Raw genomic sequence first — 81,515 nt, 5'->3', positions numbered from 1 at the left:
GGTAGGGGGTGGATGGGTATTGGGGTAGGGGCAGGTTTCAAACCTGCCCATGCGGCGAATCAAACTATTCATAAGCCGACATGGGCAAACATGCGCAGACCAGGTTGCGATCGCCATAGGCCTGGTCAATCCGGTTGACGGCAGGCCAGAATTTGCGATCGCGGGTCCAGTCAGTGGGGAAGACGGCCTGCTGGCGGCTGTAGTCTCGTATCCAGTCATCCGTTAAATCAGCCGTAGTATGGGGGGCATGGCGGAGGGGGCTGTCGGCTGCGGTGACTTTGCCTGCTTCGATTTGGCGAATTTCTTCGCGAATGGCAATCATCGCGTCGCAGAAGCGGTCTAGCTCGGCTTTGGCTTCGCTTTCGGTCGGTTCGACCATAATCGTTCCGGCGACGGGCCAGGACATGGTGGGCGGGTGAAAGCCGTAGTCGATCAGGCGTTTGGCAACGTCATCGACGCTGACTTCGGCGGTTTTTCGGAACTCGCGCAGGTCGATGATGCACTCGTGGGCGACTAGGCCGCTGGTGCCTTTATAAAGAATCGAGTAGTGGTCCGCTAGCCGCTTGGCGACGTAGTTGGCATTGAGAATGGCGACTTCAGTGGCTCGCCGCAGGCCCGCAGGCCCCATCATTTGAATGTACATCCAAGAAATCGGCAGAATGCTGGCGCTGCCCCAGGGGGCTGCCGCGATCGCGCCAATCGCCTGCTCGCCGCCGACCCCGGGACTCAGACCGTGGCCTGGCAAGAACGGCACCAGGTGGCTCTGCACGCCAATCGGACCCACACCAGGGCCGCCGCCGCCGTGGGGGATGCAGAAGGTTTTATGCAGATTGAGATGGCAGACATCGGCACCGAAATCGGCGGGGCGGCACAGGCCCACCTGGGCATTCATGTTGGCTCCGTCCATGTAGACCTGGCCACCGTGGCGGTGGACGGTTTCGCAGACGGTTTGAATGGTGGCTTCAAAGACGCCGTGGGTGGAGGGATAGGTGACCATCAGCGCGGCCAGCTGCGGCGCGTGCTTTTCGGCTTTGGTCTGAAGGTCGGCCAGGTCGATATTGCCGTCATCGTCACAGGCTACCGCAACAACTTTCATGCCCGACATCACCGCGCTGGCCGGATTGGTGCCGTGGGCCGACTGAGGAATTAGGCAGACGTTGCGATCGCCCTCTCCCCGCGATTGGTGATACCGGCGAATCACGAGCAGCCCGGCATATTCGCCCTGGGACCCGGCGTTGGGCTGGAGGGAAATTCCGGCAAAGCCGGTAATCTCAGCCAGCCAGTCGGTCAGCTGCTGAAATAAAACCTGATAGCCCTGGGCCTGCTCAACCGGCGCAAAGGGATGGAGCTGGCTAAACTCGGGCCAGCTCACCGGCAGCATTTCCGCCGTTGCATTCAGCTTCATCGTGCAGGAGCCCAGCGGGATCATAGCGCTGGCTAGGGAAAGATCCTTCATTTGCAGGCTGTACAGATAGCGCAGCAGCTCGGTCTCCGAGTGGTAGCGGTTGAAGACGGGATGGCTGAGGTAGTCCGAGGTGCGCTGGAGCGCTGTAGGTAAGGGTGAAGCCGGGCTGAGCTGGCGCAGGGCAGGGGCGGATTTATCGCCCGCAAAAATGTCGAGCAGCGTTTGCACGTCGGCGGGCGATGTCGTCTCGTCCAGGGCGATGCCTAGCGTCCGGGCGTCTAGCGTCCGCAGGTTAATCCGCTGCTGGGCGGCTCGCTGGCGAATTGCCTCGGCCTGGTCGCCAACCTCGACTCGCAGCATGTCAAAGAAGGGAGCCTGACCCAGACCGTAGCCTAGCTTTTCTAACCCCGCTGCCAGGGCCGCCGTGAGCTGGTGAATGCGGGTGGCGAGCCGCTTCAGCCCCTGGGGACCGTGGTAGACCGCATAGGTGCTGGCCATGATTGCCAGCAGTACCTGGGCCGTGCAGATATTACTGGTCGCGGCGTCCCGGCGGATGTGCTGCTCGCGAGTTTGCAGAGCCAGGCGCAGGGCAGTGCGATCGCGACTATCTTTAGAAACCCCGACTAGCCGACCGGGCAGCTTGCGGGCATAGGCTTGGCGAGTGGCAAAGTAGGCCGCATGGGGGCCGCCATAGCCCAGGGGCACGCCGAACCGCTGGGTATTGCCAACGGCGATATCGGCATCCATTTCGCCCGGCGGCTTCAGCAGGGTGAGGCTGAGCAGGTCGGCGGCGACCGTGACCAGGGCACCGGCGGCGTGAGCCTGAGCGATAAAGTCCGTATAGTCCTCGACTGCGCCATCGCTGGCCGGATACTGAAGCAGTACACCGAAGGGAGGCTGCTTAAAATTAAGCTGGCTGTGGTCACCGACGATGACTTCTATCCTTAACGGCTGGGCGCGGGTCTGGACGACTTCAATCGTCTGCGGATGGCAGGCGGCTGAGACCCAGAAGCGTTTGGCGGCTTTGGCCGCTTTGTTTTTGCAAACGTCGTAGCTCATCGACATTGCCTCGGCGGCGGCGGTGGCTTCGTCCAGCAGCGAGGCGTTGGCGATTTCTAACCCGGTCAGGTCGGTTACCATGGTTTGAAAGTTGAGCAGCGCCTCCAGGCGACCCTGGGCAATTTCCGGCTGGTAGGGGGTGTATTGGGTATACCAGCCGGGATTTTCCAGAATATTGCGCTGGATTACTGGCGGGGTGATGCAGGCGTGGTAGCCCAGGCCGATGTAGCTGCGGTAGACATGGTTTTGGGATGCGATTTCCCTCAGTTTGGCCAGGGCCTGATGTTCGTTCAGGCCGGTGGGGAGGGAGAGCGATCGCGCCAGTCGAATCTCGGCGGGTACCGCCGCCTGAATTAGTTGCTCGAGCCGCTCGTAGCCCAAAGTTTCCAGCATCTGCTGAATGTCTGCCGCCGTTGGCCCAATGTGCCGTCGAGCAAAGTCATCAACAGGGGCCAGTTCCTCCAGCCAGTCAGAAGCAGCACGGCCATTTTGAGCAGCCGGGCCGTCCGGGGACGGCGCTACGGTCATAGGGGTCGAAGTCACAGCGGATAGGGACGAGTCAGCCAAGGGTTAACCGATAAAACCACAAACATCCCCTTCATTGTGTAACAAAGAATAATGTTTGGTAGCAGCCCGGTCTCGATCAGCCCTCGACCTGATCCTGATATTCCATCGAGTCCATCGCTTCTTCCAGGTCCGACAGGTCCTCTACCCGAATCTTAATCAGCCAGCCGTCGCCGTAGGGGTCGTCGGCAATCTGCTCGGGGGCTTCGATCAGCTGCTCGTTACGCTCGGTCACTTCGCCCGAGACCGGCGCTTTCAGCTCTTCAACCGCCTTCACCGATTCAATCGTGCCAAAGTTTTCGCCCTTTTCTACGGCCTCCCCCGGTTCGGGCAGCTCCAGAAAAACGACGTCGCCCATCTGGTCTACGGCAAAGGCCGAAATTCCCACGGTGACCAGCTTTTCTTCGGCGTCTACCCGCGCATATTCGTGGGTGTCCAGATATTTCAAATCGTCGGGATAGTTGAAGGCCATCTCAGTTCCTCACCCCTGCTGACACAGTAGGCTGCTCCATTTGCAGCGGCCTAATGCTAGCAATAACCCGCCTAATCTAGCGGTTCCCTTTCCCTATGGCAACCGTCTACGCTGAAATCAGCGCTCCCGTTGCCGACGATGAGACAAATGGACAAAAAGGAGCTCTCTCAGACCTCCACCAAAGATGAACCCAGGGCGGATGAACTTAGGGCGACCTATCTGGATTTAATTAACCACCAGCTGCCGACGAAGGTGCAGCAGGTGCCCATGCCGGTGCGCTGGAATCACTGCTTTGCCAGAATCGTGCTGGATAATCTCTGCGGCAGCTGCTGGTACGAGCACTTTTCTTGCCGCCAGCCCGCCTACAGGCAGCTGAGCCGGGAGCAGCTGGCAGGCGCGATCGCGATCGCCGAATCCATCTTACGCCAGCCGGATCTCTGCTATGAACTCAACCGCAAAAGCTTGCGCTGGCGCGGTAAGTCGGCATGATCCGCTAATCCGGCCCAATTAATCTGGCCGAGTCAAGTATCGCATCACCAGTTCCTGAAACAGGTGCGTCCCCACCTCGCGGGTGGGGGACAGGCGACCGGGGCGATAGCCGCTGGACTCAATTCGCCGTTGGATGGCAGGCAGCAGGTTCAGGTCTTCTTGCTGGATGTTGTCAAAAAACTCAATCAGCGGCTGTACGTTGTCAGCGGCTCTGGCGGTGGGACTATCGGGCACGAGCCAGTCCCAGCGAATGCGGGTGCGCGATCGCCCCTGGGGATCAATCAGGTAAATAATCGCAATCCAGGGCCGTACAATCCAGGCAAAGTTGGGAAACAGGCTGACCGTCGATTTGCCAGTGCGCTCGGGTTCGCCCAGGCCGGGGGAAATTAGTTCCGGCGGTTTTGCGGCATAGTCCGGATCGTCCGGTGGGAAGGCAGCGTATTGCAGGTAGTAGTGGTGGCGGGCCTCGGCCTGAGTGGCCTGATAGTAGCGGGCAATGCTGGCATGGACGGAGAATTCGTGATAGCTCTCCACGTTGTTCTCGACGTAGAGCTTCCAGTTGGTTTCTGTCCAGTAGTCTACGCTGTGGATTCTAGCCCATTCGTCAAAGCGGTAGCGCTGGAATTTCTCGGGCAGTTCACCCAGCTGGTCTGCTAGCGGCCCGGCCTGCAAATCTAGATTGACAAAGATAAACGGTCCCCAGGTCTCCACCTGAATCGGTCGCAGCGGGTACTCAGCGGGATTGGCTTCTGTCTGCTCTCCTTCTGATTCGTGCAGTTGGCCCTCGAGGTCAAAGCTCAGGGTATGGTAGCGGCAGGAAAGGCGATCGCACTGACCGCTGCCCAGGACGACCGGTACCGCCCGGTGAGGGCAGATGTTGAAAAATCCGCGCAGCGCCCCGGCCTGGTTTTGCACAATCACCAGCGGCTGTTCGGCCAGATCCAGGGTGAAATAGGACCCCGGCCCCTGGAGCTGGCTGACGTGGCCAACATAGCACCAGGCCCGACCAAAGATTTGTCTCAGCTCTCGCTGATAGATCGTTTCAGAGATATACATCTCAGCCGGAAACGTCCGGCCTTCCTGGGTTAGAGACTGGGGCTGCCAGGCGGTCAAAAAGCTCATTTGTGGCTCATCGGTTGTCTTTTTCTAATCACAGTGCGATTTTCAGCCGGGAACTGTATTCTGCCCAACAGTTTCTCTCTCTAGACAGGGTTTAATGACTCCAGGACCCTGCCCCGTTAGTTTAGGAGTTTCTGTCATGAGCCAGCCACCGCTAATTTGGACCCGCCGCCGCGCCTTGGGAATGATTGGTGGCCTGGCAGGTGGCCTAGCGCTCCACGCCTGCACTGCGTCTCCCGACGCTGGTTCGGAAGCGGAAGCCGACGCTAGCTCAGACGCAGGAGCTTCGGGTGAGTCGGTCTCGGCGTCAACCGGCAGCACCCTCTGGATTGGCTATACGCCGCTCTACATTGCGGAAGCCAAAGGGTTTTTTGAAGAAAACGGCTTGGACTATACCTACCGAGTCTTTAGCGGCAGCGCCGAAGCCGACGCGGCCTATGCCTCTGGGCGGATTGAGGGACAGGCCAACGTCACCTCAGAGGCGGTGGCGCTCGCTTCCCAAGGGCTAGACTACCGGGTGATTCAGGTGGCAGATACCTCGCTGGGTGGCGACGGCATTTTGGCAGCGGACAGCATTAAAGACATTGCTGACTTCAAGGGCAAACAGGTGGCCGTAGAGGTCGGCGGCGTCAGTCACTTTTTCCTCTTGCAGGTGCTGGAAGAGGCCGGGCTGACGGCGGATGACGTGAGTCTGCAAAACGTGACGCCCGACGCGGCGGCGGCGGCCTACCAGTCCAAAAATGTAGACATTGCGGTCACCTATTCGCCTTTCCTGAAGCAGGCCAGCGACGCCCGTGCCGATGGTCGAATCATTTACGATACGTCCCAAATGCCGACTGCCATTGTCGATGTTTACCTGTTCGACCCACAGTTTGCCCAGGATAACCCCGGCGCGATGGAAGCCTATATCAAAGGCATTTTTATGGGCATCGAGTTCCTCGAAACGAACCCCGACGAGGCGTTGAAGATTGCCGGGGAGCGGCTGGAGCTCTCTCCAGAGGACGTGGCTACCGAGCTGGAGGGCGTTGACCTGACCAGTCTAGAAAAGAATGTGGAAATGCTGAGCAATCCCGACAGCGATATCTACCTGGTCAAGCATATGAATAGCCTCGGCGAGTTCCTCGCGAATCAGGGCCAGATCAAGGAAGCCCCCACCGGCCTGGAGCAGCTGCTGATGCCGGAATATGTCCAAAATGTGCAGGAAAGCGCCTAAACGACGGCATTTGAGCGCAGCAGACTGATTCATTTAAGCTCGGCTTCTGATACACTCCTATCGCCGTGATCTCGTACGCGGAGAGCATCAGGAATCTGTGGAGTATGAAGTCACTATTCGCTATTCGAGCGCGATCGCGCGAGCGGCGGCGCGGCAGTTCTTTTTTCGCTTTGTCCATTTCCGGGCCATCATCGGCGGCAGCCTGCTGCTGCTGGCCTGCGCCGGACTGCTTGCCCTCAAATCGTTCTGGCGACAGGCCACCGTCTTCGGCGGCATTGGCATCGTCCTCATCGTCCTTTGCTATCTGGTGGGCTGGCTGTATATCAGCCTCTCAGTAGAGCGATTTCGTAAGCTAGACGTTTCCGTTTTTACCTGGCGATTTACCCATCACTCCATCGGCACCCTGTCAGAGCTGGGGACGCAGGAGCTCTCCTGGAAAAGGGTCACCGAAGTCTGGCGCTTCCCCCAGGTCTGGCTGATTTTCTTTCATCGCCAGGGGTTGGGCTACTCGATGCTGCCGACGGCTGCCCTGAGCCGTCCGGTGAAGCAGCTGATCGTCACGCAGGTGCGCGCCCACGGTGGCAAGGTGTCCTAGGGCACTTTGATCAGGGAATGTTGCAGCGGTCCTCAGAAAATTAAGCATTACTAAGGTTTGGGGCTATACCTGCCTGATCCCGGAACGGTTGACTACCATGAAGTTAAGGCTCCCTGACAAGCCGTTTGCCAGCGACCGGATCGCCAGGAGAACACCGCCAGGAGAACACCGCCAGGAGAACACCGCCAGGAGAACACCGCCAGGAGAACACCATGGACAGAAGTATTCTCATTCTCGCAATTCTCAGCGTTGTTTTAGTCAGCTTCCACTCCCCTACGGCCGTGCTAACCCTGGGCGCTATCCTGGTGCTCTCTGCGGTAGCGACCCGCGCCTCATGGGCCGTCCTGCAGGCGTTCTCTGACGAAAAGTCAATCCAGCGCGCGGCGCAGCGGATTTGGGACTGATGAGCATTGGCCCTCATCCCCCAGCCCCTTCTCCCATAATTTGGGAGAAGGGGAACAAGAGCCTAGAGTAAGAAGCTTTCATAAGTCATAAAGCTCATTTGACCAAGGACAGCTGACAATCTCAAAGTCCTTCTCCCAAGCTTGGGAGAAGGATTTAGGATGAGGGCTAAACGCAGAACAGCTCAGCCCCGAGGACCTACCGGGGTGAACGAAAAAAAGCGCGGGATTAGAAAAAAGGCGTAGTGTCAGACAAGAAACAACGTCGAGGGACTACACCGAATGCAACTAGAGTCTATCGTGAGCGAGCAGCTGAAAGCACTACCAGTGTTTTCGGGAACATCGCAGAGCGCCGAAGCCTACGTAGAGGAATTCACCCAAGTCTGGCGAGAGCTAGGTAGAGAGCTGCTCCAGCGGCAACTCCAGGAGCAGATTGAGCACACGGAGCGGGGGCACCTGGGGGCGAGAGCCAAAAGGGCTCGCCGCTATCAAACGCCATTAGGAACAGTCGAGTTGAGTCGGCGGGTCTATAACGCTGGCAGCATCTGTCATGCCGATGAGCAGCTCGGGCTCCCTGCTGATGGATGGTTTCGGAGTGTGCAAGAGCTATCGAGTGCGTTGGGGGTAGGCAGTGAATTCGGCAACGCCAATCGCTTGCTACAGCGCTGGAGTGGGGTGAGCGTGAGCGAAAAGACGCTGGCCAATCATGTGGAAGCCTATGGCAGTACGCTGGTCGAGGCGGAAGCCCAAATTGCCGTTGAGGGAGCTTGTCCGATCCGCTCTAGCCTTAGCACTGCCGCCACAGCGCTGCCCAAACGACCGATTTTCTATATCGGTGCTGATGGCATCCATACGCCGATGCGGCAGGGGGGCACTTGCGAAGCGAAAGTTGGTGTCCTGTTCTGGGACGCTGACCACCTCAGAGTTGCCAAGACCCGAGCCATCGTCAAGGCGCGTGAGTATGTGGCCACCCTCGACGGGGTCGCAGGCTTCCGTGAACAGCTCAATCGCTGCTATGTCGCTACTGTAGATAACACACCCCATCAGGTTGTATTTCTCGGCGATGGCGCACCTTGGTTGTGGCTGATGGCCAGCTTGCTCTTTCCCGATGCGATTCAAATTCTCGACTTCTTCGATGTCTGCGAGTATCTCTGGGAAGTCGCACGCGCTGCTTTCGTTGGACAAGTCGAATCACAGCAGGCTTGGGTCACAACCCAGCAGAGCGCACTCAAACAATCTCAGTGGCCCGCTGTCGTCCAAGCCGCCCAACGGCTGCCGCCGACCTCTGAAGACTTAACCCAAACGGTTGAGCGCCTGGTGAGCTATTTGACCCACAACCAGAGCCGCATCGACTATCAACGCTATTTGAACCAAAACCTGATGATTGGTTCGGGCATTGTGGAAAGTTCTAATCGCCGTATCGTTACTATGCGCCTCAAGCAGTCTGGCATGTTCTGGTCTAAACGCGGGGCTGAAGCCGTGATGACACTGAGGGCTTGTTATTTGAGTGGCTCTCAGCGTTGGCATGATTTCTGGTACAAATAGCCTACTCAACAGTGACCGCGCTTTTTTTCGTTCACCCGGACCTACCGCGGCTGCTTGCAGAATTGGCAAAAAATGCAGCAGGTCGGGTGTTTCTAAATCCGGTATTTTGGCGAGGTCGTCCCAGCGGCGGAGCTGCGTTGCCTCTGGAGCATAGGGCTGCTGGATAAACGCGATCGCGTCCCCCGCCGAGAAAATACCCCCTTGGAGCTCCAGGCTGCGCTTAGAGGCTGCCGACAGCTCAGCCCAGTAGGCCTTTATCCACCGCGCAGAGATAGCGCTTAGCGTTGACGTGCAGCTGAATTGGAGCCGTCACAGCGGCGGGGAAAAGCGTTTCTAGCACGGCCATCGCGCGGTACTCATGGCGATCGTCAATGCCGCGAGCAGCGGCGTCCTCGCCCAGGTGATGGACCAGGTGCCCCAGGTCGTGCAGCAGACAGGCGGTAACGAGGGCCGCAGAGCTACCCGCTTGCTCAGCCAGAAAGGCACATTGGAGCGCATGTTCGCTCTGGCTGACGGCTTCACCGCCGTATTGGGCCTGGCCGCGCTGATAGTAGAGGTCAATAAGATCGGCTGGGGTGGTGGAAGGCATCGTCGGTCGGGCAGCTAGCAGGGCAATCCTCCGTTAGGAGCTATGGCTACTATAGGCTAGATGCCTGGCAATTCTCTGTGTTGCTCATTACCTGCTATACCTCAGGTCGCGCTGAGAATAAAGCCGTGCTATAGCCGCCTATTTTAATGCGAAATCATCGATTGCTCAGGCTGCCGCCGCTGGTTGCGCCAGTAAAAGGCCAGCGCCAGGGTGACTTGCTTCAGCAGCCAGTAAAGTAGGGCAATCACGAAAAACGTCGTCAGCATAATCACCAGCGGGCGCTTCTGGACCACCTCGTTGGGGATGCTGTAGAACAGCGTGTTGGAATTCGTGACGATGTCCCAGCTGTTGAATCGGAGAAAGCGGCCCAGGTAGATGCCGATGGCACAGAGGGCATGCATCAGCAGCTCTGCGGCGAAAACCCAGCGTCTGAGTCCCTGCTGCTTCAGATAGTGCCCCAGGTTAATCACGGAAGCGACGTAGGCTTCAAACCCAATCAGCATAAACAGCAGATACTGGGGAACCAGAATTAGGGAAATGGTCCAGATCGAATGGCCCCGGCGAATGTCATTCACCAGATGAATGATGTCGGTAAGGACGTAGGGCGCATTCGGCAGAAATGCGACAAACACCCCCAGTCCTACCCACCAGCTCAGCCGCCGCACGCCCGAACCGCGCCCCCGAAAAATCCACAGGCTGACAATGAAGGGGATTATGGCTAAAAACGTATTCCATACCATAAAAGATAGGTTGCCCTTAGCGGCATGAAGGGAAGCATCGAACCAGGCTAAAATTTCTGCGGTCATAGGTCAGGTAGCGTGAGCGTCTTAACTTATTCTTAACGTAGTTTTTGTCAGCTGAGCTGGGTGAAATCGACGATTTTTGGTCGGTGGCGTTGGGCCTTGCTACAGCGCGATCGCGCTTTATTCCGAAAGAGTCCCGAGTTTATTAGGGCTCACCCTCGAAATTGCCCATCATCGGTGCGGTTAAAAATCTGACCGCTATGCGCACCGCCCGTCCCTCGATAGAATAGAGCGGTTGTATTCTGCGTCACAGCCTTGATAGAACGCTACACGCTGCCCGAGATGGGCGAACTCTGGACCGATCACTACAAGTTCAAAACCTGGCTTCAGGTTGAAATCGCCGTCTGCGAGGCCCAGGCCGAGCTCGGCCAGATTCCCCAGGACGCGGTTGATACCATCAAGGCAAAGGCCAATTTTGAGGTCGAGCGCATTCTCGAAATCGAGGCCGAAGTACGCCACGACGTGATTGCTTTCCTGACGAACGTCAACGAGTATGTGGGCGATGCCGGGCGCTACATTCACCTGGGCATGACCAGTTCCGACGTGCTGGACACGGCGCTGTCGCTCCAGATCTTGGCCAGCCATCAGCTCATCCTTACCCAGGTCGAAAGCCTGATTCAGGCCATTCGCTATAAGGCGCAGGAGCACCGTGATACGGTGATGATCGGGCGCTCCCACGGCATCCACGCGGAGCCGCTGACCTTGGGCTTTAAGCTAGCGGGTTGGCAGGCCGAAATGCAGCGTCACCGCGAACGCCTCTGCCGCCTCCAGGACGACATTGCCGTCGGCAAAATGTCCGGCGCGGTGGGCACCTATGCCAACATTGACCCGGCGGTAGAAGCGATCGCCTGCCAAAAGCTTGGCCTCAAGCCTGATACCGCTTCGACTCAGGTGATCTCCCGCGATGTCCATGCCGATTTCCTCACCACCCTGGCCGGGGTCGCTGCGTCGATCGAACGTTTCGCGGTTGAAATCCGCAATCTTCAGCGTACCGATGTTCTAGAGGTTGAAGAATTCTTCGCCAAGGGTCAAAAGGGCTCGTCGGCGATGCCCCACAAGCGCAATCCGATTCGCTCCGAGCGCCTGACCGGCCTAGCCCGTATCCTCCGCAGTAATGCCCTAGTCGCCTTGGAAAACGTCGCTCTCTGGCACGAGCGCGATATTTCCCACAGCTCCGCCGAGCGGGTGATCTTTCCCGACAGCTGCATTCTGATGCACTTTATGCTGGTGGAGATGACTCAGCTGGTGAGAAAGCTGCTGGTCTATCCCGAAAATATGCGGCGCAATATGAACCGCTACGGCGGCGTCGTCTTCAGCCAGCGGGTGCTGCTAGCCCTAGTGGAGCAGGGCATCGCCCGCGAAGCGGCCTACCGGATTGTCCAGTCCTGCGCTCACCAGGCCTGGAATCAGCCCGATGGCGACTTTCAGCAGCTGATTACGAAGAATCCTGAGGTGCAGGAAGTGCTGTCTGCCGAAGAGATCGAAGCCTGCTTCCAGCCGGATTATCAGCTGCGAAATTTAGACGCGGTGTATCAGCGGTTGGATATTTAGGAAATGAATTTATTGGACCACAGCCGCGATCAGGGCAATCAGTGGGCTGGTGTTGATAACAATACGCTTAGCGTCAGGTATTCGCTGACTCAGAGAGCAAGTCAGCCTCATCTAGGTCAATCATCGGGACATCATAGCGATGTAAGCTCAGCAAAAAGCTAACTCGATCGATGCCGAACAGTTGGGCTGCGATTCCAGACAAAATTCGTTTCATTTCAAACAGTTTGACCGCCATTGCCCACTTTGCTTCTTCCTCAAAGCCAGTTGCCGACCAGGACATAGGGTGCCCAGTAGCGCGGATGCTCATATCCAGGGTTTCGCAGTAGGGAAAGCTGAGCCTGTCGCAGGGCAGTGGCTTTAGTCGTTGAAGACTGAGATAGGGACCGATAGAACTGATCCATCAGCACGGCGCTGGTTTCATCGTCTAGGTTCCAGAGCGACGCTAGGATGCTGCGGGCTCCGGCCCGAGCTGCTACCCCCGCCAGACCCAAAGCCGCGCGACTGTCTCCGGCAGCGGTTTCACAGGCGCTCAGAACCAATAGCTCGATGGCGTCCTGCCGGTTTTGCTCGCTATTGCGCAGCAGGCGGCTGAGGGTACTAATTGAAATTGGCGTATCCCAGGCGAGCACAAAGGTTTCCTCTAGGTTAGAGCTGAACTGACCATGGGTGGCTAGATGAACCACTGGAAAGGGCGTTTGATTAATGGCGGTTTCCAGCGTTTCTTGGGTAAAGGCATCGTTGAGTAAAACCCGGCTATCCACGGCTGCTTGAATCTGCTCGACCTCCGCCCGGACATAGTCTAGAGAACTAAAGCCGTGGCGGGCTTCGCTCAAACCAGCCGCGATCGCGGCCAGCCGCTGCCCTGTCAAAGGCTTCGGATCGACCAGCTTCAGCCCCGGCGCCAGGGCCAGGTTATATTTCTCAACGAGATACTGCTGACCGTCGTAGAGAACTGCCATGGGAATATTGCGCAGCACCCCATCCAGTACAAAAACCAGGGTCTCAACCTGAGCATCGGCGAATTCCACCTCGACCGGTCTGAGCAGCCAGTCGTACATCTCCGCTGCCAGAGTTTGTACGTCCCTTAAGCCATAGGGCAGCAGGACCTGACGGCGCAGCGCTTCGGCTTTGGCCTCCAGTTCGGCCTGGGCAATCGGGGTGGAGTAAGACCGGAGGGGCTGGTTGGGAAGCTTGAGGATGACATCTATACGGTCGGGCAAAATAATCGGATACATCACCGCCGTCGGGGCGTTAGCGTTATCGACCACCTGGTCGATTTGCTGCTGGACGGCTAGGCAGGGTTCCCTAAAGAAATTTTCCAGCTCGGCCAGCTGGAGCGATTCGATCACGTCACGCGCCTTGACCAGCTTGTCCTGACTGTCTGCATCTGACAACCTGGCCGACTTCTGAGCCGAGGTTAAAAGCAGGTTCACCAGCTCTCGGTAGACGGGCTCGACCTGTTCGCGGAAGTCAAACTGCAGGTCGGGGTTGATGGTCACCAGATCCAGGCGCAGGCGCTGTAGGGTATTGACGGCGCTGGTGTAGACCGCGATCGCGCTTTCCTCATCCCCCTGCTGCCGAGCCAGCTGCCCCAGCTGCCACTGCCACTGATAGGCGATATCATCGGCCTCTATTTGCTCCGCTAGGGTAAGCGCCTGCTGTAAAACCGTTTGGGCATCTTCAATCTGCTGCCGTTGAATATACAGCTCACCTAAATAACCCAGCGCAAAGGATTCTGCTCTGGGATCGCTGAGCGCTTTGGCCTGCTGGATTGCGATCGCGAGCCCCTGGGCAATCTGCGGACTGGCCGCCGCCGCTCGCGTCTCGATCAGCTGGTGGGCCAGGTTGAGCTGGGCATAGACCGAGAAGCGACTGACCGGCAGGGCCGCTAGCTGGGGCTGAATTTCGGCCAGCAGGGCGCTGGCTGCGGTTCTATCAGCTTCCTGAAGCAGGCTGAACTGGGCAATTTGGGCCTGGAGCTGGAGGGTCTGAGTAGGAGCGGCGGCAACCGTTTGCCGGTAGTATGCCAGCGCGTCATCGGGGTTGCCCAGCGCCTGAGCCGTTTGCCCCAAACTGTATAGCGTGGCTGCGATTTCCTGGGTATTGTCTGGGGCGATCGCGAGTCCTTCTTGCAACGTGACTTCAGACTGTCGGAAATCTCCCGTAATCCGCAGTAGGTTGCCCAAATTTCGCAATCCCTGACTTTTGAGCCCTTCGTCTGACTGAGCCATCAGGCGCGGTTGCAGCTCGTTCAGCGCGGTCAGCGCTCGCCGGTAGAATCCCAATGCCTGGAGCGCCTGGGCCTGATTAATCTGAGCCTGAAGCTGACCCTGACTGTCGCCGGTCTGTTGATAATAGGACGCGGCTTGCTCAAAAGCGTTGAGCGCCTCGCGGGGCTGTGATCGCGTTAAAAAGACGCTGCCCAGCGTGCTATAGACCTGACCGAGAACGGAGAGACGTTCGGCAGGCAGATCGGTTCGCCCTTCGAGCAGTTCTAAGCTGCCTGCTAGGTAAGCATTGGCCTGGGACCAGTCTGCTAGCTGGTGAAACGCGATCGCGATCTGACTAAAGGCTTTGGCCTGCTGTAGCGCATTACCCTGGGCCGCAAATGCCTCTGCCGCCTGCTGCCAGAATTGAATAGCCGCCGTAAATTGCCCAATCGCGTACTGATCTTGCCCCTGCTGCAACAGCTGCTCTGGACTGGTTTGCGAGATCGTGGGCGAATTTTCGGCTGCGGCTGTGGGGTAGGGCTGGCGGAAGAGTCCGATGCTGAGCGCGATCGCGACCGATAGTAGGACATAGCTCAATCGCCGCAGGAATGAACGACGTTTGGAGGATGGATATTTGCGATCGCCAATCATCTTTTGCAGCTCCTCACGCATTTTTTCAAAGCCTATGAAGGCGGGCAGGTTGCTTCAGCTTGGATAGGCTGCCTGCTGCTGGATTCAGCTGATGCGAGCAGGACGACATTGCCGCTAGCGTCGCGCTGCCAGCCCTGTGCTTCGACGAGGGGTTCTGGAGTCGTATTAGAAGAGACTGCTTGATGAGGGATGGAGGGTGCGATCGCGCTTGAACTAACTGTACTTGACCCCAGCCCTGCTAGCGTATCCGTCTCATTACGAACAACGGCTTCAGGACTGGGAGCTATACCGCCGCGCCCGGTGACCACAAAGGCATTTTGACCCTCGCTGTCGGCAAGGCAGCGCTGGGCAATAGGAGCGTCATCGACTGGAGCTGCGGGCAGCTCTAATAGACCCTGAGTTGGGTCAACGGCAAGATTGTTGAGGGCGACGGCACCGCTGTTACCAAACTGAGAGCTGGCGTCAATGTCGTTGGTACCGTTACCTTCAATAGCTGGGCGTTCGATTAGGCCGTAGATGCCTTGGGCCTCAATAAATATATTGCCCCCTCTACCTGTATAGGCATTGGCAATAATGTCGCTGTCTTCGGTAGGGACGGCAATGACGAAACCATTCGGAGCGTCGATTTCTATGTTGCCGCCATTACCGGCTGTCTGAGCGGTTCCTGCTGTCGCAGATATGAGGCTACCGTTACGCAACAAAATATAGTCTTGAACCGTGAACAGAAGGTTGCCGCCATCGCCAGAGCGAGATTCAGCCGTAATTTCGCCATTATCTAAGGTGATGGCGCGAGCAGTAATGTTGGCGGCTTGAACAGTGCCTAAGTTCTCAAGGGAAGCATCTTCATCGGTACTGACGGTGATGCGGGCACCGTCTTCGATTAACAGTGTATCTGCAATGAGCGTCAACAGCCCAGAATCACCAGAGCCTTCTGTTCGAGCGAATAAACCGCTAGGAGGACTTCCTCGCCCCGATAAAATTACTTCACCTGATTGCACGGTTAAGTCACCGCCTTGACCGGTCCCGTTTGTGCTGGTGAAGATTCTTCCGCCATTTTGAGCCACGAGGCGTCTAGCCGATATATGTATAGACCCTGCATCACCAGTACTAGTTACTCCATTAGAGGAGGTAATCGAGCTAGGTTCGTTGTTTGCTTGACTACCCGCAGTACCTGCTACCGTGACTGACTCAGTCGCATTGATGTCAATGCTACCGCCGTTACCAACGCCGAAAACTGTTATGGACTGTATCAGACCGCCGTTTTCTATAAGCAGGCTTCGTGTATTTATCTGTATATCACCCGCGTTTTGCTCTCCCCGAGTAGCTGAAGACAAACGGCTAAATAAAATATCGCTGCTGCTTGGTTGTTCACCTGTACCCGTTATCTCTATGGACCCATTACGTGTATTGACAATCATCTGTCCTGCTTGCCCATTACCTAAAGCAGATGTTGAGAGCTCTGAACCACTCTGAATCCTTAAATTTGCAGCCTCGAGAGTCAAGTTACCTGCCGCTCCTGAAGCACGCGCTTCTGATTGTGAGAGTATACGGCTAGCATCGATTAGCTTAACATCGCCAGAAGCGTTCACCGTCAGGTCTCCTCCATCTCCGCTTCCAAAGGTTGAAGTACTAATATTAGAGCCATCGCCAACGAGTAGATTTGCTGCACTGAGAGAAAGGTTGCCTGCCGCTCCTGTAGCACGCGCTTCCGACCGTGAGAGTATACGGCTAGCATCGCTCAGCTCAACGTCTCCGGAAACGTTTACCGTTAGCTCTCCTCCATTCCCACTTCCTGAGAAAGCTGAAGTTGCAATTTGAGATCCGCTGCTTAGGCTAAGTTGCTCTGATGCAATAAGTAAATCTCCGCTATCGCCACTACGAAAAGAGAGAGCTGCAATCTGGGATCTATTTTCAAGATTAAGTTGTCCCATGGCGATAATAGAAATGAGTCCTCCTTCTAAACTCCCAAAGTTGAACGCATTGACTTGGCTTTCCTCCAAGGAAATATGACGTCCTCTCGCCTGAACACTGCCGCTTGGGCTACTGCTTGAACTGCTTCGGACATCTAGACGGCTGTCGGCAGATAACTGAATATCTTGAAAGTTTTGATTTCCTACGTTTTCGTAATTTAATATCCAACTGGAGCCATCAACGGCATTAGGAGATGTCAGACTTATCAAATTTCCTGGTGTCACGCTTGCCAGCTCTATTTGACCAGAACGTGCTGTCAGCCTACCTCCTAATAAATCAATTTCGCTAGCGACTAAAGTAATCGCTTCGCCTGGAGAAACCTCTAAAGTTGCACCCTTGACAGACAACCCATTTCCCATCCCAGCTGAATTATTATCCAGTGCCAGGCCAAGTGGTTGACTGATAGTCAAGCTTACAGGTTGAGGATTGCTAGCGCTAAACTCTACATCATTATCAAAGATGATACGGTCAGCGGTGCTAGCAACAAAAGAACCACCGATATTGAGCGATGCACCGGGTCCAAACTCAATCCCATTAGGGTTGATTAGAAAAATGTCGGCAGTGCTGAGATTTGGGGCACTAATAATGCCGTTTATATAAGAATTTGAACCTCCGGTAACTCTATTCAGTATTATATTAATGTCATTTCCGTGCTTGAAGAGAGCTTCTTCCCCAATAGATAGAGAAAGCTGCTCAAAGCTATGAAACAATAGGTTCCCCCGTTCCGACCCGCCTGTAATTTCAGATACACCGTTGACAGATCTCACCATCGTAGTTTCGTTGGCAGATAGGCTTGAATCTGGTATTACTTGAGCTGCAACTTGTGTTGTCCTCGACATCAAACCAGAAAGCACAACAATGCCAATAAAGCTTCTGATTTGCTCGTATGGAAAATTCTTCTGAGATAACATCACGATTAACTGCCAACAATCTGTGGACAAGCATTAGTACTGGTCAAATTAGCTATTGTTAAAACCTTGTGCAGATACCGAATCTGAATAATTATAAAGGTTATGCTAAAAATAGCTGCTGCCGATGCCGAAGTGCTCAGTGCTCAGGGTGCATCCCGATTATGCAGATCCAGGCTAGCGCCCTCATCCCCCCGCCCCTTCTCCCCGAGGAGAAGGGGAGCCGGAACTGGGCCAAAAGCCATAGTGTGGCTCAAAGTCCCTCTCCCCGGGGAGAGGGATTTAGGGTGAGGGCTTACAGTAATTTTCAAAATTGGGATGCTCTCAAGTGCTCATTATTGCCGAGGTATTAAGAGATGGCTAAAAATATCGCTAGTACCAATATGCTTGTGAGGCAATTTTGAAAGAACAGCTTAGTAATAGTTAGCTAAAACTAGCGGTTTGTACTAATTTATTTAGCCATACACTTAGCAGAAATATTTCTGACTGATAGATTTCACGAGGCTCAATAGGAGGTAACCGTAGTAGGGAACGATAGTCTTGTAGGATTGTTCGAACAGGGTTCTGGATTATCGGGATTGGCTAATACGTAAGCAGGTGCTCCAGGTATATATGAGCCAACAGATGCAACGCTTTTAACGTCCGTCTTTGATGGGCACTTTCGCGTAGAAAAAGGCAGATACTGGTTGAGAACATGAGGTAAATAAGAATTGTCAATATGTCCAGGAGGAGTAATCTTATTATTTATTTGGGAGTAACCAAGTGCATGCCCAACTTCATGGAGTGCTACAGAGAAGAGGTCAATGGTAAATGGAATTTTGAAGTCAGATCTTTGTATGAAATTAGGTTCTTTAATCTCTGTCAATGGGCCGAAGGTTGATGAATCAAAGGGGTTAGAATCTAGAAAGTATTTAACTGAGCCCAATTCATTTCCTTCAGAATCTTTAACCTTCAAAATTTCGCTATTAAATAGTATGGTTGCTTCTTTGCGATCTGTATTAGTGCAGTCCTCTGATGGCGATATGCTGGGTTCTGAAGGTGCTCCGCAAATATGCAGGGCAATTGCATCTCCTGAAGAACCACGCTCGTTGACAATATCTCTGTAAATTAGATTTAGAGTATCAATAGGCTGCTTTTCGTTGCAATCAGGCGATTGTTTGTCAGATAGTGAAGGCTTTCCGTTGTCTAAATTGTTAGACAATCTCCGGTTTTTTGTGGCGTCTGTTAAACCAGACAGATCCCTAGAGTTTTTGTTTTCGAGATAGCTCCCCCTAAAATATGATTCCCTTGAAAGTTCTCTATTAAGTGAAAGTTGTTCATCTTGCTTGGAAAACTTGTCCAAAACCCTTGCGATTCTTTCGATTTCCGCATTTCTTTCTACAATTCCGAAATTAGCCCAGCCTACATGTAGGTTAAGCTCGGGAAAGCTTTCATCTTTGTAAGCGGCTTTCCAAACTGCTACAGCGTCCTCTACCAGCTGTTTAATATCTCTAGGGTCAGTAGAAGCACCTTTTAAGCCTTTTACAAATAGGTTTCGATCGACTGATTCAGGTTCTACTATAATGAGGGGATTATCATTAGCAGCGCCTCCAATACTCAAAAGTTGTGGGTCACATATAGGATCACTTGAATTTTGTAAACATGTCTCAATCCAGCCACTCTCTGAAAAATCGATAAATTGTGCATGAGCAGGTAGCTGAGCAAGCGTCAAGGACACCAATGAAAAAACCAATATCAGTATACAGCGAGCTACAAAAACCACGACAATCATTCCTTTTCTAAATCTTCAAGATTCTAATTCTTTAAAGCAAATTCTACCCGCCAAAACACTATTGCATTTTGAGGGGTTAGGCTGTTGAGAAGCTAAAATGCCATTGACGTTCTACTATGGGAAGCATTATGTTTGAGCTGTCATTTTTCATTGTTCTAAAAAGTAAGACGCTGACTGTCTTGATTCTAAATAAGCCCGCATCAGATATTGAAGGATAATATCAAGATGATTACTAAATAGCTATAGATGCATTAAGTAAAATAATTTTTCCTTTAAAACTTATGTCCTACTCCCGAGCTGAAAACCAGTAAAAGGAAAAGGATAATTTACATCTGCCACTACTAAACATAAGTTCGCATACTAAGGCGAGAAAAAGCAAGAAAGCGAGAATATTATTAAAAAAACTTAAAAAGTTAGTTGATTTTTAACTAAAGAATTGATTGCTAATTTTTTGGGGCTTTCGTATCCGTTGCCTTATATGCCCTAAACATCTAAGGTATCTATATCGATGAAGTGCACAATTATATATCGGACAGCGTCTGAACTTTTATGCACAGATTCTAAACTTGTCAGCATTGCTGAAGTTATGTTTTTTATCTAACCGATTACAGCAGTTTTGCGATCGAGCCCACATCAATCTCGAGGCTCCCTAGACGCTGCCGAGGAGTTTGACTCGCTAGCTAAACCGACACCTATCTTAAAAATCTTGGACACATTCAGAAGCGACATAGTATAGCTATGGGTGGCAGGTTTAGTTAGAAATTTCTATGGCAATGCCTACCGACGATTAATGTGAGGATTTCCTGAGCTAGAGTGGGTGGGTTGTGGAGGGGGTGCGATCACGCCTTCCGTCTCAGCCTTCCTTGCCCATATTGCGGTTCCCGAGCTTAAAATTGACTTCTGCCTCTTTGACAGTCATCTTCAGAAAAGAAACTGTCTGTTCGAATGTAACAATTAGAAAGCCACAGTAAGAATATCTAATGAGTCTCCTGCTGTCAAGTGCTGTATAAGAATCTTAGCTGGAACAGGCGTTCCCGCAATAAACAGCGATCCATTTATCACCTGCGAGTCGCAGGAAACGATTTGGTCTAGATGCATTGTCCCATCCTCCAGCCTGAGGTTAATTGAGTCCAGTTTTGAGTAGATATGTCAATCTTATCTCACCCCCAAAATCGCAGTACAGCGGTATGAGTCAATTGGCAGACGGGTGGTCAAGCGGCAGTGGCTTGGGCAACGCGGAGGTGCGATCGCAAGTATCTAGTCTTTTCTCTGCCGCAGCGCTAGTAACTGGAAAAAGACGCCCAGCACGTTGGCAGTACTGGGCGTCAGATTAACCGCTAAGCGACGGCCACTAGACGTAGATAAACTGCTTCGAGTCAGACAGGTTCAGGCTAGAAGCACTGAAATCTTGGACGATACCAATCAGGTCGCCAAAGAAATTGATGCCAGCACCTAGGACGCCATTTACTGACACATCAGCTATAGAGTAAGATGACGAGCTGCCCAGCAACTGAATTTTGTCGGCGACGTCGCCGACAAAATTGTGGACGTCAAAGTCTTTAATCAAGGCATAATCGCTATTGCCGTTGTCATTGTAGAAGACGCGACCGCCGCCCTTTCGTTCGCCTAGGACAAAGATATCCCGATCGCCAAAGCTACCGCTGCGAAGGATATCCCGTTCGCCGGTACCCTGAGCAGAGTAGTCCGTCCCGTTCAGGTAGTCGTCACCCAGTCCGCCGACCAGGTAGTCATTGCCCTTACCGCCAGTGAGGGTATCATTGCCATTCTCGCCGTATAAGGTGTCATTACCGGCACCCGTATTGATAGAGTTAGCGCCTGAGGTTCCCGTAATTTTGTCATTGCCAGCGCCCGTGTAGACGTTTTCAAAATTCGTCGCGGTTTCACCTGCGAAGTTGGTTTCGCCTGTGTTCATGTCTAGCTCGTAGATGCCGCTCCAGAACCGTACGTCTAACGTATCGATACCGGAGCCGCCATCCATTCGGTCGAGGCCATAGCCCCCGTCAATCCAGTCATTACCAGCGCCGCCGTAAATGCGATCGCCGCCAGATTCGCCCCTCAAAGTGTCATTGCCGTTACCACCACTGAGGTAGTCCTCGCTCGAACCGCCATAGAGGCTGTCGTTGCCGTCATATCCATAGAGATAGTCGTTGCCCGTGCCGCCACTGAGGTAGTCGCTACCAGAGCCGCCGTTGAGGCTGTCGTTGCCGTCATATCCATAGAGATAGTCATTGCCATCGTTGCCACGTAGATAGTTATTGGCACTGTTGCCATAGATGCGATCATTCCCCGAGCCGCCGTAGGCATTTTCGATCAGCGATCGCGTATCGCCGTTGAACTGTAGCGCATTGAATAGGTGGCCTCGGGCATAGTTACCGTTTCCGAGGTAGGCCCGCTGGGTGTTCCCGCCGACGTCGAGGTCACTCCAGCCCCCGGGCGCGAGGTTAACCCTGAGATTTGTGTTGTAGTTTGAGAAGTTATAGGTATCAATGCCGTTGCCATCCCAAATCGTGCGGAAGATATTATTGCCTCCTGGAGTGCCTTGACCAACTCCATTGACAGACATTTCTCCAGTTGTGGTTGAGAACGTGTATGTTGTGCCAGTCGCATTATGGCCAAAATTAGCACCATACATCTGCTGGATGGCTCTGATGTCATACATCATTAGAGACTGTGCGTATCCCCATGCCTCATTCGAGTAACCACCGGAGAGCGGATCTCCGACATAAGAGCGATAGGTCATAATCGAGAATTCCATTGAATCGCGATTGGAATTCATCGCAACGTTTCGTATTCCACCCGTTTCGTGTCCGTGCTCTAGTCCTAGGGCATGACCAATTTCATGACCGAAGGTATGATAGGCATAGCTGCCCATAGTTGGACTGTTATAGCTTGTTCGATTGAACCATATATCACCGGATACATAAGAACTCCCTGGAAGATAGGCGTAAGCCGTGCCAGGGTGGCTTGATTCAGCCATGCGAATAGTCGCATCGCGATCAGAGGCTCCAGTGAGTTCAATTAGATTGAGACCTGATACGCTTTCGTACATATCCATCCACTTGCGCGTAACTGATCGCTGGATAGTATTGAGCGTAGAAAAGCTGGATGCATGAGTCCCACTGTTGGGATAGCCAGTCTCATCTTCGTAATCGTTGCGAAAGTTGCTGGTAAAGCTAAAAGTTACGTTTCTAGATGTCCAGCGCCTATCAGCGATCAGTCCATCCACGTTGTTGTCGCCTGTCGAGGTATTACCAACTGTGCTCGTGCCAAATCCGTAAGCCATTGTTCGTTCTCCAATTAATAGATGGCGAGAAATTTCAAAAGCAGATTTTGACCAGGCCAGGTAGGTCTATAACAAAACGCCGCCGCAGTGATTGCAGCGAAGATGCATTATTTTGTTAATAACAAGTGCCTACTCTTAGCCGTGGCTTGAACAGAAGTAAAACATTCCTGGTATCTAGGCTTGATGTGCTTCTGATTACCTTTCAGTCATTGCGACAAGAGTTTTGCGGTTATTACGTAACTTCACAGAAATATGGTTTAGCCTGGCTACCTTAAAACAATGTTTCGATAGAGTCAGCAAAACTTCTGGCCGCCCGTTGGGCTGTGCTCCATAATTCTGCATAATAAGGATGAACGATTCTGATAGGTCTATGAAGACCGCTGAGGCATGTTCGGTTAAATGGATGAACCGCTGATGAATGAACTTCAGGAACGAGTCCAGACATTGATTGCTGAAGCCTGTCGTCATCCTGCGGGCAGCCCCCAGCGGCAGAGACGGCTCACCCAGGTGATTCGGCTGATTTCCGGTCGGCTCTGGAAAGAAAATACGGCTTATTACCAGGATGCCCTGCAGCAAACCTGGGTTTATTTCTGCCGGAACCTGTGTGAAGCCACTACGGGACGCGCCTATGATCCTGAGAAGGCCAATGTCGTGACCTGGCTCAATGCCTATCTCAAGCGTCGCTTACAGGATGGCTACATCGAGCTACAAAAGCAGCGGGCTACAGTCGCGAGCAGTCCCCGGGCCAGTGCCGACGGGCAGCCGCTCGATCCGGTTGATATGCTACCCGCTCGACCCGATGTCCCCCCTCTGCTTGAAAACGTCAGAGCTTGGGCAGAGTCGGACCATCAGCTCACCTGCATCCATCTGACTGACCATCCCCATATCACCTGTCAGCTCCTGATCTTGAAGCGGCTGCCCCCAGAAACGCCGTGGAAAGTGCTGGCCACAGAGCTCGGCGTTCCCATCGGGACCCTCAGCAGTTTCTACCAGCGTCAGTGTCTGCCCCTACTGCGCGAGTTTGGCAAATCCCAGGGCTATCTATAAATGGCCACTTACATCAGCTCATTCAGGAGAAATCAGTCATGAGCACCCCGTTAGAAATTAAAAACCTAGGGCTTCGGCTACCTATTACCGAGCAAGCTCGCCAAATCGCCCAGCGGTTTTCAGAGATCCAGTCAACGCCTGAAAAGGCAAAACAGGTACAGCTGAATACGCTGGCTGTCTGGGTGGTGAATGACTACTGTCAGATGATGGACATTCCTACCGAGCTTGATCACAGCGACAGCTGGAATCCGGTGGTGCAGGTTATGGCCAATGTGGCCGATTTGGTCCTGCCGGAGATTGGGCGGCTAGAATGTCGCCCGGTCAGGTCTGAAGCGCAAACCTGCTTTGTTCCGCCCGAGGTGTGGGACTGCCGAGTGGGGTACGTCGTTGTCGAAATCGATGATGCTCTGCAGTCTGCACAGCTGATAGGTTTTACCCCTGCCGTCACGACGGAAGAGCTGCCGATCGCCAAGCTGCTGCCGCTCGAAGACCTGCTCGATCATCTGTATACCCTGAGGCAGGCGAGTCTGCTCCCCGCGCTGGATGGCCTGGCCGCAGGGGCCGTCGAAGCGGCCGTAAATCTGAGCCAGTGGCTCAACGATACCTTTGAAACCAGCTGGCAGGCGGTGGAATCGGTACTGAATCCCGACCGTATGGCCCCGGCGGTGAGCTTTAGGCGCGTCGGTATCGACGAAGGAACGACGCCTGAGCTCACCCCTAGCAGGATTAGACGCGCCAAGCTAATTGACTTAGCGGTGCAGCTCGGACTTCGGCAAGTTGTGCTGCTGGTCAACTTACAGCCAGAAGCCTCCGAGCAGACCTATATTGGTCTACAGGTGCACCCAGCGGCCGGGCAACCCTACCTGCCCTCGGGGCTGGAGCTGGCTATATTGGAACCGTCAGACGCGGTCTTTATGCAGGCCCAGTCGCGGCAGGCCGACAACTATATTCAGCTTCGATTTAGCGGCAAGCCGGGTGAGCGCTTTAGGATCCGAATTACGCTGGAAGATGCCCGCTATCTAGAAGAATTTGTGATTTGATGGCTTAGGCAAGCATGGAAAAGCTGGTTACCCTAAAACTAGGCGACGGCAGCCTGGAAGCGGGCCTTTCAGTCATTCTCCAGATCGGGGAGGATGGTCAGCGGCCCAGCGTAGAGCTGACCGGTTTTTTGCCCCCAGCGCCCGAGTTAGCGCACATCTATCAGCGCTGGCAGATCGCCTATCGCCGACTGGGGGTGCCCTATCGGCTGGAGAGCATAGCGAGTGGCTTTGCGACAAACGTGTCTAAAGTCGAAGACTGCTTCGAGGTTGCTCAAGAATTTAGTCAACAGCTCAATCACTGGCTCAGTGCAGACGGCTTCCAGCCGCTGCGCGATAAGCTGCTGGAGCAGCTTGCCCAACAGGATCAGATTCGGATCATTTTGCAGACGCCGCAAGCGACGGTGCAGCATCTGCCGTGGCATGCCTGGGCCATCTGCGATCGCTATCCCAAAGCCGAAATTGCCCTCAGCGCCCCGGCCTATGAGGGCGTCGGCGAGCCCTCCGTCAGCCGCCAGCAGGTGAGAATTTTGGCCATCCTCGGCCACAGCCAGGGGATAGACGTGCAGACTGACCAGGCCCTGCTCAACCATTTGCCTCATGCGGACGTTCAGTTTCTAGTCGAGCCCAGCCGTCGGCAGCTAAACGAGCGCCTGTGGGACCCAAAAGGGTGGGATATTCTCTTTTTTGCCGGACATAGCCTCAGCCAAACCCATTCGCAAACCGAAACTACGGGTCGGCTCTACCTGAATCCCACCGACAGCTTGTCCATCCCTGAACTCAAACATGCGCTGCGCAAGTCGCTTGAGCGCGGGCTGAAGATTGCCCTGTTCAACTCCTGCGATGGGTTGGGTTTAGCCCAGGCGCTGTCAGACCTGGGTATTCCCCAGGTCTTGGTGATGCGAGAGCCGGTTCCTGACCGGGTGGCCCACGAGTTTCTCAAATCCTTTCTAGAAGCCTTCGCCCGGGGCCAGACGTTTTATCTAGCGGTGCGCGAAGCCCGAGAAAAACTTCAGGGATTGGAAGACCGCTATCCTTGCGCGACTTGGTTGCCGATGATTTGCCAAAATCCGGCGGAGCTGCCGCCAACCTGGTCGGCCTTGAGCGGGGTTCCTACCGAGACGACTCAATCCGTCAGCAGCCGCCAGCCTTCGCGATCAAAACCCAATTGGAAAGTGCTGGCTGCCTCCAGCTTGATGACTGGTCTCGCCGTTCTAGGCCTGAGCCAGTCGGGCGGACTACAAGGCTGGGAGCTGCGCGGTCTGGATTGGCTGATGCGGCTACGACCCCGCGAACTGCCAGATCACCGACTCTTGGTGATTACCCTGTCGGAAGCCGATGTTCAGGCTCAGGATGCCGAGCAAAGGCGCGGGTCTTTGTCCGATGCGGCGCTATCGGCGCTGTTGCAAAAGCTAGAGCCGATGGAGCCGCGAGTAATTGGTCTCGATATTTATCATGACTTTCCGGTGAGCCAGCCCCAGCTGGTGCAGCAGCTTCAGACCACCGATCGGCTGCTGGCCATCTGCAAGTCCAGCGATGCGGATAGCGACATGCCAGGCATTGCCCCACCGGCCGAGCTGCCGGAAAATCGGGTCGGCTTTAGCGATTTTGTTACCGATCCCGATGGCGTTGTTCGCCGCCATCTGCTGGCGCTCTCGCCTGCCCCCGCCTCACCCTGCCAGGCGTCCTACGCCTTAAGTACTCTACTGGCCATGCGATATCTGGCTGAGGAAGGGATAGCGCCTGTTGCCAGCGATCGCGGTTTGCAGCTGGGAGCGGTGCTCCTTAATCCATTGGAAGCTGACTTCGGCGGCTATCAGGGCATCGACGCCCGGGGCCATCAGGTGATGCTGAACTACCGCAGGCTAGCCGCTCCCAGCCAGATTGCCGAGCAGGTTTCCCTAAGCGATGTGCTGGCGGGCCGGGTGAATGCTGAGGCGGTGCGCGATCGCATTGTCTTAATCGGCACTACCGCTAGAAGCTTCGGAGACTACTGGCCCACACCTTACCGCACGGGGTCGGCGGGCCAGCAGGAAACGGCAGGCGTCTTCATGCAGGCGCAGATGGTGAGTCAGCTGCTCAGCGCCGTCCTAGATGACCGCCCTTTAATCCAATCCTGGCCGGAATGGGCCGAGATTTTGTGGATCTTAGGGTGGGCTGCCGTGGGCGGAGTCGCGGGCGTTCAGGTCGCCGCCAATTTTTCCTGGGGCAGGCTGCTGCTAGCGGGTTTGGCGATTGAACTGACTCTGTTTGGGCTGTGCTGGCTGCTGCTGGTGCGTTCGGGCTACTGGCTGCCCTGGGTGTCACCCGCGATCGCGGTCGTCGCCAATATGGGAGGGAGCGTCGCCTATGCTCAGCTGCGGCAGTCACCGAATTAACGTTTTATCTGGGAGAACCATTATGAAGCATCATCAAAGCACGGCCTTAGTTGGTATGTTTGCGGTGGGGCTGGGCTGGGCAACCTTATCCCCAAGTTTTGTCCTGGCCCAGTCTACCGCCCTCGAAGTCAACCCAATTCAGTTCACGCCGCCGCCGCTCCCCGACCGGGGTCGTCCGTCCGGCCGTCAGCGCGGGGGAGCCAGCCGCGGCAGCTGCGGACTGGCCGATGGTCAATCTAGCCTGACGGCGCTAGCGCCCGCGACCCAGGTTTCGCTATCAACTGCGGAGTCAGCTGCTGACGAATCCGAGCTGCTCAACTATGAATCTGTATTTAGCCTGACAACAGAGGCCCATCCCTCCTTCTGGTTCTATGTACCCTATAGGCTGGATGCGGATACCGCGCTGGAATTTGTTTTTCAGGATGAAAGCGGAGAGACGCTCTATCAGACCCGGTTTGTGGCTGAGCAAGATAGCCCCAGCATTGTTCAGGTCTCTCTGCCAGAGAGCTATCCTCCCCTAGCCGTTGACGCGCCCTATCAGTGGTACTTCATGGTTCACTGCGATTTGGCTGCGGCTAGCGAGCCGCCCTACGTCAAGGGATGGATTGCTCGCACCGACATCAATCCGGGTTTACAAGCGCAGCTAGCAGCAACAACAGTAGAAAGCGCATCGCTCTATGCTGCTCACGGCATTTGGCAGGATGCGCTCACCGTTCTAGGCGAGCGCTATCGAGAAGACCCTCAAAACGTTGCTATAAGCAATGGCTGGGCAAGTCTGTTGGAGTCTGTTGGGCTGGGTGAATTGTCTGCAGAACCCATGGCTGATTGCTGTGTCGCGTCTGAGCTCGCTGCGGAGTAGTAAAAGGCTAAAAGGGACTGTAGCGAACCGAAAAATAGATGCCGTTTTCCTGCAGGCTGTCATTCTCATTGGGGATGTTGACCAGCGGAATTCCCCAGTCGAGCCGGGCTTCAAAGTTGTCGCCCTGCTGCCAGAGCAGGGCAAAGCCAGCCCCAACCAGGGTATTCGTATCAAATCTGTTTTGAGCTGCTGCATCATTGCGGCTATCCCAGGCCACACCGGCATCGATAAAGGGCGTCACCTGGAGCACGCCATCCCATTCTGGAATTCTAGCTATGGGCAGACGAAACTCAGCCGAGAGCAGCGCCCCGCTATCTCGCAGCAGCGCATCCTGCCGGTAGCCGCGCACGCTGCGGATGCCGCCCAGCCCAAACGCTTCCTGGGGGAGCAAATCATCCGCCGTCAGCTGCACGTCGCCGCGCAGCAAAAAGAGCGTATCTTCTCCCAGCAGCTTGACCCACTGGCCCTGCCCGCGCCATGAGAGAAACTGGCTGTCGGGGCCGGTACCGTTAGTAGTCTCTTCGTTGACGGTGGCATTAAACAGGCGCAGGCCCAGGCTAAACTGCGATCGCAGCGCCAGCACGTGGCTCTGACTGCGCTGGGTCCATTCCTGAGAAAACCGCAGTGCCGTCAGTCGAGTCCGGCCCTTGTCATCTGCCCCTGGCGACAGCGGAAACGGAATCGAATCGATCAGACCTGGAACACTCAGGCGAGTCTGGCTCTCCTGGTAAAACAGGTCGAGGCCCAAGGCCAGCTCTTCGGTCGGCGTTTCGACCAGGGGTCGCCGATAGCCAAGCTCGGCGTAGAAACTCTCCGATGAAATGTCAATATCAGGGCTAGCGTCTGAAAAAGCGGAATCGAGAATCCGGCTGTCGGAATAGCCCGCGCGAAAGCCCAGCGTATCGTTGTTGGGGCTGACAGGTAGGGTGTAGCTGAAGTCAACCCCGTCACTGCCGTCGGTGTTGTCGTAGTTGAAAGCCAGCCGATCGCCAATGCCGAACAGATTGCCTTCACTCAGGCCAATCGTGCGCTGGGTCTCGCCGATGTTGGGCGACCGGTCGTTGGCAACGCTGGTATTGACTGCGAAGGAATCTGCCTCAGCCACATCTACGACCAAACGGCTCGTTCCAGGACTGACCCCGGCCTGTAAATCTGCCGAAACGGTCTCAATCAGCGGATCGAGTTGGAGCCGCTGGAGCCCCGCCAGCAGCTCATCCACGTTGAGCGGGGGGTCCGCTACTCGCTGAATCCGGCTGCGGATATAGCCAGGGCTGAGGCGTTTGGTTCCAGTCACAATCACTTCTTCTAGGCGACCTTCAATCACCTGGATGGCGACGGTATTATCGGTCAGGGTCTGAGGCGGAATCAGTGCTCCAGAGGTAATGTAGCCTGCCTCGACATAGCGCTGGGTAATGTCAGAGCGGAGCTGCAAAAGCTGGTTGAAGCTGACCAACCGCCCTTCATAGGGCGCTACCAGGTCGGCAAAGTCGGCTTCAGAAAAGACAGTGCTGCCAATAATCTGAATTTCCCGAACATAGAAGGTCTCGTCTGGGGCCTCAAATCCGCCATCTGAGGGCGGAGACGTTTCAGGCCGGAGCAGCTCGTCGGGGGAGGGCAGCGGCGGCAGCGGATCTTCTGGCAGCGGCGGCTCTGGGGGTGGCTCTTCAGGAAAGGGGCGCTCTGGTAGGCTTTCGGGCAGGATATTGGGCGGCAGGTCGGGGCGAGGCGTCTGAGCGATCGCGGAACTCGCCCACAGGCATCCCACCTGCCCCAAGACAATCAGTCCCCCAATTAAAAAAGGTCTAGCCGCGAATACCATATCTGCAATATGTCATAGAAGATCAGTCCCTTTCAGCCCGCTCTGGCCTGCATAGTACCATCAAAAAAAAATTGATCTGGCCGTTGTTGAAGAAGTAAAACGCCCTGAATATTGGCTGGCCCCAATCATTAACCCCCTTTGGGCAAGCAGGAGCAAGCAGGAAGGTTAAGTTTGGAAACCAGCGGGCTGAAGCGGCTTGCGCTGGCATTTCGCTAAGCGATAAGCTCAGACTTACCCAGTTAAAGACTCAAGACCCAAGGTTAAATGTGGCTATAGCAGAGCAGCGAATCAAAGTCGGCGACCTCACCTGGTTTTACCGCGAGGCAGAGCCGATGAACCCCAGCGAGCGACCGCCGGTGATTTTGCTGCATGGGATTGTGGCGCAGAGCTACAGCTGGCGGGGCGTGATGGCGGCTCTGGCCAAGCAGGGGCTACGCGCGATCGCGCCTGACTGGATTGGCCAGGGCTTTTCAGACAAGCCGGAGCCGCGCGACTTTGCCTATACCCCCGATGCTTTCGTCACCGCCTTTTCCGACTGGCTAAAGGTATTGGAAATTGAGCGATTTTCGCTGGTGGTGCAGGGCTTTGCTAGCTCAGCCGGACTGCTCTATGCGGCAGAGCATCCCGACCAGATCGAGCGACTGATTATCCTGAATACGCCGCTAACCCGTGATGCCAAGCTGCCCTGGAAGCTGAAGCAGATGAGCATTCCGCTGGTGGGTGACATGCTGACCCAGGACCCGCTGCTGGTGGATCGCACCCTGGAGGGCGGCGGCCCCTATGTGGTAGAGGATGCCGACCTGGATGTCTATCGCCGTCCTTTCCTCACAAGCTCCGACGCCGGTCGGGCGCTGCTGGCGACGATTAAACGGCTGAACCTGAAGGAAACGATGGCGCGACTGGAGCAGGGGTTCAGCGACTGGCAGCCGCCGACGCTGATCGTCTGGGGGACGGAGGATAAGTGGCTGTCGGTGAGCATGGCTGAGACCTTTGCCCAGAGGCTGCATTCGGTCGATATCGCTAAGCTGGAGGCGGTCGGGCACTATGCTCAAGAAGACTGGTCTGAGAAGGTGAGTGACGCAATGGTGCCGTTCCTTCGCCGACAGATTCTATGACCCTGCACCAAACGCCGCTCCATGCGCTGTATCAGGGCGCTCGCCTGACGGAATTTTCCGGCTGGGAAATGCCGGTGCAGTTCAGCAGCATTAAGCAGGAGCATCAGGCCGTCCGGCAGGCGGCGGGCATGTTTGACATTTCCCACATGGGCAAATTTGTGCTCACGGGGACGGCGGTGCTTGAAGTGTTACAGCAGCTGGTGCCGACCGACCTGAGCCGTCTATCGCCGGGAAAGGCCCAGTATACGGTGCTGCTGAATCCCCAGGGTGGCATTATTGACGACCTGATTGTCTATGACCAGGGGCGCGATCTCGGTTCTGAACGAGTCACCCTGATCGTCAACGCCGCCACCACGAATAAGGATAAAGATTGGCTGCTCAGCAACCTGGCCGAAACGGTACAGCTGCAAGACTGTTCCCGCGACCAGGCCCTGATTGCGGTACAGGGACCGGAATCAACTGCCAAGCTGCAAGCCCTAACGGCGGACGATCTGACGAAAATCCCCCGCTATGGCCATCACACCGGCCAGATTTTAGACACACCCGTCTTTTTCGCCCGCACCGGCTACACCGGCGAAGACGGCTTTGAGCTGATGGTCGAAGCCAGCCAAGCCGCAGCAGTCTGGCAGGCACTGTTAGACCAGGGCGTCACGCCCTGCGGCTTAGGCGCAAGGGATACACTGCGGCTAGAGGCGGCGATGGCCCTTTACGGTCAGGACATTGCCGATACGACGACGCCTCTGGAGGCGGGGTTGGGCTGGCTAGTGCATTTGGACAAGCCTCAAAACTTTATCGGTCGCCCCGTCCTCCAGCAGCAAAGGAAAACCGGCGTTTCACGTCGCCTGGTTGGACTTCAGCTAGAGGGACGCAATATCGCCCGGCATGACTACCCGATTATGGCGCAGGATAAACCAGTCGGAATTGTCACCAGCGGCACTCTCTCGCCTACGCTGGGCTACCCGATTGCCCTGGCCTACGTGCCGTCTGAGCTGGCTAAGGTTGGGCAAACGGTGGAGGTTGAGATTCGCGATCGCCTTTTCCCTGCAACCGTCGTCAAGCGCCCGTTCTATCGAGCCCAAACTCAGAACTAACCCATATCTGGGACGGGTCAAGCCTCAGCAAGATGCGATCGCGGCAAACTGCCTAGGGCTGTCAGTGTATAATCAGCTGTAGCTAGGCGGAAAGTTCCTGCCTGCCATTTTCTTCGGGTGATTAGGCAGACGAATTTCTACCTATCTCCCCAAAGATGCATTCACAGATCTGCTAGTTGAGAAGTACAAGCTACCAGGATTGGAGCAGTGACTCTTTGTGATGCGTCTCCTTTGATTGCTTTGATTAACCAGAGTGACATCAATCATACTCGTTGCGTCAATGCTTTATCCGATCTTTCCGCACCTTTGGTTACGACATGGTCATGTTTCACAGAAGCCATGTACTTGTTAGGTCGATATGGCGGCTGGTCGGCACAGCAGGAATTATGGGGTTACGTTACTAATCAGATCCTTGTACTTCACTTCAACTAGGAAGATGAGCAAACCAAGATGCAAGCATTAATGGAGCAGTATCGAGATTTGCCAATGGATTTAGCAGATGCTTCCTTAGTGGCTGCGGCTGAAGCTCTCAATCAAAAACGAATTTTTACGCTTGATCGGGACTTTAAGATTTGCCGTTTCAAAGGGAATCAACCCTTTGATATTGTCCCTCAAGTATTTGCTAATGGTTGACGCGGGTGAGTGCTGCATTATCTTCACCAGCGGCACTCTCTCGTCTACGCTGGGCTACCCGATTGCGCTAGCCTACGTGCCGTCTGAGCTGGCTAAGGTTGGACAAACGGTAAAGAAAGAGGCAATTCAATTCGCTTAATCAGCGCAAGAGAAGTAACACGAACCGAGCGAGAAGCTTATGAATAAGTCAGTCATTAATCAGTATCTTCATTGCTTGGGTGGTAGTTGCAGCATAGGTTATAGCAATGTTTTGGAGCTTTCACGGAAATATTTCCAGCTTTCCTCCGTTTGGAACTCAAAAGTCCAAGTAGAGCTATGCCTACTTGAATAGGTGAGCAAAACCAGGATTAGCCGCCGTAGCACTTGATCTTAGCTTTACTCACCAAATCCGTGCTTCCAGGGGAGCTCATAGCCTATTCAATAGGGTTCTCAGTAAGCGATTACTGAAGCCTAGGTTCGTAAACTGTGGTTTCGATGGGTCGAGAGTATGCAGGTGGCTTAGTTGCCAAATTTTCAGGTCTCTCATACAGGCGATCCGAATAGGATTTACCATATCCAAACAAGGTTTCAGCCTCAGATTTATCTTGCTTAGAAGATTGATAGAACCTGTCTTTCTGGGACTGATAGGCCGTCTGATACAGCGTCTTTTTGACGCCATTAATGGTAGTCAGATCGGTTTGAGACATCCTTCTAATGGGCCGATAGATATAATCCTCGTCGTATTGTCTTATTTTCAGCTGGGGCTGTGGCTCAGCTTCCGGCATACCGTATCCTAAAGTCACAGCGGAGCCGGGCTGTAACCGTTCTGAGTGCTGATAAGCCAGCGTGGGATTTTCACTGCTCACAAGCCGATTTCGCCGCCAGTTTTCCAGCAGGTTACTGATATTGAAGCCTGCCGCCCGTTGAAAATGCCATAGGCCGCCCTGCAAGAAGAAAAAGGCTAGATAGAAATGAGCATTTGCCAGCCAGACCCGGCTAGTATAGCCGTCGGCCATGGTTGGCTGAACCTCGTAATAGCGCGGCAGCAGTGACGATTTCAATTCCAAGGTAGGGCCATAGAACTTTTCAGGATAGGCCAGTGAATCGAAGCCGCAGTAGTAAGAGGCCGCAAAGCCTGCTATGGCAATACCAAACAGCGAGTAGGATAAAATGCCATCTCCCGAAAAGAAGAAAAACCGCTTAACCCATTGGAAGGGAGGAACCAGAATGTGCCAGATGCCTCCTGCAATCAATAGACCAGCGACATAGATATGTCCACCCACCAAGTCTTCTAGGCTTCTAACATCAAACAGATGCGTTCTATAGTCCCAGATGGCAGCCGGGCTAAGCGTCGGAGAGGCAACTACCCGTACCGAGTCTGAATAGGCATCGTAGAGCCCCCCAAAGTACTGCGCTTTAGCAACGAGCAGCAGCGCTCCTAAGGCCAAAAAGATGAGGTGATGCCCTAGAATAAAGCCCAGCTTTTTAGCATCTTGCCACTCAAAATGAAACTTAGCGGCATTGTTTGGAGCGTTCGCCAAGCTAGCAGGCAGTCGAGTGTAGTGAAAATAGGCTCCACCCGCTAACACGGCAGCCGCGACAATATGAATAGCCCCAATCGAGAACCAGACGCTGGTATCAACAATCGCGCCACCTGAGCCAATACCCCAGCCCTCAGTGGCCAGATGGGGCAGCAGAATCAGGCCCTGGGTGTAAAGCGGCGCATCGGAAGAATAAACGGCCAGCTCAAATAGGGTAAATGACCCAGCCCACAGCATAATCAGGGCAGCCTGAGCGACGTGAGCAACGATAAACGTATTAGACAGATCGATAAACCGGGCATTTCCTGCCCACCAAGGATATTCTTGGGTTTTGTCAGAAGCGTACATGGCAGTAGGTCGTCAGCAATAGGGATGTTCAGCACGGGTCTACCCTCGCGAATAGACCCATAGATTTGAAGAGAAATGCCTAGCTCAAACCAGATATGATGTGATCGAGATAAACATCCATTTCTTGCCCGGCTTCAGCGCCTACTCGTTGGGTAACAACTTCCTTCATGGCCTGAATAGCTTGGATAGTCGGCTCAATCGGGACGCCCAAGGACGAGTAGGTCTCTTTTAAGCCATTGAGAACCCGCTCATCCAAAATGGAAGGGTCAGCAGCCAACATGGCATAGGTGGCATAGCGCAGGAAATAGGTTAAATCTCGCAGGCAGGCGGCATAACGCCGAGTAGGATACATATTGCCACCCGGCAGCGTAATATCTCCGTACAGCAGGCTTTTCTCAACGGTTTTGCTGATAATGCTGTCAACATTTCCACCAATCTGACTAGCCGCTTTAACGCGTAGGGCGCCTGATTGAAGATATTGCTTGAGTTTGTCAAGGTCATTACCCTCCAGATAGCGGCCTTTCTCATCAGCAGGGTTAATGATCGAAGTGATTGTGTCTTGCATGATTGTTTCTAGTTTTGAAAATGTGGACTTCGGGCTAAAAGCGCTTCCCTACTCAGCTTCAGAACCTGTAGCGGGCAGGGTAAAACGAATGAACAAGCTTAAAAAGCTCGGATGAGCTGGTCAAAGTAGGGGCTAGCTAATGCAGCTTCTTCAGAGCTTAAGAGACCTGTAGCAACTTGCTTTAAGCAGCGCATTGCCAGTTTTAGATTTGCTAAAGGCACGTTTAGGGAGACGTACATATCGCGCATTCCATCCAGACCAATATCTTCTAAGGGCTTAGAATTGCCAGCCAGCAAACAATAGCTCACCAGGCGGATATACCATCCTTGATCTCGCTGACAAAGGGCCGTTTTTTGCTTGTCACCGCTGTTGCTAGGGGTATTGGGACACTGCTCCCAAAATCGTTTGCTGCCTTCTTCAACAATTTTCTGCTGGTTGGCTGCTAATTTTTGGGCAGCGCTGATCCGCGCACCGCTATCGTTGAAAAAATCTTGGAGCTGAGTCAGCTCAGCACTACTTAAAAATCGGTCAGCGCGATCTGATTGAGCAATCACCTTAGCTACAATACTCATGAACTAAACCTCCTACAGTTTGTTTTTTGTTTTAAGAGAAAATCCGCTTTTGTATTTAGTGGCAACAAGATAAATCTTGAAATAGTCAGGTAAGCCTCGAAAGGTTAACAGGCACCTCAATAAGGAGCCTTTAAGAATCATTGCTTTAAAGCAACCATTCCCTGTATCTTTTGCTTGCGCGAACATTAGCCCTCGCAAGTTATCGATGTCTATGACCTCGTACGTAAGAGAAACGCCTGTTGATGGCATCAACGACAAAAGTGCATTTCTACTTAGCTGATAGTATCAACAATAAAAGCCCTTAAACTTATGTGACTAGCTTTCCAAAAAACTAGATACATAAGTTTAGAGATGTTTATCTTTGAGTGGAAGATTTTGAGCGCTTCAATCCTGCGAATAGATAAACGCCCTGTGATATAGATAAACGCTAGGAAGAATGGACAGCGTTGCTGAATATGCCGTAGGTATCTGAAAAAAGAAGCCCGTGACGAGGATTGAACTCGTGACCTCACCCTTACCAAGGGTGTGCTCTACCACTGAGCCACACGGGCATTTGCTCCATTTTACAGGTGGTGGGCCGGGCTGGATTTGAACCAGCGTAGGCGTAGCCAGCGGATTTACAGTCCGCCCCCATTAACCACTCGGGCACCGACCCATCGTCACCCAACGGTTAATAATCCTAGCACATAGTCTACCCAAACATGGAAGCCGATCGCGCTGCGGGCGCTATAGGGGGCAAGCCTCCCTTAGCGGCCAAAATGAGGACATATTCAGCCGGGTCAGCTTAACCTCCAAAACATAGATAGATATAGATAAACAAATAAACTGTAAAGCCCCGGCTAAAAGGCGGCGAGCCACGGGTGCTAACGCTAGGGTGGTACGGAGTTTCACGGATCAATATTGCGCAGCCGTTTCTGAGATTTAATATGGTCAGCCAAGCCCATCGGAATGCATCCAAGCTGAGTGAGCATAGCGTCCCAACGAGCCAGCAGAATTCTAAAAAAGCCATGCAGGTTGCGATCGCGGCCACCTTCACCGCCGAGCCGCTAGCCGACAGCCTGGCTTTCTGGAGCCAGACGCTTAGCCTGGACTGTACAGTCACCTTTGCGCCCTACAACCAGATTTTTCAGCAGCTGCTTAACCCGACTAGCCTGCTGGCCCAAAATTCAGCTGGGGCCAACGTCGTTCTAATTCGGTTTGAAGACCTGCTACCGGCCGAGGCGCTAGCCAGTGCCGATTCAGCCGCAGCCCCAATGGAGCAGACCGTGCAGGAGCTAATCTCAGCCCTCCAGTCCGCCGCCGCCCAGTCCGCTACGCCTTACCTGCTGTACGTTGCTCCCGCTTCACCCACTGCCGAAGCAACCTACGCGGCGCTGTTCGAGCAGCTCCAGCAGCAGCTCGTCTCGGCCTTGGAGCCCTGTAAGGGAATCTACGTGACGACCGCAGACCAGATTGCGCAGCGCTACCCGGTCGATGCTTTCTACGACGCCAAGCGCGACAGCTTGGGCCATATCCCCTACACCGACCTGTACTTTACGGCGCTGGGAAGCGCGATCGCACGGCAGCTTTCGGCCCTAACCCGCGCCCCCTATAAGGTAATCGTGCTGGACTGCGACAATACCTTGTGGAAGGGCGTCTGCGGCGAGATTGGGCCGCAGGGGATTGGCCTGGATGCGCCCTGGCTGGCGCTGCAAAACTTTATGGTTGCCCGTAGCCAGGCGGGGATGCTGCTCTGCCTGTGCAGTAAAAACGTCGAAGAAGACGTGGATGAAGTGTTTCGGCAGCGCCAGGATATGCCGCTAAAGCCATCTCACCTGGTCAGCAGCCGGATTAACTGGCAGCCCAAGTCAGAGAATATTCGCTCCCTGGCTCAGGAGCTGAACCTGGGGCTGGACAGCTTCATTTTCATTGACGACAATCCGATCGAATGCTCAGAGGTGCGGGCCAGCTGTCCCCAGGTGCTGACGCTACAGCTGCCCCAGGCGACCGAGAAAATTCCCCAGTTTCTGGAACAGGCTTGGCCCTTCGACCAGCTCCAGGTGACCGAGGCTGATAGCCAGCGCACCCAGCTCTACAAGCAGAATATTGAGCGCGATCGCTTTTTGCAGGAAACGGTCAGCTTTGAAAGCTTCATCGAGGGGCTCCAGCTCCAAATTGAGATTACGCCCGTCCAGCCTGAGCAGGTGGCCCGGGTGGCCCAGCTGACCCAGCGCACCAACCAGTTCAACGCCACTACGGTGCGCCGTTCAGAAGCCGATATCCGCCAGTTCTGCCAGTCTGAGGGCGACTGCTGGGTAGTGGAGGTGCGCGATCGCTTTGGTGACTATGGCCTAGTAGGCGTCATCCTGGCCCGGGCCGAGGCCAGCCAGCTCAGCGTCGATACCTTTTTGCTCAGCTGCCGCGTTCTGGGTCGGGGGGTGGAGCATCGAATGGTGGCTCACCTCGGCCAGGTAGCGGTGGAGCGGGGGTTAGACACCGTTCACCTACCCTATCTGCCCACAGCTAAAAATAAGCCCGTCGCCAATTTCCTCGCCGCTATCGGCAAGGACTTTGAGCAGGCTCAGGCGCAGCGAACCGACTACACTCTACCAACAGAGGCTGCCCGGTCGCTCCATTTCAGCCTGACCCAGCCAGAAGCCCCGGTTCAGGCTCAGTCCCAAGCTCAGGCCAAATCCGCAGCTCAGCCGAGCGCTGCGGTCAGCCGAGCAAGCGTATCCGAGCTGTGGAATCGGATTGCCTCAGACCTGGTGACTCCGGCCCAGATTTTAGCGGCGGTAGAAGCTCAGCAGCAGCGGCAGCGCTCATCGCAGGCCCGGTTTGTGCCTCCCCAGACCGAGACGGAGAAAACCCTGGCAGCGATCTGGCAAAGCGGACTGCGGATTGACCAGGTTGGCCGGCAGGATAACTTTTTTGAACTGGGGGGCACTTCCCTCCTCGCAGTCGAGGTCTTTGCCCAGATTGAGGATCGCTTTGGACAGCGGCTGCCAATGACGGTCCTGCTAGAGCACCCGACGGTAGAAAAGCTAGCGGCACTGCTAGACCAGGAAGACTCAGCGGCAGACCGCTGGCGATCGCTGGTGCCCATCCAGCCCAACGGCTCGGAGCTGCCGCTGTTTTTTATCCATGGCGGCTTTGGCGATGTGTTAGGCATTGGCGAGCTAGTGAAGCATTTGGGGCCGCAGCAGCCGCTGTATGCGCTGCGGGGGGTCGGGTTAGACGGTCAGCAGCTTCCCCTACCCACAATCGAAGCCATGGCGGCGCACTACATCGCCGAAATTCAAACGGTTCAGCCCCACGGTCCCTATCAGCTGGTGGGCCAATGCTCCGGCGGCATCGTCGTCTATGAGATGGCGCAGCAGCTGACCCAGCAGGGGGAAGAAGTTGCCCTGGCAGCGCTACTGGATACGCCCCACCCGCAGCTCGACCAGTACGTCCTGGCCCGGGCTCGCTATTACTATCACAAACCGAGCTACCGGCACAGTCGGTTCGACTGGAGCTATTTTCTCTTCACCGCCAATTTCTATCGCCGTCGGCTGGGCTATGCCAAAAATTATCACCTAGAGCAGCTTAAACAGCGGGATTCTGGTGAACGAATAGAATATCTGGGCTCCTTCTTGAATAAACTCACTCAGGGCGTTCAGAACAAGCTCCAGCGTCCTAGCCGAAAGCCTTCGACGGCCAGAGATCGCGGGTCTAGAAAACCGAATAATTCAGCGCAGCCTCCCGCTCCTCAGCCAGCGGCTCGTTCAGGCAAAGCAAGAGAACGAGAGCAGCTGATCAAAGATCGCTTCTTCGAAACCTTTGTCCGCGCCCAGCAGAACTATCTGCCCAAGCCTTACCCGGGTCAGCTGGATTTCCTGCTAACCAAGCTCCATACCTACGTGCCGCGCTTTTATCCCTATCAGCCCCAGTCGCTGTGGGCCAACCAGCAGGCAGTGGAGTCAGTCGATGGCCTGCTCTTGGGCTGGGATCGTCATGTCGACCCGGATCGTTTCAAGCTGCACATGGTTGAGAGCAAACATCAGCATCTATACGAGTCTCCCTACCTTGAGAACCTCGCTAGCGTTCTGACCAGCTGCCTGGGCGCAAAACCGCAGTAGGCTATTCCCAATTTTCCAGCTCACTGGCCCAGGCGGACATCAGCTCGTTCACCTGTGATCGCCGCGATTCAAAGGTGGAGGCAGTCCAGATAAACAGCAGTCCCAGGACAATACCAATCGCCCAGAGCAGGGTGCCGTTGATGTCAATATATAAGCCGATCACTCGCAGCACCTGGAAAACGAAGGTGACCGTGCCGATATAGAGAGGGGCGCGAATGTGTAGGATCAGCCCGGCCAGGATGAACCCCGTACTGAGCAGCAGCGTCACCCCGGCCTGAACCAGCGGTGCGGACGACACTTCAACCTGGTAGAGCGCCGTTAGCCCAATCAGGCCGATTGCCAGTAGTCTCAGCCAATGACGTTTTTCGCGATCTTCTATGGCCTGCAGGCCAGGGTCGAGCTGAATTACGTAGAGCAGCGACAGCCCTAGCAGAAGCCCCAGCCAGAGTAAATTGATCCAATCCTGATCGCTCAGATAGCGCAGCAGCGCCCAGTCCAGCAGCCCAATGCTGAGATAGCTCAGGCGAACGGCGTCCAGCCGTTTAGCCAGCCAGGCATAGAAGGCACCGACAATTAGCAGACTGGGTAGGGTAATGCTGCTGGCAGTGCTCAGGACGGTAAAAATGGGCAAAGCCGCTCCGACCCGTCGCCAGGGCGATCGCGATGGCCAACCCCAGCCCGGCCATCAGCGTCAGCCCGTCTCCCGCCGCTCCACCCGAGACCAGGAAGAGATGATAGATCAGCTTTTCGTAGGCTGCAGCCGAAACTAAGCCCAGTCCCAGATAGGTCAGCGGCCTCAGCCGGCGGCGACGACGACCCACGCCAATCACAATCACCGCCGCCGCCAGGGTATAAAATCCCGTGGTCGTGGTTAGTCCCTCGTAGTGCCCGTTCAGCATTCCCAGCCCGGCATAGGTCAGCGGGATGCCTTGCCAGCTGGGCCGATAGCGCGATCTTGTAACCCGCCAGTCGCCTGTTAGCTGGGTAATCAGACCCAGGGTCAGGGTGGCAATTACAGCCGCAGGTAGGCTTGGCTCGATGAGCGCGATCGCGGCCAGTACGGTAGCCTCCGCTGTCCAGCCAGTGAACCAGTTGACCCACTCTGTCTGGGGTCGATTGCGATAGACCAGGCCAGCCAGCAGTATCAGGCTGCTGATGAAGCCAAGACGCAAGGCTCTGCCCGGCTCTAGTAGTCCTAAGAAAGTGGTATAGGCCCAGACCAACAGCCCCGACAGGTAGAGCAATAGCAGACCAGCGATGAACCTAGCCCAGAGGTCGCAGGCTTGCGCATAGACCTGAGCCGGGGACCGCTGGCGAAAAACACTCCGCAGTCCCCATAGACCTACCGTCAGCCCTGTCATCAGCAATCCCCATTGGTCAAACGCCAGCCCGTCTCGACTCAGGACATCTGCCCCATTGAGCAAGCAGGCCAGCCCCGACCCGACGGTAAACAGCGCTACTCCCAAATTGGGTAGGCGGCGGCTATTGACTGCCATCAGCAGCGTCCCCAGGCCAAAGCTGACCAGCCGCAGACTGGGACTGGCCAACGCTAAAAAGGGCGTCTGGCAGATCAGCGCTACCATTGTCAGGACGACCGCCGCCTGGGGCTCTGGAAAAGTTTGTCGGCTCGCTAGCCCCGTTAGCAATATCGGTACGAGTAACCAGGCCCAGGGATAGTTCCCATCCGCAGCGGCACCGTCGAGCAGCAGGAAGTAAGCTGCCGCCGCCAGTACCAGGCCCAGATGCCAGGCGCTCTGCCGCCAGCGGCGATAGCGCTCCCCAACGCATGCAATCCATTCCACCGTCGTCAGCGCCAGCAGCACCAGGCCCCAGAGATCGCTACTCAGCCCCGGCCAGAGCAGATTAATCCAGCCCAGCAGAGCCGCGATCACGGTGATATGCGTCAGATAGAGCAGCGGACGGGCGACCCGCGATCGCGCCAAAATCCCCAGCGTCAGCGCCGACAGCAGCAGATTGACGGCTGCCGTCAGGGCATTAGTGGCACTGAGCAAAAACAGGAGCGTTCCCAACGCCAGGGCACCATAGCGGGTTTGCTGAGCTAGCCTGGGCTGCTGCCAGCGACGCAGCGCTGCCCCAAGCCCCAGCAGTCCCAAAACGGCAGGAAACAGGCCAATCCCGGCAAACTGTTCGGCCATCACCGCCGTCGGAGCCAGGTTAGACAGCCCCGCTAACAAACCCTGCCGCACTGCAGCTGGTAGGACAAACCAGGTCAGCCAGTAAGTCTGAAAAGCCACCAGAATCAGGGCCAGCAGGTCGCCGCCGCGCCAGTGCCGCTGCAGTCGGGCCGTCAGCAGGTGCAGGGCCAGGCCGCTAACCGCGATCGCCTGGAGCGGCGGCTGTCGCCAGACGCATACCGACCAGCCCAGCAGCAACAGTCCCGCTCCCGGCCAGCTCCACAGGGGCTGCGGGCGACGCAGCCGACAGAGCAGCCAGCCGCAGATGCCCAGGGCTAGCCCCAGCTGGCTCACCGGCACCTGAGCCACCAGTAGCGAGCGGGCCAGCAGCAGCATTAGCGCTAGCGGCAGCATGCTAAAGGCAAAAACGGACCGCTCTTGGCTAGATGCCTCAGGCGCATTCTCTGATCTATTCAGCGGTTCGCTGGCTCCGTGCTGGCCAATTTGGTGGGTTAGATTAGCCGCCGTACCGACGGTACCGATATAGGTCGCCAGCAAAGGCCAGCCGCCCCAATCCCAGCCCCAATGCAGCCAGCTCAGCACCAGCGCATTGATTACGGACAACCAACAGCTAGACGGCTGGAGCGGCTTCAGCCGGTCTAGCGTCAGAAAACTCAGGCCCAGAGCGGCTCCCATAGCGACGATTAGACCGCTACCCCGGGCCACCGCCAGCGCATCCATCATCCAAAAATTGACGGGGATAATCAGCAGCGTCGTCAGGGTCAGCATTCGGGTCGTCTGCTGCAATCTGGGCTGGCGCTGCGTCCAGCGGCTCGCGGCCCAAAAAGCCAGCGTATAGGCCAGCAGAATGCCGTACTGCCCCACCCGAGAAAAATTGTCCCACTGGATCGCCGCCAGCACCCCTGAGGAAACGACGACTAGAAAAACGCCGAGGAACAGCAGCCAGACGACGCTGATTTCGGCTAAGAGCGATCGCAGTCTCAGCGAAGGTCGGGGCCGCCGCGGCTGTTGGACCAAGGCCGTCGTAAAGTTCGGCGCGGCAGTCTCTGTCGTTTCTGTCTTAGACTCAGCAGCAGTGGCCTCGGGAACGACAGGCAAAGGCTGGCTCAGCACAACGGCCATGCGCCGAATCTGATCGTCCGAAAGCAGTCCCAGCCGCCGCCATTGGTCTAACCCTTCTAATAGATGAGCCTGAACCGATTCTGAATCCAGATCCAGTCGAATGGTCAGCGGCATGGTCAAGGTCCCACGGGCAGCGACTCCACAATAAGAACTATCGTTCCCCGACCGGCGCCATCACAGCCAGATTCTCAAACGTCCAACAGGTTTGCACTACGCCGACTCAGACACCAAACCCCATCACCCCCCTACCGCTTACCTACCGCCACCGAACCCGCTTCCCCAATCTTCTCCGCCTCTACCTTAGCGATCGGCTTCTGCTGACCAATCTGAGCGACCTGCGCTTCCACCTGGTCGCGTACCACCTGACGAATTTCGCAGAAATGCTCGGCATAGGCGCAGACGGTGAGGTACTGCTCCCACAGGGCCGGATTATTTTTCAGAATGCTGAACAGATGATGCCAGAACATCCAGCGGGTGTCGCGCTTGAAGCCCTGCCGCCAGACGATGATCGCTAGCGCCTTAAGGTCGGCTAGGGCCGGACGCTTGAAGGCTGCCCGATGCCGGGGAGGAGTCATATGCAGAAAATGGCGATAGGTGCGGTCGAGAAACCGCTTGGGTTCGTAAAGCGTACAGAAGGCATGGAGATATTCTTCGGCAATCTCTGCCATCGGGCGAGTCGGGACAAAGTTCATCAGCACAGTCTGATTGCCAGAGCTGGGACTTTCCAGCAGCCGACCCTCGCGGCTGAGGCGATGCCAAAGCGCCGTATTGGGCAGCGCCTGGAGCATGCCAAAGGTCGTTGTGGGGATGGCCGTCTGCTCGACGAATTCAATAATGCGATCGCCCGCCCCAGATTTTTCACCATCGAAGCCGATAATAAACCCGGCCATGGCCCGCAGCCCGGCCTGGTTGATCGTCCAGACCGCATCGACGAGGGAACTGCGCATATTCTGAAACTTTTTAGTCATTTGCAGACTGTCGGTATCCGGCGTCTCGATTCCTAAAAACACCGCCTTAAAGTTGCAGTCCACCATCTGCTCCATCAGAGTCTGGTTTTGCGCCAGATCGAGGGACGCCTCGGTAATGAAGCTAAAGGGATATCCGCGCTCGGCCATCCAGCCCTTGAGCTCAGCCAGCAGCAGCCTGACATTGCGCTGATTGCCAATAAAGTTGTCATCCACCATGAAAATCATCCGCCGCCAGCCCAGCTGGTAGAGGCATTCCAGCTCGGCCAGCAGCTGCTGCGGCGTTTTCGTCCGCGGCTTGCGGCCATAGAGCACAATGATGTCGCAAAATTCGCACTGGAAGGGACAGCCGCGCGAGAACTGGACGCACATCGTGCTGTAGGCATTCAGCTCCAGCAGGTCATAGCGAGGAACGGGCGTACCGGTAACGTCGGGCTTTTCGCCGTCGGAGCGAAACGTACCTTGGGTTTCGCCCCGCTCCAGCGCTGCGACGAACATCGGCAGGGTCACTTCCCCCTCGTCCAAAATTAAATAATCGGCCCCGGCTGCTAGCGAATCTTGCGGCACTGAGGTCGGGAAGGGACCGCCTACCGCCACCGGTTTGCCGCGCTGTTTGGCCTCCTGGATCAGCACCAGCAGGTCGGGCTTTTGCACAATCATAGCCGACATAATCACCAGGTCGGCCCAGTTCCATTCGGCTTCGGTAATGTCCCGCACGTTGCAGTCGACCAGCTGAAAGTCCCACGTTTGCGGCAAAATAGCGGCAACGGTAATCAGCCCCAGCGGCGGCATGGTTGCCTTACGGTCAATCAGCTCCAACACTTTTTCATAGGACTCGATCGTCTTGGGAAATCGAGGGTAGACCAGGAGAACGCGCATAGTTTAAGGCTAAGGAATTTCAAGAAAGGCGAATAGCTTTGGCGAAAACGGCCCTAGAACCGATAAAAATTCGCCAAAAACCGGCTTTTTTTGTCTGGGTACTGTCCAAGTTTTAACAGGTTTTAGCCGCTTTCGCTCAGATTGGGCATTCTCAAGTAGCTTACGCAAACGGGCTCTGTACTTCTGAGAAGCAGCGTTATCCAATTTCCCTCAGCGGGTTTGAGCAAATTAAATCCGCTCTCTAAAGCCGCCCCAGCAGCCCCCAATCGATTGGCTTCTAAGCTACTTTGGTTAACCTGCTTTGCAGTATCCTTTTGACGACCCACTTTTTCGGCCTTTGTTCCTTTGAATTTCGCGATCGCATCCCGCCTCATTAGCCTCACCACAGCCTTGCTGGCGCTGGCCCCAGCCGGACTCGCTCACCAACCTGCTGAGCCGGTGAGTTCCCGAACTGAGCTGAGACTGGCCCAGGCACTGCCGCCCGAAGGACAGAGCGCCCCCCCGGCCATCCCGGTTGGCTCGGCGAGCTTTGACCCGCAGCTGCTGCCCGCCATGCGTCAGGAGCTGGAAAACCTGGTCGGACGGTACGAAAGCGCATTGTTAATAGTGAACGCTCAAGGCCAGCCCACTCGGCTCCAGGCAGACGCGATCGCGTCCCCCCGCACCGCCAGCCTAACTCCCGCTAACACCCGCTGGTCGCTACCCCCTATCCTGACTCATGCCCAGCAGCTGCTCCAGGACTGGCCCAGCCTAGTAAACCAGGGTGACTACGAAACCCTGTGGCAGCGCTGGCTTCAGTCGCGACAGGCGCTCCAGACCAGCTTCCCGACCGACCAGCGGCTGGCCCAGCCGGAGATTCGGGCGATCTGGCTAGACCGGGGGACGATTGTGCAGGCCGGTTCGGCGGCAGGACTGACCGGCATCTTCGACCGGCTGGCCGCAGCGGGCATCAATACGGTCTTCGTCGAAACGGTAAACGCGGGCTATCCCATATACCCCAGCCAGGTGGCACCGCAGCAAAACCCGCTGACCCGCGGCTGGGACCCGCTGCGAGCCGCGATCGCCCTTGGCCACCAGCGCGGCATCGAAGTCCACGCCTGGGTTTGGGTCTTCGCCGCGGGCAACGAGCGGCACAACCCGCTGGTGAACCGACCGATCAGCTATCCGGGGCCGGTGCTGGCCCAGCATCCGGACTGGGCCGCCTACGACAACCGGGGCCGTCTAACGCTATCGGGCCAGACCAAGCCGTTTTATGACCCGGCCAATCCAGAAGTGCGCAGCTATATCCAGCGGCTGCTCGGTGAAATTGCCACCAGCTACGACGTAGACGGTATTCATCTGGACTATATTCGCTATCCCTTTCAAGACCCGGCGGCCAACCGCACCTTTGGCTATGGCCGGGCTGCCCGTCAGCAGTTTGAGCAGCGGACGGGCGTCGATCCGTTCACCCTCACCCCGCCCGGCAGCACCTGGCTGGTCGGCCCGGAGCGCCAGCGCCAGCAGCTTCTCTGGGAGCAGTGGACAGACTTTCGGGTCGAGCAGGTCAGCACCTTTGTCGCAGAAGCATCCCAGGAGCTGCGGCGACTGCGGCCCAATCTGGTAATCTCGGCGGCGGTATTTGCCCAGTCGGAATATGAGCGGCGGCAGGTGCTCCAGCAGGACTGGAACCGCTGGGCGATCCAGGGCGACCTCGACTGGATTGTGCTGATGAGCTATGCCCTGGATACGCCCCGCTTTGAGACCCTAATTCGGCCCTGGACGGTGGAGGCCGACTACGGAGCAACGCTGATTATCCCCGGCATTCGCCTGCTGCCCCTGGTCAACGCTGCCGCCCTAGACCAGATTCAGCTGCTGCGCGACCTGCCGGTCAGCGGCTACGCCCTATTCGCGGCCGAAAATCTCAACGGCAGCCTGCAAAAAATCCTTGCCGTCACCCAGGGCTCCGCCCGCGATTCTCCTCCCCCCCAGCAGCAGCCGTTTGCGACGGCGGCGGCCCGCTACCAGGCTCTCCAGCAAGAATGGAACTGGCTCCTGTCTCAGCAGCTATTAGAAATGCCCCCCTACCGGCTGGAGCAGTGGACGGCTGAGGCCAATCAGCTGGGGGATGAGCTGGCCGCTCTGGCGGCGAATCCCTCGCGACAAGGAGTGACGGCAGCGCGATCGCGCCTCCGCCTTCTCCAAAACCACCTGGGCAGCGGCTTCACCCTGCACATGGCCAGCGCCCCCTACCGCCGCCGCACCTGGCAGTATCACCTCACCACCATCGAGCGCCTATTGGTGTATGGAGAAGAACATCAGCTGAGGTAGGCCATAGCTCAATGGCAACTCTGGCCCTTCGAGGGTGGCACATCATTCGCTGGGTTCTGGTCAAAGAAATTCAGTGGCTTCAGGTGAAAGCCGATATAGGCGGTGGGCATCACCGGCCAGTCTTCGGCTCGGGGCATGTGGCTGTGGGCAAAGGTATACCAGACTACTAGGTCCGTGTTCTCGACCGAGCGGTCGGCCTGAGTCCATTCGGGCAGTCCGGCCCCGCCGGGGTGCTGATTGGGATAGTCGCCGGCGGGAAAGTTCTCTGCCTCGTGGTAGGGCGTCACCCAGAGATGCTTGGTCATATAGGTGGCGCGATTCATTACACTGGCCTCGGGGCGAGCCATGGGTAGCGTATTTTCGCCGGGCATGAGCTTGTAGGCGACCGGCTGGCCAACGGCGTTGGTTTTGGCGGGGTTAACGACTTTCCAGTAGCGGGCTTTGAACGGGTCGAACAATCGCTGCGCTTCCTGCTCCGTGGTAAGCGGGGTAGACTTAGTATAGAAGGCATTGCCGTAGGGATTTTCAGCGTCCTCAGCTTGGACAATGTCAACCTCGTGAACCGAGTTTTGTTCGCCGTCTACGCACATATCCAGCCGCATATTGAAGACATGCTGATGGATTGGCGCATAGAGCTGGGGCGCAATCAGCACACCGTACTTAGGCTGCTCTCCCGGCATTACGGCTGCCGTGCTGAGAATGCCGGTTAGCTTGACCTCGTACTGGATGTTGCCGTCCTGGTAGAAGTACCAGTAGAAGCCGTATTCATAGTTGCCAACAGTGGCGATGAAGGAGACCACCAGCCGCCGCGATCGCCGCACCTCAGTCTGTTCGGTGCGCCAGTCCTGATGCTTCCAAAGAATGCCAAAGTCCTCTTCATGTAGGCAGATAGCGTTCTCAATCTGGACCACTTCGCCTTTGGAGTTGGTAATGTAGCCGTCGAAATAGGTGATTTCACCCAGGCAGTCGCAGCCGAGCTTGAGCGAATTGGCCAGCGAACCAATGCCGTATTCGCCGACGTCAAAGGCATTCTTGCGGTAGTGATGGGGCTCGGGATCGCCGTAGGGGACGGTCATCTCGGCCAGCGAGGCGCGGTAGAAAATGGGCCGCTCGACGCCGCCGTTGTTGTAGCTGACGGTGTAGAGCACCAGCCCTTCGCGGGGCGTGAAGCCAATTCGCATCCGCCACTTTTGCCAGCGGATTTCGTGGCCCTCCACGTCAAAGCTAGGGCCTTCGGGCTGAACGATCTCTAAAGGCTTAATGTCCTGACGGTAGTTGCTGACAAACTCAGGCGAATAGTTTCCATCCTCCGGCGGCAGCGGCACTACGCCATGATCTTCCACCCGGATCACCTCCATTTTGTTGAGGTCCACCACAGGGACGACGCCCTCAATCGGGCGGGCATAGCCGTTGTCGGTTGGGTTGGCCCGTACCCAGCAGAGCGCCCGCGACAGCCGCACACCTTTTTCATCTTCAAAGCCGTAATTTCCCGCTGACCAGGGATCGACCATGACCAGGTCGGGATTGGTGATGCCTCGCTTCGCGATCGCGGCCTGAAATTCAGGATTCGCCTTAACCGCCGCCTCGCAGTCAATAAACTCGTCCAGCATGATCGGCGGCTGCACGTCGGGGATATGCTTCCAGTCCTCGACGGTTTCTTCAGTGAGGGAGACGATCGCCTCGTAGGTTTTGGCGGTGTCGTTGTCGAGCAAAATTAGGAAGGCCCGCCGCTCAATCGGGTCGCCCGGCTGAAAGCTGAGCACCGTGGGCTTGGCTGGTTCCTTCAGCGTCACGGTAGCAAAGCGGACGCGATCGCCCAAAGTCTGCTCTCGTTTCACAATCGCCACCGCCGCTGTAATTTCCTCCGGCGTTAGCGGAGACAGCGGATGATTGACGGTATAAGCGACCTTGGACGAAGTTCTTTCCTGGGCAATTGTCATGGGTTCAGTTCCAATATGTAGATGGGCTTAGTAAATTTTGGGAAAAGTATAGGTGATCCGAGATACAGATTGTTGGGTTGCGCTACCGCTTTAGCGAAACCATGCCCGAAGGACTTTACCCAACCGATGTTCTTACGATGCTAGTGCGATCGCGCTAACTCTAAACCGTACTTGCGACCAGCGGCTTGTTAACAGCGGGCTGTTCGGCTTCAACTTCAACTTCAGCTAAAAGCTGTTCCGCCAGCTGGCGTTTGCCTTCGGCATCCATCTTTTTCACCTCGTTGTGCAGCACTCGCTCATTCACCTGCTGGCTCCAGTAGTCCAGAGCCTCAAAGCCGAGCAGAGCCGATTTGCCGACAAACTGCCGCAGCACTTCGTTGGTCGGTCCCATCACCCAGCCCGCCTTGCCATCGCGCAGGTAGCGTTCGATTTCCATGTCTTTTTTGTAGCCGGAACCCCCGCAGGCGTGGAGCATTTTGTCGCAGACGTGAGCTACGTTTTTGGCGGCGGCAAACTTAATCTGCCAGTACCAGTGCAGATAGGCCGAGCGCGGCATAGCGGTTGCGTCCTGGTGAATAGACCAGTCGCAGTCATGAGTAAGCTGGTCCATCAGCTGGCCCATGGACAGGGTGAACATCCGACAGGCGTTAGTGTCAATTACCGCTTCACCAAAGTAGTCCTGGATGGTGGGATAGTCGGCAACGCGCAGGCCCACATCGACGTGTTTTTTTCGGGTGACGTGCTTTTTGGCAATGTCGATCGCGCCCATGGCAATTTCGTTCCAGCAGGCAGAAGAACAGAGCAGGAAGAAGGGATCAACAATCTCGTCATTCGAGTAAGCGCCATCGCCGCTAGGACCAATCATCCGTTGAGATGGAATGCTGACGCCATCTACCAGCAGCGTACCGGACTGATTACCGCGCAGGCCCAGGGCGTCCCACTTATGGGGCTCTGCCTGAACTTCGTCACGATAGATCAGGAAACAGGAGAGATCGGAGAAGTCTCCGTCAAAGTTGGGACTGGTGGTCTGCACCACGTACCAGTCGGCAAATCCGGCTGAGGTCGTCCAGGAGGCTTTCTTGAAAACCTGCCAGCCGTCTGCGGTCTGCTCTGCCCTGGAGGAGACCGGATACCAGAAGTGCGAGCCGGTCTCGGGGTCAGAGTAGGACAGCGTGCCGATGAAGACTTCTGCGTCCAGCCGCTTCAGCAGCTGCTGGAGTTCGGGATTGTCCTGCGCCCGAAAGAGGGCAGCGGCGACGGCTCCCAGGTGCATGGTGTAGCACATAGCGGTGCTGGGACAGCCGTAGCGGGCAATGGTTTCGACTACCATGGCAGCGCAGACGTGATTTTCGCCCAGGCCGCCCCATTCGGCGGGCACGAGCAGTCCCAACAGGCCCAGGGAAGCCAGCGCTTCGAAGTTTTCGCGGGGGTAGATCAGCTCTCGGTCGGACGCGATCGCGTTTGGCCTCAGCACCGTCGCGCATAGCTCCCTCAGCCGGGTCTGGAGCTGCTGCTGCTGGGGCGTCAGCACCCACTGCGGGTCATAGTCGTAGCCTAAGCCGCCAAAGGGCTCTCCCTGACAGGTTTTAGAGGTCATAGGATGGTAAAGGTTGAGGATAGGTTGGAATCGGAAGCTTTGAGGAGCTCTGCCCCAATTGCAGGCTACCGGATTCAAACGCTGGCTGTCGTCAAACGGTTTACCGTTCTAGAAAGCAGCGCATCTTCGCAGTAGTCTCTCAAAAATGGGGTGCGATAGCCGTCTTTTTGCCAGAGGATGGGGAAGAAGCTCTCATCCAGTTCTAAATCATCGATGCGCTTATAGCGGCCATAGATGTAGCCGGGCGCGTTGGTGGGGTGGAATCGGGCCTGGGCGGGCAGGGTATGCAGCCCGATGCTGTGGAAGACGCCTTCGGTGCGCGTGGTTTTGCAGAGCCCGTGCCAGGTGCGGCCGTGGTGGAAGGCGCAGCCGCCTGCGGGAACATCGACGACGACCAGCTCGGGCTCGGTAACGCCCGCCTTCTCAGCGGCCTGAAGCATGGCCCAGCGGTAGTCCTTAGTCGGGGCGTGAAATTCGCCGCTGACGTCTACCAGGTCCCACTTGTGGGAACCCCGGGCGTAGATCAGCGTGCCGTCAGCTACAGAGGCATCGTCCAGGGCAATCCAGCAGGTCATCATCGACGGCGGGTCGAGGTAGTCAATGTAGGCTCCGTCCTGGTGCATCGCGATCGCTTTGGCCCCCGGTGGCTTCATCCACAGGCTGTCCTGTCCGATACGAGCGCCGTCCCAGCCGGCCAGGGTGGCTGAGAGCCGACCGATTTCGGCGGATAGGACCAGGCTGGCAATGGTGCGATCGCACTTCCAGGCGTTGCACATTTCGCGGGTGACGTCGGGCAGGCTAAGGCCGGGTCGCCAGTACCACTCGTCGGGATAGATGCCGGTTTCAAATTCGCCGTGAAATAGAGGATTGAGGCGACTGGCTAGGGTATGGGCCAGCTCGGTCGGCAGCAGATTTTCAATAATTAAAAAGCCGTCGTCTTCAAACTGCTGAAGCTGGGCGGCGGTGAGCTGAATGGGTTCGTAGGTCATAGGTCACCCCTGAGCTGACGCTAAACGGTCAAGTCGGCTGCACTATTGGCAGCTGTTAACTTGTTATAATAAGTTCGTTTTTGCAAAACTGTATATGACGTTACTCTCCCCGTCGCATCTCAAGGTTTATTGACAATTCGGCCCGGCTCACTTCAGATCGGCAGCGAGTCGGCGGGCTGGCGGACAGTACGAATATTGCAGCCCTCATCCCCCAGCCCCTTCTCCCCGGGGAGAAGGGGAGCCGGAGATCAAAGTCCTTCTCCCCTCGGGAGAAGGATTTAGGATGAGGGCGAGTCAATACTTTCAGCTATATCTTCCAGTTATGTATACAGTAGCTTCCTGGGGAGAAAGAAAGCCTGGTTGATGAAGCCTGCCTTAATGGGCAAACTCTTTTTATGACAGATATCTCTCATCTATCAGGCCGCGATCGCCGAATTCCTGAAGCGCTGCTCACTCGTGCGCGTCAGCTTAGACAGCAGCAAACTCCCTCAGAGCAGATACTTTGGGAATGCTTGCGAGCTCGTCGCCTCAACGGTGTCAAATTTCGCCGTCAGCACAACATCGGACAGTTCATTGCTGATTTCTACTGCCATGAAGCTCGGCTTGTCATTGAACTAGACGGCAGTATTCACCACAGTAGAACTGAGCAAGATGCCGAGCGGGATGCTTGGATGCAAGCCTGTGGTTTGCGAGTGCTACGAATGACAAATGAAGATGTGCAAAATCACCTAGAATTTGTCCTGACAGAGGTACTAGGACAGGTATCAAAGTCTCTCACCTCAGGGCTACCGTGTATGTACAAGTCGGAGAGGTAGGTCGCTCTTCGAAGCCCTCATCCCCCGGCCCCTTCTCCCCGGGGAGAAGGGGAGCCAGAGATCAAAGTCCTTCTCCCCCCGGGAGAAGGATTTAGGATGAGGGCCTGCCGCAACCTTTAAAACTAAGATGCTCTCCAAGTCGTCAGCTGTTCACCAGGCTAGCGATCAGGGCGATGACTTCGTCGATGTCGATCGGTTTGGCAATATGGTGCTGAAACCCGGCGGCCAGGATCTCCTGAACTTCGCTGTCGGCGGCGTAAGCTGTGAGCGCGATCGCGGGTACCCCTCCTCCCTGCTCTGGCGGACGCGATCGCACCAGGCGAATCATGTCAATACCGGTCATGTCGGCCATGGCGATATCGCTAATCAGCACGTCGGGCCTCTGCTCTACTAGTTTCTCTAGGGCCGCGGCGGCAGATATAGCCGTCATAACGGTTGCTCCCTGGGCCTCTAGGACGTATCTGAGCGGAGCCAGATTGTCCTCTTCGTCATCGACTAGCAGCAGTCGCGCCCCGGTGAGGCGAATATCATCGGCCTCGGGTAGCGCAGATGGCCGAGCTGGCGGCACGTCCGCTAGGACTAGTGGCAGAGCAATAGTAAAGGTTGCCCCCTGCCCCTCGCCTTCACTCTCAGCCGTAACGATACCATCGTGGGCTTCAACCAGGTAGCGGACAATAGCAAGACCTAGCCCTAGCCCGCCGTAGCTGCGCGTCGCTGAGCTATCGTCTTGACGAAAGCGCTCAAAAATATGAGGTAGAATTTCAGGGCTAATACCTTTGCCAGTGTCAATGACCTGCGCTTGAATTTCGCTCTCGCTGTAGGTAAGCCGCACCTCAACCTGGCCCCCCTCGGGCGTAAACTTGATGGCGTTGATCAAGAGGTTGGCAAAGACCTGCTGCATCCGGTCAGGATCGACAATTACGCTACCTGGAGTCGGGTCTAGCTGAGCTTCTAGACGGATTTGCTTCTGCTCAGCCGTGAGTTCTAAAGACTCAATCACTGACCGTATAATTGAAGTCAGGTTAGTGGGGCGCGCCGCTAGATGGAGCCTGCCCTGGATAATCCGGGAAATATCGAGCAGGTCTTCGATCAGCTGGGCCTGAGTGCGAGCGCCGCGGCTGATGGCCTCTAGGGCCCGAGCCATCACCTCTGGGCGGGGCTGCCGCTGAGTGAGAATCTGTGACCAGCCCAAAATGCTGTTGAGCGGCGTCCGCAGCTCATGGGAGAGCATCGAGAGAAACTCATTTTTTCGAATATTCTCTGCTTCGGCCTCAGCCTGGGCCTGCTGCGCTAGCAGCAGACGGGTGCGCTCAGCCTCGGCCTGCTTGCGGTCGGTAATGTCTTCAATCGCGAGCAAAATTCTGCGATGGTCATCGCCTTGCGCAAACTTGCGCGCATTCAGCAGCAGCACTTTATGCCCGATCTGCTCGAAGTCTTGCTCAACTTCATAGTCTCGCAGCTCGACGTGGTTGGTGAAAACATTTTCTAGGAGCGATCGCAGCTCCGGAATATCCCACTGGCCATTGCCGATTTCAAAAATCAGCCGCTGCTCAGTGGCCGCTGGTACCACTTGAAAGACGTCATAAAAGGCTCGATTGGCTCGCTGTATATGCAGGTCTGCATCGAGTACAATGAGCGGCTCGCGCACCGTTTCAACAATGCTTTCAGCATAGTTTCGAGAAACTTCCAGCTGTTCGATGGTTCGTTTAAGCGCGTCAATATCGACGAGGGTCATCACTGCCCCGTCGATCTGATTTTCGGTCGTTTTATAGGGCCGCACCCGCAGCAGATGCCATCCCCCTTCGGTGTCTTGCAGCTCCCGCTCTTGCATACTTAGCGTATCAATTACCTGTCGCAGCATATTCTCTAAATCGGGAACGTTAATATTGAGCCGGATATCGCTGACCGGACGCCCCACGTCAGTCGGAATTAGGTTAAAAATTTGCTGGGCAGCGGGTGTAAACCGACGGATGCGAAGCTCGCTGGAGAGCATCAGGATCGGGATATTGACATTGTTGAGCAGATTGATCAGGTCGTTGTTAACCTGGCGGGCTTCCAGGTTGCGGCTGTGGAGTTCTTCATTGGTGGTCTTGAGCTCTTCATTGGCCGCCTGAATTTCTTCTTTAGCCGTTTGCAGCTCTTCATTAATGCTCTGCAGCTCTTCATTGCTCGAGAGAATCTCCTCGTTGGCCGTGGTCAGGCTCTGGTTCGTCGAATCCTGATCCTCAATCGTGGTTTGCAAATGGGCCTGCGTCTCTTGCAGCTCCTGTTTAACGTCGGCGAGTTCCTGCGTGAGCCGGGTGATCTCGGGCTCTGCATCCAAGTCGCTGCTGTCTATTGCATTGGGTGGTTCCTCCACTGACGGCGTTGATATTTGGGAAAACAGAACTAGTAGATAGGGCTCCTGGACATTTGGCACTTTAAATGGAACCACCTCAAGGTGGACATTTTCTAGCGATGAAGTTCCATCGACTCGCAGCTTTGTTTTTTGCACAGGAGCCTCTCGCCGCTTGGCCTGGTTTACCGCTGTACGAACCTCCAACAGCAGTTCCGGGCGGATCATCTTCAGCAGGTTAAAGCTCGGTTCCCCAGAGGCGGGTCTGAGGTAGGGGCTGGTATCGCCGCGAAACTGCAAAATATCAAGCTTCTGATTGATCACGACCCCAACTGGGGCATACTGATTTAATACAATCTCGTCCGCCTTCTGCTGCATGCTGAGTCCGGTGCGAGGATCTCCTATTGTCTGGCCGCTGGGCTTAGCCACCACCGTCAGCTGATCGCTGGACACAAAGTCAAAGTTTAGACGAGAGGGCGTCGCTGCTCGCCCGTAGATGCGATGCTTTTTATCGACGGCGGTAAACAGGTCTGACGCCTCGCCCACGCTCTCGGAGCCGCCCAGCGTCAGATAGCCGTTGGGCCGGAGGCTGTAGTGAAAGATCGGCAGCACCCGCTTTTGCAAGATTGATGTAAAGTAAATCAGCACGTTGCGGCAGCTGACCAAATCCAGGTTGGAAAAGGGCGGGTCGCTGATCAGGTTTTGCTTGGCAAAGACGCATAGCTCGCGCACCGATTGAGTCACCTGATAGCCGCTTTCCACCTCGAGGAAAAAGCGACGGCGGCGCTCGTGGGAGACTGGAGACATGGCGCTTTCGTTGTAGATGCCCGTCCGCGCCTTGTCGATCGCGGTTTCGCTGATGTCTGTACCAAAAATTTGGATGCTGGGTTTAATCTGCTGCTCAGACAAAAACTCTAGCAGGCAGATAGCCATGGAGTAGCATTCTTCTCCCGTTGCGCAGCCCGGCACCCAGATTCGAATTACCGCGTCATCGGTTTTCTCCTGCAGAATTCTAGGAAAGATTCGATTTTTCAGGGCAATAAAGGTATCAGGATCGCGGAAAAAGCTCGTAACGGTAATAATGACATCTTGATAGAGGGCCTGCAGCTCATCTGGATGCGTTCTCAAATACGAAATATAGTCCTCTAAATTTTCAAACTTGTACAGCGCCATTCGCCGCATGAGCCGACGATTAAAGGTATTGTGCTTGTAGTGGGTAAAGTCTACACCGGTCTCGGAACGTAGCAGCCTGAAGACTGTCGCTAAAGAATCGGACTCTGACGGCGGGGGCTCGTCAGCAGGAGCCATGCTAGGCTGAATAACGTAAGAATGCTGGCTCATCCTGACGAGCTCTTCAGCAATCTCCGCAGGCGGCAGAACAAAATCAACGTCTCCATCGCCGGCTGCCGTGATCGGCATTTGGCTAAACTCAGCCGTATCTCGACACTGCGTCATCGTGATTCCACCGGCCGCTCGGATGGCCCTCATCCCCAAGGTGCCATCAGCGTCGGTACCCGATAAAATGATGCCAATAGCGCTGCTGTCCCAAACCTCAGCCAGCGACTGAAAGAAAAGATCAATGGGTTTGAACTTACCCGGACTCATGTCGCGCGGCTCAACCTTGAATCGCTTTTGCTGATTAAGCGTGATCTGAGTATTGGGCGCAATTACGTAAACATGATTGGGCTCTATGTTCATCCCGTCTTCGATCTGGCGCACCGGCATTTCCGTCCGTCTGCCGAGCAGCTCAGATAAGAGGCTGGGATGATCGGGCGCTAAATGCTGAATCACCACAAACGCCATACCCATGTCAACCGGCAGGTGGCTCAGGAGCTGTGAGGTGGGTTCTAGCCCGCCAGCGGAAGAGCCAATGCCAACAATAGGAAAGGGCTCATTTGAGCCCTGGGTCTGCTGCTCGGAGGTTTGATCGGTCATGTTTACAAAATCAGGGTTGGGCTTAACCTTGAAGGTTAAGCCCAACCCTGACGTAAGATTATTTCCCTGATTTTACAGGTTATAGGCTAGAACTTCTAGTAACCCTGCAAGGGAATGTCCATAGTGTTTTCATCTGACAAAATTAAAACAATTAGGTTGGTCAGCTTTGTTAGACCTGCTATGCGCTTCTGCTCCTAAATTGCGGTACACCCTGAGTGGCGTTCTTTTCACAATGGCCAAGTCTGCTGCAAATAGGCAGTCTTTGGCCTGTTATAATAAGTTCGCTTCAAGAGATCTGCATTTAGCGCTAGGCTGCGTGACTTCTCAAGATTTGTTTACCCTTCAGCCGGGCTCGCTCCAGATTGTGGCGAGTGACTTTGACGCCCGCCCGATGAGCGCCATCGATGCTGACGGACAGCGGATAGGTTACGAACCTGCCCTAGCTCGGGCTGTCTGTCAGCGGCTGGGGCTGGAGCCGGTCTGGCACAATCTGCCGATGGAGGATTTCTACAGCTGCCTGGAGACGGGCCAGTACGATGTGGTCTGGTTTAATCAGGCGATTACGACCGAACGGCAGCAGCGGGCAGATTTTACTCGGCCCTACGGCCTGTTTGATGAAGCGGTACTGGTGCGGCAGGGCAGTCAGGTGAATTCGGCTCAAGACTTAGTCGGAAAGCGAGTTGGCGGGCTGGCGGACAGTACGAATATTGCCCTAGTTAAAGATTTTCCGGGGGCGGAAGCGGTGCCGTTTCCAGGGAGCGATCGCGTCCTCCCCGAAATGCTAGACGCCCTCCACAATGGCCAGATTGATGCATTAATTGATGATGAGCTCGTACTAATCGTCGCCGCCGAAGACGATCCTAGTCTGCGCTTAGCCTTTAGCCTACCGACCCGAGTCCCCTTTGGCATCGCCGTCCCAAAGTCCCGCCAAAGTTTGCTGAACGCCCTGAACCAGACCCTGGATGAGCTAGCCGCCGACGGCACGATGGCGCAGCTCTGGGCTGAATGGATTCCCCAAAAGCCGTTTCCCTTCACAGCATTAGGGCAATAGCTCATTCACCGGCAGTAGGCCGATACAGGTCGTTTCGAGCCGAACTGGGATATTGCTGGTTAGGGAATAGTCCTGCCGGAGTTCGTAGGTAGCGCCTGCGGCTGCGGTCGGTTGCGAATAGGCTTCGATGTGCTTTTCAGGCAGGTTAACGATCCAGTAGGTGGGGATACCGGCTCGGGCATAGGCTCGTTTTTTGGAGGTGCGATAGCCTAAGGCATGGCTTCGCTTACCGCGTTGCAAAGTTGTGTCGGACACCTCAATCACCAACCCCACCTCACCCGGCCCCGGATGCCGGTCTAAATACTGCCGAGTATCGCCTCGAATCACGACCACATCCGGCTCTGGCTCACTGTCAGCCAGCGTAATCGGCTCCTGCGAATCGACATACCAGTCCGCTGGAATAATAGATTCCAGCGCTTCCCGAATCAGCCGGGTGGCGGCCCGATGGGGCGGGTTCTTAGGCATCTTGAAAACCAGCCACCCCTCCAGCAGCTCTACCGGATCGTCATCGGTCAAAATCCCAGAGCGAATCATCGCGTGGTAATGCTCCACGCCCATGCGCCAGATCAAATCTTGAGGAACAGCAGCTGTCTCAGCCGATAGCATAGTTAATTAATCAAAACTGTAGTGGTGCATGTATTCTAGCTTGGCACCCATGACGGCTCTCAGCCTTTTTTCTGATACCGGACCTTTATCAGTTAAGCTCACAGAGACTGAGTGCATCCCACTTTTGCAAGTTTGCCCTCATCCCCCAGCCCCTTCTCCCAAAAAGGGAGAAGGGGAGCCGGATTCAAAGTCCCTCTCCCGCTCTGGGAGAGGGATTTAGGGTGAGGGCTGCAAAAGTGGGATGTACCCTAGAGACTTGGTACTTCGCTTGTGTCACAAGAATTCTTTATCGTTGAAGTTCCCAGTAAGGCTCCAGAAGAAACGGAAGAGATGGGCACCAAGGAGAAGTTCTGGTTCCATGATCTGAACCGTGAGCTTTGCCTTTACAAGAAAAGCCGTCCAGGGACTGGCGAAGATTGGTCAGAGAAAATAGCAGCCGAGCTATGCGAGTTATTGGGGCTGCCCCATGCAGATTATGAGCTAGCCACGTTTGAAAATTCGCGCGGCACAATTTCACCCTGTTTCCTACCTAAAGCTGGGAGTCTTATCCCTGGCAATGAGGTGCTTGCACAGCTGATGTCCGATTATCCAAGCGGATCAAGTAATCCATCTCAGCACACTATCAGCAAGGTTTTTCAAGTAATTGAGAAGCCAACCGTGAATTTACCCAGCGGCTGGGTACCACCAGAGGGCATTTGTACTGCTGCAGATGTCTTTATTGGCTACATACTGCTAGATGCTTGGATTGGGAACACTGATCGACATCACGAAAACTGGGCTTTCATCCGCGTCGAGCAGCAAAACTATACAGCAGCGCAATTTAGGCCTGAAGCAGCCCGTATTTGGTTGGAACGTCTGGCAATGGTGTCAGCCACGAATACGGTAGACCTATTTAACCGGCTCCCAAATGAGCGGATATCCCCAACTGCGAGCAAGTTTGCGCGAAGGATATTGGAAATTAATCAACAGAGACTGCTAGATTGCAGTGGTAAATTATGACTCATACATTGTTTTTAGCTTGGCAAGAACCCAAGAGCCGTTCCTGGTTTCCGATTGGTCGGCTGACATTTGATGGTGGGCAGTACAAATTTGTTTACATTAATGGCGCTCAAGATGCTCAGCAAGAGCATGGATTTCAGCCTTTACACTCCTTTCCAGAGCTAACTAAGGAATATACGTCGGTTGAGCTATTTCCTCTCTTTGCCAACCGCTTGATGCGTCCTTCTCGTCCAGACTATGAAGCCTACGTTGAGTGGATGAATATCCCTCAACATCAAGATGATCCAATTGCAATTTTGTCTCGTAATGGTGGTCGCAAGGCAACGGACACATTTGAAATGTTTCCGTGCCCTGAGCCAGATGCTCATGGATTTTACCATATCCACTTTTTTTCTCATGGCTTGCGGCACCTGCCAGAATGCTCAGTTAATCGAATTGGTGAACTACAGCCCAACGAACAGTTGTATTTGGCAAACGAATTTCAAAATCCATACGACTCTCGGGCTTTAACGTTATGCACTTTGGATCACCACATTTTAGGTTATTGTCCACGGTACTTAGCGGCAGATGCTCTGGACCTCCTACGAGAGAATCCCAAGTTAATCCATGTGCATGCTGAGCGAGTCAACCCCGCACCGACTCCGCTCCAGTTTCGTTTACTGTGTAATATGACTGCTGAATGGCCTCAGGACTTTCGCCCATTTTCTGGACGAGAATATCAACCCATTGCCCTCGATAGTCAATTGCAGGCAAACGCCATTATGTAATGCTAGGCGTTCCTAACAACTGACCTCGTACTAAATAGTTAGGTTTATCGAAGTGAGAACCGGTGCAATCTCCCTGCAAGGTCGGGTCGGACAACTCAACTGATTACTTCTTTAAATCCCCTGCACTCACACCCTTGAAATGAGTAACAGCCTATTTTTTAAAGTCAGCAAGCGTTGGTAGAGTCGGCACTGCATTCTGCCATACATGTGCAGCCTTCCCAAATCGTAGCTTTGAATACAAACCTGTTATAACAGGTTGGCTTTACTAGACGACATGCAGACCAGCTTGGCGGCTGGCTCATGTTCCTCATCTTCGCTGCGGGAGGCCCCTACCATGACCGGCGTTTTAACCAAAACCGATCAGCAGACCGACCTCGAAGCCTACGTCAGAGCCGAGGGTCGCGACGAGCTGGTGAAGCAGGTGCGGGCCAAGATTGACGACCTGGGGATTCAGTATGTCTACTACCAGTTCGTTTCTGTCACGGGTCGGATTGTCGGCAAGGGCGTCCCAGCTGACTATTGGGAAACGACGGCAGAAAAGGGTTTTCAGCTGGTCTATGGGGCGACGGCCAATCTGGCGCTAGACCGGCACCGCAGCTACATCGGCTATGGCCCGGAAGCGGCTGAGCTGGTCGCTATCCCCGACCCGGAAACCTTTTGTCAGCTGCCCTGGGACCCGCGCGTGGCCCGGGTCTACTGCGTCTGCTTCCGCAATCGTGAAGAAGAAGCGGACGCTGGCGCATTTCTCACTGCGGACTGTCGCGGCAACCTGAAGCGGATTCATGCCGAATTTCAGGAAACCCACGGGCTGCACTTGCGCCACGGCTGCGAACCCGAGATGATGTGGCTGAAGAAAGGGCCGGACGGCAAGCCCAACGGCGGTGTCACCAAGCCTAACTGCTACCACATCGACCAGTTTGAGGAGCTGCGCGATGTTTTCCTGCGGGTCACTGAGTACAGCCGGGCCATGGGGCTCGACATGATCCAGGGCGACCACGAGGACGCGCCGGGCCAGCTGGAGCTAAATTTTACCTTTGACGATGCGCTGAGAACCTGCGATCGCCTTACCACCTACCGCCAAATCTGCGCCCAGGTCGCCCGCGAATTCAACCTGATTGCCTGCTTTATGTCAAAGCCGTTTATGGGCGTTTCGGCCTCGGGCTGTCATCACAATCTCTCGCTCTGGCGGGACGGCGAGGACACAGTGAATCCCCTCGGTCTAGAGAACCTTCCCGGCTTAGCGGAGAACTTCACCTACCGCAAAGGCGGTGAGAATACGTTCCTCCCGGTCCCGGGCAAATCCCGCCGCATTCCTGGCCCGGTCGGCCTGCACTGCATCGGCGGCGTCATCGAGCACCTGGGCGCACTCACCGCCATCGGCTGCTCCACGGTCAACTCCTACCGCCGACTCTGGGATACGGGCCTGTGGGCTCCCGTCTACGCCGACTGGGGCTACCAAAACCGCACCTGCGGCCTGCGCGTCTCCGCCCCGGGCCGGTTTGAATACCGCGCCGTCGATTCCATGGTCAACCCCTACCTGATGGCGGCGGCTCTGCTCAAAGCCTTTGACGACGGCCTCCAGCGTGAGCTCGACCCCGGCGAGCCGGAGCAGCGAAATATCTATGCCGCTATGGGCCAGGGCAAAGCGGTTCAGAAGCTGCCGATGTCCCTCGGCGAAGCTCTGGAGCGGCTGGCCACAGACCAGGTGATTCAGTCGGCGATGCCAGGCGAGATGTACAATATCTATCACCAGTACAAGCGCGACGAATGGGAAAGATTCTTAGCGACTGTTAGCAACTGGGATACGGAAGCGTATTTAGACTGCTTGCCTTAGAACTTCAAGGATACGATTATCCTTACAAATGTAGTAGCGGCATCTCCTCTATTTTGAACGTCCACAGGTTGCGCTCTAGCGTTTGTCAGCTTAAGCATTCCCAATGTTTAGCCACGAGGCGCTATCAAAGCTGGAGCGCTGTATTAGTCATAATCATTACATTTCTCGTTTGTGTTAATAATAGTCTGTAGCCTACATTAGGGTTGCGGCTGTGTCAGCTGGATTCTTAAATCGCCAGGTAGAAAAACAGGAATTGGTGACCCGGCAAAGCCTTCTATGTCACGGCTTGTAATAGCCTCTAACCCTAATGAAACCGCACAAGCTACCTGAACTGCATCTTCAAAATCAGGGAGCTTTAATACGATCGCCTGCTCTAGAACTTCTCGGTCTACTGGACAAATTTCAAATAAGGCTAGCAACCGGGTCACAGCTATAATAATCGCCGTCTCAAGACTCTTAGTTTGCCGACTGACCAAATAGTGTACATCTGTAACTGTTGTTGCCGACATGAATCCTGAGAGCTTCCCCATTTCAACGGCTTCTAGCAGATAAGCAGCATCTGCAACAAAAGGTTCCCTTACTAACAAAGCATCTAGCAAGACGTTAGTATCGAAGAAAACCTGCATTACAAATATTTTCGAACTAATCGCTCGTCCAGAATAGCTTTTACTTCTTCATCCGTAGGGGAAGGTTCACTGGTCTTAGCAATACCAATTAAGCTAGCTGCCAGCCCTTCCGGCTTATCTACTGACCGCTTCAGAGGTTGAACCGAGCGCGTCAATGTGATGATCAGCTGCCGACGCTCCTTAACAGAAAGCTTTAAAGCCCGCTCTTGAATTTCAGATAGTGTCATAACCATATTGCTATGAGCAGCCCTCAATAGCAGACATTGTACAAACTGATAGGCAACTATGCCAACAGCGCATCTTCCCTATGACCACAGACTTCAGCAGGCTCATACAGCGTCGTTCGCTGCTGGTGGGGCCGGCCGATAGACTCAATTGCGCCCTGCAGCTCCTCGACGCTCATGCAGGTGCCGCCCTGAGCCCCGGCCATGGTGGTAATGTGCTCCTCCATCAGGGTGCCGCCAATATCGTCGCAGCCCCAGCGCAGGGCTTCGGTCGCGCCTGCTAGCCCCAGCTTCACCCAGCTGGGCTGATGGTGGGGAATCCATTCGCCGAGAAAAATGCGGGCGACGGCGGTAAGGCGGAGGGCGTCTGAGAGCACCGGCTGATCGCGACCAACGCGGCGGCGCAGAGGTTTGGGGGCCTCCTGTCCGACAAAGGGAAGCAGGATGAATTCGGTGATGGCGACGGGATGAGCCGAAAGAGAACGCTGCTGCAAATGCCTCAGCTGTTCCAAATGCTGAATCTGCTGCCGGGGCGTTTCGATATGGCCTGACAGCAAGGTGCTGGTGGTCGGCAGGCCAACCTCATGGGCTAGCTCAATAATCTCCAGCCAGGTCGCTGAGTCAATCTTTTCCGGGCAGAGCACCCGCCGCACGCCGTCGTCTAGCACTTCGGCGGCGGTACCGGGCAGAGAGCCGACGCCTGCCGACTTGAGCGTTTTTAGGACGGCGCGAAAGGTAAGCCCGTCTTCCCTGGCGATAAACTGCACCTCCTGGGGAGAGAAGGCGTGCAGGTGCAGCTGCGGAAATTCGTTGCGGATAGTCTCTAACAGCTTGCAGTAGTAGGCCAGCGAAGAGCCGTTGACCTTGGCAGCCGGATTGAGGCCGCCCTGCATACAGATTTCGGTCGCACCGCGCTCAGCGGCGTCGGTTGCCTTGGCTAAAATACCGTCCCAGTCCGTCCAGTAGGCCCCCGCCTGGTCGGCATCGCGGCGAAAGGCGCAGAAGCTACAGTGCTGCTCGCAGATATTCGTATAGTTGATATTGCGATTAACGACGTAGGTGACGACTTCGCCCACCTGCCGCTGCCGCAGCGCGTCTGCCGTAGCGCGAATGCGCTCTACCACGCTGGGAGGCTGCGGCTGCAATAGCAGAACGCCTTCCTCGGTCGTCAGTTCTTCGCCTGCTAGAGCCCGGTCTAAAATCGTCTGGATGCTTGCCATTCATCCATCATAGCCCAAAGCTAACCTACACCTGTCTGAAGATCTGCCTCATTTCACAGTGCTTGAGCTGCGCTAGCATTTGCCTAATCTTGGGGTCGCGTCGGGCCAGCTTTTGCATGAGGCAAATCTGGACGCGATCGCAGTTTTCACAAAGCATGACGTTCCGTCAATAACGTTTACCCATCTTAGGCCGCTAGCCTGGAAACGAATGAAGTTTACACAACAATAGAGAATTTTCCGTGTGACAGGGTTGATCCATTGAGAAGAATCTATCAGGCAGCGATTCTGAGCATGATGTAGTAAGCACTTTGAGTCTGCTTGATTTCAAAGAGGCTGGTCGAAGTTACTAGCTGGCTAAGCTTGGCGCATCCGTGCTGCTTAAGATCAATCTTAGGAGAAAGCTTGCTCAACTGTAATCCCAAAGCGCCCAAGTGAACCCAGCCGTCTTGCTTAGGTGCTGCCATATAGGCCGTGCGCAGGAGTTTTGTCGCCTGCGGGGTAAGCGAAGCTGGTTTCGGCTCGGCAGTGGCTTTGGCCTTCTGGGCTCGGCTGCTTTGGACCTGAGCGGTTTTTGCCTTCTGGGTCTGGCTGCCTTGGTTCTGAAAAGACTCGGTGTAGACAAACCGGTCGCAGGCGCTGACAAAGGCTGCGGGCGTTTGGGCCTTGCCAAATCCGTAGACGTTCAGCCCGGCCTCGCGAATGCGATAGGCGAGGCGGGTAAAGTCGCTATCGCTGGAGACCAGGCAAAAGCCGTCTAAATTGCGGGTATAGAGCAGGTCCATCGCGTCGATAATCAGAGCGCTATCGGTCGCGTTTTTGCCTGAGGCATAGCTGAACTGCTGAATCGGCTGAATCGCATATTTCGCCAGCTGCTCTCGCCAGCCGCTCAGATGGGGCCGAGTCCAGTCGCCTTAGATCCGCTTGACCTGAAGGACGCCGTATTGGGCAACGGTGGCCATCAAAGCTTGAGTAATGCTGGGCGATGCATTATCGGCGTCAATCAGAACCGCTAACCTACTGGATTGAGATACCATACTCTGCCCCATGCGTAACTTGGCCTGTCTCTGTCTTAGCCACCCGCTGCAAACCTACACAAGCTGGGAACTACGGAAATTTGTATCTGGCCATCTGGATGGGTATCTAGGCCAGGTTCTGGATTCAACTCTGGCCGGGGAGAACTCAGGCAAGCTTCTAGGTATAAATGCTAAGGTAAGCGTGAAATTTAGCGGTTTGGCTGCCATGATTGACCTCTACTATTGGACGACGCCCAACGGCCATAAGATCACCATTTTTCTCGAAGAAGCTGAGATTCCTTACACCATTCACCCGATTAACATTGGCGAAGGCGACCAGTTTCAGCCGGAATTCCTGAAAATTTCACCGAATAACCGCATTCCCGCCATCGCTGATAACGAGCCGGTTGACGGCGGCGAGCCGATCAGCGTATTTGAGTCCGGCGCGATTCTGGAATACCTGGCTGAGAAGACGGGTAAGCTGCTGCCGTTGGAGATTCGCGATCGCTACGAAGCGCTCCAGTGGCTCTACTGGCAGATGGGCGGGCTCGGCCCCATGCTGGGCCAAAACCACCATTTCTCCAAGTATGCCCCGGAGAAGATTCCCTACGCGATCGAGCGCTATGTGAAGGAAACCTCGCGGCTCTACGGCGTTTTAGACAAGCGCCTGGCCGACCGCGAATATGCCGCGGGAGACTACTCCATCGCCGACATCGCCTGCTATCCCTGGATTGTGCCTTACGAAGCCCAGGGCCAGAACCTGGATGATTTCCCCAACCTGAAGCGCTGGTTTGAGGCGATTCAGGCCCGTCCAGCGGTGCAGCGGGCCTATGCCAAAGCCCAGGAAGTGAATTCTAACAACACGATGTCCAATGAGGCGAAGAAGGTGTTGTTTGGCCAAGATAAGCGGTAGATAAGAGAGGTAGGGGCAGGGTTTCCCTGCCTGGGATGGATGGGTAGGGGCAGGGTTACCCTGCCCATGTAGGTAGACGAGGCGATGGGTTAGGGGTGGATGGATAAGTTGGGATGAGTGAGCCTGATGTTGTGGTCATTGGCAGCGGGATTGGGGGGCTGTGCTGTGGGGCGCTGCTGGCTCGCTATGGGTTTGCGGTGACGGTTTGTGAAAGTCATACTTTGCCGGGTGGGGCAGCCCATGGGTTTGAGCGCGGCGGCTTTCGGTTTGACTCGGGGCCTTCGCTCTATTCGGGGCTGTCCTATAGCCCTTCGCCGAATCCGCTGCGGCAGGTGCTCGATGCGATTGGGGAAGACGTGGAATGGGCCAACTATGACACCTGGGGCTGTCGGCTGCCGGAGGGTGACTTTGACACCTCGGTGGGGGCGGATCAGTTTTGTCAGGTGCTGGCGAAGCTGCGGGGACCAGCGGCGGTGGCGGAATGGCGGCAGCTACAAGAGGTGATGCGGCCCTTAGCAGAAGCGGCAGTGGCGTTGCCGACGGCGGCAGTGCGGTTTGACTGGGGGGCGGCTCGATCGCTCTTTCCTTTTGCTCCAGCGCTGCTCAAGCAGGCCGGTCGGGTGGTGCGGCTGACCGGCCCCTTTAGCCAGATTATGGATGGGGTGGTGCGCGATCGCTTTATTCGCAACTGGCTGGATATGCTCTGCTTTCTGCTGTCTGGCCTCCCGGCGGACGGCACCAGCGCGGCGGCGGTGGCCTTTATGTTTGCGGACTGGTATCGGCCTGGGGTGCAGCTCGACTATCCGATGGGCGGCAGTGCGGCCCTGGTGGCAGCGCTGGTGCGGGGGTTGGAAAAGCGGGGCGGGCAGCTGCGGCTGGGGGCTCACGTAGAACAAGTCTTAGTCGAGCACGGTCGGGCGGTGGGGGTGCGGCTGCGGCAGGGCGAAGAAATTCGGGCGCGGCGGGCGGTAGTGGCGAATACATCGGTTTGGGATATGCTGCCGCTGCTGCCGAAGGCGGCGCTTCCGGCCAGGTTTGTTCAGCAGCGGCAGGCGACGCCCGAGTGTGAGAGCTTTATGCATCTGCATTTGGGCATTGACGGGACGGGACTGCCGGCCGACCTGGCCTGTCACCATATTGTGGTGAATGACTGGGCGGAAGGCATCACCGCGCCGCAGAATCTGGTGCTGGTGTCGATGCCGTCGCAGCTCGACCCGTCCCTCGCCCCGGTGGGCAAGCAGACGCTGCATGTGTACACGCCGGGGAATGAGCCCTACGATCTGTGGCAGGGCCTCGACCGCCGCAGTGCCGCCTATGCCGAGCAGAAGCAGGCCCGGGCCGAGGCAATGTGGCAGGCGCTGGAGCGGATTATTCCAGACGTGCGCGATCGCGCCGAGGTCATCCTAGTCGGCACGCCCCTCACCCACGAGCGCTATCTGCGGCGGCATCGGGGCTCCTACGGTCCGGCCATCCGCGCCGGTCAGGGGCTCTTCCCCGGCCCCAAAACCCCCATTGACGGGCTGCTCTGCTGTGGCGACTCGACCTTTCCGGGGATTGGGCTGCCTGCCGTCGCCGCCAGCGGCATGATTGCTGCCAATACCCTAGCGCCGCTAGGGAAGCACCTGGAGCTGCTCAGGTCGCTGGCGCTGGTCAAACAGCTGGGTCAACGCTAGGCGGCCAGCGGCTCAATACAGTCCGCCGCCTCGTGCCGGGGATTGTTGACCTGCAAACTGACCGGATAGGCCTGCATCGGGTCAGGTTCGTAGGGGCGAAGCAGAGGCTGGAGCGAATGGCCTTTTTCCAGGCGTGGGTCTAGCCACAGGTCGTAGTCCTCAGGGTGCAGAATCACCGGCATCCGGTTGTGGATCGGCTGCATCAGCTCGTTGGGCTCGGTGGTGATGATTGTGCAAGACTCAATGTAGCTGCCGTCACCGCTTTCCCACTGCTCCCATAAACCGGCAAAGCCAAACAGGTCACCCTCGCCGACCTGGATGTAAAACGGCTGCTTCTGCTTTTGCCCGATCACCCGCTGCCATTCATAAAAGCCATCGGCCACCACCAGACACCGCCGTCGCTTAAAGGCCGCTCGAAAGGAAGGCTTTTCAGCAACGGTCTCGGCTCTGGCGTTAATTAACCGGGAGCCAATGCTGGGGTCTTTTGACCAGGAGGGAATCAGCCCCCACTGAAAGACGCGGTACTGCCGCCCCTGCTCTGGATTCTCGACGATGGCCGAGACCGGCTGCGTCGGCGCAATGTTGTAGCGCGGCTGCGGACTGGGCACGGTCGAAAGCTGAAAGGCTTTGGCCACCGCTGAGCCGGACTGGGTTTGGGTGAATCGCCCACACATAGCTAAGAATAGATGCGTCACCCTCGATCATAGCTTGCTGCCTAACCCCAATCCGCCATGGCCAGACTGCGCCACAGATACCAGGCGGCAATCGAGCGGTAGGGCTGCCAGGGCTGACCGCACCTTTCGGTCTCGGCTTTGCTGGGGGGCTCCTCCAACTGATAGAGACGCTGGAGGGCGTTGCGAATGCCCTGATCGTCCGTCGGCCAGACGTCCTGACGCTGGAGCCGAAAAATCAGCAGCATCTGAGCCGACCAGCGGCCAATTCCCTTCACCTGGGTCAGGATTTGGATAATGGCGTCATCGTCTTGGGTGGCCAGCTGCTCCAGGGTGGGCAGGCCACTCTGCACCTTAGCCGCCAGGTCTCTTACATAGCTCACCTTAGAGCGCGAAAGCCCCGCCTGGCGAAGCGTTTGCTCTGGCGTGTGGAGAATGTCAGCGGCGGTCGGGGCCTGGCTGGGGTACAGCGCCAAAAAGCGACCGTGAATGGTGGCCGCCACTCGGATGGGGCAAATGATCTTCGCCCATGCCTACCGCCCCGCAGTCCTGATATTGTCTGACTCAGCTTCCGTCAAAAGTATAGTGGACGAGAAAGACGTTCCCCTGGTGTCGCCTTTGCGTCGCTCTTGGGAAGACATAGAGAACATTTTTTTTGACCGAGGGGCGATCCATGAAAGATAGATGGTCCAGAGCATAGGGCAATTTTTGAATTCGACGAAGTGAAACAAAGTTGGCCGTTTCAGCCCATAGAAAGTTTCGATCGCAGAAAAACCTGCCTAGTCTGGGGATAGCATAAATTGCGCTTGCTTCCATGCCTGACTCGCTGGCCATCAATATCCTTATTTTCGTTGTGTCGGCGGTCGTCGTTGCCTTTGTCGGGACCCGCATGTCCAAGGTGGCCGACCGGCTGGCGGATAAAACCGGTCTGGGTGAAGCGATTATGGGAGCCGTTTTTCTGGGCGGGACGACTTCGCTTTCGGGTATTGTCACCTCGGTGACGGCGGCGGCGGGTGGACATGCAGAGCTCGCCGTGAGCAATGCGGTGGGCGGGATTGCCGCGCAGACTGCCTTTCTTGCCGTAGCAGACCTATTTTACAAAGAATCCAACCTGGAGCACGCCGCAGCCTCCATTGCCAATCTGGTTCAGGGCACGTTGCTGCTCTCGCTGCTGTCGATTCCGATCCTGGCCTTTGCGGGTCCGCCGCTCAGCTTTTGGGGCGTTCACCCCGCGACGCTAGTGCTGATGGCGGCCTATTTCGCCGGTCTGCGGCTGGTCTCGCTGTCCCAGACGGAGAACATGTGGCAGCCCCGCCAAACCAATGAGACGGCAGTAGACAAACCGGATGATGCGGTTCAGTCTAGAAGCCTGCGCAAAATGTGGCTTAAGTTTCTCGGCTATGCGGTGACGATCGCGATCGCAGGCTACTTTATCGCCCAGTCAGGCGTCGTCATCGCGGCTAAAACGGGCCTCACCGAGTCGGTCGTCGGCACGCTGCTCACCGCCGTTTCGACCTCTCTACCGGAGCTGGTTACCACCGTCGCAGCGGTTCGGCAGGGGGCGCTAACGCTGGCCGTGGGCGGCATCATCGGCGGCAACTGCTTTGACCTGATGCTAATTGCCTTTTCTGACCTTGCCTACCGCGACGGCTCCATCTACGAAGCGATCACCTATCGTCAGGTCTTCCTGATGGCGCTGACCGGCCTAATGACCGGCATTCTGCTGCTGGGCCTGCTCAAGCGCGAACGGCACGGCATCGGCAATATTGGCTTTGAAAGCTTTTTGATCTTAATTCTCTACGTTGGCGGAGTGGCATCGCTGTTCTTTAAGTCCCGCTAAAGGGCAAATGGGTGATATTATTTTATAAATTGAAGGGGAGTAGCTGCGGGCTGTTAAGCCCATCGCTCGAATCAACAGGCTGGTGATGAACCTGGTTCGAGCGGCAGACGGGTCATTCTGGCTGTTGGCGAGACCTTCACTGAGTCCATTTAAGAAGTGGGCTGGGTGGGGTCTTTTTTGTTGCTCTCTCAGTCGCTTCGTCTACTGAGAGGCACATTCGGATGTTAACTGGCTTTACTGCAGGGCTGCTGCTGATTACGGTTTCAGAACTGGGCGATAAAACGTTCTTCATTGGCGCAATTTTAGCCATGCGCCATTCTCGTCGCTGGGTCTTTCTCGGGGTGACGGCAGCCCTGTTTGCGATGACGGTGCTGTCGGTGCTGCTAGGACAGTTTGCCACAGTCTTTCCGCGGCACTACGTTGAATGGGTGACTGTCGCACTATTCTTCGGCTTTGGTTTCAGACTGCTCTATCAGGCCATCTGTCAGTCTGGTCAGCTCAAGCGAGAAGCGACGGCAGCCGCAGAAACCGTGGGGTATCAGCCGTCATCACAGATTGCGATTGGCTCGCTGCTGAGCAAAGCGTTTACGCTGACCTTCGTGGCTGAGTGGGGCGATCGCACCCAGCTAGCCACGATTACCTTAGCCGCCGCTCATCCGCCCGTCAGCGTCATCGCCGGAGCTACGTTGGGCCATGCGATTTGTGCCGCGATCGCGGTAGCCTGCGGTCGGCTGCTCTGCGGTCGGATGTCAGAACGGCGGCTGACGGCTTTGGGCGGCATTTTATTTATGGTGTTTGGCGCGATCGCGGCGATTGAAGCGTCGGGCTAGCTCAGAGCTACAGCAGCCGGAAAATAAACGGATAGCGGTAGACGGTCTCCGGTCGGTTCAGGCTGGATAGAATTGCTAAAATCGGCATCACAATGCTCACCAGGAAAAGAATGCCGAGCAAGGGCCAACCAATCAACACCAGCGTCAAAAGGCCAAAAATGACGCCGTACAGCCACATATTGAAATGAAAATTAATCGCCTCTTTGGCATTGTTCTTGACGACCGGATCGTCTGAAACGAACATAACCGCAATCGGTATCCCCACCGAAAGCACCGTGGCCGTTAAAAATATCGATCCGTGGGAAACTGCCGAAAGCAGTTTGCGCTTATCCATGTCGTATGAACTTTGGGGCTGCATGGCTGGTCTCCTTGGGCAATTCCGCACGTAGTTGAACTAATTTTATCCTAGCGGCTGCCCGGCCCAGGTCAAATTCGCGAAAACCGTAGGCGGCAGATAATCTGACCCGTGAAATTGCTGTACTAGAATAGGAAAGCGGTACCCCTCCAGTTTTTTCTATGGAAATGAAGCGACTCGGCCATGTGGCCATCTGCGTCGAAGACGTTGCCAAAGCAGCCCAGTTTTATCAAAATCTAGGGATGAAGCTGGTCTGGCAGGACAATGACTGGGCCTACCTGAAGGCCGGTCAGGACGGGCTGGCGCTGATGAGCCCCGACTATGACCAGGCCGGACCGCATTTTGGCTTTGTATTTAGCGATCGCGCCGACATCGACCGCGCCTACGACCGCCTCCAGTCCGAAGGCGTCCAGGTCAGCAAAATCCACGACCACCGCGACGGCACTGCCTCCTTCTACGGTCGCGACCCCTTCGGCAACTGGTTTGAATACCTCTACGAACCCGCAGCCGCCTATGAAAAGTCTGCATGATCAAGCTTCTGAAGCTGAGGGTTTAATCTGTTGAGTAAAACAGTTGGTCTAGCCCTTGGCGGCGGCGGCGCGCGCGGTTGGGCTCATGTCGGCGTGCTTCGCGCGCTAGAAGAGGCAGACATCCAGATCGACTATCTGGCGGGGACCAGTATTGGCGCTTTGGTCGGTGCAGTCTATGTTACCGGTGCTTTGAAGCAGTTGGAAGCCCTAGCTGAGGACATTAGCTTGCAAGCGCTGCTGCCGCTGTTAGATATTTCCTTCCCGAGCCCGGGGTTGGTCAATGGCGATCGGATTCGCGAATTCATCGCCGACTATTTGTCGGATAGGCAGATTGAAGAGGCAGACATTCCCTTCCGGTGTGTGTCTACCAACTTTCTGCTCAAGCAGGAAGTCGTCTTTAAGACAGGGTCAATGGTCGATGCGGTTCGGGCTAGTATTTCAATTCCGGGCGTTTTTGTGCCGTTTCAGCATCGAGAGAATGTCTATCTCGTCGATGGTGGCGTTGTCAATCCGGTTCCCGTTAGTGTCGTCAGGGAAATGGGTGCTGAAGCGGTGATTGCCATTAATGCTATCTCAACCAGGTCAGAATTAAACGTAGGCTGGGATGAGCTTGTTGAAGTCCGTAGATGACAAAGGGCGAAGAGCTATCGGGCTGAAATGGCGTTGGGCTGATTAACAGAAGCGGGCTGAAGATGGTTCAGTAACACTTGAAAAACGGCTGTCGCTTCCAGCCTGTCAGCGGGCAGCAGTTCAGGGGTCTGGGTAATCAGCAGCGGCCAGTCGGCGGAACTTTTGGGTAGGTGGCCGTGGGAACCTCTAACTAGGGTGGCATCTAAGGGAATGACATCCATCAGGTAGCGAAAGCCGAGCTGCTGCTTCAGCAGCGTCCATCCCAGCTTGAGTATGGGCCGTTTCAGGGCAGGATCGATAAACAGCTCCGCCGGGTCGTAGCCCGGCTTGCGGTGAATATCTACCGTGCGGCCAAAGTCTGGCGCCCGACTGTCGTCTAGCCAGTAGTAGTAGGTAAACCAGGCATCGGCTTCGGCAATGACGACCAGGTCACCGGCGCGGGGATGATCGAGCTGATGGCGGCGCTTGCCTTCTGCATCCAGGACCTCGGCCACTCCGGCCACAGACTGAAGCAGCGATCGTACCTTTGGCAGCAGCTCCGCCTCACTGATATATACATGGGCAATCTGATGATCGGCTACGGCAAAAGCCTGGCTAGCACCGGCATCGAGCAGTTCTCTGCCGAGTTCTTCGCGCACGGCTAGCAATCCCTGCTCTCTCAGCAGCCGGTTCAGATGGACCGGCTTGGAAACTGGCGTAATGCCGTATTCGGATAAGACGACTACCTGAGCCCCACAAGCTTCGTAGTAATCGATTAGGTCGCCGCAGACGGCATCGACGTCGCGCAGGTCTTGAGCGATTTGGTCGGGCTGGCAGCCGACTTTTTGCAGGCCGTAGTCCAGATGAGGCAGATAAATGAGCGTCAGTGTTGGCGCGTAGCGAGCCTCAATCCACTGGGCTGATTCGGCAATCCACTGGCTAGCGTCGATAGCAGTGGCCGGCCCCCAAAATTTGAACAGAGGAAACTGCCCCAGTTCGGCCTGAAGCGAGTCTCTCATCTCGGCAGGCTGGGTGTAAATATCCGGTAGCTTTCGGCCATCGGCAGGATACATCGGCCTAGGCGTGACCGCATAGTCTACCGAAGAGTACATATTGTACCACCAGAACAGGTTGGCACAGGTGAAGTCTGGGTCTAGGCTTCTGGCCACCTCCCACAACTTTGGGGCCTGCACCAGCCGGTTCGACTGACGCCAAAACTTGACTTCACAGTCATCGCGAAAGTACCAGCCGTTGCCGACAATGCCGTGCTTTCTAGGGGGTTTGCCAGTCAGGTAAGTAGCCTGAGTCGAACAGGTAACGGCGGGCAGCTGCGGCGCGATCGCGGCCTGCTGCCCCTGGGCTCGCCAGCGGGCCAGATTGGGCGTATGGGGGCCAATTAGTCGGTCGGTGAGTCCTACGACGTTGAGAACGACGGTTTTTTGCATGATCGCGACTGGGTAGGGGGGCGGGTGAGAGCAGGCACTAGCGACTTCAAAACCCACTCGTATTCCCGCTGAATAGAGGCCAGTAGGTCTATTTGCATTGCAGCAGGCAGCACGTCCCAGGTGTAGGTTTCAATCTCAAGATGATGGCAGCGGAGCCGATCGGGTAAGAGTCGGAGTGCTGCTTCGATGTGATCTTGGGTGGAGTTGAGCGTCCGGTAGTCTCGCAAGAAGATGGGCACATGAAAGTGGGTACGCCATTCTTGCGCCGAGGTGTGCTCAAGCTGAGGCAGCGCCGTGATCAGGTCAGGGAAATGGTGCAACGTACCATCGGTATGTCGCTCGCTTACCTGATGCAGGTAAGTTGACTCGGCAAAGGGCTGCAGCCGCGACTGAAGCGATCGCCGCTGGTTGGAATCGGGCGGCAGGGAGACTCGCAAGGCCGAGCTGAGCTGGAGTTTGCCAATTTGAATCCCGGTTGACTGAAGCTGCGTGATCGCGGTTTCCGGTTCCTCATATTCCACAGCAAAGTGGCAGGTATCGTAGCAAACCCGCACATGTTCTCTTAGCCAGGCTTCGGCCTGCGCCTGGGTTAATCCCTGCCGGACTAGCAGCGATCCTCCGACTGGCAGCAGCCATTGATGAAAGAACGCGATCACTTCTGCTGCATTTTCGAGTAAGCCATCGGGTTCGGGTTCTATATCTAGGTGTAGAACTTTGCCTGTTTCCTGCGCTAGGTAGGCCATTTTTGCGACAGCCTGGGCAAGCTGATAGCAGCTTTGCTCAAACACACTGTCTAGATTGTCAGATCGCCAGGGCTTATAGGACAGCGGTAGAGTCGAAATGCCACCGTCTTCTATATCAGTGGGCAGCAGGATAGCCAGAATCTTGATTAGCCGCAGCGTATAGCTGAGCCGATCTGGATCAGTCCAGTCGGGCGCATACACGCGGTCTTTAACAACCTGATGGTGAAAGCCGCCGTAAGGAAAGCCGTTTAGCGTAAAAACATAGAGCCCCTGTCGGTCTAGCCAGGTCTGAAATTCCGCCAGAGCATTGCCCTGAAGCAGCTCGTGAGTGGCCGCATTAGCTAACCGCAGGCCCACGCCAAACTCCTCATCTGGGCAGAGCCGCTGCTTCAGAGCGGTGACATAGGTCTGCAAATTTTCGAAGACCTCGGGCCAGGTTTCACCGGGATGAATGTTGGTGCAGTAGGTGAGATGGTGGGAGGACGCAGGATCGATTTTCATGGGGAATACGCGCTCAGACCGTCTGAAACAGAGGACTGAGACGGAGCTGTCAGCAGCGAGATCGCGGCTCGATAGTAATCAAGGTCAACCTCGTGAACCTCCACCCCCTGACCAATGGCTGTTAGTAGCATGATCGTTAGCTCTCCTCCTAGATGCTCTTGAAACTCTTGCAGTCCTTTAAACAGAGACTGAGGATGCTCGGGCTGATCCAAATAGAGAGACAGTTCTGGCACAAATAGAGTAAAGCCGAGCTTTTGTAACGTTGCCAAAACCCGCTGACAGTCCTGTCGGGATAACCGCCCAATCAGCTGAGAATATAGCGTATCGAGGGCGATGCCAATCGCTACCGCCTCACCGTGACGCAGGCGATACTGGGTTAAATGCTCTAGCCGGTGGGCGGCCCAATGGCCAAAGTCAAGTGGGCGAGATGATCCCAGCTCGAACGGGTCACCGTGGTAGGCGATATGGTCTAGGTGGAGCTGGGCACAGCTGTAGACCAGCCGCTGCATGGCGATCACATTGCGGCTGGCGAGTGCCGTAGCCGATTGCTCAATCTGATTAAAAAAGTCAGCATCCTTGATTAGCGCGACCTTTACCGCTTCGGCAATGCCTGCCCGCCAGTCGCGATCGCTCAGCGTCGTTAAAAATGAAAAGTCATTGAGCACGGCAAACGGCGGCGCAAATGTTCCTAGAAAGTTCTTTTTACCAAAGGCGTTAATTCCATTTTTGACGCCTACGCCCGAGTCGTTTTGGGCCAGCACCGTCGTCGGCACCCGAATCAGCCGAATTCCGCGATGAGCCGTTGCCGCAGCATAACCCACCAGGTCCAAAACGGCGCCGCCGCCGATAGCTACCACGTAGGAATGACGGCACAACCGGCCAGCATCTATCGCCTGGCAGAGCTGTTCAACCAGCGTCGGATCGTTTTTGGCCGCTTCTCCAGCCGGGACGACCAGCGGCGGGGCAACCAGCGTCATCTGGGCGGCATAGCGCCGGGCATAGCTCCCGATCTGTTCGAGCGGTTCGCTGTGAGCGAGCAGCCCACTGTCAACTACCACCATTACTCGGCTGGGCCTGCGCTGCTCGCTCACGACCTGAGCTAGCAGCGGGTTATCCGGCTGCAATAAACCATCGGTAAAGTGCACGTCATAGCGAAAGGGGACTAAAAACTGCTGTCGAATCGGCGCAAAGCCAAACGGCGAGGTGGGTTGGGATCGATCGGATAGGGCAATCATGAGGGCTTGGAGTGGGGGAGTAGGGAGTATTGAAGTGGGGAGTGTTAAAGTGAGGGGTTATGGGCGTTATAGAAGAGGGTTTCAGGTCATTGCGAACAGTCGTGATATACCTTTCGAGCCGGGCAACAGGCTGAGGACGACTAAGCCGTAGGGCCAGCCCGCAAAGCCAGCAGCCAGCGACGCATCTAGAACAATTAGCGCCAAAATTCCGGCCTTGACCGCGGCTCGAATCATATCAGCATTCGGCGTATCGGCAGCTTGCAGAAACGGTGGAAAAACCAGCCCGATCAGCAGCAGCGTGAACGGCAACAGATTCCAACCTTGGACCGACGGCAAGAAGCTCAACCCGAACAGAGCACCAGTCACCATACTTAGAAGCAGTAGCGCAATCACGCCAGTACGTTGCTGTCCGCCAGCAACTTCACCCTGACTGATAGCTGTGATTGCGCCGATGTAGGCCAGCGGAATCAGGGCTAGGAACCATAGCATCTGGGTCTGTTCGGCAACTGCGCTCACTCCGAGCAGCAGATTGCAGCCGCGACAAAGCCCCATATTAATTGGGCCGATCAGACTATGATGCTTGCTGAATCGGTCGTAGAGCAGGGCCGCGATCGCGATTACAATCGCCAACCCCAAACTCAGCTCCGACACCTGCGCCGCCGCCCCAATTCCTAAGCCCAACAGCGCTATCCCTAGACCGATTGCCCCTTTCAAGGAAGATTGACCGCTAGGGATGGGCCGTTCGGGTCGCTCCACCGCGTCGAGCTCAGCATCAAACACGTCGTTAAACACGACGCCACCGGCATAGAGGCCCGTCGTCGCCAGCAGCAGCCACAGTAGAGGCGGCCAGGTCTGTTCGGACATGACCAGTCCCGTGGCACTATACCCCGCTAGGATGTCAGCCCAGGCAGTGACGATATTGGCGGGCCGCATCAGCTGTAAATAGGCGCGGATGCTGGCCGAAGTCCGAATCCAAGTTTTTGAAGCGGCGGTAGCTGTACTCATTGAATGACGCCCTACTGAATCACGAGAGAGTCTGTCACGGCTTCGACTGCAGGCACCTGACCACGCAGGACCGAGCTGCCGCTATAGAGCTGCCGCTGATCGACCGGGGCTGGGTTGAGCCAGTCTTCTTCCTTGAATTCGCCACTCTGACCGTAGGCCGCTAGGGCATTACCGTAGCAGACGGCACGAACCTGCTCTTCTGGGATGCCGTGCTCCAGCATCAGCTGAGCTGTTTTGGGCACCGCTAGGGGATCACTCATGCCCCAGTCAGCGGCGCTGTCGATGAAAATGCGCTGGTGCCCATATCGACGGACAATTTCAACCATGCGCTCATTGCCCATTTTGGTGTTGGGATAGATTGAAAAAGCGCACCAAAAGCCGCGATCTAAAATCTCTTCTACTGTTTCTTCGTTGGCGTGATCGATAATCACTTGAGCCGGGTCGATGCCTTGCTCTAGGCAAACATCCATGCTGCGAGTCGTGCCTGCTTTTTTATTGCGATGGGGGGTGTGGACTAAAACCAGCTTGTCCAGCTCTTTAGCTAGCTCTAGCTGAATCCGGAAGTACTTGTCCTCCGCTTCAGTCATGTCGTCGTAGCCGACTTCGCCAATGGCCAGCACGCCTTCTTTGCAGGCATAGAGCGGCAGCAGATCGATGACGTCATCCGCGATCTCGGCATTATTCGCCTCTTTAGGATTCAGCGAGATCGTGCAGTAGTGACGAATGCCAAACTGCCCGGCCCGAAACCGCTCCCAGCCCACCAAACTGCTGAAATAGTCCTTGAACGTACCTGCGCTGGTTCGCGGCTGACCTAGCCAGAAGGCTGGCTCAATCAATGCCACTACCCCAAACTCTCGCATTACCAAATAGTCATAGGTCGTGCGAGCGCTCATGTGAATGTGGGGGTCAATCACCCACATATCGTTACTCAACATTGAATTTCTCCTTGCCGCTGTTTCCAAAACTCTCCCCGAAACTTTCCCAAGTCAGCTGACCAGACTGAACGCGCTGCCGGAGGTCGGGTCGGTCATTCAATAGCCTTTGCGCCGCAGGCGAATGGGCACAGGCTAGCGCCGCTGCCTGCTGCTGAACTGGATCAGGCTGATTCAGCACCCGCTCCAGATCCGCTACGATGTCCGCTTCCGCAAAGGGGCCGACAGGCCGCCATAGCTCCGGGCTCACCGGTCGGTTGGCAGCCCACCGCTCATGGGCATAGTCTGACAGCATCCGTGCCAGTTCAGGATTTGCCCGGCGATCTAACCCCTCAATTAGAAACAGCGGACTGTCCTCAAACAGCGCCTTGAGAACCATTTGGTTCCAGGCTGACTGGTCGAAGTAGTCTGCTGGGTATGGATTGCGCAGCGCGATCGCGTTAAAAACCGTCGTCATCGAGCTGCGAACGCCGTTGACGGCCTGAGCACAGTAGCTCTTCGAATTGGGTAAAAGCGGCAGGCTTTGGTAGAGGGCAATCAGCTCGCCGACATCGGCATTGTCGAAAAGCATCTGTACCGTTTGTTCCTGATCCGCGGGAATCCCTAGCAATAAAAGCGTCCGAGCAGCTTGATCAACGCTCCAGTGGGGAAATACCCACCCGGGGCTCAGCGAGTCGACCCGCTGAGCATCCGCTGGGGTCACCTGTAAATCTGCTTTTCCGACTTTTCGCGAAGCAGCGCTGAAGGCAGTCAACAGGTGCCGTTTGCTCTGACCGGATACCACCTGAGCCAGGCTCCGCTCTAGCCAGTCAGCCGCCGCAGTAGACAGCTGCTGACTGAGCTTTTCGTAGAGCAGCGCAAAGGTTGGGGAAGTAAGCAAACGCTCAAGCTGAGAAGGAGAAACTGTCAAGAGTAAACGGGAAGAGCAGATTAGGTGAGTGCCATCGCTCGCGGGCTCTAAACCTCGATTTTCTGCCGCTGCTAACGCGTTCAGCGTCTTCATCAGGGTGTCAAAGCCGTCTGGCGTTAGGCATTGGGGACCGTCTGAGAGTGCCTTGGCCGGGTCTGGGTGAACTTCGATCATCAGCGAGTCGGCCCCAGCGCAGAGGGCGGCTTTGGCCATCACCGGGACGAACTTAGACTCACCTGTGCCGTGGCTGGGGTCAACCATGATGGGCAGGTGAGTCAACGAGCGCAGCACCGGCACTGCGGATAAATCTAAGATATTACGAGTGTACTTTCTATCGAACGTTCGGAGCCCACGTTCACAAAGAATCACGTTTGGGTTACCGGCGGCCAAAATATATTCCGCTGCCATCAGCCAGTCATCGATGGTGGCGGCAGGGCCTCGCTTCAGGAGTATTGGTTTATTCTGAGCGCCTACCTTTTTCAGAAGCGAAAAGTTCTGCATGTTACGGGCTCCGATTTGGAGGACATCGGCAACTGCCGCCACCCCTTCTAAATCGGCGGTATCCATTACTTCAGTAATGATCCCCAGACCAGTTGCCCGGCGAGCCGCATCCAACATCTCCAGGGCACTCTCACCATGGCCCTGAAAGGAATAGGGAGAGGTGCGAGGCTTATAAGCCCCACCGCGCAAAAATCGGGCACCTGCCGCTTTGACCCGTTGTGCGGTTTCTACAATCATTGCTTCGCTTTCTACCGAGCAGGGACCGGCGACAATCACGACGGGGTATGCTTCCCCAAAATGGACCGTCCCTTCAGGCGTCGGTACCGAGACGGTACTCGCTTCGCCATGGCGAAATTCTCGACTGACGCGCTTGAAGGGTTTCCTCACCCGCAGGACTTGCTCAATCCAGGGGCTGGAGTTCTGAATTCGTCGTGGATCGGCATCCGCAGTATCGCCAATCATGCCGAGGATGACGGTTCTCTGGCCGATACTTTTTTCGACTTTGACATCCCATTGACGGCTGATGTCGAGACTAATGCGGGTGACCTCGATGGCGGGGGTGTCGGATTTGAGGATGACGATCATGGTTTTTTGTGTAGGGGAGTGATGGGGTAAAGGAGTGGGGGAGTGTTCTGGAAGGGTGAAGACGGTTTGAGCTTGGCTCAATGTAGAAACTGCGACAGCTGCTCTAGCTTGGCCCAGGCGGTGCCGCTATTGAGGATTTCTTGCGCGATCGCGAGGCCTTGCTTAAGGGCGTCAACTTCGCTTAGCCGAGCCGGCAGCGCTTCACCGACTATTAGCGCCAAAGCCGTATTCAGTGCGACGACCTGCTGCTGGGCCTGAGTTCCTTTGCCCTGCAACACGGCTTTTAGAATGTCGGCATTGGTCTTCACATCGCCGCCTCGCAGGGCCTCTGTAGGCGCGGCCGCCAGCCCCAGCATTTGTGGGCTAATCGCCATCATCCGAATTTGTGAGTTGGTGACAATAGCCAGTTCGCTAAAGTCGGCTAGCCCGGCTTCATCCAAATTTTCTCGACCATGGACCACAACTGCCCGACGACTGCCGAGCTGACTGAGCGCAATCGCGATCGTTTCAATTAGGGTCGGATCGTAGACGCCGATTACCTGACCGGTGGGCTGCATGGGGTTGAGTAACGGCCCTAGCAGATTGAAGATGGTGCGAATTTTCAGCGATTTGCGCAGGGGAGCGACGGCTTTGAATGCGGGGTGCCAGGCTGGGGCGTAGAGGAACGTAATGCCGACTGCTTCAACTGCCTCAGCAACTTGGTCGGGATGGGCGGTTAGGTTAATCCCCAAAGCTTCTAGGACGTCTGCCGACCCGGCTTGGCTAGAGGCCGAGCGGTTGCCGTGCTTGGCCACTTGCAAACCCGCTGCTGCCGCGACAAAAGCCACTGCCGTCGAGATGTTGAAGGTGGAAGCTCCGTCGCCGCCGGTGCCGCAGGTATCTATTAAAGGAGCAGCCTTGTCAGGGCGAGGCTGGCTAGGACTGGCGTGCGAGCGCAAAACCTGCACCATTCCCACCAGCTCACTGGCCGAAACGCCCTTAGCCTGTAAGACGCCCAGAATTGCACCGGAGAGCTCGGGGGCTATTTCTGTCCTTAGCCAAGCCTGCATGAGGGCAGCGGCCTGTTCGACTGAAAGGGATTGGCGATCGAGGAGCTGTTGTAGGAGAGCGGACCAGACTTGAGTAGAGGGATTGTGGGTGGTGGGTGGTGGGG

At 55.7% G+C, this 81,515-nt stretch carries 61 protein-coding genes, 2 tRNA genes and 4 pseudogenes; 27 read left to right on the top strand and 40 right to left on the bottom strand.

The features are described from left to right. Positions 1-64: 64 nt before the first annotated feature. The gene (gcvP, locus tag IQ241_RS09790; protein WP_193906512.1) at positions 65-2,992 is read right to left on the bottom strand and encodes an aminomethyl-transferring glycine dehydrogenase; all 2,928 of its coding nucleotides are present in this window, start codon (positions 2,990-2,992) and stop codon (positions 65-67) included. 115 nt (positions 2,993-3,107) lie between these two features. Beyond that, complete coding sequence (gene gcvH, locus IQ241_RS09785) at positions 3,108-3,500, bottom strand: glycine cleavage system protein GcvH (protein WP_193906510.1); 393 nt, start codon at positions 3,498-3,500, stop codon at positions 3,108-3,110. A gap of 147 nt (positions 3,501-3,647) precedes the next feature. Here gcvH and IQ241_RS09780 point away from each other — a divergent pair, with 147 nt between their 5' ends. Next, positions 3,648-3,989 (top strand): hypothetical protein, encoded by a 342-nt coding sequence (locus IQ241_RS09780; protein ID WP_193906508.1) that lies wholly within the window; start codon positions 3,648-3,650, stop codon positions 3,987-3,989. An 18-nt stretch (positions 3,990-4,007) separates the two neighbouring features. On the opposite strand, the gene IQ241_RS09775 is transcribed toward IQ241_RS09780, so the two are convergent. Then, complete coding sequence (locus IQ241_RS09775) at positions 4,008-5,111, bottom strand: aromatic ring-hydroxylating oxygenase subunit alpha (RefSeq protein WP_193906506.1); 1,104 nt, start codon at positions 5,109-5,111, stop codon at positions 4,008-4,010. Positions 5,112-5,247: 136 nt separating this feature from the next. Here IQ241_RS09775 and IQ241_RS09770 point away from each other — a divergent pair, with 136 nt between their 5' ends. From IQ241_RS09770 to IQ241_RS09755, 4 genes are all read left to right on the top strand, one after another. After that, on the top strand, positions 5,248-6,321 hold the full coding sequence (locus IQ241_RS09770; RefSeq protein WP_193906504.1) for an ABC transporter substrate-binding protein: 1,074 nt from the start codon (positions 5,248-5,250) through the stop codon (positions 6,319-6,321). Positions 6,322-6,418: 97 nt separating this feature from the next. Beyond that, positions 6,419-6,916: a hypothetical protein gene (locus tag IQ241_RS09765; protein ID WP_193906502.1), complete on the top strand. Its 498-nt coding sequence runs from the start codon at positions 6,419-6,421 to the stop codon at positions 6,914-6,916. 212 nt (positions 6,917-7,128) lie between these two features. Continuing rightward, positions 7,129-7,320, top strand: a complete 192-nt coding sequence (locus tag IQ241_RS09760) for a hypothetical protein (protein ID WP_193906500.1) — start codon at positions 7,129-7,131, stop codon at positions 7,318-7,320. Positions 7,321-7,599: 279 nt separating this feature from the next. After that, the gene (locus IQ241_RS09755; RefSeq protein ID WP_193906498.1) at positions 7,600-8,862 is read left to right on the top strand and encodes an ISKra4 family transposase; all 1,263 of its coding nucleotides are present in this window, start codon (positions 7,600-7,602) and stop codon (positions 8,860-8,862) included. Positions 8,863-8,904: 42 nt separating this feature from the next. Here IQ241_RS09755 and IQ241_RS26475 read toward each other — a convergent pair. Both IQ241_RS26475 and IQ241_RS09745 read right to left on the bottom strand, forming a co-directional pair. Further along, a pseudogene (locus IQ241_RS26475) lies at positions 8,905-9,451 on the bottom strand (phosphonate degradation HD-domain oxygenase); the annotation flags it as partial. A gap of 143 nt (positions 9,452-9,594) precedes the next feature. Then, a complete protein-coding gene (locus IQ241_RS09745; protein WP_193906496.1) occupies positions 9,595-10,257 on the bottom strand; it encodes a DUF1361 domain-containing protein in 663 nt (220 codons plus the stop codon). Positions 10,258-10,509: 252 nt separating this feature from the next. On the opposite strand from IQ241_RS09745, the gene purB reads away from it, so the two are divergent. Then, complete coding sequence (gene purB, locus IQ241_RS09740; protein ID WP_193906494.1) at positions 10,510-11,805, top strand: adenylosuccinate lyase; 1,296 nt, start codon at positions 10,510-10,512, stop codon at positions 11,803-11,805. A 73-nt stretch (positions 11,806-11,878) separates the two neighbouring features. Here purB and IQ241_RS09735 read toward each other — a convergent pair whose 3' ends face one another. The 5 genes from IQ241_RS09735 to IQ241_RS09715 all read right to left on the bottom strand — a co-directional run bounded on the left by IQ241_RS09735 (position 11,879) and on the right by IQ241_RS09715 (position 22,077). Beyond that, entirely contained in the window at positions 11,879-12,112 is a 234-nt protein-coding gene (locus IQ241_RS09735; RefSeq protein ID WP_193906492.1) for a UPF0175 family protein, read from the bottom strand. Continuing rightward, positions 12,060-14,687: a CHAT domain-containing protein gene (locus IQ241_RS09730; protein ID WP_193906490.1), complete on the bottom strand. Its 2,628-nt coding sequence runs from the start codon at positions 14,685-14,687 to the stop codon at positions 12,060-12,062. The genes IQ241_RS09735 and IQ241_RS09730 overlap by 53 nt, the downstream gene beginning before the upstream one ends. Before the next feature lie 11 nt (positions 14,688-14,698). Continuing rightward, positions 14,699-17,548 (bottom strand): two-partner secretion domain-containing protein, encoded by a 2,850-nt coding sequence (locus IQ241_RS09725; protein ID WP_193906488.1) that lies wholly within the window; start codon positions 17,546-17,548, stop codon positions 14,699-14,701. Between the two features lie 502 nt (positions 17,549-18,050). Beyond that, a complete protein-coding gene (locus IQ241_RS09720) occupies positions 18,051-19,316 on the bottom strand; it encodes a hypothetical protein (RefSeq protein ID WP_193906486.1) in 1,266 nt (421 codons plus the stop codon). Between the two features lie 1,351 nt (positions 19,317-20,667). Then, complete coding sequence (locus IQ241_RS09715) at positions 20,668-22,077, bottom strand: calcium-binding protein (protein ID WP_193906484.1); 1,410 nt, start codon at positions 22,075-22,077, stop codon at positions 20,668-20,670. Between the two features lie 957 nt (positions 22,078-23,034). On the opposite strand from IQ241_RS09715, the gene IQ241_RS09710 reads away from it, so the two are divergent. Genes IQ241_RS09710 through IQ241_RS09695 form a run of 4 tightly spaced genes read left to right on the top strand, consistent with a single transcriptional unit; the run spans position 23,035 to position 27,941 of the window. After that, positions 23,035-23,667: a sigma-70 family RNA polymerase sigma factor gene (locus tag IQ241_RS09710; protein WP_193906482.1), complete on the top strand. Its 633-nt coding sequence runs from the start codon at positions 23,035-23,037 to the stop codon at positions 23,665-23,667. 38 nt (positions 23,668-23,705) lie between these two features. Beyond that, positions 23,706-24,707, top strand: a complete 1,002-nt coding sequence (locus IQ241_RS09705; protein ID WP_193906480.1) for a DUF1822 family protein — start codon at positions 23,706-23,708, stop codon at positions 24,705-24,707. 14 nt (positions 24,708-24,721) lie between these two features. Beyond that, positions 24,722-27,082, top strand: coding sequence for a CHASE2 domain-containing protein (locus IQ241_RS09700; protein WP_193906478.1), 2,361 nt, complete (start codon positions 24,722-24,724; stop codon positions 27,080-27,082). A 22-nt stretch (positions 27,083-27,104) separates the two neighbouring features. Beyond that, on the top strand, positions 27,105-27,941 hold the full coding sequence (locus IQ241_RS09695; RefSeq protein WP_193906476.1) for a DUF928 domain-containing protein: 837 nt from the start codon (positions 27,105-27,107) through the stop codon (positions 27,939-27,941). Between the two features lie 7 nt (positions 27,942-27,948). Here IQ241_RS09695 and IQ241_RS09690 read toward each other — a convergent pair whose 3' ends face one another. Further along, positions 27,949-29,760 (bottom strand): ShlB/FhaC/HecB family hemolysin secretion/activation protein, encoded by a 1,812-nt coding sequence (locus IQ241_RS09690; protein ID WP_193906474.1) that lies wholly within the window; start codon positions 29,758-29,760, stop codon positions 27,949-27,951. 266 nt (positions 29,761-30,026) lie between these two features. Here IQ241_RS09690 and IQ241_RS09685 point away from each other — a divergent pair, with 266 nt between their 5' ends. The 4 genes and pseudogenes from IQ241_RS09685 to IQ241_RS09670 form a co-directional block, all read left to right on the top strand. Beyond that, positions 30,027-30,875: an alpha/beta fold hydrolase gene (locus IQ241_RS09685; RefSeq protein WP_193906472.1), complete on the top strand. Its 849-nt coding sequence runs from the start codon at positions 30,027-30,029 to the stop codon at positions 30,873-30,875. Then, a complete protein-coding gene (gene gcvT / locus IQ241_RS09680) occupies positions 30,872-31,966 on the top strand; it encodes a glycine cleavage system aminomethyltransferase GcvT (protein ID WP_193906469.1) in 1,095 nt (364 codons plus the stop codon). Before IQ241_RS09685 ends, gcvT begins: the two co-directional genes overlap by 4 nt. A 450-nt stretch (positions 31,967-32,416) precedes the next feature. After that, entirely contained in the window at positions 32,417-32,599 is a 183-nt protein-coding gene (locus IQ241_RS25480) for a hypothetical protein (RefSeq protein WP_228021538.1), read from the top strand. Positions 32,600-32,624: 25 nt separating this feature from the next. After that, positions 32,625-32,738, top strand: a pseudogene (locus IQ241_RS09670) (glycine cleavage T C-terminal barrel domain-containing protein); the annotation flags it as partial. A 301-nt stretch (positions 32,739-33,039) separates the two neighbouring features. On the opposite strand, the gene IQ241_RS09665 reads toward IQ241_RS09670, so the two are convergent. The 5 genes from IQ241_RS09665 to IQ241_RS09645 form a co-directional block, all read right to left on the bottom strand. Further along, positions 33,040-34,467, bottom strand: coding sequence for a chlorophyll a/b binding light-harvesting protein (locus IQ241_RS09665; protein ID WP_193906465.1), 1,428 nt, complete (start codon positions 34,465-34,467; stop codon positions 33,040-33,042). Positions 34,468-34,546: 79 nt separating this feature from the next. After that, positions 34,547-35,032, bottom strand: coding sequence for an allophycocyanin subunit beta (locus tag IQ241_RS09660; protein ID WP_193906457.1), 486 nt, complete (start codon positions 35,030-35,032; stop codon positions 34,547-34,549). Between the two features lie 98 nt (positions 35,033-35,130). Continuing rightward, a complete protein-coding gene (gene apcD, locus IQ241_RS09655; protein ID WP_193906454.1) occupies positions 35,131-35,604 on the bottom strand; it encodes an allophycocyanin subunit alpha-B in 474 nt (157 codons plus the stop codon). A 479-nt stretch (positions 35,605-36,083) separates the two neighbouring features. Next, positions 36,084-36,155: transfer RNA gene (locus IQ241_RS09650), tRNA-Thr, on the bottom strand. Between the two features lie 19 nt (positions 36,156-36,174). Beyond that, positions 36,175-36,259, bottom strand: a tRNA-Tyr gene (locus tag IQ241_RS09645). A gap of 271 nt (positions 36,260-36,530) precedes the next feature. On the opposite strand from IQ241_RS09645, the gene IQ241_RS09640 reads away from it, so the two are divergent. Then, positions 36,531-39,704: an HAD-IIIC family phosphatase gene (locus tag IQ241_RS09640; RefSeq protein ID WP_193906452.1), complete on the top strand. Its 3,174-nt coding sequence runs from the start codon at positions 36,531-36,533 to the stop codon at positions 39,702-39,704. Position 39,705: 1 nt separating this feature from the next. On the opposite strand, the gene IQ241_RS09635 is transcribed toward IQ241_RS09640, so the two are convergent. The 3 genes from IQ241_RS09635 to IQ241_RS09625 form a co-directional block, all read right to left on the bottom strand. Continuing rightward, positions 39,706-40,335: a hypothetical protein gene (locus tag IQ241_RS09635; RefSeq protein WP_193906442.1), complete on the bottom strand. Its 630-nt coding sequence runs from the start codon at positions 40,333-40,335 to the stop codon at positions 39,706-39,708. Beyond that, positions 40,247-43,096 (bottom strand): hypothetical protein, encoded by a 2,850-nt coding sequence (locus IQ241_RS09630; protein ID WP_193906440.1) that lies wholly within the window; start codon positions 43,094-43,096, stop codon positions 40,247-40,249. Before IQ241_RS09630 ends, IQ241_RS09635 begins: the two co-directional genes overlap by 89 nt. Before the next feature lie 131 nt (positions 43,097-43,227). Then, positions 43,228-44,826, bottom strand: coding sequence for a B12-binding domain-containing radical SAM protein (locus tag IQ241_RS09625; protein WP_193906438.1), 1,599 nt, complete (start codon positions 44,824-44,826; stop codon positions 43,228-43,230). A gap of 438 nt (positions 44,827-45,264) precedes the next feature. Between IQ241_RS09625 and IQ241_RS09620 the strand changes: the two genes are divergently transcribed. After that, the gene (locus IQ241_RS09620) at positions 45,265-47,133 is read left to right on the top strand and encodes a glycoside hydrolase family 10 protein (RefSeq protein ID WP_193906436.1); all 1,869 of its coding nucleotides are present in this window, start codon (positions 45,265-45,267) and stop codon (positions 47,131-47,133) included. 8 nt (positions 47,134-47,141) lie between these two features. On the opposite strand, the gene IQ241_RS09615 is transcribed toward IQ241_RS09620, so the two are convergent. From IQ241_RS09615 to IQ241_RS09605, 3 genes are all read right to left on the bottom strand, one after another. Then, a complete protein-coding gene (locus IQ241_RS09615) occupies positions 47,142-49,073 on the bottom strand; it encodes a primary-amine oxidase (RefSeq protein ID WP_193906434.1) in 1,932 nt (643 codons plus the stop codon). A 160-nt stretch (positions 49,074-49,233) separates the two neighbouring features. Further along, entirely contained in the window at positions 49,234-50,670 is a 1,437-nt protein-coding gene (locus IQ241_RS09610) for an acyl-CoA dehydrogenase family protein (RefSeq protein ID WP_193906432.1), read from the bottom strand. A gap of 74 nt (positions 50,671-50,744) precedes the next feature. Beyond that, positions 50,745-51,659, bottom strand: a complete 915-nt coding sequence (locus IQ241_RS09605) for a phytanoyl-CoA dioxygenase family protein (RefSeq protein ID WP_193906430.1) — start codon at positions 51,657-51,659, stop codon at positions 50,745-50,747. Positions 51,660-52,054: 395 nt separating this feature from the next. Here IQ241_RS09605 and IQ241_RS09600 point away from each other — a divergent pair, with 395 nt between their 5' ends. Continuing rightward, positions 52,055-52,474: an endonuclease domain-containing protein gene (locus IQ241_RS09600; RefSeq protein WP_193906428.1), complete on the top strand. Its 420-nt coding sequence runs from the start codon at positions 52,055-52,057 to the stop codon at positions 52,472-52,474. A 142-nt stretch (positions 52,475-52,616) separates the two neighbouring features. Here IQ241_RS09600 and IQ241_RS09595 read toward each other — a convergent pair whose 3' ends face one another. Further along, complete coding sequence (locus tag IQ241_RS09595) at positions 52,617-56,744, bottom strand: CheR family methyltransferase (RefSeq protein ID WP_193906426.1); 4,128 nt, start codon at positions 56,742-56,744, stop codon at positions 52,617-52,619. A 316-nt stretch (positions 56,745-57,060) separates the two neighbouring features. Between IQ241_RS09595 and IQ241_RS09590 the strand changes: the two genes are divergently transcribed. Next, a complete protein-coding gene (locus IQ241_RS09590; protein ID WP_322743615.1) occupies positions 57,061-57,795 on the top strand; it encodes a substrate-binding periplasmic protein in 735 nt (244 codons plus the stop codon). On the opposite strand, the gene IQ241_RS09585 is transcribed toward IQ241_RS09590, so the two are convergent. Continuing rightward, positions 57,784-58,401, bottom strand: a complete 618-nt coding sequence (locus IQ241_RS09585) for a Uma2 family endonuclease (RefSeq protein WP_193906423.1) — start codon at positions 58,399-58,401, stop codon at positions 57,784-57,786. The two genes, IQ241_RS09590 and IQ241_RS09585, sit on opposite strands and share 12 nt — an antisense overlap. Before the next feature lie 270 nt (positions 58,402-58,671). On the opposite strand from IQ241_RS09585, the gene IQ241_RS09580 reads away from it, so the two are divergent. The 3 genes from IQ241_RS09580 to IQ241_RS09570 all read left to right on the top strand — a co-directional run bounded on the left by IQ241_RS09580 (position 58,672) and on the right by IQ241_RS09570 (position 62,001). After that, the gene (locus IQ241_RS09580) at positions 58,672-59,400 is read left to right on the top strand and encodes a HipA domain-containing protein (RefSeq protein ID WP_193906421.1); all 729 of its coding nucleotides are present in this window, start codon (positions 58,672-58,674) and stop codon (positions 59,398-59,400) included. Beyond that, positions 59,397-60,167, top strand: coding sequence for an HIRAN domain-containing protein (locus tag IQ241_RS09575; protein WP_193906419.1), 771 nt, complete (start codon positions 59,397-59,399; stop codon positions 60,165-60,167). Before IQ241_RS09580 ends, IQ241_RS09575 begins: the two co-directional genes overlap by 4 nt. Before the next feature lie 334 nt (positions 60,168-60,501). Further along, positions 60,502-62,001, top strand: coding sequence for a glutamine synthetase family protein (locus tag IQ241_RS09570; RefSeq protein ID WP_193906417.1), 1,500 nt, complete (start codon positions 60,502-60,504; stop codon positions 61,999-62,001). Positions 62,002-62,198: 197 nt separating this feature from the next. On the opposite strand, the gene IQ241_RS09565 is transcribed toward IQ241_RS09570, so the two are convergent. The 5 genes and pseudogenes from IQ241_RS09565 to IQ241_RS25960 all read right to left on the bottom strand — a co-directional run bounded on the left by IQ241_RS09565 (position 62,199) and on the right by IQ241_RS25960 (position 65,105). Continuing rightward, positions 62,199-62,627 carry a type II toxin-antitoxin system VapC family toxin gene (locus tag IQ241_RS09565; RefSeq protein ID WP_193906415.1) on the bottom strand — a complete coding sequence of 143 codons (429 nt, stop codon included), beginning with the start codon at positions 62,625-62,627 and terminating at the stop codon, positions 62,199-62,201. Further along, the gene (locus IQ241_RS09560; RefSeq protein ID WP_193906413.1) at positions 62,627-62,854 is read right to left on the bottom strand and encodes a hypothetical protein; all 228 of its coding nucleotides are present in this window, start codon (positions 62,852-62,854) and stop codon (positions 62,627-62,629) included. The genes IQ241_RS09565 and IQ241_RS09560 overlap by 1 nt, the downstream gene beginning before the upstream one ends. Positions 62,855-62,910: 56 nt before the next feature. Further along, a complete protein-coding gene (gene cofH, locus IQ241_RS09555; protein ID WP_193906411.1) occupies positions 62,911-64,071 on the bottom strand; it encodes a 7,8-didemethyl-8-hydroxy-5-deazariboflavin synthase subunit CofH in 1,161 nt (386 codons plus the stop codon). 272 nt (positions 64,072-64,343) lie between these two features. Continuing rightward, positions 64,344-64,970 (bottom strand): annotated as a pseudogene (locus IQ241_RS09550) (NYN domain-containing protein); the annotation flags it as partial. 12 nt (positions 64,971-64,982) lie between these two features. Beyond that, positions 64,983-65,105 (bottom strand): hypothetical protein, encoded by a 123-nt coding sequence (locus IQ241_RS25960; RefSeq protein ID WP_265579884.1) that lies wholly within the window; start codon positions 65,103-65,105, stop codon positions 64,983-64,985. A gap of 205 nt (positions 65,106-65,310) precedes the next feature. On the opposite strand from IQ241_RS25960, the gene IQ241_RS09545 reads away from it, so the two are divergent. Next, positions 65,311-65,997: a glutathione binding-like protein gene (locus IQ241_RS09545; protein ID WP_193906409.1), complete on the top strand. Its 687-nt coding sequence runs from the start codon at positions 65,311-65,313 to the stop codon at positions 65,995-65,997. A gap of 113 nt (positions 65,998-66,110) precedes the next feature. Beyond that, a complete protein-coding gene (locus IQ241_RS09540) occupies positions 66,111-67,670 on the top strand; it encodes a phytoene desaturase family protein (protein ID WP_193906407.1) in 1,560 nt (519 codons plus the stop codon). Here IQ241_RS09540 and IQ241_RS09535 read toward each other — a convergent pair. Then, on the bottom strand, positions 67,667-68,344 hold the full coding sequence (locus IQ241_RS09535; RefSeq protein ID WP_193906405.1) for an SOS response-associated peptidase: 678 nt from the start codon (positions 68,342-68,344) through the stop codon (positions 67,667-67,669). The genes IQ241_RS09540 and IQ241_RS09535 overlap by 4 nt on opposite strands. A gap of 41 nt (positions 68,345-68,385) precedes the next feature. Further along, positions 68,386-68,844, bottom strand: a complete 459-nt coding sequence (locus tag IQ241_RS09530) for a DNA-3-methyladenine glycosylase family protein (protein WP_193906403.1) — start codon at positions 68,842-68,844, stop codon at positions 68,386-68,388. Between the two features lie 311 nt (positions 68,845-69,155). Here IQ241_RS09530 and IQ241_RS09525 point away from each other — a divergent pair, with 311 nt between their 5' ends. After that, entirely contained in the window at positions 69,156-70,181 is a 1,026-nt protein-coding gene (locus IQ241_RS09525) for a sodium:calcium antiporter (RefSeq protein ID WP_193906401.1), read from the top strand. A 221-nt stretch (positions 70,182-70,402) separates the two neighbouring features. Continuing rightward, entirely contained in the window at positions 70,403-71,011 is a 609-nt protein-coding gene (locus IQ241_RS09520) for a TMEM165/GDT1 family protein (protein WP_193906399.1), read from the top strand. Positions 71,012-71,018: 7 nt separating this feature from the next. Here IQ241_RS09520 and IQ241_RS09515 read toward each other — a convergent pair whose 3' ends face one another. Next, positions 71,019-71,369 carry a DUF4870 domain-containing protein gene (locus IQ241_RS09515; protein ID WP_193906397.1) on the bottom strand — a complete coding sequence of 117 codons (351 nt, stop codon included), beginning with the start codon at positions 71,367-71,369 and terminating at the stop codon, positions 71,019-71,021. A 158-nt stretch (positions 71,370-71,527) separates the two neighbouring features. Between IQ241_RS09515 and IQ241_RS09510 the strand changes: the two genes are divergently transcribed. Further along, complete coding sequence (locus IQ241_RS09510; RefSeq protein ID WP_193906395.1) at positions 71,528-71,896, top strand: VOC family protein; 369 nt, start codon at positions 71,528-71,530, stop codon at positions 71,894-71,896. A gap of 30 nt (positions 71,897-71,926) precedes the next feature. After that, entirely contained in the window at positions 71,927-72,526 is a 600-nt protein-coding gene (locus IQ241_RS09505; protein ID WP_193906393.1) for a patatin-like phospholipase family protein, read from the top strand. A 14-nt stretch (positions 72,527-72,540) separates the two neighbouring features. Here the strand turns inward: IQ241_RS09505 and IQ241_RS09500 are convergent, their stop codons facing one another. The 8 genes and pseudogenes from IQ241_RS09500 to trpD form a co-directional block, all read right to left on the bottom strand. Next, positions 72,541-73,950: an alkaline phosphatase family protein gene (locus tag IQ241_RS09500; protein WP_193906391.1), complete on the bottom strand. Its 1,410-nt coding sequence runs from the start codon at positions 73,948-73,950 to the stop codon at positions 72,541-72,543. After that, complete coding sequence (gene eboE, locus IQ241_RS09495) at positions 73,920-75,194, bottom strand: metabolite traffic protein EboE (RefSeq protein WP_193906389.1); 1,275 nt, start codon at positions 75,192-75,194, stop codon at positions 73,920-73,922. Before eboE ends, IQ241_RS09500 begins: the two co-directional genes overlap by 31 nt. Then, positions 75,191-76,429, bottom strand: coding sequence for a 3-dehydroquinate synthase (locus IQ241_RS09490; RefSeq protein ID WP_193906387.1), 1,239 nt, complete (start codon positions 76,427-76,429; stop codon positions 75,191-75,193). The genes eboE and IQ241_RS09490 overlap by 4 nt, the downstream gene beginning before the upstream one ends. Positions 76,430-76,510: 81 nt before the next feature. Further along, positions 76,511-77,434, bottom strand: coding sequence for a UbiA-like protein EboC (gene eboC / locus IQ241_RS09485; RefSeq protein ID WP_193906385.1), 924 nt, complete (start codon positions 77,432-77,434; stop codon positions 76,511-76,513). Between the two features lie 11 nt (positions 77,435-77,445). Further along, positions 77,446-78,369 (bottom strand): TatD family hydrolase, encoded by a 924-nt coding sequence (locus tag IQ241_RS09480; RefSeq protein WP_193906383.1) that lies wholly within the window; start codon positions 78,367-78,369, stop codon positions 77,446-77,448. Then, on the bottom strand, positions 78,359-79,069 hold the full coding sequence (locus tag IQ241_RS26470; RefSeq protein ID WP_390622439.1) for an EboA domain-containing protein: 711 nt from the start codon (positions 79,067-79,069) through the stop codon (positions 78,359-78,361). Before IQ241_RS26470 ends, IQ241_RS09480 begins: the two co-directional genes overlap by 11 nt. A 246-nt stretch (positions 79,070-79,315) precedes the next feature. Further along, positions 79,316-80,362: pseudogene (gene aroF / locus IQ241_RS26465) on the bottom strand (3-deoxy-7-phosphoheptulonate synthase); the annotation flags it as partial. Between the two features lie 77 nt (positions 80,363-80,439). Further along, positions 80,440-81,515 (bottom strand): anthranilate phosphoribosyltransferase (gene trpD, locus IQ241_RS09470; RefSeq protein ID WP_193906379.1); only part of this gene is annotated, 1,076 nt, incomplete at its 5' end.

It is taken from the genome of Vasconcelosia minhoensis LEGE 07310 (genome assembly GCF_015207255.1).
Lineage (GTDB): Bacteria > Cyanobacteriota > Cyanobacteriia > Phormidesmidales > Phormidesmidaceae > Vasconcelosia > Vasconcelosia minhoensis.
The sequence above is the reverse complement of the archived record's forward strand: the minus strand, read 5'-3'. Positions and strand labels throughout refer to the sequence as shown.

Excerpts from the sequence above, each read along its gene's own strand:
- IQ241_RS09595 (WP_193906426.1), bottom strand. The coding sequence starts at position 56,744 with ATGACCGATCAAACCTCCGAGCAGCAGACCCAGGGCTCAAATGAGCCC.
- IQ241_RS09745 (WP_193906496.1), bottom strand. The coding sequence starts at position 10,257 with ATGACCGCAGAAATTTTAGCCTGGTTCGATGCTTCCCTTCATGCCGCT.
- IQ241_RS09690 (WP_193906474.1), bottom strand. The coding sequence starts at position 29,760 with ATGGTATTCGCGGCTAGACCTTTTTTAATTGGGGGACTGATTGTCTTG.
- IQ241_RS09600 (WP_193906428.1), top strand. The coding sequence starts at position 52,055 with ATGACAGATATCTCTCATCTATCAGGCCGCGATCGCCGAATTCCTGAA.
- IQ241_RS09545 (WP_193906409.1), top strand. The coding sequence starts at position 65,311 with ATGATTGACCTCTACTATTGGACGACGCCCAACGGCCATAAGATCACC.
- gcvT (WP_193906469.1), top strand. The coding sequence starts at position 30,872 with ATGACCCTGCACCAAACGCCGCTCCATGCGCTGTATCAGGGCGCTCGC.
- IQ241_RS09615 (WP_193906434.1), bottom strand. The coding sequence starts at position 49,073 with ATGACAATTGCCCAGGAAAGAACTTCGTCCAAGGTCGCTTATACCGTC.
- IQ241_RS09520 (WP_193906399.1), top strand. The coding sequence starts at position 70,403 with ATGTTAACTGGCTTTACTGCAGGGCTGCTGCTGATTACGGTTTCAGAA.
- eboC (WP_193906385.1), bottom strand. The coding sequence starts at position 77,434 with ATGAGTACAGCTACCGCCGCTTCAAAAACTTGGATTCGGACTTCGGCC.
- IQ241_RS09660 (WP_193906457.1), bottom strand. The coding sequence starts at position 35,032 with ATGCAAGACACAATCACTTCGATCATTAACCCTGCTGATGAGAAAGGC.
- IQ241_RS09775 (WP_193906506.1), bottom strand. The coding sequence starts at position 5,111 with ATGAGCTTTTTGACCGCCTGGCAGCCCCAGTCTCTAACCCAGGAAGGC.
- IQ241_RS25480 (WP_228021538.1), top strand. The coding sequence starts at position 32,417 with ATGCAAGCATTAATGGAGCAGTATCGAGATTTGCCAATGGATTTAGCA.
- IQ241_RS09735 (WP_193906492.1), bottom strand. The coding sequence starts at position 12,112 with ATGAGCATCCGCGCTACTGGGCACCCTATGTCCTGGTCGGCAACTGGC.
- IQ241_RS09710 (WP_193906482.1), top strand. The coding sequence starts at position 23,035 with ATGAATGAACTTCAGGAACGAGTCCAGACATTGATTGCTGAAGCCTGT.
- IQ241_RS09705 (WP_193906480.1), top strand. The coding sequence starts at position 23,706 with ATGAGCACCCCGTTAGAAATTAAAAACCTAGGGCTTCGGCTACCTATT.
- IQ241_RS09560 (WP_193906413.1), bottom strand. The coding sequence starts at position 62,854 with ATGACACTATCTGAAATTCAAGAGCGGGCTTTAAAGCTTTCTGTTAAG.
- IQ241_RS09715 (WP_193906484.1), bottom strand. The coding sequence starts at position 22,077 with ATGACCTATCGCTCTTATGTCGGAGATCCGCTCTCCGGTGGTTACTCG.
- IQ241_RS09575 (WP_193906419.1), top strand. The coding sequence starts at position 59,397 with ATGACTCATACATTGTTTTTAGCTTGGCAAGAACCCAAGAGCCGTTCC.
- IQ241_RS09490 (WP_193906387.1), bottom strand. The coding sequence starts at position 76,429 with ATGATTGCCCTATCCGATCGATCCCAACCCACCTCGCCGTTTGGCTTT.
- IQ241_RS09585 (WP_193906423.1), bottom strand. The coding sequence starts at position 58,401 with ATGCTATCGGCTGAGACAGCTGCTGTTCCTCAAGATTTGATCTGGCGC.
- IQ241_RS25960 (WP_265579884.1), bottom strand. The coding sequence starts at position 65,105 with ATGGTATCTCAATCCAGTAGGTTAGCGGTTCTGATTGACGCCGATAAT.
- IQ241_RS09535 (WP_193906405.1), bottom strand. The coding sequence starts at position 68,344 with ATGTGTGGGCGATTCACCCAAACCCAGTCCGGCTCAGCGGTGGCCAAA.
- IQ241_RS09665 (WP_193906465.1), bottom strand. The coding sequence starts at position 34,467 with ATGTACGCTTCTGACAAAACCCAAGAATATCCTTGGTGGGCAGGAAAT.
- IQ241_RS09700 (WP_193906478.1), top strand. The coding sequence starts at position 24,722 with ATGGAAAAGCTGGTTACCCTAAAACTAGGCGACGGCAGCCTGGAAGCG.
- gcvH (WP_193906510.1), bottom strand. The coding sequence starts at position 3,500 with ATGGCCTTCAACTATCCCGACGATTTGAAATATCTGGACACCCACGAA.
- cofH (WP_193906411.1), bottom strand. The coding sequence starts at position 64,071 with ATGGCAAGCATCCAGACGATTTTAGACCGGGCTCTAGCAGGCGAAGAA.
- IQ241_RS09605 (WP_193906430.1), bottom strand. The coding sequence starts at position 51,659 with ATGACCTACGAACCCATTCAGCTCACCGCCGCCCAGCTTCAGCAGTTT.
- gcvP (WP_193906512.1), bottom strand. The coding sequence starts at position 2,992 with ATGACCGTAGCGCCGTCCCCGGACGGCCCGGCTGCTCAAAATGGCCGT.
- IQ241_RS09770 (WP_193906504.1), top strand. The coding sequence starts at position 5,248 with ATGAGCCAGCCACCGCTAATTTGGACCCGCCGCCGCGCCTTGGGAATG.
- IQ241_RS09510 (WP_193906395.1), top strand. The coding sequence starts at position 71,528 with ATGGAAATGAAGCGACTCGGCCATGTGGCCATCTGCGTCGAAGACGTT.
- IQ241_RS09500 (WP_193906391.1), bottom strand. The coding sequence starts at position 73,950 with ATGCAAAAAACCGTCGTTCTCAACGTCGTAGGACTCACCGACCGACTA.
- IQ241_RS09760 (WP_193906500.1), top strand. The coding sequence starts at position 7,129 with ATGGACAGAAGTATTCTCATTCTCGCAATTCTCAGCGTTGTTTTAGTC.
- IQ241_RS09630 (WP_193906440.1), bottom strand. The coding sequence starts at position 43,096 with ATGCCGCTGACCATTCGACTGGATCTGGATTCAGAATCGGTTCAGGCT.
- IQ241_RS09755 (WP_193906498.1), top strand. The coding sequence starts at position 7,600 with ATGCAACTAGAGTCTATCGTGAGCGAGCAGCTGAAAGCACTACCAGTG.
- IQ241_RS09640 (WP_193906452.1), top strand. The coding sequence starts at position 36,531 with ATGGTCAGCCAAGCCCATCGGAATGCATCCAAGCTGAGTGAGCATAGC.
- IQ241_RS09780 (WP_193906508.1), top strand. The coding sequence starts at position 3,648 with ATGGACAAAAAGGAGCTCTCTCAGACCTCCACCAAAGATGAACCCAGG.
- IQ241_RS09540 (WP_193906407.1), top strand. The coding sequence starts at position 66,111 with ATGAGTGAGCCTGATGTTGTGGTCATTGGCAGCGGGATTGGGGGGCTG.
- IQ241_RS09695 (WP_193906476.1), top strand. The coding sequence starts at position 27,105 with ATGAAGCATCATCAAAGCACGGCCTTAGTTGGTATGTTTGCGGTGGGG.
- IQ241_RS09480 (WP_193906383.1), bottom strand. The coding sequence starts at position 78,369 with ATGTTGAGTAACGATATGTGGGTGATTGACCCCCACATTCACATGAGC.
- IQ241_RS09625 (WP_193906438.1), bottom strand. The coding sequence starts at position 44,826 with ATGCGCGTTCTCCTGGTCTACCCTCGATTTCCCAAGACGATCGAGTCC.
- IQ241_RS09565 (WP_193906415.1), bottom strand. The coding sequence starts at position 62,627 with ATGCAGGTTTTCTTCGATACTAACGTCTTGCTAGATGCTTTGTTAGTA.
- IQ241_RS09720 (WP_193906486.1), bottom strand. The coding sequence starts at position 19,316 with ATGATTGTCGTGGTTTTTGTAGCTCGCTGTATACTGATATTGGTTTTT.
- eboE (WP_193906389.1), bottom strand. The coding sequence starts at position 75,194 with ATGAAAATCGATCCTGCGTCCTCCCACCATCTCACCTACTGCACCAAC.
- IQ241_RS09730 (WP_193906490.1), bottom strand. The coding sequence starts at position 14,687 with ATGCGTGAGGAGCTGCAAAAGATGATTGGCGATCGCAAATATCCATCC.
- apcD (WP_193906454.1), bottom strand. The coding sequence starts at position 35,604 with ATGAGTATTGTAGCTAAGGTGATTGCTCAATCAGATCGCGCTGACCGA.
- IQ241_RS09570 (WP_193906417.1), top strand. The coding sequence starts at position 60,502 with ATGACCGGCGTTTTAACCAAAACCGATCAGCAGACCGACCTCGAAGCC.
- IQ241_RS09525 (WP_193906401.1), top strand. The coding sequence starts at position 69,156 with ATGCCTGACTCGCTGGCCATCAATATCCTTATTTTCGTTGTGTCGGCG.
- IQ241_RS09725 (WP_193906488.1), bottom strand. The coding sequence starts at position 17,548 with ATGTTATCTCAGAAGAATTTTCCATACGAGCAAATCAGAAGCTTTATT.
- IQ241_RS09515 (WP_193906397.1), bottom strand. The coding sequence starts at position 71,369 with ATGCAGCCCCAAAGTTCATACGACATGGATAAGCGCAAACTGCTTTCG.
- IQ241_RS09610 (WP_193906432.1), bottom strand. The coding sequence starts at position 50,670 with ATGACCTCTAAAACCTGTCAGGGAGAGCCCTTTGGCGGCTTAGGCTAC.